Source organism: Haladaptatus halobius (assembly GCF_020618475.1).
GTDB classification, from domain to species: Archaea; Halobacteriota; Halobacteria; order Halobacteriales; family Haladaptataceae; genus Haladaptatus; species Haladaptatus halobius.
In genome coordinates, this window is sequence record NZ_CP085335.1 from 1164862 (window position 1) to 1273646 (window position 108785).

123 protein-coding genes, 2 tRNA genes and 5 pseudogenes (2 of these 130 only partly in view) are annotated in these 108785 nt (G+C 62.5%); 55 read left to right on the forward strand and 75 right to left on the reverse strand.

Features of this window, described 5'->3' with window-relative positions; genetic code table 11:
- Both LIW51_RS06500 and LIW51_RS06505 read right to left on the reverse strand, forming a co-directional pair.
- Window positions 1–208 carry the 5' end (the start) of a DUF7124 domain-containing protein gene (locus tag LIW51_RS06500; RefSeq protein ID WP_227376392.1) on the reverse strand. The gene continues 614 nt to the left of window position 1, outside the view, so the window shows 208 of its 822 coding nt (coding positions 1–208); it begins with the start codon at window positions 206–208; the stop codon falls past the left edge of the window.
- Window positions 205–1983, reverse strand: a complete 1779-nt coding sequence (locus LIW51_RS06505) for an aldehyde ferredoxin oxidoreductase family protein (RefSeq protein WP_227376393.1) — start codon at window positions 1981–1983, stop codon at window positions 205–207. The genes LIW51_RS06500 and LIW51_RS06505 overlap by 4 nt, the downstream gene beginning before the upstream one ends.
- Before the next feature lie 1034 nt (window positions 1984–3017).
- Between LIW51_RS06505 and LIW51_RS06510 the strand changes: the two genes are divergently transcribed.
- Window positions 3018–3914 carry an NAD-dependent epimerase/dehydratase family protein gene (locus LIW51_RS06510; protein WP_227376394.1) on the forward strand — a complete coding sequence of 299 codons (897 nt, stop codon included), beginning with the start codon at window positions 3018–3020 and terminating at the stop codon, window positions 3912–3914.
- 111 nt (window positions 3915–4025) lie between these two features.
- Window positions 4026–4508, forward strand: coding sequence for a DUF6010 family protein (locus LIW51_RS06515; RefSeq protein WP_227376395.1), 483 nt, complete (start codon window positions 4026–4028; stop codon window positions 4506–4508).
- A gap of 139 nt (window positions 4509–4647) precedes the next feature.
- On the opposite strand, the gene LIW51_RS06520 is transcribed toward LIW51_RS06515, so the two are convergent.
- From LIW51_RS06520 to LIW51_RS06540, 5 genes are all read right to left on the reverse strand, one after another.
- Window positions 4648–5241 carry a phage NrS-1 polymerase family protein gene (locus LIW51_RS06520; RefSeq protein WP_227376396.1) on the reverse strand — a complete coding sequence of 198 codons (594 nt, stop codon included), beginning with the start codon at window positions 5239–5241 and terminating at the stop codon, window positions 4648–4650.
- Entirely contained in the window at window positions 5220–5801 is a 582-nt protein-coding gene (locus LIW51_RS06525) for a hypothetical protein (RefSeq protein ID WP_227376397.1), read from the reverse strand. The genes LIW51_RS06520 and LIW51_RS06525 overlap by 22 nt, the downstream gene beginning before the upstream one ends.
- A 1301-nt stretch (window positions 5802–7102) precedes the next feature.
- Window positions 7103–9166, reverse strand: a complete 2064-nt coding sequence (locus tag LIW51_RS06530; protein ID WP_227376398.1) for a DUF7827 domain-containing protein — start codon at window positions 9164–9166, stop codon at window positions 7103–7105.
- A gap of 595 nt (window positions 9167–9761) precedes the next feature.
- Complete coding sequence (locus LIW51_RS06535) at window positions 9762–10520, reverse strand: VOC family protein (RefSeq protein ID WP_227376399.1); 759 nt, start codon at window positions 10518–10520, stop codon at window positions 9762–9764.
- Between the two features lie 583 nt (window positions 10521–11103).
- Window positions 11104–11472: an ArsR family transcriptional regulator gene (locus LIW51_RS06540; protein WP_227376400.1), complete on the reverse strand. Its 369-nt coding sequence runs from the start codon at window positions 11470–11472 to the stop codon at window positions 11104–11106.
- Between LIW51_RS06540 and LIW51_RS06545 the strand changes: the two genes are divergently transcribed.
- Window positions 11462–11737: a DUF8170 family protein gene (locus LIW51_RS06545; protein WP_227376401.1), complete on the forward strand. Its 276-nt coding sequence runs from the start codon at window positions 11462–11464 to the stop codon at window positions 11735–11737. The genes LIW51_RS06540 and LIW51_RS06545 overlap by 11 nt on opposite strands.
- A 117-nt stretch (window positions 11738–11854) precedes the next feature.
- On the opposite strand, the gene LIW51_RS06550 is transcribed toward LIW51_RS06545, so the two are convergent.
- Together LIW51_RS06550 and LIW51_RS06555 are read right to left on the reverse strand one after the other, a co-directional pair.
- On the reverse strand, window positions 11855–12331 hold the full coding sequence (locus LIW51_RS06550) for a TIGR04206 family protein (protein WP_227376402.1): 477 nt from the start codon (window positions 12329–12331) through the stop codon (window positions 11855–11857).
- Window positions 12328–13437 carry an OBG GTPase family GTP-binding protein gene (locus tag LIW51_RS06555; protein ID WP_227376403.1) on the reverse strand — a complete coding sequence of 370 codons (1110 nt, stop codon included), beginning with the start codon at window positions 13435–13437 and terminating at the stop codon, window positions 12328–12330. Before LIW51_RS06555 ends, LIW51_RS06550 begins: the two co-directional genes overlap by 4 nt.
- A gap of 111 nt (window positions 13438–13548) precedes the next feature.
- Between LIW51_RS06555 and LIW51_RS06560 the strand changes: the two genes are divergently transcribed.
- Together LIW51_RS06560 and LIW51_RS06565 are read left to right on the forward strand one after the other, a co-directional pair.
- Entirely contained in the window at window positions 13549–13752 is a 204-nt protein-coding gene (locus LIW51_RS06560; protein ID WP_227354806.1) for a VNG_1110C family protein, read from the forward strand.
- Window positions 13753–13836: 84 nt separating this feature from the next.
- Window positions 13837–14313: a 50S ribosomal protein L11 gene (locus LIW51_RS06565; RefSeq protein WP_227376404.1), complete on the forward strand. Its 477-nt coding sequence runs from the start codon at window positions 13837–13839 to the stop codon at window positions 14311–14313.
- Between the two features lie 18 nt (window positions 14314–14331).
- Here LIW51_RS06565 and LIW51_RS06570 read toward each other — a convergent pair whose 3' ends face one another.
- The gene (locus tag LIW51_RS06570) at window positions 14332–15051 is read right to left on the reverse strand and encodes a hypothetical protein (protein ID WP_227376405.1); all 720 of its coding nucleotides are present in this window, start codon (window positions 15049–15051) and stop codon (window positions 14332–14334) included.
- A 191-nt stretch (window positions 15052–15242) separates the two neighbouring features.
- On the opposite strand from LIW51_RS06570, the gene LIW51_RS06575 reads away from it, so the two are divergent.
- From LIW51_RS06575 to LIW51_RS06600, 6 genes and pseudogenes are all read left to right on the forward strand, one after another.
- A complete protein-coding gene (locus tag LIW51_RS06575; protein WP_227376406.1) occupies window positions 15243–15881 on the forward strand; it encodes a 50S ribosomal protein L1 in 639 nt (212 codons plus the stop codon).
- A gap of 1 nt (window position 15882) precedes the next feature.
- Window positions 15883–16914 carry a 50S ribosomal protein L10 gene (locus tag LIW51_RS06580; RefSeq protein ID WP_227376407.1) on the forward strand — a complete coding sequence of 344 codons (1032 nt, stop codon included), beginning with the start codon at window positions 15883–15885 and terminating at the stop codon, window positions 16912–16914.
- A gap of 5 nt (window positions 16915–16919) precedes the next feature.
- Complete coding sequence (gene rpl12p / locus LIW51_RS06585; protein WP_227376408.1) at window positions 16920–17252, forward strand: 50S ribosomal protein P1; 333 nt, start codon at window positions 16920–16922, stop codon at window positions 17250–17252.
- A 110-nt stretch (window positions 17253–17362) separates the two neighbouring features.
- Window positions 17363–18200 (forward strand): annotated as a pseudogene (locus LIW51_RS06590) (tripartite tricarboxylate transporter permease).
- Window positions 18201–18338: 138 nt separating this feature from the next.
- Window positions 18339–18647, forward strand: coding sequence for a hypothetical protein (locus LIW51_RS06595; protein WP_227376409.1), 309 nt, complete (start codon window positions 18339–18341; stop codon window positions 18645–18647).
- Window positions 18648–18652: 5 nt separating this feature from the next.
- A complete protein-coding gene (locus tag LIW51_RS06600) occupies window positions 18653–19402 on the forward strand; it encodes a toprim domain-containing protein (RefSeq protein ID WP_227376410.1) in 750 nt (249 codons plus the stop codon).
- A 63-nt stretch (window positions 19403–19465) separates the two neighbouring features.
- On the opposite strand, the gene LIW51_RS06605 is transcribed toward LIW51_RS06600, so the two are convergent.
- The 6 genes and pseudogenes from LIW51_RS06605 to LIW51_RS06630 all read right to left on the reverse strand — a co-directional run bounded on the left by LIW51_RS06605 (window position 19466) and on the right by LIW51_RS06630 (window position 24353).
- The gene (locus tag LIW51_RS06605) at window positions 19466–19660 is read right to left on the reverse strand and encodes a hypothetical protein (protein WP_227376411.1); all 195 of its coding nucleotides are present in this window, start codon (window positions 19658–19660) and stop codon (window positions 19466–19468) included.
- A gap of 13 nt (window positions 19661–19673) precedes the next feature.
- The gene (locus tag LIW51_RS06610) at window positions 19674–20123 is read right to left on the reverse strand and encodes a DUF302 domain-containing protein (RefSeq protein WP_227376412.1); all 450 of its coding nucleotides are present in this window, start codon (window positions 20121–20123) and stop codon (window positions 19674–19676) included.
- 55 nt (window positions 20124–20178) lie between these two features.
- A pseudogene (locus LIW51_RS40405) lies at window positions 20179–20561 on the reverse strand (DUF7522 family protein).
- A gap of 64 nt (window positions 20562–20625) precedes the next feature.
- Complete coding sequence (gene menD, locus LIW51_RS06620; RefSeq protein ID WP_227376414.1) at window positions 20626–22374, reverse strand: 2-succinyl-5-enolpyruvyl-6-hydroxy-3-cyclohexene-1-carboxylic-acid synthase; 1749 nt, start codon at window positions 22372–22374, stop codon at window positions 20626–20628.
- Entirely contained in the window at window positions 22371–23723 is a 1353-nt protein-coding gene (locus LIW51_RS06625; protein ID WP_227376415.1) for an isochorismate synthase, read from the reverse strand. The genes menD and LIW51_RS06625 overlap by 4 nt, the downstream gene beginning before the upstream one ends.
- A gap of 33 nt (window positions 23724–23756) precedes the next feature.
- Window positions 23757–24353 (reverse strand): sulfite oxidase-like oxidoreductase, encoded by a 597-nt coding sequence (locus tag LIW51_RS06630; protein ID WP_227376416.1) that lies wholly within the window; start codon window positions 24351–24353, stop codon window positions 23757–23759.
- Window positions 24354–24581: 228 nt separating this feature from the next.
- On the opposite strand from LIW51_RS06630, the gene LIW51_RS06635 reads away from it, so the two are divergent.
- The 4 genes from LIW51_RS06635 to LIW51_RS06650 all read left to right on the forward strand — a co-directional run bounded on the left by LIW51_RS06635 (window position 24582) and on the right by LIW51_RS06650 (window position 27561).
- Window positions 24582–24827: a hypothetical protein gene (locus tag LIW51_RS06635; protein WP_368411776.1), complete on the forward strand. Its 246-nt coding sequence runs from the start codon at window positions 24582–24584 to the stop codon at window positions 24825–24827.
- Window positions 24828–25006: 179 nt separating this feature from the next.
- Entirely contained in the window at window positions 25007–25222 is a 216-nt protein-coding gene (locus tag LIW51_RS06640) for a ribbon-helix-helix domain-containing protein (protein ID WP_227376418.1), read from the forward strand.
- 67 nt (window positions 25223–25289) lie between these two features.
- Complete coding sequence (locus LIW51_RS06645) at window positions 25290–25568, forward strand: UPF0058 family protein (RefSeq protein ID WP_227376419.1); 279 nt, start codon at window positions 25290–25292, stop codon at window positions 25566–25568.
- Between the two features lie 67 nt (window positions 25569–25635).
- Window positions 25636–27561, forward strand: a complete 1926-nt coding sequence (locus LIW51_RS06650) for a DUF7527 domain-containing protein (RefSeq protein WP_227376420.1) — start codon at window positions 25636–25638, stop codon at window positions 27559–27561.
- Here the strand turns inward: LIW51_RS06650 and LIW51_RS06655 are convergent.
- Both LIW51_RS06655 and LIW51_RS06660 read right to left on the reverse strand, forming a co-directional pair.
- Window positions 27558–27863, reverse strand: coding sequence for a hypothetical protein (locus tag LIW51_RS06655; protein ID WP_227376421.1), 306 nt, complete (start codon window positions 27861–27863; stop codon window positions 27558–27560). The genes LIW51_RS06650 and LIW51_RS06655 overlap by 4 nt on opposite strands.
- Window positions 27864–28084: 221 nt before the next feature.
- Window positions 28085–28498: pseudogene (locus LIW51_RS06660) on the reverse strand (EamA family transporter); the annotation flags it as partial.
- 102 nt (window positions 28499–28600) lie between these two features.
- Here LIW51_RS06660 and LIW51_RS06665 point away from each other — a divergent pair.
- From LIW51_RS06665 to LIW51_RS06700, 8 genes are all read left to right on the forward strand, one after another.
- Complete coding sequence (locus tag LIW51_RS06665) at window positions 28601–28786, forward strand: methytransferase partner Trm112 (RefSeq protein ID WP_227376423.1); 186 nt, start codon at window positions 28601–28603, stop codon at window positions 28784–28786.
- Window positions 28787–28818: 32 nt separating this feature from the next.
- Entirely contained in the window at window positions 28819–29370 is a 552-nt protein-coding gene (locus tag LIW51_RS06670; protein WP_227376424.1) for a DUF7524 family protein, read from the forward strand.
- A 55-nt stretch (window positions 29371–29425) separates the two neighbouring features.
- Window positions 29426–29920: a DUF7523 family protein gene (locus LIW51_RS06675; RefSeq protein ID WP_227376425.1), complete on the forward strand. Its 495-nt coding sequence runs from the start codon at window positions 29426–29428 to the stop codon at window positions 29918–29920.
- 43 nt (window positions 29921–29963) lie between these two features.
- Entirely contained in the window at window positions 29964–31451 is a 1488-nt protein-coding gene (gene cysS / locus LIW51_RS06680; protein WP_227376426.1) for a cysteine--tRNA ligase, read from the forward strand.
- Window positions 31452–31529: 78 nt separating this feature from the next.
- The gene (locus LIW51_RS06685) at window positions 31530–32165 is read left to right on the forward strand and encodes a DUF6517 family protein (protein WP_227376427.1); all 636 of its coding nucleotides are present in this window, start codon (window positions 31530–31532) and stop codon (window positions 32163–32165) included.
- Window positions 32166–32205: 40 nt separating this feature from the next.
- On the forward strand, window positions 32206–32376 hold the full coding sequence (locus LIW51_RS06690; RefSeq protein WP_227376428.1) for a hypothetical protein: 171 nt from the start codon (window positions 32206–32208) through the stop codon (window positions 32374–32376).
- Window positions 32373–33353, forward strand: coding sequence for a magnesium/cobalt transporter CorA (gene corA / locus LIW51_RS06695; protein WP_227376429.1), 981 nt, complete (start codon window positions 32373–32375; stop codon window positions 33351–33353). The genes LIW51_RS06690 and corA overlap by 4 nt, the downstream gene beginning before the upstream one ends.
- A 287-nt stretch (window positions 33354–33640) precedes the next feature.
- Window positions 33641–35095, forward strand: coding sequence for an MFS transporter (locus tag LIW51_RS06700; RefSeq protein WP_227376430.1), 1455 nt, complete (start codon window positions 33641–33643; stop codon window positions 35093–35095).
- 134 nt (window positions 35096–35229) lie between these two features.
- Here LIW51_RS06700 and LIW51_RS06705 read toward each other — a convergent pair whose 3' ends face one another.
- From LIW51_RS06705 to LIW51_RS06715, 3 genes are all read right to left on the reverse strand, one after another.
- Complete coding sequence (locus tag LIW51_RS06705; protein ID WP_227376431.1) at window positions 35230–35796, reverse strand: dihydrofolate reductase family protein; 567 nt, start codon at window positions 35794–35796, stop codon at window positions 35230–35232.
- Between the two features lie 206 nt (window positions 35797–36002).
- Window positions 36003–37262, reverse strand: a complete 1260-nt coding sequence (nreA, locus tag LIW51_RS06710) for a DNA repair protein NreA (RefSeq protein ID WP_227376432.1) — start codon at window positions 37260–37262, stop codon at window positions 36003–36005.
- Between the two features lie 184 nt (window positions 37263–37446).
- Entirely contained in the window at window positions 37447–38412 is a 966-nt protein-coding gene (locus LIW51_RS06715) for a transcription initiation factor IIB (protein WP_227376433.1), read from the reverse strand.
- A gap of 128 nt (window positions 38413–38540) precedes the next feature.
- Between LIW51_RS06715 and rnhA the strand changes: the two genes are divergently transcribed.
- Together rnhA and LIW51_RS06725 are read left to right on the forward strand one after the other, a co-directional pair.
- On the forward strand, window positions 38541–39134 hold the full coding sequence (gene rnhA, locus LIW51_RS06720; protein ID WP_227376434.1) for a ribonuclease HI: 594 nt from the start codon (window positions 38541–38543) through the stop codon (window positions 39132–39134).
- On the forward strand, window positions 39127–39672 hold the full coding sequence (locus LIW51_RS06725; protein WP_227376435.1) for a DUF7108 family protein: 546 nt from the start codon (window positions 39127–39129) through the stop codon (window positions 39670–39672). Before rnhA ends, LIW51_RS06725 begins: the two co-directional genes overlap by 8 nt.
- Here LIW51_RS06725 and LIW51_RS06730 read toward each other — a convergent pair.
- A complete protein-coding gene (locus LIW51_RS06730; protein ID WP_227376436.1) occupies window positions 39653–40009 on the reverse strand; it encodes a PadR family transcriptional regulator in 357 nt (118 codons plus the stop codon). The two genes, LIW51_RS06725 and LIW51_RS06730, sit on opposite strands and share 20 nt — an antisense overlap.
- 212 nt (window positions 40010–40221) lie before the next feature.
- Between LIW51_RS06730 and LIW51_RS06735 the strand changes: the two genes are divergently transcribed.
- Window positions 40222–40755: an inorganic diphosphatase gene (locus LIW51_RS06735; RefSeq protein ID WP_227376437.1), complete on the forward strand. Its 534-nt coding sequence runs from the start codon at window positions 40222–40224 to the stop codon at window positions 40753–40755.
- Window positions 40756–40905: 150 nt separating this feature from the next.
- On the opposite strand, the gene LIW51_RS06740 is transcribed toward LIW51_RS06735, so the two are convergent.
- Window positions 40906–41391: a hypothetical protein gene (locus LIW51_RS06740; RefSeq protein ID WP_227376438.1), complete on the reverse strand. Its 486-nt coding sequence runs from the start codon at window positions 41389–41391 to the stop codon at window positions 40906–40908.
- A gap of 66 nt (window positions 41392–41457) precedes the next feature.
- Here LIW51_RS06740 and LIW51_RS06745 point away from each other — a divergent pair, with 66 nt between their 5' ends.
- The 4 genes from LIW51_RS06745 (at window position 41458) to LIW51_RS06760 (ending at window position 45201) form a co-directional block, all read left to right on the forward strand.
- Entirely contained in the window at window positions 41458–42051 is a 594-nt protein-coding gene (locus LIW51_RS06745; RefSeq protein WP_227376439.1) for a DHH family phosphoesterase, read from the forward strand.
- A gap of 60 nt (window positions 42052–42111) precedes the next feature.
- Window positions 42112–43455 carry an alkaline phosphatase family protein gene (locus LIW51_RS06750; RefSeq protein WP_227376440.1) on the forward strand — a complete coding sequence of 448 codons (1344 nt, stop codon included), beginning with the start codon at window positions 42112–42114 and terminating at the stop codon, window positions 43453–43455.
- Window positions 43456–43472: 17 nt separating this feature from the next.
- The gene (locus LIW51_RS06755; protein WP_227376441.1) at window positions 43473–44282 is read left to right on the forward strand and encodes a GNAT family N-acetyltransferase; all 810 of its coding nucleotides are present in this window, start codon (window positions 43473–43475) and stop codon (window positions 44280–44282) included.
- A 61-nt stretch (window positions 44283–44343) separates the two neighbouring features.
- Complete coding sequence (locus LIW51_RS06760) at window positions 44344–45201, forward strand: DMT family transporter (RefSeq protein ID WP_227376442.1); 858 nt, start codon at window positions 44344–44346, stop codon at window positions 45199–45201.
- 9 nt (window positions 45202–45210) lie between these two features.
- On the opposite strand, the gene LIW51_RS06765 is transcribed toward LIW51_RS06760, so the two are convergent.
- The 3 genes from LIW51_RS06765 to LIW51_RS06775 are packed head-to-tail and all read right to left on the reverse strand — an operon-like array spanning window position 45211 to window position 46221.
- A complete protein-coding gene (locus tag LIW51_RS06765) occupies window positions 45211–45486 on the reverse strand; it encodes a hypothetical protein (protein WP_227376443.1) in 276 nt (91 codons plus the stop codon).
- 5 nt (window positions 45487–45491) lie between these two features.
- Entirely contained in the window at window positions 45492–46022 is a 531-nt protein-coding gene (locus LIW51_RS06770) for an SRPBCC family protein (protein WP_227376444.1), read from the reverse strand.
- The gene (locus tag LIW51_RS06775; protein WP_227376445.1) at window positions 46015–46221 is read right to left on the reverse strand and encodes a hypothetical protein; all 207 of its coding nucleotides are present in this window, start codon (window positions 46219–46221) and stop codon (window positions 46015–46017) included. Before LIW51_RS06775 ends, LIW51_RS06770 begins: the two co-directional genes overlap by 8 nt.
- Window positions 46222–46265: 44 nt before the next feature.
- On the opposite strand from LIW51_RS06775, the gene LIW51_RS06780 reads away from it, so the two are divergent.
- Together LIW51_RS06780 and LIW51_RS06785 are read left to right on the forward strand one after the other, a co-directional pair.
- A complete protein-coding gene (locus LIW51_RS06780; RefSeq protein ID WP_227376446.1) occupies window positions 46266–46559 on the forward strand; it encodes a C2H2-type zinc finger protein in 294 nt (97 codons plus the stop codon).
- Between the two features lie 157 nt (window positions 46560–46716).
- Window positions 46717–47463: an NAD(P)/FAD-dependent oxidoreductase gene (locus LIW51_RS06785; protein WP_227376447.1), complete on the forward strand. Its 747-nt coding sequence runs from the start codon at window positions 46717–46719 to the stop codon at window positions 47461–47463.
- Between the two features lie 529 nt (window positions 47464–47992).
- Here the strand turns inward: LIW51_RS06785 and sugE are convergent.
- On the reverse strand, window positions 47993–48316 hold the full coding sequence (sugE, locus tag LIW51_RS06790; RefSeq protein WP_227376448.1) for a quaternary ammonium compound efflux SMR transporter SugE: 324 nt from the start codon (window positions 48314–48316) through the stop codon (window positions 47993–47995).
- Between the two features lie 126 nt (window positions 48317–48442).
- Between sugE and LIW51_RS06795 the strand changes: the two are divergent.
- Both LIW51_RS06795 and coaBC read left to right on the forward strand, forming a co-directional pair.
- Window positions 48443–50353 (forward strand): annotated as a pseudogene (locus tag LIW51_RS06795) (ABC transporter ATP-binding protein).
- A gap of 33 nt (window positions 50354–50386) precedes the next feature.
- A complete protein-coding gene (gene coaBC / locus LIW51_RS06800; protein WP_227376449.1) occupies window positions 50387–51550 on the forward strand; it encodes a bifunctional phosphopantothenoylcysteine decarboxylase/phosphopantothenate--cysteine ligase CoaBC in 1164 nt (387 codons plus the stop codon).
- A gap of 3 nt (window positions 51551–51553) precedes the next feature.
- On the opposite strand, the gene mnhG is transcribed toward coaBC, so the two are convergent.
- The 8 genes from mnhG to LIW51_RS06840 form a co-directional block, all read right to left on the reverse strand.
- A complete protein-coding gene (mnhG, locus tag LIW51_RS06805) occupies window positions 51554–51877 on the reverse strand; it encodes a monovalent cation/H(+) antiporter subunit G (protein WP_227376450.1) in 324 nt (107 codons plus the stop codon).
- A complete protein-coding gene (locus tag LIW51_RS06810) occupies window positions 51874–52167 on the reverse strand; it encodes an MrpF/PhaF family protein (protein WP_438267361.1) in 294 nt (97 codons plus the stop codon). Before LIW51_RS06810 ends, mnhG begins: the two co-directional genes overlap by 4 nt.
- Window positions 52148–52738: a Na+/H+ antiporter subunit E gene (locus LIW51_RS06815; RefSeq protein ID WP_227376452.1), complete on the reverse strand. Its 591-nt coding sequence runs from the start codon at window positions 52736–52738 to the stop codon at window positions 52148–52150. Before LIW51_RS06815 ends, LIW51_RS06810 begins: the two co-directional genes overlap by 20 nt.
- A complete protein-coding gene (locus LIW51_RS06820) occupies window positions 52735–54315 on the reverse strand; it encodes a complex I subunit 5 family protein (protein WP_227376453.1) in 1581 nt (526 codons plus the stop codon). The genes LIW51_RS06815 and LIW51_RS06820 overlap by 4 nt, the downstream gene beginning before the upstream one ends.
- Entirely contained in the window at window positions 54312–54647 is a 336-nt protein-coding gene (locus LIW51_RS06825) for a sodium:proton antiporter (RefSeq protein ID WP_227376454.1), read from the reverse strand. The genes LIW51_RS06820 and LIW51_RS06825 overlap by 4 nt, the downstream gene beginning before the upstream one ends.
- Window positions 54644–55108: an MnhB domain-containing protein gene (locus LIW51_RS06830; protein WP_227376455.1), complete on the reverse strand. Its 465-nt coding sequence runs from the start codon at window positions 55106–55108 to the stop codon at window positions 54644–54646. Before LIW51_RS06830 ends, LIW51_RS06825 begins: the two co-directional genes overlap by 4 nt.
- Window positions 55105–57456, reverse strand: coding sequence for a hydrogen gas-evolving membrane-bound hydrogenase subunit E (mbhE, locus tag LIW51_RS06835; RefSeq protein WP_227376755.1), 2352 nt, complete (start codon window positions 57454–57456; stop codon window positions 55105–55107). Before mbhE ends, LIW51_RS06830 begins: the two co-directional genes overlap by 4 nt.
- Before the next feature lie 261 nt (window positions 57457–57717).
- The gene (locus tag LIW51_RS06840) at window positions 57718–58086 is read right to left on the reverse strand and encodes a homing endonuclease associated repeat-containing protein (RefSeq protein ID WP_227376456.1); all 369 of its coding nucleotides are present in this window, start codon (window positions 58084–58086) and stop codon (window positions 57718–57720) included.
- Between the two features lie 503 nt (window positions 58087–58589).
- On the opposite strand from LIW51_RS06840, the gene hpt reads away from it, so the two are divergent.
- On the forward strand, window positions 58590–59156 hold the full coding sequence (gene hpt, locus LIW51_RS06845; RefSeq protein ID WP_227376457.1) for a hypoxanthine/guanine phosphoribosyltransferase: 567 nt from the start codon (window positions 58590–58592) through the stop codon (window positions 59154–59156).
- Window positions 59157–59606: 450 nt separating this feature from the next.
- Here hpt and LIW51_RS06850 read toward each other — a convergent pair whose 3' ends face one another.
- From LIW51_RS06850 to LIW51_RS06870, 5 genes and pseudogenes are all read right to left on the reverse strand, one after another.
- Complete coding sequence (locus LIW51_RS06850) at window positions 59607–61301, reverse strand: ABC transporter substrate-binding protein (RefSeq protein WP_227376756.1); 1695 nt, start codon at window positions 61299–61301, stop codon at window positions 59607–59609.
- 261 nt (window positions 61302–61562) lie between these two features.
- Window positions 61563–61655: pseudogene (locus LIW51_RS39070) on the reverse strand (twin-arginine translocation signal domain-containing protein); the annotation flags it as partial.
- 248 nt (window positions 61656–61903) lie between these two features.
- Complete coding sequence (locus LIW51_RS06860) at window positions 61904–62059, reverse strand: hypothetical protein (protein WP_227376458.1); 156 nt, start codon at window positions 62057–62059, stop codon at window positions 61904–61906.
- 56 nt (window positions 62060–62115) lie between these two features.
- Entirely contained in the window at window positions 62116–62799 is a 684-nt protein-coding gene (locus tag LIW51_RS06865) for a type 1 glutamine amidotransferase domain-containing protein (protein WP_227376459.1), read from the reverse strand.
- Window positions 62800–62945: 146 nt separating this feature from the next.
- A tRNA-Met gene (locus tag LIW51_RS06870) sits at window positions 62946–63020 on the reverse strand.
- 153 nt (window positions 63021–63173) lie between these two features.
- Between LIW51_RS06870 and LIW51_RS06875 the strand changes: the two genes are divergently transcribed.
- Window positions 63174–65426: a DUF2298 domain-containing protein gene (locus LIW51_RS06875; protein WP_227376460.1), complete on the forward strand. Its 2253-nt coding sequence runs from the start codon at window positions 63174–63176 to the stop codon at window positions 65424–65426.
- On the opposite strand, the gene LIW51_RS06880 is transcribed toward LIW51_RS06875, so the two are convergent.
- The 7 genes from LIW51_RS06880 to LIW51_RS06910 all read right to left on the reverse strand — a co-directional run bounded on the left by LIW51_RS06880 (window position 65423) and on the right by LIW51_RS06910 (window position 73490).
- Window positions 65423–66241, reverse strand: coding sequence for a nucleoside phosphorylase (locus LIW51_RS06880; protein WP_227376461.1), 819 nt, complete (start codon window positions 66239–66241; stop codon window positions 65423–65425). The genes LIW51_RS06875 and LIW51_RS06880 overlap by 4 nt on opposite strands.
- A 55-nt stretch (window positions 66242–66296) precedes the next feature.
- Window positions 66297–66683: a cytidine deaminase gene (gene cdd, locus LIW51_RS06885; protein ID WP_227376462.1), complete on the reverse strand. Its 387-nt coding sequence runs from the start codon at window positions 66681–66683 to the stop codon at window positions 66297–66299.
- 253 nt (window positions 66684–66936) lie between these two features.
- A complete protein-coding gene (locus tag LIW51_RS06890; RefSeq protein ID WP_227376463.1) occupies window positions 66937–67989 on the reverse strand; it encodes an ABC transporter permease in 1053 nt (350 codons plus the stop codon).
- Entirely contained in the window at window positions 67982–69295 is a 1314-nt protein-coding gene (locus LIW51_RS06895; protein ID WP_227376464.1) for an ABC transporter permease, read from the reverse strand. The genes LIW51_RS06890 and LIW51_RS06895 overlap by 8 nt, the downstream gene beginning before the upstream one ends.
- Window positions 69292–70839: an ABC transporter ATP-binding protein gene (locus LIW51_RS06900; protein WP_227376465.1), complete on the reverse strand. Its 1548-nt coding sequence runs from the start codon at window positions 70837–70839 to the stop codon at window positions 69292–69294. Before LIW51_RS06900 ends, LIW51_RS06895 begins: the two co-directional genes overlap by 4 nt.
- A 48-nt stretch (window positions 70840–70887) precedes the next feature.
- Window positions 70888–72042: a BMP family lipoprotein gene (locus tag LIW51_RS06905; protein WP_227376466.1), complete on the reverse strand. Its 1155-nt coding sequence runs from the start codon at window positions 72040–72042 to the stop codon at window positions 70888–70890.
- Between the two features lie 89 nt (window positions 72043–72131).
- A complete protein-coding gene (locus LIW51_RS06910) occupies window positions 72132–73490 on the reverse strand; it encodes a phosphohexomutase domain-containing protein (RefSeq protein WP_227376467.1) in 1359 nt (452 codons plus the stop codon).
- Window positions 73491–73581: 91 nt separating this feature from the next.
- On the opposite strand from LIW51_RS06910, the gene LIW51_RS38450 reads away from it, so the two are divergent.
- Entirely contained in the window at window positions 73582–73713 is a 132-nt protein-coding gene (locus LIW51_RS38450) for a hypothetical protein (protein ID WP_255767338.1), read from the forward strand.
- Between the two features lie 15 nt (window positions 73714–73728).
- Here LIW51_RS38450 and LIW51_RS06915 read toward each other — a convergent pair whose 3' ends face one another.
- Window positions 73729–74202, reverse strand: coding sequence for a DUF5793 family protein (locus LIW51_RS06915; protein WP_227376468.1), 474 nt, complete (start codon window positions 74200–74202; stop codon window positions 73729–73731).
- A 257-nt stretch (window positions 74203–74459) separates the two neighbouring features.
- Between LIW51_RS06915 and LIW51_RS39885 the strand changes: the two genes are divergently transcribed.
- From LIW51_RS39885 to LIW51_RS06945, 6 genes are all read left to right on the forward strand, one after another.
- Window positions 74460–74996, forward strand: a complete 537-nt coding sequence (locus LIW51_RS39885) for a hypothetical protein (RefSeq protein ID WP_227376469.1) — start codon at window positions 74460–74462, stop codon at window positions 74994–74996.
- A complete protein-coding gene (locus tag LIW51_RS06925; RefSeq protein WP_227376470.1) occupies window positions 74996–76471 on the forward strand; it encodes a type II secretion system F family protein in 1476 nt (491 codons plus the stop codon). The genes LIW51_RS39885 and LIW51_RS06925 overlap by 1 nt, the downstream gene beginning before the upstream one ends.
- Complete coding sequence (locus LIW51_RS06930) at window positions 76432–77088, forward strand: type II secretion system F family protein (protein WP_227376471.1); 657 nt, start codon at window positions 76432–76434, stop codon at window positions 77086–77088. Before LIW51_RS06925 ends, LIW51_RS06930 begins: the two co-directional genes overlap by 40 nt.
- Before the next feature lie 31 nt (window positions 77089–77119).
- Entirely contained in the window at window positions 77120–77761 is a 642-nt protein-coding gene (locus LIW51_RS06935) for a class I SAM-dependent methyltransferase (protein WP_227376472.1), read from the forward strand.
- Between the two features lie 119 nt (window positions 77762–77880).
- Window positions 77881–77951: transfer RNA gene (locus tag LIW51_RS06940), tRNA-Gly, on the forward strand.
- A gap of 141 nt (window positions 77952–78092) precedes the next feature.
- Complete coding sequence (locus LIW51_RS06945; RefSeq protein WP_227376473.1) at window positions 78093–78545, forward strand: hypothetical protein; 453 nt, start codon at window positions 78093–78095, stop codon at window positions 78543–78545.
- Between the two features lie 349 nt (window positions 78546–78894).
- On the opposite strand, the gene LIW51_RS06950 is transcribed toward LIW51_RS06945, so the two are convergent.
- From LIW51_RS06950 to LIW51_RS07000, 11 genes are all read right to left on the reverse strand, one after another.
- Window positions 78895–79224 carry a hypothetical protein gene (locus LIW51_RS06950; protein ID WP_227376474.1) on the reverse strand — a complete coding sequence of 110 codons (330 nt, stop codon included), beginning with the start codon at window positions 79222–79224 and terminating at the stop codon, window positions 78895–78897.
- Entirely contained in the window at window positions 79221–79403 is a 183-nt protein-coding gene (locus tag LIW51_RS06955; RefSeq protein ID WP_227376475.1) for a penicillin acylase family protein, read from the reverse strand. Before LIW51_RS06955 ends, LIW51_RS06950 begins: the two co-directional genes overlap by 4 nt.
- A complete protein-coding gene (locus LIW51_RS06960) occupies window positions 79393–79593 on the reverse strand; it encodes a hypothetical protein (protein ID WP_227376476.1) in 201 nt (66 codons plus the stop codon). The genes LIW51_RS06955 and LIW51_RS06960 overlap by 11 nt, the downstream gene beginning before the upstream one ends.
- A complete protein-coding gene (locus LIW51_RS06965; protein WP_227376477.1) occupies window positions 79529–79993 on the reverse strand; it encodes a penicillin acylase family protein in 465 nt (154 codons plus the stop codon). The genes LIW51_RS06960 and LIW51_RS06965 overlap by 65 nt, the downstream gene beginning before the upstream one ends.
- Before the next feature lie 61 nt (window positions 79994–80054).
- The gene (locus LIW51_RS06970) at window positions 80055–80378 is read right to left on the reverse strand and encodes a 2Fe-2S iron-sulfur cluster-binding protein (RefSeq protein WP_255767345.1); all 324 of its coding nucleotides are present in this window, start codon (window positions 80376–80378) and stop codon (window positions 80055–80057) included.
- On the reverse strand, window positions 80375–81775 hold the full coding sequence (locus LIW51_RS06975; protein WP_227376478.1) for a selenium-binding protein SBP56-related protein: 1401 nt from the start codon (window positions 81773–81775) through the stop codon (window positions 80375–80377). Before LIW51_RS06975 ends, LIW51_RS06970 begins: the two co-directional genes overlap by 4 nt.
- Before the next feature lie 133 nt (window positions 81776–81908).
- On the reverse strand, window positions 81909–82364 hold the full coding sequence (gene ndk / locus LIW51_RS06980) for a nucleoside-diphosphate kinase (RefSeq protein ID WP_227376479.1): 456 nt from the start codon (window positions 82362–82364) through the stop codon (window positions 81909–81911).
- Window positions 82361–82549, reverse strand: a complete 189-nt coding sequence (locus LIW51_RS06985; RefSeq protein ID WP_227376480.1) for a 50S ribosomal protein L24e — start codon at window positions 82547–82549, stop codon at window positions 82361–82363. Before LIW51_RS06985 ends, ndk begins: the two co-directional genes overlap by 4 nt.
- Entirely contained in the window at window positions 82549–82776 is a 228-nt protein-coding gene (locus tag LIW51_RS06990) for a 30S ribosomal protein S28e (RefSeq protein WP_227376481.1), read from the reverse strand. The genes LIW51_RS06985 and LIW51_RS06990 overlap by 1 nt, the downstream gene beginning before the upstream one ends.
- Window positions 82777–82787: 11 nt before the next feature.
- The gene (gene rpl7ae, locus LIW51_RS06995; RefSeq protein ID WP_227376482.1) at window positions 82788–83150 is read right to left on the reverse strand and encodes a 50S ribosomal protein L7Ae; all 363 of its coding nucleotides are present in this window, start codon (window positions 83148–83150) and stop codon (window positions 82788–82790) included.
- A gap of 191 nt (window positions 83151–83341) precedes the next feature.
- Entirely contained in the window at window positions 83342–83878 is a 537-nt protein-coding gene (locus tag LIW51_RS07000) for a GNAT family N-acetyltransferase (RefSeq protein WP_227376483.1), read from the reverse strand.
- A gap of 120 nt (window positions 83879–83998) precedes the next feature.
- Here LIW51_RS07000 and LIW51_RS07005 point away from each other — a divergent pair, with 120 nt between their 5' ends.
- The 3 genes from LIW51_RS07005 to LIW51_RS07015 all read left to right on the forward strand — a co-directional run bounded on the left by LIW51_RS07005 (window position 83999) and on the right by LIW51_RS07015 (window position 87539).
- The gene (locus tag LIW51_RS07005) at window positions 83999–84853 is read left to right on the forward strand and encodes a cytochrome c oxidase subunit 3 (RefSeq protein ID WP_227376484.1); all 855 of its coding nucleotides are present in this window, start codon (window positions 83999–84001) and stop codon (window positions 84851–84853) included.
- Between the two features lie 218 nt (window positions 84854–85071).
- Window positions 85072–87360, forward strand: a complete 2289-nt coding sequence (tmcA, locus tag LIW51_RS07010) for a tRNA(Met) cytidine acetyltransferase TmcA (protein WP_227376485.1) — start codon at window positions 85072–85074, stop codon at window positions 87358–87360.
- Between the two features lie 23 nt (window positions 87361–87383).
- Window positions 87384–87539, forward strand: a complete 156-nt coding sequence (locus LIW51_RS07015) for a DUF8014 family protein (protein WP_227376486.1) — start codon at window positions 87384–87386, stop codon at window positions 87537–87539.
- A gap of 37 nt (window positions 87540–87576) precedes the next feature.
- Here LIW51_RS07015 and LIW51_RS07020 read toward each other — a convergent pair whose 3' ends face one another.
- Together LIW51_RS07020 and LIW51_RS07025 are read right to left on the reverse strand one after the other, a co-directional pair.
- Complete coding sequence (locus tag LIW51_RS07020; RefSeq protein WP_227376487.1) at window positions 87577–87717, reverse strand: hypothetical protein; 141 nt, start codon at window positions 87715–87717, stop codon at window positions 87577–87579.
- Window positions 87718–87945: 228 nt separating this feature from the next.
- Window positions 87946–89664: a glutamate--tRNA ligase gene (locus LIW51_RS07025; RefSeq protein WP_227376488.1), complete on the reverse strand. Its 1719-nt coding sequence runs from the start codon at window positions 89662–89664 to the stop codon at window positions 87946–87948.
- A gap of 206 nt (window positions 89665–89870) precedes the next feature.
- Between LIW51_RS07025 and LIW51_RS07030 the strand changes: the two genes are divergently transcribed.
- From LIW51_RS07030 to LIW51_RS07040, 3 genes are all read left to right on the forward strand, one after another.
- On the forward strand, window positions 89871–90104 hold the full coding sequence (locus tag LIW51_RS07030; RefSeq protein WP_227376489.1) for a hypothetical protein: 234 nt from the start codon (window positions 89871–89873) through the stop codon (window positions 90102–90104).
- A 172-nt stretch (window positions 90105–90276) separates the two neighbouring features.
- Window positions 90277–90441 carry a hypothetical protein gene (locus LIW51_RS07035; protein WP_227376490.1) on the forward strand — a complete coding sequence of 55 codons (165 nt, stop codon included), beginning with the start codon at window positions 90277–90279 and terminating at the stop codon, window positions 90439–90441.
- A gap of 629 nt (window positions 90442–91070) precedes the next feature.
- A complete protein-coding gene (locus tag LIW51_RS07040) occupies window positions 91071–91226 on the forward strand; it encodes a hypothetical protein (RefSeq protein ID WP_227376491.1) in 156 nt (51 codons plus the stop codon).
- 194 nt (window positions 91227–91420) lie between these two features.
- Here the strand turns inward: LIW51_RS07040 and idsA3 are convergent, their stop codons facing one another.
- Together idsA3 and LIW51_RS07050 are read right to left on the reverse strand one after the other, a co-directional pair.
- Window positions 91421–92476 (reverse strand): geranylfarnesyl diphosphate synthase, encoded by a 1056-nt coding sequence (idsA3, locus tag LIW51_RS07045; protein ID WP_227376492.1) that lies wholly within the window; start codon window positions 92474–92476, stop codon window positions 91421–91423.
- 1 nt (window position 92477) lies between these two features.
- Complete coding sequence (locus LIW51_RS07050) at window positions 92478–93824, reverse strand: ribonuclease J (RefSeq protein WP_227376493.1); 1347 nt, start codon at window positions 93822–93824, stop codon at window positions 92478–92480.
- 24 nt (window positions 93825–93848) lie between these two features.
- On the opposite strand from LIW51_RS07050, the gene LIW51_RS07055 reads away from it, so the two are divergent.
- On the forward strand, window positions 93849–94007 hold the full coding sequence (locus LIW51_RS07055; protein WP_227376494.1) for a hypothetical protein: 159 nt from the start codon (window positions 93849–93851) through the stop codon (window positions 94005–94007).
- Between the two features lie 105 nt (window positions 94008–94112).
- On the opposite strand, the gene LIW51_RS07060 is transcribed toward LIW51_RS07055, so the two are convergent.
- The 5 genes from LIW51_RS07060 to LIW51_RS07080 form a co-directional block, all read right to left on the reverse strand.
- Entirely contained in the window at window positions 94113–95240 is a 1128-nt protein-coding gene (locus LIW51_RS07060; RefSeq protein WP_227376495.1) for a methionine synthase, read from the reverse strand.
- Window positions 95237–96232, reverse strand: a complete 996-nt coding sequence (locus tag LIW51_RS07065) for a 5-methyltetrahydropteroyltriglutamate--homocysteine methyltransferase (RefSeq protein ID WP_227376496.1) — start codon at window positions 96230–96232, stop codon at window positions 95237–95239. The genes LIW51_RS07060 and LIW51_RS07065 overlap by 4 nt, the downstream gene beginning before the upstream one ends.
- Before the next feature lie 64 nt (window positions 96233–96296).
- A complete protein-coding gene (locus LIW51_RS07070) occupies window positions 96297–96872 on the reverse strand; it encodes a HemK2/MTQ2 family protein methyltransferase (protein WP_227376497.1) in 576 nt (191 codons plus the stop codon).
- Complete coding sequence (locus tag LIW51_RS07075; protein WP_227376498.1) at window positions 96869–98074, reverse strand: mechanosensitive ion channel family protein; 1206 nt, start codon at window positions 98072–98074, stop codon at window positions 96869–96871. Before LIW51_RS07075 ends, LIW51_RS07070 begins: the two co-directional genes overlap by 4 nt.
- Complete coding sequence (locus LIW51_RS07080; protein ID WP_227376499.1) at window positions 98074–98958, reverse strand: 16S ribosomal RNA methyltransferase A; 885 nt, start codon at window positions 98956–98958, stop codon at window positions 98074–98076. The genes LIW51_RS07075 and LIW51_RS07080 overlap by 1 nt, the downstream gene beginning before the upstream one ends.
- Before the next feature lie 114 nt (window positions 98959–99072).
- Between LIW51_RS07080 and LIW51_RS07085 the strand changes: the two genes are divergently transcribed.
- On the forward strand, window positions 99073–99396 hold the full coding sequence (locus LIW51_RS07085) for a hypothetical protein (protein WP_227376500.1): 324 nt from the start codon (window positions 99073–99075) through the stop codon (window positions 99394–99396).
- Window positions 99397–99401: 5 nt separating this feature from the next.
- Here the strand turns inward: LIW51_RS07085 and LIW51_RS07090 are convergent, their stop codons facing one another.
- Genes LIW51_RS07090 through LIW51_RS07100 form a run of 3 tightly spaced genes read right to left on the reverse strand, consistent with a single transcriptional unit; the run spans window position 99402 to window position 100669 of the window.
- Window positions 99402–99974 carry a DUF655 domain-containing protein gene (locus LIW51_RS07090; RefSeq protein WP_227376501.1) on the reverse strand — a complete coding sequence of 191 codons (573 nt, stop codon included), beginning with the start codon at window positions 99972–99974 and terminating at the stop codon, window positions 99402–99404.
- A 43-nt stretch (window positions 99975–100017) separates the two neighbouring features.
- Window positions 100018–100374, reverse strand: a complete 357-nt coding sequence (locus LIW51_RS07095; RefSeq protein WP_227376502.1) for an RNA polymerase Rpb4 family protein — start codon at window positions 100372–100374, stop codon at window positions 100018–100020.
- Window positions 100375–100378: 4 nt separating this feature from the next.
- The gene (locus LIW51_RS07100; RefSeq protein WP_227376503.1) at window positions 100379–100669 is read right to left on the reverse strand and encodes a 50S ribosomal protein L21e; all 291 of its coding nucleotides are present in this window, start codon (window positions 100667–100669) and stop codon (window positions 100379–100381) included.
- 241 nt (window positions 100670–100910) lie between these two features.
- On the opposite strand from LIW51_RS07100, the gene LIW51_RS07105 reads away from it, so the two are divergent.
- Window positions 100911–102698 carry an acetyl-CoA carboxylase biotin carboxylase subunit gene (locus tag LIW51_RS07105; protein WP_227376504.1) on the forward strand — a complete coding sequence of 596 codons (1788 nt, stop codon included), beginning with the start codon at window positions 100911–100913 and terminating at the stop codon, window positions 102696–102698.
- 33 nt (window positions 102699–102731) lie between these two features.
- On the opposite strand, the gene LIW51_RS07110 is transcribed toward LIW51_RS07105, so the two are convergent.
- Window positions 102732–103121 carry a hypothetical protein gene (locus LIW51_RS07110; RefSeq protein ID WP_227376505.1) on the reverse strand — a complete coding sequence of 130 codons (390 nt, stop codon included), beginning with the start codon at window positions 103119–103121 and terminating at the stop codon, window positions 102732–102734.
- Window positions 103122–103335: 214 nt separating this feature from the next.
- On the opposite strand from LIW51_RS07110, the gene LIW51_RS07115 reads away from it, so the two are divergent.
- Entirely contained in the window at window positions 103336–104253 is a 918-nt protein-coding gene (locus LIW51_RS07115; RefSeq protein WP_227376506.1) for a biotin--[acetyl-CoA-carboxylase] ligase, read from the forward strand.
- Window positions 104254–104277: 24 nt separating this feature from the next.
- Here LIW51_RS07115 and LIW51_RS07120 read toward each other — a convergent pair whose 3' ends face one another.
- The 3 genes from LIW51_RS07120 to LIW51_RS07130 all read right to left on the reverse strand — a co-directional run bounded on the left by LIW51_RS07120 (window position 104278) and on the right by LIW51_RS07130 (window position 107144).
- A complete protein-coding gene (locus LIW51_RS07120) occupies window positions 104278–104763 on the reverse strand; it encodes a universal stress protein (protein ID WP_227376507.1) in 486 nt (161 codons plus the stop codon).
- An 84-nt stretch (window positions 104764–104847) separates the two neighbouring features.
- Window positions 104848–105861, reverse strand: coding sequence for an amidohydrolase family protein (locus LIW51_RS07125; protein WP_227376508.1), 1014 nt, complete (start codon window positions 105859–105861; stop codon window positions 104848–104850).
- Window positions 105862–105920: 59 nt separating this feature from the next.
- Complete coding sequence (locus LIW51_RS07130; protein WP_227376509.1) at window positions 105921–107144, reverse strand: HD domain-containing protein; 1224 nt, start codon at window positions 107142–107144, stop codon at window positions 105921–105923.
- A gap of 76 nt (window positions 107145–107220) precedes the next feature.
- Between LIW51_RS07130 and cofD the strand changes: the two genes are divergently transcribed.
- Together cofD and LIW51_RS07140 are read left to right on the forward strand one after the other, a co-directional pair.
- Window positions 107221–108213, forward strand: coding sequence for a 2-phospho-L-lactate transferase (gene cofD, locus LIW51_RS07135; RefSeq protein ID WP_227376510.1), 993 nt, complete (start codon window positions 107221–107223; stop codon window positions 108211–108213).
- Window positions 108213–108785: the 5' portion of a tRNA-dihydrouridine synthase gene (locus LIW51_RS07140; protein WP_227376511.1), read on the forward strand. The gene runs 171 nt beyond the window's last position; only the first 573 of its 744 coding nucleotides appear in the window; the start codon lies at window positions 108213–108215; its stop codon lies off the right edge, out of view. Before cofD ends, LIW51_RS07140 begins: the two co-directional genes overlap by 1 nt.

Sequence of the window (108785 nt, forward strand, 5' to 3'; positions counted from 1 at the left end):
CGGCATCCGCGATTCGAGAGTCGTCGGACGCGCCATCCGTGGGTGCGTCCGATTCCGAAGTCGTCTCAGCGTTCGACATTGCAGTCGAACTCTCCGAGTCGTCTATCGGGTCGCCTTTTTCACGCCAGAACCAATCCCCCGGTTTTAAAGTGTTCTCTGTATCGGTCTCGCCTGCGTCCAGGTCATCGAGGTCTATCCTGTCAGTCATCGTTCGATCGAATGGTCGGCAACCGGTGTCTGGTCGTCGACGGCGGCAGTCAGGTCGAGTCGGTCGAGAAGTGCCCGGGTCGGACGGCCCGAGTCGCTCCAGCCTCGTGCCACGTAGTAGCGCTCTCGCAATGATTCGAACGCGGCAGGGTCGATGCTGTGTCCATCGGTTGGGCCACCAGAGAGCGGTTTTGTGAACACGTCCGGAAGTGCATCCTCTTCCTTCGAGAATCCCTCTCGAACGTTAAACAGTCGAATCAGTGTCCACACCCGCTCGCCGACGGTCCACAGAGCGCTGGAGTCGTACTCGCGGCCCACGGCTGCCAGCCACTCCGCGCCAAGGTCCTCCCAGAGCACCTCCCCCATAAAGTCGTCCGCGATAAGGCTCCAGAGGACGGATCTGACGTTTTGCTCGGTCACGACGATCCGAACCCGATCCTCATCGGTCCACTCTTTGCTGAATACTTCCGTTTCCACCGGGCGAGCGCGTCGATGACAGCCACCCCGGTCGCTCGTTGCATACGCGAGCGCCATCCCCATTGACCCGCGAGGGTCGTAGGCGGGCAGTTCCATCGCCTTCACCGTCGGGATGAGGTTCTCTCCGCCGAACGCCGATACGGCCGCGGCAACACCATCTGCAAGCACGTCGCCCAGCGGCGTCGCTCTCGTTGCAATTTCTTCGATGAGTGTTCGCGCGGCCTCGGCATCGCCGAAGTCTAACTCCCGATCGATGACGTCGTTTTGGCTGGCCCGAATCGCCCACGCGACCACATTTCCCACACTAATGACGTCTACGCCGAGCCGATCACACGTTTCACCCAAAATTGTCATGGCGTCGAACTCGTCGACGCCGAGTTCTGCGCCAAGGCTCATCGCTGTTGCGCCGCGGGGAACGTACGTACCGTTTTCCGTTTCGATCCGGAACCCACCTGGCAGAGTATCGTCATCGTGTTCGCGCTCATTGGCTACCTCGTGAGCCGCCTCGATGCCGATGTTGTCGGTCTCCTCGAACTGCCCCTCCTGCCAGCCCCGCGTCGAGAGGATGCCAACTTCGTTCGCGAAATCCACAGTTTCTAATGTTCCGCTTGCCCGTTGCCACTTCCCAACATCGTTTTCCTGGTATCGATCGGCGTATTCCGCTCTCAAATCGGGCAGTTCGTCCGGCCTGTCACCGTTCGCAACGACTGCCTTCAATCGCTTTGCACCCATGACTGCACCGGCACCGCCTCGTCCGGCGTGGTGTTCGGCTCCATCGGACGCGATGGTTGCAAATCCGACACGGTGTTCACCAGCCGAACCGACGCACGCGACTGCGGCGTCCGGAAATGCATCACACGTATCGACCGCATCCCTTCCCCACAGGTCTTCGGCCGGTGTAACGGTCGCGTCGCCGTCCTCAAGTTCGATGATAGCCGGTTCGGCAGCGCAACCGTTGACGAGTAGTCCGAGATGGTCGCCGAGGGCACCCGTGAAACTGGCTGCGAACTCCCCACCGCTGTAGGAGTCGAGAAATGCCCCCGTCAACGGCGACTTCGTTACTGCGGCATATCGAGGTTCGCCGGGTAAGAGCCCCGACAGTGGTCCCGTCATAAACAGTAATGCATTGTTCGGCCCGAGTGGATCCGTTCCGGCGTCAAGTTCTTCGTAGAGGTACCGAGCACCGATTCCCTTTCCCCCGACGAACCGACGTAGCCAGTGAGCGGGCACCTGCTCACTCTCGACCATGCCGGTCGATAAATTCACCCGAAGCATCCGGTCTGGCGTGACCGTTGTCATCCTATAGCACATCGGGAACGACGATGTTAAGAATTGCCCTGGAAGGAACGAGAACCGTCCGTTCCTGCGGACAATCGGCTCACCAATCCTCTTCAAATTCGCTGTCCGAATTTTCATCCATCGGACTGGTTATGAACAGCCTCGTCTGGGAGTGCATCGAGTCATGGTCTCAATAGGTAAGTCCTCGAGACAGAGTGGATTCGTGTCGCTGTATACTTCCCTGCGACAAGGGGAACGAGCACAGCAGCGCGAACAACTAATACCCACTCTGACGTTACAAGTGCTCTTCATCGGAGTTGGCGTGAATGATTTACTCGAAGCAGAACGGCGAATGATCGAGTCGGTCGGTAATCCGCGCCCAATTATCAAAACGACCGAAGCGATAGCTTAGAGAGCTGGGCAGCTCGACGGACGGCTGCGGAGCGAAGGAAACCGAATTGACAGAGGAGATGTAATAATTTGCGCAACAGAATTGGTTCTGAATGAACCGGTTTTAATGGGCAATAGCCGGCATTTTGAGCGCATCGACGGTCTTACCGTCGAAACTTATTAACGTATATGACCGTAGGCTAACATCTGAATACTGAGCGAGCTTTGAAGGATAGGGCTCGTCGGTATGAGTATCGGAGGAAGAATCATGGTTCCGACGATAGTTTAAGCTCGCTTCGCTGCCAACACCTACAACGAACACGCGAACCGTCAATTCGAGAAGCGATACCGTCGCAATACTACCGAAAAAAGGGACGACGTTTAGGTCGACTTCCGCCGTCTCCGAATCGAACGCTTGTAGAACGCGATATCTTGCTCGCTCGCTCCGTCCCTCACTCCACGGCCACCGTGTACCGGCGCGTATCCATCACCACGTTGGAGCCGCGTAATGACCGTCCGACTGTCTGCCACCAACGTCGGTTTCCGCTGGTACTGATTCGACTAGTAGGTGATTCAGTGTCTGAAGTAGATGATCTACATGGAGGCAATCTGAATCTCTCAACGAATGTGCCGGGATATTAGGGAACGGCGGAAAAAGTACGATCATGACCGGGACAGTCGCCGTCACCGGAGGCAACGGCCGCGTTGGCCAGGGCGTACTGGCGCATTTGAACGACGAGGGCTACTGGACTGTCAACCTCTCACGGGGGAAGCGAGCGGAGGAGCAGTCGGATGCGTATCTCACGACCGATTTGCTGGATGCAGGCGACGTCTACGGGTCGCTTGCGAAGAGCGATGCCGACGCGGTCGTCCACCTGGGGATGCTACCAACGCCGGACGGAACCCCTGGATATCGAACGTACGAGAGTAACGTCATGTCCAGTTATCACGTGCTGGAGGCCACGGGTACGCTTGGAATCGACACGGTCGTTCTGGCGTCGAGTTTCAGTGCGATGGGTGGCGGCTTCGAGCCGGACGGCGTTACCGTTGACTACCTGCCCGTAGACGAACACCACCGTCTCACACCGTCGAACCCGTATGGATTAGGTAAGCAGACGCTCGAAATCGCTGCCGATGGGTTCGCACGCCGCGTCGATGACCGGCCACAGACCATCACATCGCTCCGATTTCCGTGGGTCGTCGACGATACCCTCGCCCGCGAGACGTTTGTCGAGAATGATCGAACGCTGAGGGGGATGCGGAACTCGGAGCACTACCATACGCAGCGCAATACGCTGTTCACCTACGTTCATCTGTCGGACGCGGTCGACCTCGTCCGGCGATCCGTTGAAGCCACCTTCGACGGCCACGAGCGCATCTGGGTGTCAGCGCCCGACACCAGTGCCGAAACGCCCACTCGTGAAGTCATCGCGGATGTCTTCCCCGATGCCGAAGTTCGAAGTGATTTCGGCAAGGACGAGTATTCAGCGCTGGTCGACACCGCCAAAGCAAGGACTCTGTTCGACTGGGCACCCGAGTGGAGCTGGCGGCAGCTGGCCTGACGAAGTAGTGTCGATAGGGGAGAAGGAGAGGGACGGACCGAACGCGTCGAGGACGCCGAAAAGCCTTAAGGTCGTAGTCAGTGCCCACACGAACAGCATGGAGGCGTCTGGTTGCTACTAATCGAAACAACGCTGGTTACGCAAGCGCAAGCGGATTCGCAGTTGATCGTCCGGGTGTTGATCGAAGGTGCAATCGGTGCGATAATGCTGTCAGTCATCGCGTTTCTCCTCTCCCGCTTCACCAGAGACATCGTCGGCCGTTCCCTACTCGTCATCCTCTTGTTCGCTGCTGCCGGGGCATACTTCGGCTTTGCCGCGGGGATACTTCCGAGACCGAATCCGATCTGGTTGCTTATCGAGTTGGTGCAGGTTATTATCTTCGGCACTCTGGTCTTGCTCGGGTGGCGCGGCTCTCCGTATTGGATTGCTGCCGGATGGGCGTTGCATCCATTCTGGGATGCGTGGCACTACATCGGACCGGGACAATCATTTGCGCCGATGGCCTACGCGGTCGCCTGTTTCAGTTTCGATTTGATCGTTGCTGTATTCATCATCCTCGCCTATGGACTCGGACTACTCGGGGGTGCTGAGTAGCACTCCTTGAGAAAAGCCCTTGATTTGGATTTTGACCCTTGCAGAGCGTCATTGCTGCTACGATGAAGCGGGCGGACTTATCGATAGATGCCGAGAAATCGTTTGAGATGGCTCAGTATCCGACTACCTGAAGGGTTTGCTACTGTCTCTCCTTCGAGTTCCTGACGTTTTGCTCGTTCTCTGCCACGGTCGTCGCGTAGCCGTTGGTTTTCGAGTTCCAGTTCTCGAAGCCGCCTTCGAGTTCGGTGATCGTCTCGATGCGTTCGCGTTCCCGTTCGTGAAGCGGGGCTGTACCACCATTTGTGACGGCCGCTGTTGATTCCGGCGCTGGGAGCCCACTTCCGTCGTCTCCGTCGCTCTCGGCCATGTCGGTGCTGGTGCTGGCATCGTCGTCACTCGGCGAGAAGGACTCCGTCGTCACGTTCGTCGCCCGGTCGATGGTCATCTCGCCGTACGTGCTCCCGTCGGCGTCCCACTTCTCGCGGTGAAGTCCTGACCGACGAAACAGCCTGTCCATCTGGCTCGTATCGCCACTCGTCCAGAAGGCGAGCAGGCAACAGAGCGCCATATCCGCTTCCGAGTGGCTATCGTAGTCCCCGGTATCGCCGCGCCAGAGGCGTTCGAACTTCGCGCTGTTCGCCGCCGAGCGTGCGCGTTTAACCACCTCCTCATCGGCGAGGTTCGTTTTTGAATCCGGAGATGTTGCCTCCGCTACTTGGTAGTTGCTCTCCACTGACTCGTCCGATTCCGACGCATCGTCTGGTGCGACGTGGACGTCGTAGACGGTCGTGAGTGCGTCGGTCCGATCGTGAATTCTCGCGGGCGACCCCCCAATCCGATCACCAGTGACGGTGAAAAAGCGACCGTTCTCGTAGAGTTCGACGGTACCACGGCGATTCCGTCCCGGGGGAGGGTGTCCTTGACAAGTACGTGATACCCCGTTCCGGATGGACTGGTTTCAGTATACGAATCCAGTTGGTTGATGATCGTCACTGCCCAGTCTGCGGTCTCTCCGTCCAAATCACGGACAGCGTCAAGGTCGACACCGACGAACGGATCATCCTCGGTAAAGATGAAGCCGACCCCGTTTCTGGAATTGTCGTCGGCGTGTGCAACTGCATCCTCGAAACAGACCCATCTCTCAGGTTTGTTCGTGGACGCGTACTGTCCGGTAATCGGGTTCACCGGGATTTTCGTCGGCTTTTCACCGCGTGACTGGACGCGCCAGCAGACCCACTGTTCGTATTCGAGGAGTGCTGGTGGAACGTCCGCATCTGTTGGTAGTTCCGTCATGCGTTCTTGGTATCTCTCCGCTGGACAGCGGGTCGTGAATACTCCTAAAAACGAATTCGTACTATTTGGTCGTATCTGAGCTTGGTGGAAGTGATCAAGATGGCGAATCATTCGCTCGACTGTTCTGCGTTCGCGCTACTGGAGGAGATTTACACCTCTCAGAACACGTCGCTAACGGCGTTTCTCGCCCGGAAATCAACGCTATTGGCGTCTCCGGAAGTGTACTCCCCGGAAATCGCCCGGGAGAACGGCTGTTGTCGAAGTATGTGGAGAGGCCACGAGTTGTTGCTGCGGCAGTTACCGAATTGGGAAGCACGCGGATTCGAAAACCGGGGAAAGACGCCGGTTTGCTGGCGGATATGCGTTAATAATAAACGGTCAAAATCGCCATGGTCGGCATACCGTAATCGCCGGGCAGAAGGGATTTATAGCATTATTAATCCAGTTGAACACTGGTAGTTTGCTCGCTTCTATTCAAGAGAGGAAATGCGCCGAATTTACCGAATAATCGGTTGTGGCGGTCTGACACCGGCATGTATGGTTTCCGGTGTACGATGGTTAGATTGCCGTTCCCTGAAACCGCTGATTTCGCCGGTAATACCTGGGGTGTACCGGCGAACCCTGTTTTCGAACTCGGGGAGATGGTCCTCACTTCATTACAAGTCGTATCGTCGTTCAAGGTATCGACGAAGAGAACCGGCGTACTCGCCCGGATTCGGCAATCGAGCGGTTCGAGGCGACCACTGTCGACCCCCGCGAACTTGGGTTGGTTTAAAATTCGAAAACAGTAGTCTACACCCCTATCGTCCGTTGAATTCCCGGAATATGGTTGAGTTATACACTGGCGTTTTTGGCAGGTACGCCGACTACTTCGGCAACAAGTGGGAGATGAAGGATGTGGATCACCCTGAAAAGTAACCATTGTTCTTGGAATACTCCGATGGTATGTTCGACGACACTGCACCTGTGACCTCGTACATCAGTTGCTTCGTCGCAGGTGGTTACACCTCCCAGCGCAAGTAAACGAAGTCGATTGCATTTCCAATAAGCTGTCGTCAGTAGGTCGTCTTGTATCGGCGGTGTCCCCAACCAGTGGAGGCTTCACCGCTACTCGGTGTGTGAATTGAAATTCGTCTATTGTCACCGTGCTCTGTTGCAGTAGATTCTGCGTTTCGGCGCGACGACGGTGACGTACTCAGTGATGCAGCCACCGGCATTATCGACGATTCGATAACGCTGTCGCTCGGCGGTCGAGTGCGCGAAAAATGATTTATTCAGTCGGAATTAGACGCATGTCTGATTTAGTTCTCTCGGCGGAGCGCGAGGAGCGCAGCGGCGAGGAGTGCAACGACGGAGATCGCGACGCCGAATCCGGGCTGACCGTCGGACGAAGTCGTCGTCGTGGTCGTATCGTCACCGGGCGTGGTGGACGTCGTGGTCGACGGCTCGGACGACGTTGTCGTGGTCGTCGTGGTCGTCGTCGTGGTCTGACCAGCGTTCTGGTCGACAACACCGCTGATTTGCGTGTCGGACTTCATGCCCTGCACGAAGACATCGAATTCGGTCGCGTTGTCGTATTCGCTGAAGTCGAACGAGCCCGAGAAGGTTCCGTCCTCACTGACGGTGGCGTCAGCGTTCTTGTAGAAGATACCCGTGCTCTGTGCGATAAGCGTCAGATCCGTACCAGGTGCGAGATTCGTCTCACCGGAGATATTATCTTCGCCCTGGGGAACCGTCATGTCATTCCCGCCGTTCAGGTCGACCTCTTCCTGCTCGACCGTGAACGTGGTCGAGACGGACTGGTCGTCGCTAGCGAGTTCGTATTCTTCTTTGACGGTGAACTTCGCATTCCATTCACCGAGACCGTCGCCCTCTCCGTCCGCGGTGTTGAGGTCGTCGGTGTCGATAACGGCGTAGAACGTGTTGTTCTTACCGTCTTTGATGATGCTGAAGTCGTTATCGCTGAGCTTGAGGGAGTCCGCGTTGGTGTTCGACTCCTTGTTGTCACCCGTTTCGGTGACGGTCAGCGTGAAGTTCTCGTAGTTCGTTGTCGATCCGTCAGCCGTGGTCAGCGCACCGAAGATACCGGATGCTTTGACCTGAACAACCGCCTTGTCACCTAGCGCGACGTTGCTGCGCTGCGTGAGAACGTTGGTCAGTTCCGTGGCGTTCCCTTCGTTTTCGCTATTACCGGGCTTGATCCAGGTCTGCGCGCTGTCAGTGGAGCGCGGGCCGACCGTAAGGGACGTGACGTCGTCCGGGTCACTGAGATCCGAAACGTCGCTACGGAGTTCGTAGTCACCCTGGGCAATCGGCTCATCGCCGAGCAAACTACCGTCCTGGACGACTGCGGTGTCATCCGTTCCAGCACCTGCGCGGACGGAGTCGTTCACGTCAGTTGCGGTGTTGTTGGAGGTACGGTATGTGTTGAAGTACACGGTAACTTTGCCGTCGTCATTACCGTCCGTGACCTTGATGTCGTACTGGAAGAAGTCCGTGTCCTCGTTACCAATACGTAGCATACCGGTGTTGCTGTTTTCGAGGTTCACCGTGATGGCGGCGATGTCTCCGCGCGCGGTGTTAACGTGACTTTCGCCGATGGTGGCCTTCTTGTCACCAGCACTTTCAACGGTGATGTTGTCGGTGACTTCGACGGCCGAGTCGTTTACCTTGAAGGTGAAGTCGTGGTCACCGGTCTTAACACCAATGAAGTTGGCCGTGACTTCGCTAGAGGATTTAACGTTCTCGAGGACGACTGAGTCACCCGCGATATGGGCGTTGTAATCAGAGTTGTCGTTGAAGATTTCGAGAACCTTGTCCTGATTGAGATCGTCCGAAGTCACAGCGACTTTGTAGTTGGATCGATCCGCACCGATGTTGAGCATCGTTTTCGCGTCGTGGCCGTTGTCAACAACTGTGTCGTCTTCGAAGCTCGCTTCGAAGTTGTGGTTGGTGATTTCAATGATGCCCTGTGATTCGTTCGTACCAGTAACCATCGAGGCACTACCGCCGTTGACATCGAGAACAGTCCCCGAGTCCGTCGTCAAGACGACCTTTCCGCTTCGGTCGCCCAGACTGAAGGAGACATTGCCATTTTCGAGGCTGTGAACAGCTTTCGGGGCGCTGAGTTCGAGATCGCCATCGTTGATCTCTTCCACTTCACGAATCTGTACGGAGTCGGTCTCTTCCGAGAGACCGCTTGCGTCAACCGACACTATCCGGCCGCTGTAGTAGGTGCCAGGGGTGTCCAGAGGCTCATTGGCCGCACCAACTGATCCTGCGAACGCGGTGGCGCCGGCGAATACCGACATAACCATCAGCGCCGTCAGGAGCAGGCTGCGAACCTTTGCCGTATTTCCTGTCATGCTTTATCGTTTTGTTTCTAATACGGCGATAATTCCTCTTCACTATCATTCGCCCACTTTGTGTAGCCCGAGCGATCCGAGCATAGAAGTGGTACTCCGTTTGCCACCATGGGTAGGGGTACAGATTGTAGGTTATCCCTTTATTATAAATGCTTTGTGGTCTGAGAATGGGGCGATACGCTCTCACACTCCCGTATTCGGCCAATAGAAGGTTCGATGGGGGGTTTTCGAAAATGGCAATATAGCTGACATGAGTCGGCGAACACCGCCCGTTTCGGGGTGGGAGTAACACCATCAACTGAAGGATTCACAGTTCCATGCTTTAAGTGGCAGCGAATTTCCCTACCAATCGAAGACATGATTTGATTATGAAACCTATCGATGACTGAGTGAGTTTCGATAGGACAGCTATTTTTAGTGATTCGAACTACAGATCCCGACGATTCGAGCTAACCGAGAAAATAGAGTATTCGAGTGACTCGAACTCGTTCGCGTCGGTTTTCTTTTTGCCACGCTTCGCGGTACTTCGTCGCGTTTCGTCGCGCCGGTCTGCGCTTCGTTATGCTTCGCCGCGCTCGGTCGGACTCGATTACGCTCAGTCGCGCTCCACGAGTTCTATCTCATGCCCGTCTTGGTCTTTGGTGAAGGCGTAGCGGTCGTCGCAGGAGTCGGGGTCGCGGTAGTCCTCGGCTTCGCGCTCCATCAACGTCTCCCACTCCTCGTGGAGATCGTCCGCGCGCACCGCGAGGTGGCCCCACGCGTCGCCCAGTTCGTACGACCGCCCGTCGTAGTTGTACGTGAGCTCGACCGCCATCGCCTCCGGCGCGGCGTCTTCGGGCTTCACGAAGTAGTTGGCGAACGTGTCCGACTCCCAACGTCCGGTATGCTGGTACTCGAACTTGCGCGTCCAGAAGCCGAGCGCCTCGTCGGCGTCCTCGACGCGAATCATGGTGTGGTCCAAACTCCAGCGCGCGCCGTGGTCGCGCTCTACAATTTCGATTTCGTGCCCGTCCGGGTCTTTCACGAAGGCGTAGCTCCCGCCGCAGGAGTCGGGGTCGCGGTAGTCCTCTACGCCCGCGTCCATCAGTTCCTCGTACGCGTCGTACACGTCCTCGACGCGTACGGCGATGTGACCCCACGCGTCGCCCAGTTCGTACGACCGCCCGTCGTGGTTGTAGGTGAGTTCGAGCACGGCACCTTCGTCGTGAACATCTTCCGGCGCGAGGAAGACGTTGGTGAACGTGTCAGCCTCCCAGCGACCCATCTCCTCGTAGTCGAGGTGGGTCCGGTACCAGTCGAGCGACTCGTCCAGATCCGCTACTCGCATCATGGTGTGGTCGAGTGTTCCGCTCATGCGTTCGAACCCACCCCCTCTGGCGAAGTAAGGCTACCGACCGCGGAAAACTCGTTATCGTATCGGTTCCGTCTCCTCGCTTTTCACATCGGGACTCGTTCGTTGGACGAACACTGTGACCACCCAGGAATCCGGAGTCGGAATGCAGGCGAGTGACATCCACCCACGATGTCAGTTGTGAATTTTCTCGCTCTGGAACTCGTATATGCCTCCTTGTTCACCGAGTCGAGCGGGTAGGGAGACACACGCTCCGTCCGCGTCTCGCTTGCACGGTTGAGAGCTTCGTGTACTAACCGAGGGTGTATCACACGTGGGCGTGTGCGAGGGAAAAATTGACGCCCTCACGGCCTCCCATAGATTGTGTAGCGTGGACGATTAGGCACGAGATGGACTGAATTCACACCTCCGGAGATTGAGACCGCTGTGGATTCCGTGTTAATCTGCACGACTTCTCGTTGGATAAAGAATCCCACCCATAAGAAGCAAGGGGTGAGTCACCCTGGACACGGTAGGTGGGGGTAGCTCACTGACTCCCTTTTATGGAGAATCAAGGAGAAAGCCCCGCCCTTCAGCCCGGGAGATGTCACGAAGCGTCTGATGCCGCCACTCCCGGTTCGTCAAACTCGAGTGCATCAGTGACTGCTTCGGGAAGCGCCGGGCGTGGTGCACCCTCGTGGCGCATTACCCGCTCGGATTTTCGAGTCTCCTCATAGACGGCCCGTGCGATGGGAACGCCCCGTAGGAAGTTATGTTCATACAGGATCTCAATACCGCGTTCAGTCGGCCCCCAGAACTTCGACGGGAGATCCCGCGTCGACGCATTCGGTTTGTGAACGTAGACGTCGATGATGCCTGCCTCTTGCAGCGTCTCGAGTTGGTCGAGGATAGCGGCCTCGTTCTTCGGGGACGAACGTGATGTGCTCGCTGCTGCTGCACAACTCGTGGAAGTCACGGATATCGACGACAAGGCGAAAACTGCAGAACTCGATGCGCTCGTCGAACGTGCCGAAAAGGCCGGCAATGACGTCACCGTTGACGCTCTCACTGACGAACTCGAGGAGCACGAAATCGAAGTTCCTTCATATAGCTGGGTGCATCTGAACGATTTCCGTCTCTTCGAACTACACTGGCGGTGTTACCCATGGACGACTGTGGATGCGTTACTCGACGCAACAGACGATCTCCCTGGATCGCCAAGACCGAGATGGGAACAATAGGGAAAGAATCTGAATAGAAGAGTACCGCCATCGACCGAGTAGTCATTCTGGTGACCAAGGGCATCGCAGAAACCGCCCCATTCCTCAGGTGGCATCAGATTTCGTCTCGCAGTAGCCTCACCCCCGGTGAAGCGCACCGCGCAGATCTGGCCAGTGGAACCACCACGCGACGAGCCAGAGCGTAACCGGGCCGAGAGGTAGTACCACCAACCCCACCTGCGCGACGCCGAATACGAATCCAAGCGCGAAACTCGCGTGGCTCGCGCCCGCCAACACGAGCAGTCCCGCCGTCACCCGTCTGTCTTCGAACCGCCCCGCGAACGCACTCGCAAGCGCGAAGAGATAACAGAGAACGCTCACCGGCCACGCGATGAGTCGTCCCGGCAGTCCTGACGTCAAGACGAACAGGTAGTCGGGGAGCGTCGTGACGTGCAGCGTCGTTGGGTCGAACAGTCCCCACGGAAAGACCAGCGTCGTCCCGCCGGGCGCGACGAGAATAGTCCACGGAACGATACCGAGCGCGAGGAGCGCGAGACGACGTCCCGAAAGGGCGAGCGGGGGAGAACGATCCGCGATTCTAGCAGGGCGACTCACTTTCGGAGTATCAGCCGAAGCACGTCTTCGTCCGCGAGAACGTGCTCCGTGCCGACCTGCTGTTCGTCGTGTTTCGCGCTCGGGCCGCTGACGCGCGCGAACCGGAATCGCTGTTCGAAGTCGCCGCCGATTTTCTCGCAGGCGTCCGCGACGGTGCTCCTCTCGGGGAGGACGAGCGGTTCGTCGTAATCCACGCCGCGTCCCGGCTTGTCCATGTAGATTCGCATTAGACCGAGTTCCGACCAGATCTTCTCCTTCAGCGCGTCGAGTCCCTTCTCCTCCTCGGCGCTGATGAATACCGCCTCGTCCGGGTCGATGTCGTGGCCGCGCAACCGTTCGCGGACGGTCTCGGCGTACTCGGGGTCGATGAGGTCGACTTTGTTCACCGCCACCATCGAGGGGATGTAGACGCGGTTGTCCATGATACCGTCGATGAGGCGGTCGATGTCCAGTTTCTCGCGCAGGGTCACGTCCGCGTTCACGTACCCGCGCTCGCGGAGCACCTCCTTGATGACGTTCTCGGATATCTCCTGTTCGACGCTGGAGGTGACCTTGATGCCGCCCATGCCTTTCTTCGAAATCGAGACGCTTGGCGGCTTCTCGTCCAGCCGAATCTTGTTCTCGTACAGCTCCTTGCTGAGGCGTTCGTACTGGTCGATCTCGAAGACCGAGAGGAGAAATACCGCGAGGTCGGCGGCGCGGACGACCGACAGCACCTCGCGTCCGCCGCCGCGCCCGTGAGCCGCCCCCTCGATGAGTCCCGGCACGTCGAGTAGTTGGATATTCGCGCCGCGATACTGCAACATCCCGGGATTCACGTCGAGCGTGGTGAACTCGTACGCGCCGACCTCGCTGTCGGCGGCGGTGAGCGCGTTCAGCAGGGTGGATTTCCCGACGCTCGGAAACCCGACGAACGCGACCGTCGCATCGCCGGTCTTCTCGACGGCGTAGCCGTGGCCGCCGCCCGCGGAGGACTGGTTCTCCAGCTTCTCTTTCTTCTCCGCGAGCTTCGCCTTCAGCCGACCGATGTGCGACTCGGTCGATTTGTTGTATGGCGTGTTGGAGATCTCCTCGCGGAGCGCTTCGATTTCCTCCTCCAGTCCCATTATGGACACGTCCGCCGTGACCGCCGAAAAACCTGTTCTTTCGAATCAGGGAATGGCATACATCACTTTCGACACGTTAATAGGTTGCGGCCAGCGAAGCCTTTACACGTAATGCCGGATCCCGCCCATCTCCGCGATAGCACGCAAATCGTCCTTCACCGCGACGTGCTCAACGGGATTCGGGCCGACCTCGAACGGGAGTTCGTACTCACCATCGTGCCGTTCGAGGACGAGTACCTCCGCATCATCGGCAGTCCGGTCGAGATCAAGGAAGCGAGCGAGTTCCTCGGACGCCACGGCGTGAGCCTGCCGTAATCCGGTTTGTCGGTCGAACCGCACTGTACGTTCGGCACGCTCGAAAAGAAAATCCTTAAAACTGCGGCGAGATTCCGTTTACCTATGGCTGATACAATCGAAGTCCTCGTACCCGGAGGGCAGGCCAACCCCGGCCCGCCGCTCGGACCGGAACTCGGCCCGACTGCGGTGAACGTGCAGGAAGTCGTCAACGAGATCAACGAGCAGACCGCCGCCTTCGACGGCACGGAAGTTCCCGTCACCGTCACCATCGAGGAGGACGGCAGTTTTGACCTCGAAATTGGTGTCCCGCCGACCGCGGCGCTCATCAAGGACGAGGCCGGGTTCGACACGGGAAGCGGCGAACCCCAGAAGGATTTCGTCGCCGACCTCTCCATCGACCAAGTGAAGAAGATCGCGGAACAGAAACGTCCCGACCTCCTCGCCTACGACACGAAGAACGCGGCGAAGGAAGTCGTCGGGACGTGCACCTCGCTCGGCGTCACCATCGAGGGGAAGAATCCCCGCGAGTTCAAAGAACAGATCGACGCGGGCGAGTACGACGACGCTCTCGCCGTCTAATCCGGGTCTCTCCTTTCGCTACAACGTGAGCAACAGTAGTGCGGTGTAGCCCGCCGCACCGAGTGCGAACGCCCAGAAGCGGCTTTCGCGCTCTTCGGGGAGTTCCTCTTTGATGACGTTCAGGACGATGCTCCCCGCCAGAAACGCGAATAACGTGTTCACGGCCGGTTCGTTAATGTGCGTCGTGCTACCGACCATCCAACCGACGACGACGGCTGCTGCTAGCAACCAGCGACCGAATCGGTCGTAGATGTTCTCGTGATGTTCCCGAAGCCCGTAGTCGTTGACGACGAAGTGCAGTCCCATCGCGGCGGCGAAGAACGCGAGGCTCGCCAGCCCGGTCTCTTCCCGATGGACGAGCAGATAGCCGATGAGCGCGTTGTACGCGGTGAACGAGCCGATGTGAATCCAGAACACCCAGATACCCATCCCGCCGCGACCCTCGTCGCGTCCGAACGCCCGCGCGAATCGTTCCAGTCCGTAGAACAGCGCGAACCCGATGAGCGCGACGAGATACACGTGGCGTTCGAGGAATCGGGCCAGAAACACCACCCCTTCGAGAACCGTCTTCCCCTCGCTTAGCTCCGGCAGGATGTGGACAAAGACGTACGCGACCGACGCGCCCCCAGCCATCGAGAGCCAGTAACTTCGCGGAATCACCTGAAACGACCGCACTCTCCCCGCGAAGACGTGGACGGTGGCGAGCGCGAGCGCCAACACACCCGGGAGTAGCGTCATTGCTTTCCTGCGTCGATTCGTCGCCGTAACTGAAACCGGTATCGGCCTGCGATGGAGTGCGACGCGGTGACGCCGCGGGACGCGGGATGGTTCGACGGGTTTAAGTTGCGCATGCATCAATTTCAGGTGAGACAGGCATCACCTGTTTCACTGACCCGTAGGAGCATTCCTGCGTACTACGGAGGTGAACGATGGCAGATAATGAGATAGAGCAAGCAGTCTCTCGCGCACTCGAGGACTCCCCACAGCGGAATTTCCGCGAAACGGTAGACCTCGCGATCAACTTGCGCGACCTCGATTTAAACGATCCGTCGAATCGTGTGGACGAGAGCGTCGTGCTCCCGTCCGGAACCGGCCAGGACACCACTATCGTCGTGTTCGCGGAGGGCGAAACCGCTCTCCGCGCCGAGGACGTCGCGGACGACGTCCTCGGCGGTGACGAACTGGAAGACTTGGGCGACGACAGCGACGCGGCGAAAGACCTCGCCGACGACACGAACTTCTTCATCGCCGAAGCGTCGATGATGCAAGACATCGGTCGATACCTCGGTACCGTGCTCGGTCCGCGCGGAAAGATGCCGACGCCGCTTCAGCCCGACGACGACGTGGTCGAGACCGTCAACCGGATGAAAAACACGGTTCAGATTCGCAGTGGCGACCGACGCACGTTTCACACGCGCGTCGGCGCGGAAGATATGACCGCGGAGGACATCGCCGAGAACATCGACGTTATCCTCCGCCGTCTCCACTCGAATCTGGAGAAAGGTCCGCTCAACGTCGACACCGTCTACGTGAAGACGACGATGGGACCGTCCGTGGAGGTGGCCTAACATGTCCGCAGAAGCAGAACGGAAGACCGAGACGATTCCGGAGTGGAAGCGCGAGGAAGTCGCCGAGCTGACCGACTTCATCGACGACTACAACAGCGTCGGCGTCGTCAACATCACCGGCATTCCGAGCAAACAGCTCCAGAACATGCGCCGCAGCCTCCACGGCAGCGCGGAACTCCGCGTCAGCCGTAACACGCTGGTTCGGCGCGCGCTCTCGGAGGTCGGCGATGGCTTTGAAGACTTGGAAGAGCACGTCACCGGCCAGATCGGTCTCATCGGAACGAACGACAACCCGTTCGGTCTGTACCGCGAACTGGAGGCCTCAAAGAGCCCCGCCCCCATCTCGGCGGGCGAGGTCGCCCCGAACGAAATCACCATCCCAGAAGGTGACACGGGCGTCGACCCCGGACCGTTCGTGGGCGAACTCCAGCAGGCCGGTGCCGCCGCACGCATCATGGACGGCTCCATCCACGTGACCGAGGACAGCCTCGTCGCGGAGGAAGGAGACGAGGTCTCGGAGGAGCTCGCGAACGTTCTCTCCGAACTCGGCATGGAGCCGAAGGAGGTCGGTCTCGACCTGCGCGCCGTCTACTCCGACGGAGTCATGTTCGAGTCGGACGAGCTCGCCATCGACGTGGACGAGTACCGCGCGGACATCGAGCGGGCGGCGGCCTTCGGTCGCAACCTCTCGGTCAACGCGGTGTTCCCGACCGACCAGACCGTACCCCTGCTCGTCTCGAAGGCGACCGGCGAGGCCAAGAGCCTCGGACTACAGGCCGCCATCGAGAGTCCGGACTTAGCGTCGGATCTCGTGAGCAAGGCGGACGCACAGGTGCGGACGCTGGCTGCCCAAATCGACGACGAGGACGCACTGCCCGAGGAGCTTCGCGGCATCGAAGCGCCTGCCGCGGGCGGTGCGACTGAGGAAGAGGAATCGACTGACGAAGAAACTGAAGCCGAGCCTGAAGACGAAGACGACGAAGACGACGATGACGACGCGGCCGGAGAAGGTCTCGGCGCTATGTTCGGATAACAACAATGGAATACGTTTACGCTGCACTCATCCTGAACGAATCGGGCGAAGAAATCAACGAAGAGAACCTCACCAACGTCCTCGACGCTGCCGGCGTTGATGTCGAGGAGTCCCGCATCAAGGCGCTCGTCGCCGCGCTGGACGATGTCGACATCGACGAGGCCGTCGAACAGGCCGCCGCCGTCCCTGCCGGTGGGGCCGCCGCTGGCGGTACCGCGGGTGGTGCCGAGGAAGGCGGAGAGGAAGCCGCCGAAGAGGAGGAAGCCGCCGAAGAAGAAGAGGACGAAGACGAAGAAGACGAGGCCAGCGGCGAAGGTCTCGGTGAACTCTTCGGCTAAGCGACGACACCGAATCGAACTTTCTTTCGCGCCGATTCCGCGGAGCGACGGCTGTCGTCTCCCGAGCGATGTCCAACGTTTAAGTAGGAAAACGGAACCACTCCGCCTCGATGGAGGTGTTCGGAACGCGGTTGGTGATGGCTCCCACGACGGCGACGGCACTCGCGTTCGTCTTCGGCGGCGTTGCGCTCGGGACGGTGAACGGACTGACGTCGGGTATCCACGTCAACAACCTCGCGCTGTTGCTCGCGTCGGTGGCTCCCGCGGTGCCCGGCCCGCCAAAACTCGTCGGCGCGGCGATGCTGGCCGCCGGGGTCGTTCACTCATTTCTCGACGTGATTCCGTCCCTCGCGCTCGGCGTTCCCGACCCCGCGATGGCGGCGACGGCACTTCCCGGCCACCGTCTCGTCATCGAAGGCCAAGGGCGGGAGGCGATACGACTCTCCGCACTGGGCAGCGGTCTCGCGGTCGCGTTCGCGGTGCCGCTCGCGGTTCCGGTGACCGTGGCGATGACCACGGCGTATCCGCTCGTCCGAGCGCGACTCCCACTCCTGCTCGTCACCGTCGCGGAACTGCTCGTCGTCACGGAGCCGACGAGGGGGAAAGTCGGCGGTGTCGTCGCCTTCTGCGCGAGTTCGATTCTCGGTATCCTCACGCTCGACCTGACGATCTTACACGTGAGCATCGCGGTCGCCGGTGTCGTCGGGTTCGTGCTCGTGCTCGTACTTGGCGACACCTACCTCCGGACGGTTGGTCGGATAGACTACCGGCTGCTGTCGCTGGTTGTGCTCGCACTGCTGGTCGCGGCGTCGTTCCTGTTCGCAGGAGTCGTGGGTGTCGGAATCTTCCTCGTCAGCACCGCACTTGGGCTGTTCCCCCCCGCGGGTCGACTGTCGGCGCGTCCACTTGATGGGGGTGTTGATGGGACCGCTCGCCCTCGGCGGGTGACCGTGAGCCGTTGCAACTCGGAGGATGAGTTTCCGTTCATTCTCGGGGATGAGCGTACGTGTCGGTCGTTCCACTCGATTCAATCGAAACACCTCCTAACTCATTAAATAGATACATGACTTCCCTCGAAAGGGTACAATGACCGACCAGCCGTCCTGTCCACCTCCGGAGTCCCTATCGGAACTACAGCAATTTTCCACCGAGGACTTTCGCGCCATCGAGGAGTATCACTATCAAGACGAGCTCTCGCCGAAGCGCATCATCCAATCGATAGCTCGTCTCGCGGTTCCCAAAGTCGAATGGCGAGGGCCGTCGAACGCGAACAGCCTGCGGGATTTCTGGTACAATCCCGTGAAACCAATCCTCGAACGGGCGTTCCCCGAAAAACTCGCCAATCCGGAGTTCAATTTCGGGCGGCGAATGAGCCGTATCTCAGCGAAGCGCTGAGCGAGATGGTCAAGAACGGCGAATTCACCTACAGCGACCTGAACATCATCGACGCCAGCCGCGAGCGCGCGCTAGCGGACGCCGAGAGCGTCGAAGCGGACAAGATCCTGTTCGTCGAGAAGGATTCGGCGTACTTGAAGGTAAAACCGCTCGCCGACCGGTACGAGCTATCGGTCGTCTCCGGAAGCGGCTGGCAGGCGACCGCGCTCATCGAGGATTTAGCGCGCGAACTCGACAGCGACACCGAGTACACGCTGTACCTGCTCACCGATTACGACCCGACGGGGTTTGAGATCGCCGAGGACTTCGCATCGCGCTCGGAACAACTCGGCGTCTCGCTCGACGAGGTGCGTCGAATCGAAATCAATCCCGAGCACCTCTCGGACGGCCAACTCGAAACCCAGCGATTTACGCCGCCGGCACAGAGCGAGGCAGATCGCGAATGGCTCGAAACGCACGGTATCGAGGGAACCTACGGAATCGAACTTGAGGCCATCGGCGAAGATCTTCAATCGAAGGGCGAAGCCTTGCAACGACTCGTCGTCGACGAAATCGGCGACGAAATCGACGAGCACGAGCGCCGCAAACGAACCCTTCAGCAGGCTGTGAACGAGATTCCCGAGCAGGCGACGAACAGCATCGTCGAGTCGATAGTCGGCGACCTGCGGCGTGAGCTCGTCTCGCGCGGACGAGAGATGTATCTCGACGCCCCCGGCGTTCACGAAAATGGTATCGACGACGAGACGGGCGTGTGACGTCTTGACGTCGATGAATTCGATTCGGAGGGGGCCGTCGACCGCTCCCCCGAACTCCCCGCATTACCCGCGGCGGGCGACCTTCACGAGTCGGCTGTCGGTGACGACGAGTGGGACATCACCAACAGGGAGAGTGCGTCGCAGGACGTTCGACAGCAACTCCGCGAAGCGATGGAAGACGGTGAGATCGATATCGTCGATCTCCTCAACCTCGACGACGGGAACGCGGATGACGGCGAGACATACGGATAACCGCAATCGTGTTGATCGGTCAAGGCGTATCGAGGTTCGCCCACGCTTCGTCCACGAACGCCCCCGTCTCGGCGACGATGTCGTCCCACGCCTCGTCGTCGGGAGCCATGCCGACGAGACGTGCTATCTTCATGATGCTGACGTGGTAGACCGTCTGTCGTCCCGGTTCTTCCTCCCAGACGACGACGTTGCAGGGGAAGAGCGCGCCGATTCGGTGGTCGCTCGCGTCCAGCGCTCGATTCGCCATCGCGGGGTTGCACGCGCCGAGGACGTGGTAATCGTCCCGGTCGGCGTCGATCTTCTCGGCGAGGAGTGCAGAAGGGGAGAACTCGGTCGCGACGCCGAATCCGGCGTCCACAAACGCTTCGCGGACGTGTTCGACGGCTTCTTCGTGTTCCATCGCGAGCGTCGCGCGTTTTTCGCCGATATCCTCTCCGTCGAGATTCGACGGGTCGATAGCGAGGCTCATACGTAACTCACTCTTCCGGTCGAGTAAAAATACCACGTCTAGTCGAACGCCACAATCACTGCTGTCCCATCACTTCGAGGCAGCGACCGACGAACGTGTTCTGTACCGCGAACACCTCGCCGTCGAGCGCGACCGCGGTGCTGAATCTCTCGCCGTGGACGAAGTGCATCTCCACCGCGTCCTCGAAGCATCTGATGGTGCAATTCAGCGATCCGTGGACGTAGAGGTCTTCCTGGTGGGATTTCTCGATCGCTTCGAGGCGCATATCTCGGAGAACGTTCGCGCGTTCCGCTCGTCGTAGGCGTCGGCGACGTCGTCGCAGACGAACAACACGTCCCAATCGCTGTCGTCGTAGTAAAGGACGCTTCGGAGGTGCTCACCGACCTGTTCTCGTAAGAACGCGACGAGTTCTTTCGATTCCGAGGCAGTTTCCTTCATGTTCTCTCCCGTCCTCTTCTCGCGGCGATATCTTCGATCTTACCACGATTATTTTAGATGAAAATTAGACAGTTAGCGACCGAACGACGCGCTCTTGCAACGATTCCCGTATCCGATGGCTGGCTTCGGCGTCCGTGATGACTTCGACGACTTGTGTTCCCGGCGCGTCGAGGGACGTCCGAAAACGTTCCCGAAACGCGGGGAGCGTGTCCACGCGCTCGAAGTCGAACCCGTAGAGGTCGCCCGTCGGCTCGAAATCGAGTCCATGTGGCGTCCGGAACTGCCCGGTGAAGGGCGGATCGAACGATTCGATGGGGAGCATGTGGAAGATACCGCCGCCGTCGTTGTTTATCTCCACGATGGTCGCGTCCACTCCGCAGCGTCCGAGCGCGAGCAAGCCGTTCATGTCGTGGTAGTACGCGATGTCGCCGGTCACGAGCACCAGCGGGTCGTCGGTCGCGCTCCCGGCCCCGAGCGCCGTGCTGACGATGCCGTCGATACCGCTCGCACCGCGGTTCCCGAGCACCGTCACGTCGGCGGGACGCGGTTCGCCGAACCGGTCTACGTCGCGGACGGGCATGCTGTTCGAGACGAACAGCGTCGTGGGGTCGGGGACGAGTTCCGCGACTGAAGCGAGAACGCCGCCCTCGAAGTGCTCATCCGTCTCAGCGACCGCGCTCCAGTGGCGCGTCTCCGCACGGTCGAAGCGCTTCCTCCACTCCTCGCCGTCGGTCGCGTCGACCGTCTCCGCGAGTCGCTCCGCGAACCGGGTCGGGTCGGCCACCACGAGGTCGGTCGCGGTGAACGACGCCTCGCGCCACCCGCCCGCGGAATCGACGAGGTACTGTCGGGCGTCGGTTCGTTCGAGGTACCGCCGGAGCACCTTCGAAGTCGGCGACGCGCCGAAGCGGAGCACGACCTCCGGGTCTGGCCAGTCGTCGGTCACGTCCGGGACGAGGTACGAATCGTAGCCGCCGCCGACCGGCCGGTCGTGGCCGAACCGGTGGCCCGACAGGGGGTCTGCGAGTATCGGAAATCCGGTCGCGTCGGCCAACGCCGCCAGCGCGTCGCGGGCAGGAGTCAGTGCGTCGGCGGGGCCGACGACGAGCAGGCCGCGCTCCGCGTCGGCGACCCTGTCGGCGATTCCGCCGAGCGACGAGGCGTCGAGTTCCGGAACTCCCTGCGACACCCGAACGAAGGAATCGTCGCGTCCCTCGCCCGCGAGGGGGTGGTGTTCGGCGAACTCCTCGGGTACGTCGCCCGGCACCTCCGTCGGTTCGAGCGGTTTCCGGAACGGAAAGTTGAGGTGCACCGGCCCCGGCGGTGCACCGGTGGCCGAACCGACCGCTCGCGCCGCCGCCGTGCGGAGGGAGCGAAGTTTCCGCGCTTCGGCCTCGGGTTCGGCGAGGTCGGCGTACCAGCGAACCGCGTCGCCGAAAAGTTTCTCCTGGTCGACCGTCTGATTCGCGCCGCTGTCCCGGAGTTCCGGCGGGCGATCCGCGGTGAGGACGAGCATCGGTACGCGCGCCCTGTCGGCCTCGATGACGGCCGGATGGAAGTTCGCCGCCGCCGTCCCCGACGTGCAGACGACGGGCGTCGGCGTCCCGGTGCGTTTCGCCCGACCGAGCGCGAAAAAGGCCGCCGACCGCTCGTCCAGATGCGAGAACACCTCGATATCGTCGTGCGTCGCGAACGCGACCGTCAGCGGCGTCGAGCGACTGCCCGGTGCGAGACAGACGGCATCGACGCCCCCCGCGGCTAGCTCGTCCACGAACGTCTCGGCCCACAGGGTATTTCGGTTCGGGTGGCTCATTCAAGTTCGTTCAGAATCGGCAGGAACTTCAACTGCACCTCTTCCCACTCGGCGCTCGGGTCGCTGTCGGCGACGATTCCGTTTCCGGCGAACAGCGTCGCGCGCTCGTCCGTGACGACGCCCGAGCGAATTCCGACCGCGAACTCGCCGTCCCCGTCGGCGTCGAACCAGCCGACCGGCGAGGCGTACCAGCCGCGGTCGAAGCTCTCCGTCTCCCGAATCGTTCGCATGGCTTCGTCCGGCGGGAGGCCGCCGACGGCGGGGGTCGGATGGAGCGCCTCGACCACCGAGAGGACGTGTTCGTCGTCGTCGAGTTCCGCCGATATCGGCGTCTGGAGGTGTTGGATGTTCGAGAGTCGCTTGCGCTGTCTGTCGCCGACGACCACCGACGAGGCGAGCGGTTCGAGTCCCTCTCGAATCGTTTCGGTGACGATGTCGTGTTCTTCGCGCACCTTCTCGCTTTCGGCCAGTTCCGCGGCGAGTCGGTCGTCCTCCTCGGGCGTCTCGCCCCGAGCGACCGACCCGGCGAGCGCTTCCGTCTCGACGGTCTGTCCGCGAAGCGAGACGAGTCGCTCGGGTGGCGCGCCGAAGAAGCCACCACCCTCTGCGGGCTCGACGAGGAATCGATAGCACTCGGGATACGACGTTCGGAGCCGTTCGAGGGTGTCTGGAACGGAGACGGGTTCGGTCAGTTCTACGTCGAGTGCCGTTGCGAGTACAACCTTCCGGAGCGTCCCGTCGTGGATCTGGTCGGTCGCTCGTCGAACTTGCTCGCACCACTCATCGCGCGACGTCGCGTGGCGCGTCGTCTCGACGCCCGGCGGGTCGGCGGTGGGGCGCATCTTCGGGAGCGTCTCCATCTCGGCGCGCGCCTCCGACAGCATCTCCTTCACGGAGGGCGGCGACGCATCGCGCGCCGAGACGGTGAGCCGCGTATCGCTTTCCGTTCGCGTCAGTTGGACGCGTGGGAGGACGAACTCCGCGCCGGGAAAATCGTCCCATGGCGGACTGGCGTTGTGTTCGGCGTGAAACGAGAACCCGCCGAAGAGTCGCGGACGGGTCGCTTTCGGGGTGCCGTCGCCGTCGTCGGGCGCGAAATCGTTCTTGTCGACGGAGGCGAAAAGATCGCTCGCGCGCTCGCGGACTTCGTCGAACCGACCCTGATCGTCGGCGGTGATGCGTGCGACCGCGCCGCTCGCGGCGATTTCGAGACCGTCCGGAGTAGTCCAGTAGATTCGCGGTGCCGGCCGCCCGGCGAGAAACGAGCGAAACGAAACGTCGGATATTCGGCAGGTACGGGTTACGAGCGTGGAACCCGCCGACAGTTGACCGTCGCGGTGCGGTGGCATTGCGATACAGTTCGGAAGCGATGACCCTTCAGCCTAACTATATCGCTCCTCGTTCCACGGGTTTGCGGTGTTGGAATAACCCCGTTTCTCCCAGTATCCCCGCTTCGGCTCCGTGAGAAATTTGACGCTGTTCACCCACTTCGCCCCTTTGTAGGCGTACTTGTGCGGCGTAACCACGCGAAGCGGCCCACCGTGTTCGGGCGGGAGCGGATCGCCGTCGTACGCCCACGCGAGGAGGACTTCGTCGCGCATACACTCGGAAAGCGGGAGATTCGTCGTGTAGTCGTCGAGGGCCGAGAACATGACGTGGACGGCCTCGTCTTTCACGCCCGCCCGTTCCGTGAAGGTCGGGAAGGTGACGCCCGTGAACTCGCAACCGAACTTACTCCAGCCGGTGACGCAGTGGAAATCCTGTCGCTGCGTCTCGCTCGGTAGGTCGCGGAACTCGTCCCACGATAGCGCGAGTTCGTTCTCGACCGCGCCCGTGACCGAAAACTCCCATGTCTCCGGATTCCAGTCGGGCGTTCCGCTCTTCGAGAGGACGGGAAATTTGCTCGTCTCGCGCTGTCCCGGCGGCAGTCGCTCGCCGTCGAACTCCCGATGGAGGTTCGTCACGTCCCTAACGCGCATGGTCGAACACTGGGGGCGGGGACACGTAGGGGTATCGACTGCGGCCGGAGACCCCGAGGGCGGTTGGCGATGCGTGAAACGACGTCTTACCGCCAAGTAATCGTCGTATCGCGCTCCATCGCAACTGCACTTGGGAGTAGCAACTGAATAACAAAGGACGGCGCCGACGCTATCGGTTGACGCATGTCCGAAACAGAGCAACGAATGAAAATGCGGGAGAGCCCGACGATGGGTGCGGCACAAGAGTCCACGACCGACATCGCGATACTTGCGTCTGCCGCGTCCGTCCTCCTCTCGTGGCACCAGTTCTTCCTCAGGGGGAACCGCCGGCGCGGCCTGTTCATCGGCCTCTGGCCGCCGACCATCCTCGCGTTCGCCAGCTACTTCAACCAAAAGCGGATGGAACAGCGCCTCGACTCACTGAAACCGAGCAGCATCATCGACTCGCTCGACCAGATGTTCGGTAACCGATGACGACCAACAGGTAACTTTCACTTTCTTCGGTGTCGAACCCGGTGACTCCTTCACGAATGTGAGCGGAGCGCCGATATTCTGAGAAATAAATTTTTGAAATGACGATTTCTTGTTCGTGACCGCCGTATTATCTACCCGTCAGACTTAAGAACACCCCTCTCGAAGCCTGCAACGTTCCAATGCCAAAGGTAGAGATCACCGTACCGGAGCACCTCGAAATGCAGATCGCCCAGTTGGTTGACCAAGGGGAGTTCGTCAACCGTGAAGAGGCCATCGAGGACTTGCTCGCCACCGGTCTCAAGGCATACAAGACGAGTGGACCGATGGACGACGAGCGCGAGCCGGGTCTCGAAGACGAGGGGATGATGGGGCACGAAGACGAGTACGTCTTCTAACGTTACTTCGTCCGTGTGCGAACCGTTCTCAGAAACCCTTAAACCGAATAGATACTAATCCGCGGACATGCACAAAGACGATCTTCTCGAACTTCACGAACAGATGGTGACCATCATGGAGTACTTCAGGGAGCAGGAGGACGTTCCCAACGACGCGTTCGACGCGTACGACCAACTTGACGTCGACCCGTCGCACGTCCACAAATCGAAAAGCGAGCACAAACACGCCGTCTTCGTGCTCGGCAACTCGCTGGCGACCGTGATGAGCGAAGACGAGTTCAGCGAGGCCGGTCGAATCGGCAAGCGCATGGAAGAACTCGCCGACGACGCCGAGGGCAAAATCTGAAGTTCGTCTGACGGACGTATTATGCCAAGCCGAAAGTATTTGAGGGGAATACCGTTTTGACGTAACTATGAATGCGCGCACGGACGAGAAGATAACCGAGTGGGATTCTCGCCCATTCTCCGGCGGCTTCGACGCACTCCGCGACCTCGCCGACGCCGAATTCTCCGGCGTCGTTCAGGCTGGCGGCGCACGGTTGTTCATGTTGAACGGTCGCGTCGTCGGCGTGTTCGGCGGCGAACTCGACGATTTCGAGAGTGCGGACGGAACCGTGTTCGAAGCCCCACACCCCTCCCTTCCGCTGTTGTTCAGCATGCGAGAGCGGGGCGGGAAGACGCAGGCGAAATACTACACCAACGACACGCCGCTCGCCGAGGCGAGCGACACGCTCGCGGGGAAGAACTTCACGGGCTACATCGAACTCAGCGAGAACGTCCTGAGCGGCGATTACTACGTCGTCTACCACGCAGGTCGGTCGATGAGCGTCGCCTACGTCGGCGAGAGCGAACAGCTCGTCAGCGGCGACGAGGCGTTCAAGCGCGCGAACGACGAGGTGGGAATCTACGAAGTCGTCGCCGCGGACGTGGACGTTATCGATATCCCGGAACCGGAGACCCCGGACGAGACGCCGGCGGCCGTGCCCGACCCTGAGCCGGAGGAGTTGGAGCCCGAATCGGAGTCCGAACCGGAACGACCGTCGGAACCCGAGCCGGAACGGCCACCGGAGTCGAAATCGGAACCGGAGACGACGACCGCCGAATCCTCAGAACCGACCGCGACGACGCCGGAGACGGAGCAGACGCCCCGTCAGCCCACGCAGGAGCCGACCCAACGCCCGCCTCGGCAGGCGGCCTCGGAGGCGAGCCAGCAATCGGGAGAACAGCCGACCGCTCCCGAAGCCGAGACGAACGAGGGCGCGTCCGACCCGCTCTCCGACGAGAAACAGTGGCGCGAGACGTCGACGATTCCGTCGCTCGACCCGGACAAGAGCAGCACGTCCAAGTCGCGCGAGTCGGGCGTCAAGCAGCGCCGGACGACGCGACGCCCGCCGCAGCAACAGTCGAAAGCTCGCGCCGCGTCGAAGCGAACGAAGGAACTCGAAACCGAACTGGCCTCGCGCGCGGAGCGGATGGAAGTGCTCCAAACAAAGCTGTCGGACGCGGAAGCGGAGCGCGACGAACTTCGGCAGGAACGCGACCGACTTCAGGGCGAGGTCGAACGGCTTCGGAACAAACTTGAAACGGTTCGAGAGAGCACCCCCGGCGCTGTCGCGGAACGACAGCTCACGCCCGAGCAGGCGTTCGCGGGGACGAACCTGTTCGTCCGCTACGGCTCGAAGGGGAAGGGAACGTTGACCGACGCGGCGGCGGGCGAAATCGACCGGGAGGCGGTCGAGTCAAACCTGAAACTCGAACACCACACGCAGTTCGAGTCCGACGGCATCGCGGTCGAGGGACGCGAGTACGAGGAGTTCCTCCGCGATTCGATGGAGTTCCAGTTCGTCTCGTGGCTGGTCACCGATCTGCTGTACGAGATCCTGGAGACGGGCCACCAGCGCGGGATGAAAGACCTCTTCGAGGCGATCCAGGAGATCGACCGGGCCGAACTCCACGGGGCGGTGAACGCGGCGAGCGAGGAGGGCGAGGAATGGGAGCTGTCGTTCGACGTTATCCTGCGCGATAGGATGGGCAACCCCCTCGTCGTGGCGAATATCAACGACTCGCGCGACCCGGCGACCGGCGAGATGATGGGATCGCTGGTGGACGCTTCGACCGACGTCGCCGCCGCGAACGACGAACTCAGCGCGGCGTTTCAGGTCACGAACAGCTTCTTCGAACCCGCCGCGCTGGAGACGACGGAGAACGCGACTAGCGGCGGGTTGCTGAGGCGGGAAAAAAGGGAGAGTTTCGTCAAGCTATCTCGCAAGCGTGGATACCATCTCTGTTTGGTCGAATCGCGCAACGGGCAGTTCTATCTGACCGTTCCAGAACTTTAGCTCTCGGCTTCGGGCTTCTCGCCGATCTTCATCGTGTCGAGTTTGTCCGTGATCTCGGTGAGTTTCTCGTCGAGTTCCGCGACGAACTCCTCGGTTCGATCGGTCGTTATCGCGCCTTGGTTGGAGGGCGAGATAAGATTCTCTTCTTCGAGGACGCGGAGGGAGTACCGAACTTTGTGGTGCGGGTATCCCGTCTCGTTCGACATCTTCACGATGCCGATGGGTTCGTTCTCGATGACCATTTTCAGGACCTGCAAATGGCGTTCTAGCATATCGACTTCCTTCTCAAGTCGGTCTATCATGGCATGTGTTAACTTGTCTTTGAACCTTTTAAAGATTGTTGTCGCGCCGCGAGGAGAACCGTCGGGAGTGGATTTCTAATGAGACAAGTTAACACTTGCGGCTCTTGCGCAACGGTGCCCACAGACGTGCTGATATTTGTGCAATTCGAACCGGATTGTGTGCTCGATCGTGCGTCTCGTCGCTCGTCGGAGCGCTCTCGCACCTCCTTTCCGTCTTCTTTCTCAACTGTCGTCAGATAGATGGCAAGCAACGTGAACCCGATTCCCGTGGCCTTCCGCGCCGTGAGCGGTTCGTCTAGAAACGCGATGCCGAGTATCGAACTCATGGCGATGAGCAGGCCGAAGATGGGGACGACGACGCTCACCGGGCCGGACGCCAGCGCGCGATAGTACGCGAGGATACCGACGGCGAGAAAGACGCCGGCGAGGTACATGTAGGGTGCTTTGTCGCTCGTGAGATACGGCACGATCTGCTCGCCTTCGTACACCGTAATGACGAGCGCCGCGACGACGAGCATCCCGTTCGCCACCAGCGCGGCCACGGTGTCCGGAATCTCCTGCGTGGCGATACTGACGAGCGGCGGCAATGCCGTGTAGCCGACGAGGGCGACGATAGCCCACCCGACGTAGTTCATGCGGGACGTTTTCGCGTCAGGGGTGAGAGGCGTTTCGAAAGCGGAAGGAAGCGAACCATCGAACCCGTCACGCTTTTGCCCCACCCCTCCGTCCACCCGGCCATGAAGAAATCCCTGATGGACATCCTCTGTTGTCCGCTGGACAAGCAGGAACTCGACCTCGACGTGCAACGGGAAGAGGACGGAGAAGTCCTGCAAGGAACGCTCACCTGCACGGAATGCGGCGAACGCTACCCCATCGAAGACGGCATTCCGAACCTCCTCCCGCCGGACATGCGGGAAGCCTGAACGTTTTTGTACTCTACAGCGAAGGGTGTACCGTGCCGAGGACGCTACCGATCCACATCAACCGCGACGGCCTTCACGACATCGAGGTAGCTCAGTCGTTCGAGGCCGACGACTCGTTCACCGTCGCGCTGGAAAATCACGGCGCGCCGGTTCACGCGTACGTCCACTTGGACGACGACCTCTCCCGGGTCGCGTCGCTGGAGGCGACGAATCACTATGTCGAAGACGGTTCGACGCGGAACGTGACCGTCACGGTTCACGACGCCCCCGCCAGCGGAAAACTTAAAATCGCCACGGGGTACGGTGCGGAGACCGCCTACGTGGACGTAGATGTCACGGAACCCGACGAGCGAAGCGACTCGGTTCAGGTCGACGAATCGCTCTCGAAGCCGAAGCGCCGTCCCGCCGACCCCGAACCGGAGCCGTCGGAGCTGACGAAGAACCTCCCACTACTCGTTCTCGGCGGACTCGCACTCGTTCTCGTGATCGGCGTCGGAGCCATCGTCGACGGCGTCGTCGCGGTGTTTGGCGCGCTGGTCGTGTTGGTCGGGCTGGGCGCGGCGGCGTATTTCCTCACTCGGTAGCTCCGTCACCCGATAATCGCATCGCTTTTTTGCGTTCTATGCGTGCTGGTCGGTAATGTCACTCGCAGCAGCGACCCGCGAGGCGGTTCGGCGACGACCGTTCCTCCACGCCGCGCTCCGTGCGGGCGTGGTGAACTACACCGCCGCCGCCCGGTATCTTGCGGACGAGGTCGGCGACGACACCGACGCTATTTCGACAGCGCTGAACCGGTTCGCCGACGAGATGCCCGACTACCGCACCGACGCGCGGGACGCTCGCGTTGCCATGCGAAGCGGACTCGGCGAGTCGGACGACGACCCACTGCTCGTCGTCGGCGACACCGGGTTCTCGCCCGATTCCGGGTCGCTCACGGCGGTCGTGGTGACGGGCGACGTGGACGCGGTGGCGCTCTCGCAAGCCATCGCGTGTCTCACCACGACGGGGGTCGACGTCGTCGCCGCCGCCGTCGCCGAATCGCTCGTCGTGGTCGTCGAGCGCCGCGACGGTGCGAACGCGGTGCGCGCGGTCGAAGACGCGCTCGATTCGGTGCCCGAACTCGGCGGACGGTGACGCTTCCGACGGTTTAAAACGGGTTCTGATACTACCCTTTCCCATGACACTCTCCGTAACGAACACGCTCACGGGGGAGCGGGAACCGTTCGAACCGAGCGACCCCGATTCCGTGCTCCTCTACTACTGCGGGCTGACCGTCTCGGACTACGCGCACCTCGGTCACGCGCGCGGCTGGGTGCACACGGACGTGATGCACCGGTGGCTGGAGCACATCGGCTACCACGTGCGCCATGTCGAGAACTTCACCGACGTGAACGAGAAAATCGCGGCGCGGGTCGGTGAAGACGACCTCGGCGAGGACGAGGGCGAGATCGCTCGCACCTTCATCACGCAGGTCATCCGCGACATGCGCGACCTGAACCTCCGACGGGCGGACGTGTATCCCCGGGTCAGCGAGCACGTCCCGGAGATAATCGGCCTCATCGAGACGTTGGTCGAGAAGGGGTACGCCTACGAGGCGAACGGCTCCGTCTACTTCGACGTGACGACGTTCGACGACTACGGCAAGCTCTCGAACCAGCGCGTCGAGGAGATGGAATCGCAGGGAGAAGAGGAGGAACGAAGCGACAAGCGCCACCCCGCCGACTTCGCGCTCTGGAAGGCGAACGGGGTGAGCGAAAGTACCATCGAAGAACACCGCGACCCGGACACCGACTACACGGTTTCGCACCCCTCCGGCCAGACGTGGGAGTCGCCGTGGAGCGAGGGACGACCAGGGTGGCACATCGAGTGCTCGGCGATGAGCATGAAACATCTCGGCGAGACCATCGACATTCATGTCGGCGGGCAAGACCTCGTCTTTCCCCATCACGAGAACGAGGTGGCCCAGAGCGAGGCGGCGACCGGTCACCGGTTCGCCCGCTACTGGCTCCACGTTCGCCTGCTCGAAACCGAGGGCGAGAAGATGAGTTCCAGCCTCCAGAACTTCTTCACCGTCAGGGATGCGGTGGCTGAACTCGGCGCGAACGCGGTTCGGATGTTCCTCCTCTCCACGTCGTACGCCAACCCCCAGACGTACAGCGACGAGACGGTGAGCGAGGCGGTCGACCGGTGGGAGCGACTTTCGGGGGGGTACGACCGCGCGGTGGAGGCGCTCGACAGTCCGGACGCCCGGACGAAAGTCGCGGACGACGACCTGTGCGGAGCGGTCGAGGACGCGCGCTCCGACTTCGAGAGCGCGATGAACGACGACTTCAACACCCGGCGCGCGCTGGCGGCCTTGCTCGACCTCGTGACCGCGGTCAACCGTCACGTCGACGACCACGAGGAGTACGACTACGAGGGACTCAGACGAGCGGTCGAGACGTTTGAAGAACTCGGCGGCGCGGTGCTCGGATTCACCCTCGGCGGCGAGACGGGCGGGGACGTACGACTCGCGGAAGACATGGTGGAACTCGTCCTCGACCTGCGCGAACGGGAGCGCGAGGCGGGCAACTACGAGCGCGCCGACGCCCTTCGTGACGAGTTGCAGGCACTCGGCGTCGACGTACAGGACACCGACTCCGGCCCGTCGTTCAAACTCCCGTAGCGGGTTCGAATCGTCGATCAAATTTCGATTTTCGGAGTCGTCGGGTTTATACTGGATGGTTGTGTACGGATGTCCCATATGGCGCGCAAACTACTCGCTGGCACGCTTCTGGCGGTTCTCGTCCTCACGAGCGGCTGTCTCGGTTTCATTCTCGGGGACTCCCTCGCCTTCAGCGCGAACAAGGCGACGGTCGGGAACGAGGCGCTCTCGAACGCGGGATACGAGAAGGCGAGCGTCGAAAAGAAGTCCGTGAAACGAACATTCGAGGCGGCCGGACAGTCTCGCAAGGTCGAGGTGACGAACTGGATCGCCCAGTACGAGAAGTCGGTCGGCGTGGCAGGCATCGCGGAGGGGACGGTGTCGAAGTTCGTGGTGCTCAGCAGTCCGAAGGTCGAGGTCGCGGGGAAGACGTTCAACCCGCTGAAGAAGTACAGCGACCGAAAACTGGTCGAGAGGTTCGTCTCCGGCTACGCGAACGTCGACAACCCCGAAAAGACCGGCTCGAAGGAAGTGACGATGCTCGGCACGAAGACCGAGGTGTCGGAGTTCACCACGACCGCGAAGTCGAACGGCGCGACGGTCGAGGTGTCCATCCACGTCACGAAAGTCCAACACGGCGACGATATCGTGGTTGCGATGGCGGTCTATCCGAAGAAGATAGACGAGTCGGAGAGCGTCTATCGGCTCATCGAAGGCATCGAACACGAGAAGTGATCAGGTAACGTTTTTTCTCCCCTCTCCGGCAACGGATACCATGAACCGCACCCTCGCCTTCGGTCTCGCGCTGACGATTCTCGGACTGGTAGGCTATCTGCTCGGGGTGGTCGCACCGTATCCCGGTCGGGCGTTCTCGATAACCGGTGTCATGGTCGGCATCACGCTCGTCGCTATCGGAAACACGACACCGCCGGAGGAACCGCGATGACGGTCGAAGCGCTCGCATTTTCGGACGAAGCCGTCGAAACGTTCCCCGATATGGAGACCGCCCGAGCGGAACCGGGAAGCGTGTGGGTTCGGGCAACCGAAGCGACGCCCGTTGAACTCGAACGGGTCGCCGAGGAGTTCGGCATCCACCACCTCTCGGTCGAGGATATCCGCAACGGCGTCAGACCGAAAACCGAGGAGTTCGACGGCTACACCTTCGTCATGCTCAAAACGGCCAGTTTGGTCCGCGGCGACACGACGTTTCAAGGGGAGATTCAGGTCGAATCGGTCGGCCTGTTCGTCGGCGAGGACTGGCTCGTCACGCTCTCGGAACACGACATCGACGCCGTCGAGCGTATCTGGCGGACCGCGCTCGACGGCGACCGGCGCATCCTCGGACGGGGTGCGGATTTCACCGCCTACCGCATCTGCGACGGAATCGTGGACGGCTACTTCGGCGTCCTCGACCGGATAGAAGACCGAATCGAAGCGGTGGAGGACGCCGTCATCACGGAGACGGACATCGAGACGCTCGAGTCGATAAACAGTGTTCGGCGGGAACTGCTCTCGTTCCGCAAACTCGCGTGGCCGACGCGCGAGGCGGTGGGCTACCTCGCCCGCGGCGACCCTGAGGAGGTGCGCCCGGACACAGAGAAGTACTTCCGCGACGTGTACGACCACCTCGTCCAGCTCGTCGACCTGACCGAGACGTACCGCGACTTGGCGAGCGGCGCGCGCGACATCTACCTGAACTCGCTCTCGGTCTCGACCAACGAGGTGATGAAGAAGCTCACCGTGGTCGCCACCATCGTCCTCCCCCTGACCTTCGTCGTCGGCCTATACGGGATGAACTTCGGGGATAGTCCGTACAACATGCCGGAGTTCGGCTGGACGTACAGCTATCCAGCCGTGATGTTGGGGATGTTGCTCGTGACCGTGATTCTGGTCGTCTACTTCCGGCAGGAAGACTGGTTGTGACGCTCGGAGCGTTTTCGTTCCGCGAACGCGAATTTCCCCGTCCTTCACTCGGGCCGTCGCTCGTAGCAGAGCCGTTCGCTCTTTCCGTCGTTTGCCGTCACTGCCGACCCCACCGGCAGTTGGTAATGCGGTGACCCTCACGAACGGGTGTGGTTCACACCCACGGTAGACTTATCATGGAACCAGCAGAACGCCGGTACATGTCGAACGCGGCGTGACACTCCGAACGTAGCCCCACCGACGCGGCACTGCGCAGCGCCGGGTGCGGTTCCCAGCGCTTTCCCGCGGTGACCAGCGTTGCGACCGTCATCCCATCCGTCACGCCACATGTTCCGACGATCCACTCGCAGTTCCGACCGACAGCACCGTTCCGCGCGCACCCCGCACCGACGAGGGCGACCCGTCCATCGATTCCCCGGCCGCACCGTCCGCCAACGTCGCTCCCGGAGGTGGTCGCGGTGAACGATCTCCGTCGGGCGGTGCTAACCTACTACGCCTACCGCTGCATCAGCGCAATCGGCTTCATCGGGCCGTTCCTGAACGTGTTCCTCGTTAGTCGCGGAGTGACGTTCACGGATTTAGCACTCGGCGGGTCGACGATGGCCACGGTTGTCGTCCTCGGCGAGGTTCCCAGCGGCTACGTCGGCGACCGTCTCGGTCGTCGGAGAAGCCTCTTGCTCAGCCAGACGCTATTCGCGGTCGGCATCTCCTCGTGGGCGTTCGTGCGCTCGACGTCCGCCGTCGTGAGCGTCTTCGTCGTTTTCGGACTCGCCAGCGCCTTCCAGTCCGGTAGCACCGAGGCGTGGCTCTACGACGTCCTCGATGAAGCCGACGAGGCGGGGCGGTACACCGAAATCGAGAGCCGTGGCTCGGCACTACTCCTGTGGGTTACTGCGACGACGATGGTCGCCGGCGGATTTCTCTACGTCTTCGAACCGCTGGCTCCGTTCGCCTGTGCGGCCGCGCTCAGTTGGTTCGGCGTCGGCATCGTCGCGTCGCTCCCCACGAACGCTCGGTATCGAGGGGTTGGAACCGACGAGGACGGCGACGATACGCCCCTCGGCCCGCGTCGTGCACTCGCCGTGATTCGCCGCTTCCTCGGTCGTCCCGACCTCCGCGTCGTCATCGGCGTCGTGGCGGTCTTCGTCGGGGCCTTGTCCGCCGCGGGCGACTACCTGCAACCCGTGGTCGTCCGCATCCTGCCCCGAACTACCGCAACGGTCGCGGGCGTGCCACTTCCGGAGTTCGTCGTCCTCGATTGCCTCTACGCGACGTTCACCGCGCTGTCGGCCTTCGCCGTCGACCGGGCCGACGCCCTCCGCGGTTCGCTCGGGTCGACCGCCGCGTTGCTCGTGTTGGTCGGTATCGGCGGGACCGCGATGCTGGTGCCTCTCGTCGGAACGTGGCTGCTCGGTGGGTCCCTCGCCGTGGCCGCGACGCTCGCAGCTATCGTCGGTTTCCGGACCTGTGGCGACGTCATCCGTCCGATTCACAGCGCCTATCTGAACGACCACGCGGACTCCATCGGCCGGGCGACGACGCTCAGCGCCGTCGCCTTCGTCGATGCCATCGTTCGGATTCCATTCCTGCTGGTCGGCGGACGGGTCGCGGACGCGACGACGCCGGCGTCGGCGCTCGCGCTCGTCGGCGTCGTTCCGCTTGGCGTCGCACTCGGTATCACCGTCTCGAAACGGCCACTCGTAGCTGGAGTATCGTCGAAAGCGGCATCCGACGACCGATAGAGTCTGTGCGTTATTTTTGACCGATAGGCGTGGAAGATCGACGCTCTTCGTCATACGAACGGACTGCGAGTGATGAGCGCAAGGTGCGTATCTTGCACTGAGACCCATCACGAATCTACTGTGTCTACATCCGCTTAGTTGACGGCGCGAAACACGAGATACGTGATATCCGGGTGACCGGCCCACGGGGTCTCGATCACCCGCGTCTGCTCGAGTTCGATCAGTTCGCTGCTGATGTCCTCGAACAACCGGAGTCCCTCACAGAGCAACAGCGGTACCAAGGCGATGTGGAACTCGTCGAAAAGTCCTGCTCGGATGTACTGCTGTGTGACGTTCGCACCGCCCCCCACCGTGACGTCTCTTTCGCCCGCAGCGAATTTCGCCAACTTGATGGCGCGTTCGAGTCCGTCGGTGACGAACTCGATAGTCAGTCCACCTTCTGAGTGCCCTTTGGCCACCTCGTCCGGCGGGTGATGAGTCAGGACGAAGATCGGTACTTGGTACTCGTACCCCGTGAAATCCCCTGCTGCCATGTCGTAGGATCCACTGCCCATCACGACAGCCCCGGTCGATTCGATGAATTCCTGAATGATTTCGTTGTCGTCGAACTCGGTGAGGTCGGGGTATAGCGGGGTCGCGCCGCCACTCCGGTCGGCGACGACCCCGTCCAGCGACATCGTCATGCCAATGATTACTGACATGTGGATCTCTTACTAATGGCCTGCCGAATTCACGCTCTGCATTTATTGGTAGTTGCAGAAACGTTACCGCTTAGCGAAACCGCGTTACCGACTACCGTTATACAAAGATGGCCAGTACAAATCAGTAGATAACAGTACAATTCGGTACGATCAGTGTATTCCGGTACAAGTCCGTTGACGACCTTTTCACGATGCCAAAATCCAGCCTACCGCTCGAAATCGAACAGGTTCGCCTGCACGCCGGAGACCATCTCCGATTTCCGGCGGAGCCGGTTCATCGAGATCGGAAGCTCCGGCGCGATGTTCCGAACCGCGGCGTGGAACGACTCCAATTCGCCGAACTCCCCGTCGAAGGCGTTTCGAACGCTCTCGCGCACCTGCCAGACGCCGACGGGGGCCCAGTAGTCGTCGCTCACCTCGCGCAGGACGAGGGCTTTCGCCTGCCGGCCGACGTCTTCCAAATGTTCTAGCACGCCGAGTCGGGAGGCGTAGTACGCCCCCGACGTCTCCTCGACGTACTGCGTTCTGCCCTCGAATCCCTCGTGAGCGCTCCCCATCCAGATATCGTCGTCGCGGGAGGGGTTCCAGATGCTCCCCGGCGCTTTCATCTCCACGAGTTCGAACTCCCATTGCCCCGGCGCGAGGACGACCCAGTAGCGGTTACCCATGTACTCGTTCACCCAGACCTGCGTCTCATCGATACTCGGCGCGTCGCGGATGCGCCCGCGGAGATACTGGCCGATGGTGTCGTCCACCGCCGTTATCGACCAACGTGTCGGGACGAGCTTTCGGTTCCGCCCCCGTCCCAGCGCGCCCGCCGAGAGGATGGTGTTGATGTCGTACACGTCGAACCCCCGGCGGTAGAGGTAGGTCATCGCGCCCTGTGCCTGCCAGTCGTCGTCCTCCAGCGTCTTCTTGACGGGGCGGGGGACGTGCGGATTCTCCGCCAACGTCGCCGAATCCGCGCGGGCGGTGGGGCCGGTTGGGGTGGCGATATCGTCCACGCTCACGTCCAGATCGAGTCGCTCCGAGAGGCCGATCTCCACGTCAACCGGGCGGTCGGCGATGGCGATCTCGCGCTGGACGCCGACGAAGCCGTCCCACACGTCGTCCACGTTCACCTTCGCGGAGCGATTCGAGTTCAGCAGGCCGGTTCGGTACTGGAGCACATTGTCGATGTCGAGTCCGCGCCGGTACCAGTCACCGCTGGTGGCGAACTCCGACGCGCGCTCTTCCTCGCCGACCGGCGAGAGGATACCGGTCGAGACGTTGGGGTACGACGACCGCCCGACGAACACCGAGGGCGACGTGCTTCCGAACAGCGAGTCGCCCTGCGCCACCTCCGAGAATCGCTCCTCGAAATCGTCCACGTAGTCCAGAATCTCGTAGGACTTCTCCTCGGCGAGGCGGCGACGGCGCTCCTCCTCGTCCGGTCGCAGGTCGTCGATGTACTCGTCCAACCGCATTCGCTCGCTCTAGGGTCGCGGATGGCTTGAACGTTCGGTCGTCCCGCGATTACGGTCGGGGTGATTCACCGCGGACGACGTCCCGGAACGACCCGTCGAAGCGACTCGCCGAAGACGATTCGCGGCGGGGGTGACCGCGATAGCGGAGACTCGGCGGGCGGGGCGATAAAAAAAGGTGTGAGCCCTAGCTGTGGATTCCCATCGCTTCGATCTGCTCTTGATAGCGGTTGCGGATGGTGACTTCGGTTACTTGGGCGACGTCGGCGACTTCGCGCTGGGTCTTCTTCTCGTTGCAGAGAAGCGACGCGGCGTAGATCGCGGCGGCGGCGTAGCCCGTCGGCGACTTGCCCGAGAGCAACCCTTCTTCCGCAGTCGTCTCGATGATGTCGTTCGCCTTCGACTGGACTTCTTCGCTGAGTTCGAGTTCGGAACAGAACCGAGGAACGTACTTCTTCGGGTCGACGGGTTTCATCTCCAGGCCGAGTTCCTGTGAGATGTACCGATACGTCCGGCCGATCTCCTTTCGCTCGACGCGAGATACCTCGGAAATCTCTTCGAGGCTCCGCGGAATCCCCTCCTTTCGGCAAGCGGCGTAGAGCGCGCTCGTCGCGACGCCTTCGATGGAGCGCCCGCGAATCAGATCTTCCTTGAGCGCCCGGCGGTAGATGACCGAGGCGACCTCGCGGACGGAGCGCGGAACGCCGAGCGCGGACGCCATCCGGTCGATCTCCGAGAGGGCGAACTGCAGGTTGCGCTCGCCCGCGTCCTTCGTTCGGATGCGCTCTTGCCACTTGCGCAGTCGGTGCATCTGACTGCGCTTTTTGGAAGAAATAGATCGACCGTAGGCGTCTTTGTCCTTCCAGTCGATGGTCGTCGTCAGCCCCTTATCGTGCATCGTCTGCGTCGTGGGTGCGCCCACGCGGGACTTTTGCTGGCGTTCCTGATGGTTGAAGGCACGCCACTCCGGGCCGGGGTCGATCTGCTCCTCCTCGACGACCAACCCACAGTCGTCACAGATTAGTTCGGAACGGTCGGTACTCTTGACCAGATTATCAGATTCGCACTCAGGACAAGTTCGCTCTCCCTCTTGTTCGTTCGCCGTATGCTCCCCTTCAAGTTGGCGCTCCCGCTGGCGAGTGGACCGTGTCATCGCACTTTTATAGTAGTAGCTTCGAAGCACTTAAACCCTTGGACAAAAGTTACATATATCTGACAGTCGGGGGCACACACGCCAGACGTACCGGAACCTGTTTACTCGCACACAGACGAGTGCCGACAATGCCAGTCATCGAGTGTGACGTGGACGAGGCGCGCGAGGCGCTCGCCAACGCCGGGGTCATCGTCTCGGAGGGAAAGACCGAATACGAACACTGGCGAGCGAAGCGCGGCGACGCCGTCGCCATCGCCTACGACGACAAGGTCGTCGTTCAAGGTGCGAACCCGCAGGATATCGAGGCGCTGCTCAGCGACGCGGGCGGTCACGCATACGTCTACTTCGACGGGGGGAGTCACGGGAACCCCGGCCCGGCCGCCACCGGCTGGGTCATCGTCACCAGCGACGGTATCGCCGCGGAAGGCGGCGAGCGAATCGGACGCGCCACGAACAACCAGGCCGAGTACGAGGCGCTCGTCCAAGCGCTCGAAGCCGCCCGCGACTACGGATTCGATACCGTGGACGTGAAGGGCGACTCCCAACTCGTCGTCAAGCAGGTGACCGGCGCGTGGAAGACGAATGACCCCAAACTGCGGGAAAAGCGGGTTCGAGTGCGGGAACTGCTCGACGGGTTCGATACGTGGTCGCTCAAGCACGTTCCGCGAGAGGTAAACGAGCGCGCCGATAAACTGGTAAACGAGGCGTTAGACGATGGCTGAACTGCCCGACCATACGATTTCGGAAACGGAGCGACTGACGCACCTCGCGCACGACGCCGAGGGCGACGAAGCAGAGACGTACCGAGCGGAGCGCAAGCGACTGCTCGCCGAACACGACTTCACCGCGCGCGTCCGCGAGGACGACGCGCGAACCGTCCTCGTCCTCCACCCCGCGGAGTGGGTCGAAGATGGCGCGATTCAGGTCGGACGAATCGAAGACACTGATCGCGCCGTCGAGATTCCGCTTGACGGTCCTGGCGACCCGGACGACTGGGACGAGATAGACGAACACAATCGGGCCGTCGCACGAGCAGTGCGCGAGGCTCACGGCGAGGTACACGGTGCGAACGCCGAAGCGTTCGCCGACTTCATGAGCAACCACTACGCACGGCCCGTCGAATCGGCGACCGACGCCGAAGTCGCCGAGTTCCGCACCGACTACTTCCGACGAAACGCGTGGCCAACTGACGCTCAGAAAGAGGTCGTCGAAAAATCGGTCGAACTCGTTTTCAAGTCGGTTACGAGTGCTTCTCGATGAGCGAGCGAACCTGTTCCGCGCGCTCGTCGTTCGTGACGAACTTCGAGAGCGACCACGCCAGCGAGTCCTCGACGGCGTCTAGCCCGTCCTGCGTCAGGCCGTACTCGTTGGTGCGCTTGTCCAACTCGCTCTTCTCGACCAACCCGCGCTCGACCAGCGTGTCGAGGTTGGGGTACAGGCGGCCGTGGTTTACTTCCGCGTCGTAGAAGTCCTCTAGTTCGCGCTTGATAGCGAGGCCGTACATCGGCTCTTTGGTGAGGACGACGAGGATGTTCCGCTGAAACGCGGTGAGGTCGCGGGCGGTACTGCTTTCGGTGAGTGTTTGTGCCTCTGACATTGGCTTTGACACGACGAGATATGTAATCGAGATATTTAACCCTTCTCAAGTTTCTTGGTGTTTCTCTCCGCTTTCGTCCGATTTTATCACCGAGTGGTCACTCTCGACGGCGGCGGTGTGTCCCTCCGGATGGGCCGAGCGAGTGAGTAACGGGCGGTTTGCGTCGATGCCGAAAGGACTTTTTGGTCTTCCCGTCGATTCGCAGACGACCCATGACGAATCTCTGGGAAGACCTCGAAACTGGGCCGAACGCTCCCGAGGAAATCTACGCAGTCGTCGAGTGTCTCAAAGGCGACCGGAACAAGTACGAGTACGACAAGGACATCCCCGGCGTCATGCTCGACCGGGTGCTCCACAGCAACGTCCACTATCCGGGAGACTACGGCTTCATCCCGCGGTCGTACTACGACGACGAAGACCCCTTCGACGTGCTTGTCCTCGTCGAGGATTCGACGTTCCCCGGCTGCGTCATCGAAGTACGTCCCGTCGGACTCATGAAGATGGACGACGACGGCGAGCAGGACGACAAGGTCATCGCCGTCCCCATCGAAGACCCGCGCTTCGACCACATCGAGGACGTGGACGACATCACGCAGCAGACGAAAGACGAGATAGACGAGTTCTTCGCCACCTACAAGAACCTCGAAGCGGGCAAGGAGGTCGAGACGCAGGGCTGGGAGGACAGAGAGGCCGCGTTGGACGCCATCGAACACGCACAGGAGCTGTACGAGGAATACTTCGGATAGTAGTTATTTGGGAGATACTATCTCCCGATTCGAATATCGGGAAATTTTTCGAAGCTCCTTCTCGACCGCTAGCGTGGCGTGAATCGGACGAGAAATGAACTCGCTGTCGAAACTTATATTATATTTGTTATAGGCATTTACCCGAATTATTTACGATAGCACGGAGCTATGCGATAGCAACGCCCTCCAGTTTGCACCTCGAAAACGCACCGGTCGTGCTTGCCACGCTCGCGCTCGTTCTCTCCAGCGGCGGCGTTCTCTACGCAGTCCAACTTCGTCCTGCGACGCGGTGCCGACCGGTCGCCCATCGACTCGCACCGCGAGACGGTGGCCGGCCAGAACCGCGTCGCCCTCGTCGTCCCCGAGAGCGCGAGCATCGACTCGCTCGCGGCGGCGGTGGGCGTCCAAGCCCTCTGCAAGGATTGGGGCGTCGCGGGCCGCATCGCCGCGGAGGGAGAGGTGACGGACGAGGACAGCAAAGCGTTTTGCAACATCTTCGACGTTGACCTGACGGTGATCGGCGAGAGGGGCGGCTGACTCCCCGACTGCGACGCCGCAATCGCCATCGGCGGCGGCGGCGGCGGTGCGGTTCCGCGCCTCTCGAACAACCCGCCGGTCGTCGGCGTCGTCCGACATCGACCGACCGCCGAAGAGAACATCCTGACCATCACGCGCACGGACGACGGTGCAACCTCGACCGTGGTGACCGACTTCGTCCGCGACGCGGGTCTCGTCCCCGACCAGCGCGTGACGACGGCGCTCCTCTACGGAGTTCGCGCCGGAACGCGGGAGTTTCGCCGGGCCAACGGCGTCAACGACTACGACGTCGCCGGGTTCCTGCACGCATATGCCGACCTCGGGCGTATCGAAGCGTTGCGCTCGCCGGGCGTCAGCGGCGACACCTTCGACGTGCTCCGAGACGCCATCGCCAACCGGGAGCGCCGGGCGAGTTTCGCCGTGTCGAACGTCGGGACGGTTTCGTCGGTCAGTGCGCTGGAGGAGTCCGCGGACTCGCTACTCCGACTGGAAGGCGTCTCGACGGCGGCGGTGTTCGGACTATACGAGGAGACCATCGTCATCTCCTGTCGGGCAGAGGACGTTCGCACCAGCGCCGTGAACATCCTCGACGGGGCGTTCGACGCGAGCGAAACGACGGGCGGGAACGCGGACGCAGCGACCGCGCGCGTCCCGCTCGGTATCTTCGCGCAGGTCGATAGTCGACACGCCGCGACGCTGGATTCGCTCATCGACGCGAGCACCCGGAAGGCGTTGTTCACTGCGTTCGAGAGCTCGTAGGTTCGACAGTCTGTAGCATGGAAACGAAGGTTCTTGTAGTCGCCTGTGGTAGGGCGGCGTATGGGTCTCTTCGATAGGCTCCGTGGAGGCGACGACCCCCGGGTAGCCTTCTTCGGCATCGACGGCGTGCCGTATAGCTTTCTCAAGGATAACGCCTCGGAGTTCCCGAACATCGCGTCGCTGGCGAGCGAGGGGAGCGCAGGGGCGATAGATAGCATCGTACCGCCGGAGTCCTCGGCTTGCTGGCCGTCCCTCACGACGGGCGTCAACCCCGGCGAGACGGGTGTCTACGGCTTCCAAGACCGCGAGGTCGGCTCGTACGATACCTACGTTCCGATGGGTCGGGACGTGCAGGCGACGCGCATCTGGGACCGCGTGACCGATGCGGGTCGAAACGCGACGGTGATGAACGTCCCCGTTACGTTCCCGCCCCAGCGCAACGTCCAGCGCATGGTCTCGGGATTCCTCTCGCCCGGCGTGGACAAGGCGGCGTACCCCGACGAACTGAGGGACTACCTGCAGTCCACCGATTACCGCATCGACACAAACGCGAAGCTCGGACACGAGGAGGACAAATCGGAGTTCCTCGAAAACGCCCACGCGACGCTCGACGCGCGCTACGAGGCGTTCCGTCACTACGTCGACCAGGACGATTGGGATCTGTTCTTCGGCGTGTTCATGACCACCGACCGGGTCAATCACTTCCTCTTCAAGCATTACGAGGAGGACGGCGATTACAAAGAGGAGTTCATCCAGTTCTACAAGAAGGTAGACGAGTACCTCGGAAAGCTCCGGGACGCGCTGGCCGAGGACGTGACGATGATCGTCGCAAGCGACCACGGGTTCACCGGCCTCGACTACGAGGTGCACTTCAACCAGTGGCTCGCGGACGAGGGCTGGCTCTCCTACCAGGACGACGACCACGAGGAACTCGGCGACATCGCCGACGACACCGCGGCGTACTCGCTCATCCCGGGGCGGTTCTACATCAACCTCGAAGGGCGCGAACCGCGCGGAAGCGTTCCGCAGGGCGAGTACGAGGAGAAGCGCGCTGAACTCAAAGGCATGCTCGAAAATCTCGAAGGGCCGAACGGGAAGAAGGTGTGCGCTCGCGTGGTCGAGAAGGAGGAGGCCTTCCGCGGCGACCACGAGGACATCGCGCCAGACCTCGTCGCCATCCCGAATCACGGCTTCGACCTCAAGGCGGGGTTCAAGGGCCACGAGGACGTGTTTGGCGTCGGCCCGCGAAACGGGATGCACAGCTTCGACAACGCGTCGCTGTTCGTGGACGCCGACGTGACCATCGGTGAGGGCGTCGACCTGTTCGACATCGCGCCGACCATCCTCGACCTGATGGAGGTCGACTACCCCGCGAGCGAACTCGACGGGCGTAGTTTGGTCTGAGCGGGAACCTTCACTTTTTGCCGGTCGATGCGCGAGCGACGATACTTCCACAGTCCATCGTCCCGCACCTCTATCACAGTGGACGGGAAGGTACGACCGAGGTCGAAAACGTGACGCTCACGACTCGAACGCTCGCAGCCCTCACTTCGTACTGGACGAAACGCCTCGGCGTCGAGAACGGTGCGTTCGACCGGTCTAACGTGACCATCGGCGGGGCTGACGAAGGTGGTGTCGAGTTGTTTCGTCGCGCCGAAACGCTCGTCGTCGGTGCTCCGGAATCGCTGGTCGACCCGCTCTCTCAGCGTGCAGACGGCTTGGAGGCGTCCGACATCGCCGACGAGAGTGCGCTCCGAGAGTGGTTCGAGACGTTCGGAACCGTAACGCGAGTGCTCGGCCCGACGTTCTACGGATACGCGGACGAGGAATCGTTCGCGCCGGTCGCGTCCGACGCTCGAATACTAACGTCCGCCGACGAACCGGCCCACGACCGATTTCGCGCGGCGATTTCCGACGAGGAGTGGGAACGAGCCGGGGCGAGATTTTCACCCGGCGAGACGGTCGGACTGTTCGTCGACGACGACCTCGTCGCAACCGCGGGCTACGAAGTGTGGGACGACTTCATCGCGCACGTCGGCGTCGTTACGCATCCGAACCATCGGAACGAGGGGAACGGTCGCGCCGTGGTCTCCCGGGTGACCGAACGAGCGCTCGGGGAGGGGCTCCTCCCGCAGTACCGGACGGCGGACGAGTGGCCGTGGTCGGTTGCGCTGGCCCGCGAACTCGGTTTCGAGCGGTTTGCGACGGCGGTGCTGGTGTGCATCGAGTGACACTGCCCTACGAGCCGAACAAACACACGTATTTACCGCAGAACTACGAACCGCCGGACGAATGACTGATCGGGTCGGAATTGCGCTGGTGGTCGTCTCAGCGGTGGGTTTCGGCACCCTCGGTATCTTCGGCAAGCTCGCGGCGGATGTGGGGCTGTCGATACCGACCGTCCTCCTCTTTCGATTCGTTCTCGCCACTGCACTCGTCTGGGCGGGCCTCGCGGCGCGCGGGCGCCTCCGCCGATTTTCCGGGCGCGATCTGCTTGTCGGTCTCAGCCTCGGTGCGCTCGGCTACGCCGTGATGAGCGGGCTGTACTTCTGGGGGCTGTCGTTCATGACCGCCGGACTCGTCGGTATTCTGCTCTACACCTACCCCGTTTTTGTCGTCGCGCTCTCCGCGCTCTTGTTGGGAGAGCGCGTGACCCGTCGAACCGGCGCGGCGCTCGTCCTCGCGCTGACCGGGGTCGCGCTCATTACGGGCGGCGACCCGGCGGGCGCCGACCTTCGCGGCATCGTCATCGTCCTCGGAGCCGCCGTGGTGTACGCGAGCTACATAACCGCGAGCAGGGTCGCGCTGGACGCCGTGCCTGCCGACCAACTCACCGCGCACGTACTCCCGGCGGCGGCCTGCGCGTACTTCGTCTTCGGTTCGACGACGGGAACGATCTCGGTTCCGAGGACGCTCTTCGAGTGGGCCGTCATCGCCGGTATCGCCGTACTCGCCACCGCGCTACCCATCTTCACCTTCTTCGCGGGATTGGGGAGAATCGCCGCGAGTCGAGCGAGCATCGTCAGCACCGTCGAACCCGTCGTCACGCTCCTGCTCGGTGCGGCCATCCTCGCCGAACCCGTCACGCCCGTGACGGTCGTGGGCGGCGGGTTGGTGCTCGCGGGCGTGTTGCTCGTGCAGGTCGAGTGACCGGAAAACTTATTCTATGAACTGATACGAATCAACGCGGACGATGATGATCCCATTTCGTCGGATGACCCGACTCGCAACCGCGCGTTCGCAGGAGCGCTGACGCTGGCAGAACTCCTCCTCGTCGGCTACGCGATTTCGACACATCTCCCGATCGCCGGGCAAGCACGCTGTGACGGCTGTGCGCCGTTTCACCCCCTCTTCGTCGTCGCACCCTTCGCGGTCGGCGTCGCCCTGCTCCCCGTCGGTGGCTATCTCCTCCGCCGGTAGATAGACCGAGTCCACGGCCCTCAGACCGAATCCGGTTTGTCGTGAACGACGAGGTTTACGTCGCGCTTTTCGCCTTCCAAGTCCGCGACGATTCGCGCGACGACGGTCTCGGCTTCCTTCAGCACCAGCGGTTTCACCTTGTTCACGACCCAGCCGAGCGAGACGAACATCGGTAGGTCGAGCATCCCGGAGTCCGCCGAGTCCGCGTCGAAGTTGATGGAGAGCCACACCCGTGAGGCGGTCTCTTTCCCCTCCGGTGCCTCTTCCGGCACTTCTTCGACCCGCCAGTGACCGTGCGCGCGGATGTCCTTGGTTATCCTCCAGTCGATGCGCTCCGGCGGGGTGAGTTCGGTCACCTCGGAGTGGACGGTGTACCGTATCTTCCACCATTCAAGGTGGATGTCGTACTCCGTCCCCGGCCCGCCCTCACCCCGTCGCGTGACGCGGTTCAGGTGTTTCGAGTAGTCGGCGTAGCCTGGAAAGTCGATGAGGAATTTGTAGGCCTCCTCCGGCGGCACGTGAACGACGGTGCTGAGTTCGACGCTATCCACGCAATCCAGTTCCGGGCGACTGAAAGTAAGCATTCCGGCACGAGAGGGACGAGGGACTCGCTGCGGTCTTCCTGTTCGGAAGAAGGGCCGCTCGACCTACGGTGTCCGTGATTCGAAGTTCGCTCTCCCTGCCGTCTCGGTCGGTTCGAACCGCGTCCGGAACGCCGCTCGTAGTCGATGACGTGACGCGAGGTTGCATTAGCCGGTAGAACCTTTTCAATGCTTCCGCGAAAAACAAGCGATATGGTAACCGAATCAAAAGAAGCGGAGTTCTCGTGCGAACAGTGCGACGAAACGTTCGAGCGGAGAGAGCAGTTGAACGAGCACATGGAGGAAGTTCACGGAATCACCCCCGACGAAAAAAGCGAAGAGTCCGTGGCGGCGGGTTCCGACGCGAGCGCGGCGACCGGTTCGATAACCGAGGAAACGAACGACTCGCCGTCAGCGGCGGAGCCGTCCGAGGCTGCCGGCCCGTCCGTCAACGATGCCGATGTTCGTCCAGAAGCGGACGATACGTCAGACGAAGACGATTCTTGAAACCCCTGGACGGCACTCGGTGGAGAGTCGTCCTCGGGCTGTTCGATAGGCACGGCGGAACGAATCGGCCGCGAGTGAAACTCCGCTCCAACCACCGTCTTTCCCGAACCGCCGCCAACACCAGCACTTTATACCACCCTACCCGCTATCTCCGACCATGACACGCTACGACGTACTCATCGTCGGCGGTGGCGTCGCCGGACTCTCGGCGGGCATCTTCACCGCCCGCGCAGACCTCGACACGCTGGTCGTGAACGACGGCGTCTCCATCCTCCACCGAAACGCGATTCTGGAGAACTTCCCCGGCTTCCCCGCCGGAATCGACTCGCGACTGTACTGTCTGATGCTCGAAGAGCAAGCCGAACGCGCTGGGTGCGCGCGACTCGACGCCCGCGTCTCGGACGTGAGCCGCGCGGACGAGAACGGCGAAAGCGACGGATTCGCGGTCGATACCGATGAGGAGACCGTCGAAGCGGACCGAGTCGTCGCCGCATCGTGGTCGGACTCCGCCTACCTCGACGGACTCGGTCTCGACTTCGAGCAGTCCGGGAGCAAGCAGTTCGTCTCGGTGGACGACGCGGGCAGAACCGCCGTCGAGGGTCTCTACGCCGCCGGTCGCCTCGCGGAGCAGTACCACCAAGCCATCGTCTCGGCTGGCCACGGTTCGCAGGTCGGACTGACCGTGGTGGAGGACGCAGACCCGGAGTTCTACCACGATTGGGTCACCCCGGAGGGCTACTTCACGAACCGCGACCGCGAGGTTCCAGTCGGCTGCGAGGAGATTTCGGAGGAAGAGCGCCAACGCCGGGCGCGCCGGGCGCACGACCGACTTCGGACGTATCTCGAGGAGTGGGAGGACGAGCGTCCGGTGCCGCATCCGAGTTTCGTGGAGAAGATGAACTGAGTTCCTAAGCGTAGTGGTTTGAGGAGCAGCAAGTAGCGGTGTTGGAGTAAAGTTGTTATCGAAAGCCCCGCTCGTTCGCGGCACCGGAAGACGGTCCTGCTCGGTCGCAGGCTCCCTGCGCAGGCGTGCGACTTCCGTGATCACACTCACATCCGTTCGCGTGACTCGCTCTGTGACCCCTCTCGGCGAGGCGCGCTTTGTGCGTCGAGTCGAGAGGGGTCACAGAGACGACCACGGAAACGCGACCGGGCGGTCCCTTTCAGTCCCACCCCGCTACCGCAACCGCGACAACCACAGCAACAGGCCACACCCTTTCCAACCGACTGCGCGTGGTTCGAGAGAGCGAAGCTCTCTCATCATCACGAAAATCTTCGATTTTCGAACGGCTTCGCTCCTTCGTCGCTCGATGTCTGGCGGTGGCGTCTCGGACGACCGCGTCCTCGCCGCCACGCCAGCGCGCGCCGAGGTGGTTCGTTCCCTATCGAGGTGGTTCGTCCTTCATCGACTGTCCCCCATCGGCTTTTCCGACTCAGTGCCCGCCGGAGGAGAGGTGCAGGCCGACGATGCCGACGACGATGAGACCGATGCAGCCCACGCGGAGCAGGTCGGTGGGTTCGTCGAAGATCACGACGCCGAGCGTCGCGGTTCCGACCGCGCCGATACCCGTCCAGACCGCGTAGGCGGTTCCGACCGGAAGCGTCTCGATGGCCTTCGCCAGCAGCACCATGCTAACGACGAGGGCGACGACCGTCGCCGCAGAGGGCCAGAACTTCGACAGGCCGTCCGAGTACTCCAGTCCGACGGCCCACGCGATTTCGAACAGACCGGCGACGACGAGAATCTTCCACGACATCGCTCCTTTCTCGGGAGGGCGAGACACTATGCCTTCCGTTTCCTGCCTCGTCCCGTCCCAGTCGCCCGTTTCCTACCCTGCCGAAATCCAAGTATCTTTATCAATATGCTCTGAAGCATCTACGAAATGAGCGACGGCGAGGTAGACCCGGAGGAGTTGGGGGAGGGGGTAGAGCGGCCGATGTATCGACTCTTCACCGAGTACGGCCGCGACCACTACCACTGGTTCGCGCTCGAACTGCTGACGAGCATGGCGACCAGATTTCTCGCGCTCGTCCCGCCCGTGGTGCTCGGCGTCGCCCTGGACGCCGTGTTCGAGGACAAGCAACCGTACTCGCTTCCCCTCGTTCCCGATGCGTGGATTCCGGAGACGACGATGGGGCAGTTCTGGTTCTCCGCCGAACTCATGGGGGTGGCCATGGTGCTCGCCGCTATCTGAAACTTCGCGCGCGTCGAGCCTGAACCTCTTCTCCCACCGGGTGAAACACGAGGTTCGGACGGCCATCTACCAGTGGATGCAGCGGCTCGACATGGCGTTCTTCGACGACCACAAGACCGGCGAGCTGATGAGCATCCTCAACAACGACACGAACCGCCTCGAACTGTTCCTCGACAACATGATGGGGAGCGCCATCCAGCTCCTCGTCTTCGTCGTCGGAATCGGTGCGGTACTGTTCTGGCGCAACCCCCAGTTGGCGGTCGTCACGCTCTCGATAGTGCCCGTCGTGGCGCTGTTCACGTGGTGGTTCATGCGGCGAGTCGAAGCGTTCTACGCCGACATCCGGTCGTCGGTCGGGGATTTGAACACGTGACTGGAGAACAACCTCGCCGGGGTCGAGGTCATCAAGACCGCCGGAACCGAGTCCTTCGAGGACGAGCGCGTGAGGGAGGCGTTCTACGAGTACTTCCGACGCGACTGGCGCGCGCTCCGGATGAACTTCATCTACCGCCCCGGAATGCAACTGCTCACTTCCATCGCCTTCGCCGCCACCTTCGTCGTGGGCGGTATCTGGCTCTTGACCGATCGCTCGCCGCTGTGGTTCACCAGAACCGTCACCGCCGGCGACTTGGTCATCTTCCTGATACTCACCCAGCGGATGGTCGAACCGCTGACCCAGATGAGCGAGATCGTCGACAGGTACGAGGACGCGAAAGCGTCGGCGCGGCGCATCTTCGGTCTCATGTCGATTCTGGCGGGTATCACGAGCGGTTCGGACCTGGTCGAACTCGACGCCGTCGACGGGCGAGGGGAGTACGACCATGTCGATTACGTCTACGACGACGGCGAGCAGGTGCTCTCGGACGTGACGTTCACCGCCGACCCCGGCGAAACCGTCGGACTCGTCGGGCCGACCGGAGCCGGAAAATCGACCATCTGCAAACTCCTTCCGCGCCTCTACGACGTGACGGGGGGCGAGATTCGAATCGACGGCCACGACGTGCGGGACGTGACGGTCGAGAGCCTGCGGGAGCACGTCGGACAGGAAACCTTCCTGTTCGACGGGACGGTGCGCGAAAACATCGTGTACGGGGCGTTCGACGCGAGCGACGAGCAGTCGGGGACGCCGCGAAGGCCGCCGAGGCCCACGAGTTCGTCACCAACCTACCCGAGGGGGACGAGACGCGGGTCGGCGAGCGCGGTGTGAAACTCTCGGGCGGCCAGCGCCAGCGCATCTCCATCGCGCGGACGATCCTGGCGGACCCGGAGCTCCTCGTGCTGGACGAGGCGACGAGCGCGGTGGACACCGAGGCGGAGATGCTCATCCAGCGCAACTTAGACCGCCTCACCGAAGACCGCACGACGTTCATCATCGCCCACCGTTTCTCGACGGTGGAGGGAGCGGACACCATCCTCTCGGTCGAAGACGGGGAGATCGTCGAACGCGGCACCCATGAAGAACTGCTCGACGGCGACGGCCTGTACGCCGACCTCTGGCGCGTGCAGGTGGGTGAGATCGACACGCTCTCGGAGGAGTTCGTCGAGGATGCGGCCCGCCGGGCGAGTACGAGTCGGGCGAGCCACGGGTCGAACCCGTGACTTTTTATCGGATTCCGCACCCAATAGCGGGTAATGCTCACCGGAGTGAACGTGGCGTTGGGCGTGACGGGAAGTATCGCGGCGGTGAAAGTCGTCGAGTTGGCCCACGAACTACGTCGACGCGGCGCGAACGTTCGGGCGGTGATGTCGCCGAGTGCGAAGGGCATCATCCATCCGTGGGCGGTCGAGTTCGCCACCGACAACCCCGTCGTCACCGAGATAACGGGCAAGGTCGAGCACGTCGAACTCTGCGGCCGCGAGGGGTGGGCCGACGTGTTCTGCATCGCGCCCGCCACCGCGAACACGGTCGGTAAAATCGCCAGTGCGGTCGACGACACACCGGTGACGACTTGCGCGACGACGGCGCTCGGCGCTGACGTTCCCGTCGTCGTCGCGCCGGCAATGCACGAACCGATGTACGACCATCCCGGCGTGCTCGACGCAATTGAGCGCGTATCGTCGTGGGGCGTCGAGTTCGTCGACCCACGGATCGAGGAAGGAAAGGCGAAGATAGCCGCCGAAGACACCATCGCGCTCGAAGTCGCCCGGTCGGCGACCCCCAGCCCGCTCGACGGGACGAGCGTCGTCGTCACCAGCGGGGCGACGAGCGAACCTATCGACCCCATCCGCGTGCTGACGAGTCGTTCCTCGGGGAAAACCGGGCGGGCCGTCGCTCGCGCGTGCTACGCCGACGGCGCGAACGTCGCCCTCGTCCACCCCGGAGAGAGCGTCCCCTACGCGACGGACGTGCGGGTGGAGACGGCTGCCGAGATGCTCGACGCCGTCGGCGACCTCGTGACGGCGTTTCCGGCGGACGCGTTGGTCTCGGTGGCGGCCATCAGCGACTACACGACCGACGCCGAAGGGGAGAAGATTCGATCCGGCCGAGACCTCTCGCTCGACCTGCGCCCGACGCCGAAGCTCATCGACGAGATTCGGGACGACTATCCCGACCTCCCCATCGTCGGATTCAAAGCCGAGGCGGGCGGGGACGACGCGGCGATGGTCGCTGCCGCGCGCGAGACGCTCGCACGCGCCGACCTCTCGTTCGTCGTGGCGAACGACGCGAGCGTGATGGGCGAAGACGAGACCCGAACGCTGTTCGTCCGGGAGCAAAGCGTCCGCGAATACGGCGGTAGCAAGGCGGAACTTGGACGACAGGTGGCGAAGGACCTGGCAGAGGAACTGACCGATTGAGACTCAGTCCTCGTCGGGCCACTCGGCGTCGCCGAAGAACTCGATGCCCATCTTCTGGGCCGACCGGGAGATCATGTGCGCACCGGTCGGGGCGGTGAGAAAGAGGAAGACGATGCCGACCAGCGAGGTCAGTCCCGCTCCCTGCGGCCCGTACTGGACGAACCCGGCGAGGAAGAGCGAGGCTGCGCCGAGCGTGGTCGCCTTGCTGGTCGCGTGCATCCGGTTGTACACGTCGGGAAGCCTGAGCAGGCCGAGCGTTCCGACCACGAGGAAGAAGCTCCCGACGGCGACGAGCAATGCGACGACGATCTGCTGAATGGCGTTCATTTGATGATGTCCCCCTCAATGACGTACTGCGAGACAGCGATGGTGCTGATGAATCCGATGATAGCGAGCACGAGGCTCACCGTGACGAACAGCCCCTCGCCCGTCTGTAGCGCGAACAAGACCGCGATGGCGACGACGTTCGTGCTGATGGTGTCGAGCGCCACGACCCTGTCCGGAACCGTCGGCCCCTTGATGACGCGGTAGCCCGCGAGCAATGTGAGTCCGCTGACGACGATGAGCCCCGCTTGGAGGACAGTGCCGAGTAATCCCTCAGTCGCCACGTTCGACACCTCCGTCGGCCGACTCGTATCCCGCGTGGGCGAGCGGAACCTCCGGCACCGGGTCGCCGGGTTTGCGCTCCTCGTCGAAGATGACGAGGGCGTAATCTTCCCACGTCCGAATCGGTGCGACGACGGATTCGGGGTCGCGAGCGTCGATGCTGTGGACGTAAAGCGCGTTTTTCTCCTCGTCGTAATCCATGGTCAGGGTACCCGGTGTGAGCGTGATGCTGTTGGCGATGGTCGTGATGGCGGCGTCCGTCTGCACTCGGAGCGGGACGACGACCACGCCGGGTTTGATGGGCATCCCCGGCGCGAGCACGCGGTACGCGACGTCGACGTTCGCCGTCGCGAGTTCCTTGAGGAAGACGCCGACGTACAGTACGGCGTACGGCGTCGCTCGCAGGTTCCGGACGACGTTCGTCTCCGCGGCATAGAAGCGCTGGAAGGCGAACGCGATGAGCAGGCCGACCGCTAGACCGATGAGGAACTCGCCGAGGATGGCCGTCAGTTTGAGGACGACGCCCCGGACGAACAGCCAGAGGACGGCGAGCACGAATCCGATGACGGGCCACTTCCTCACGCCGAACCACCTCCCAGCACCGCGTCTACGTAGCCCTGCGATTCGGTCGCCGCCCTGGCCGCGGATTCGGCAGCCCGGAACACGGGGTCGAAGCCGACGCCGACGAGCAGAACGAGCACCGCCAGCGCGGCGACGACGACTACCCCGGTCGCGGGAGCGCCCCGCTCGACCATCGCGCTCTCGGGACCCCAGAATCCACGATTCCACGCTCGGCTGAAGTAGGCGATGGTCAGGATAGCTCCGGCCAGCGCGAGGGCGAGGGCGAGCGTCGCCCCGGCGCGTCCGGCCACGTCGAAGACGAGGAGCTTTCCGAAGAAGCCCGACAGGGGCGGGATGCCGATGAGCGAGAGCGCGCCGACGAAGAAGACGCCTGACAGCACGGGGTCTTTCCGCGTCAGACCGCCGAGGTCGGCGAATCGGATGGAGCCGACTGACGAGAGCACCGACCCGGAGACGAGAAAGAGCAGGCCCTTCGCCAGCGCGTGGTTCAGCGCGTAGACGAGCGCCGCCGCGATGGCGAGCGTTCGAACCTCGGGAACGGTCGCGCCGATGGCGAGCGGCAGGACGATGAAACCGACTTGCCCGATGCTCGAATAGGCCAGCAGACCGTCGATGTCGTCCCTGCCGACCGCGCCGAGGCCGCCGAGCAGGATGCTCGCGCCCGCCATGACGAACATGATGGGACCGAAGAACGAAAGCGCGGAGTCCCCGACGAAGCCGGGGAGCGTGAGTTCGCCCAGTTCCAGCGCCGAGAAGACGGTGAAGTAGAGGCGGATGATGGCGTAGACGCCGACCTTCTTCACCACGCCCGCGAGCATCGCGGAGACGGGTGCCGGGGCGGCGCGGTACGCCGCTGGCACCCAGAACTGGAAGGGGACGATACCCGCCTTCAGCGCGAAGACCGCGAAGAGGAGCGCCGACAGGCCGAGGACGGGGTAGACGCTCGCCGGGTCTTGTAGCCCGTAGGCGGTCGGATTTGCCAGTCGTCGCGCCAAGTCGGCCATGTTGAGCGTCCCCGTCGTGGCGTAGATTCCGCCGATGGCGAGGAGCATGACCGCGCTTCCAATGAGGTTGAGTACGACGTACTGGAGCGCCGCGCGGGTGTGTTCCGGCCCGCTGTAGAAGACGACGAGGATGTAACTCGACATCAACATCACCTCGAACCAGACGAACAGGTTGAAGATGTCGCCCGTAAGGAACGACCCCGTCACGCCGACCAGCATGAAGTGGTAGAGTGGATGGTACGAGAGGCGCTGGCCGAACTCATCGACGTACCGTATCGAGAACGCCAGCGCGGCTAACGAGACGACCGCCGCGAGCGCGAGCATGAATGCCGACAGCGAGTCGGCGACGAGCGTGATTCCGTACGGTGCTCGCCAGTCGCCGACTTGGTAGGGGACGACGTTCGACGCGGCCAGCGGGTCAACTTCTGCCCAGAGGGCGGCCACCGCGACGACGTAGCCGACGCCGCCGAGCAGGCTCGTCCCGCGCTGGACGCTCGGGAAGCCCCGGACGAGAAGCGTCAGAATCGCCGTCACGAGCGCGACGAGCAGCGGTGCAATGACGAGTTGGTTCACGTCGACTCACCCAGTTCGTTCATGTCGATGGTTCCGTGTTCTTCGTAGACGCGATACGTCAGCACGAGCGCGAAGGCGGTCGTCCCGAAGCCGATGACGATGGCGGTCAGGACGAGCGCCTGCACGAGCGGGTCGGTGACGTTGTGGCCGCCACCGTGACCGAGGATCGGGATGCGACCCTCCAACCCACCCATCGTGACGAGGTAGACGTTGGCGGCTTGGCTGATGATGGCGACGCCCCAGACGACCCGCACCACGTCCCGGCGCAGGACGAGGAATGTGCCGAGGGCGAACAGGAATCCCAATACGGCGGCGAGAACGAACTGCGTCATTCGGCACCCACCACCGAAAGGATCGTCAGAAGCGCGCCGACGACGACGAGGTAAACCCCCGTATCGAACGCCAGCGCGCTCGCCACCTCAAAGTGCGGGTAGAGCGGAATGTGCTCGAAGATGACGTACGTCTGGTAGAGGAACCCGTACCCGAACGCCATCGACGCTAGTCCGCTTCCCGCCGCGAGCGCCAGCCCCAGCGCGAAGAGGGCGCGGTAGTTCTCCACGATACCGTGTTGGAGGTGTTCGACCGGGCCGCGAACCATCCGGTGGAACAGTTCCTCTTCGAGGTAACCCAACCCGTAGACGATGTAGATAAGCGCGAACGCCGTCGTCGTCAGGACGCCCGCAATGAACCCGCCGCCGGGGAGGTTGTGTCCCTGTAACATGAGCGCGATCGCCGTGACGAAGATGAGCGGCACCACCGTGCGCGTAACGGTTCGGGTGATGACCGTCGTCACTGTATCTCACCCCGTTCCCGCATGGCAATGAGCGTCAACACAGAGAGCGCGGCCATCGCGACGACCGAGATTTCACCCATCGTATCGAAACCACGGAAGTCCACCAGAATGACATTGACGATGTTGTGTCCGCCGGCCTCGTCGACGGTTACGTGAGGGTCGGTGAAGTACGACGCGATTGAGTCGGGTTCCGCCGCCGTCGCGAGGAGCACCGTGACGAAGACGGTCGCGCCGACGGCGACCGAGAGTGCGCCGTCGCGGATGGCCCGTCTCCGGTTTATCTCACCGTAGAACGACGGGAGACGGTCCAGGACGAGCAGGAAGATGACGAGCGACAGCGTCTCGACCACCAGTTGCGTGAGCGCGAGGTCGGGGGCGCTCGCCAGCACGTAGAAGACGGCGACCATGAACCCCAGAATCGAGAGGGTGAGCACGCCCGCGATGTGTGAGGGCGCGACGCTCACCGCGACCGCACCCACGGCCGCGACCAGCAGGACGAGCAGGATGGGATAGGTGACGTTCAACCCCTCGAACGCCGGAATCGAGACGCCCGCCGCGGCGTAGCCGCCGAGGGTGAGGGCGGTGACCGCCGCGAGCGTCCACGTCGCGTAGGTTCGGAGCAGGCCGGTCTGGATTCGGGGAATCGCGGCCACGCTCGCGTCGTTCAGCCCGGACATCGCGTTGTCGTACCACCAGTTCGCCCGGAGGGGGGCGACGGAGAGCAAGCGATTCACGCTGTCGTGGAGACGGTCGTAGAACGGGTAGGCCGCCGCGCCGAGCGCGATGGTGGTCGCGCTCATGACGGCGGCGGGCGTGAGGTGGGTCGGCAGCTTGTAGTGGAACGGCTTGTGCTTCGCGCCCGGCGGGAGGACGCTCTCGACGATCAGCGTGACGAAGTGGTCGAGGGAAGCCGGAGCGACGTGGAGCGTCGAGGCCACGCCGCCGAGTCCGATGAGCGCCGCGATGGTGCCGAGGATGGCGGGCGGCACGAGCATCACCGCGGGCGGGCGGTGGACGTGACCCAGCCCCTCCGGCTTCTCGCCGAAGAAGAGCATCACGAACTTGACCGAGTAGAGGAACGTGAAGATGCTCCCGAAGACGGCCACGACGGGATAGAGCCACGCGAGGCCGCCCGAGTGCGCCGCGGCCTCCCACGCTGCATGGAACAGGAACTCCTTCGAGTAGAAGCCGTTGAAGGGCGGGACGCCGGCCATCCCGAGCGCCGCGACGACGGTGATGGCGGCGGTGATGGGGAGGTCGCGCCGGAGACCGCCGAGGTGCGCTATCTTCCGGGTTCCGGCCTCGTGCGCGATGATTCCCGCGACGAGGAATAGCGCGGCCTTGAACACCGCATGGTTCAGGATGTGGAACGCGCCCGTCTCGGCCCCGAGTTCGGAAGCGAAGCCGAATCCGGCGACGATGAGGCCGAGGTGGCTCGCCGTCGAGTACGCCAGCAGTTCCTTGATATCGGTGGCGGCGACGGCGAGGATGGCCGCGACGGTCATCGTGACGAGGCCGAGCACGGTGAAGAGCAATGACCACTCAGGGATGCCGTGCGCCCCCTCCGGCAGGAGGATGGGGCGGAAGCGCCCGACGAGGTAGACGCCCGCCTTGACCATCGTCGCGGAATGGAGGAACGCCGAGACGGGAGTCGGCGCTTCCATTGCGTTCGGAAGCCAGATGTGGAGCGGAACCTGCGCCGACTTGGCCGCCGCGCCGATAGCGACGAGCGAGAGGACGGGTAGGAGCATTCCGGCTTCGACCAAGCCCTCGTGCACCTGCGCGGGGTGTTCGAGCATCCACGCGAGATCGAAGGCGTGCTGTTGTGGCACCGTGTTCGCCAACAGCAGGAAGCCGATTAGCATGAACAGGCCGCCCGAGACGGTAATGAGCATTGATTTCCGGGCGGCGTACTGCGACGACCGCTGGTCGGAGTAGTGGCCGATGAGGATGAACGACGAGAGGCTCGTCAGCTCCCAGAAGACGAACAGGGAGACGAGATCGGCCGCGAAGGCGACCCCGAGCATCGACCCCATGAACGCCAACAGCGCGGTGTAGTACTTCGCCTTGCCCGGTTCGTGGTGCATATACCCCCCTGAATAGGTGAGGATGAGCACGCCCACCCCGCTGGCGAGGAAGCCGATGAGGAGCGCGAGACCGTCCACGTAGAACCGAAGGGAGACGTTGAGCGAGGGTATCCACGCGAAAGAGACTGGGCCGTGGGTGCCCACCTGACTGGCGACCATCCCGAAGCAGGCGAGCGCGACCGCCGCCGCGTAGTAGGCGGTACGCTCGCCCAGCACGCGGTAGACGACCGGCGTCAGCGCCGCCGCCGCGAACGGGAGCATCACCAGCGCAAGCACAACCACGGCTACCGGGTCGGATGGTGATTGCACACTCGACAGTGAGCGATGGACTCACCTTAACAGTTCTCAAACCGGTCGGGTTCGTCGCCGGAAGCGACCGATAGCTCGAACGTATCATTTCGACTCTTTCGCGAAGAATCGAATCGTGAACCCTTCCGACGAAACGGATCGACGGTAAGGGAGAATACCGCATCCTCCTCGGAAATCACCCGCCGAGTTCAGGCAGCATATTTTTCCATGTCATCAAAATCTTGGTAGTCTATCGGACTTGTCAGCCAATTTCTGCAGCGCTCGGATTAACTCATTTTTCGGAATGGAATTATCGTGATTCGTCACCAACCCAGCCGCCTCTAAAGCCGTATTCCCCGAACCAAACTCGGTGTAGTACGGGGTTGAAGAGTAGGGCTCTCGCTCGTCCATCTGCGCTCTCGTCGGCGTCGTGCCCAGTTCCTCCGCAAACTCCAGCAATTCTGCAAGTAACTCTTTGGCGGATAGTTTGCTCGCCATGGTGTAGTCACTATTACCTATTTCGACTATCTTATTTAAATTCTCACCCGAGGAATCGAAAGGATGGATGACGGATGAAATACTAACGAACCACCACGTCGCCACAACGCCATTAGCTGAGTACTATCCACACAAAAGGGGAGTGGGAAACTATTCGAACCCTGCTGGGGTAGGGGTCTTGGCAACCGATCGTCGGCGTGCGGATCTCGCCCACCCGCACCTTGTCGTACCGCAAGAAGCGTAAAAGTGGTGAGCCTTACCCAGAGTGAAAGTGAAAGTAGCCACTCTCAGGAGATGGTTTTGTGGCGTTGAGGTTCTCGGTGCTGCGAGAGCATGCCCACACCGCTACTACGTTTCGACAGTGATGAACCGATGATGCTGGCCAATGCGCGGCACAAACAGATGTTGTACGGGATGTCAGGCGAGAACACCTCGCTCACAGGGCGGGAAGATGTCTTCCCATTAAAATTTGTCTCGCTCGAGAGAAGCCATGGCACTATCGGAGCAAAAAGGTCATTCGTTCCCTTGCCAATTGCTCCTCCTTCACTCGTTGCTCCCCGCGAACGACGATACCGGTATCTTTTACTGATGGGTCGAAAATCACCAACATGGACCAGTTGAAGCAGTCGCTTCTCGAAGCCCCGATAATCGAGAAAAACGGGTACCACTACTTCGTCCATCCCATCAGCGACGGAATCCCGATGCTCGAACCGACCCTCCTACGCGAAATCGTCATCAAGATCATCCGGAAGGCGGACTTGGAGAACGTCGATAAGATCGTCACGCCCGCTGCGATGGGCATCCACATCTCGACCGCCGTCTCGCTGATGACCGACATCCCGCTGGTCGTCATCCGCAAGCGCCAGTACGGGCTGGAGGGGGAAGTCGCGCTCTCCCAGCAGACTGGCTACTCCGAGAACGAGATGTACATCAACAACGTCCACGAGGGCGACCGCGTGCTCCTGCTAGATGACGTGCTCAGCACCGGCGGGACGATGAAAGCCGTCACCGAGGCGCTGGAGTACATCGGCGCGGACGTGGTGGACGTGTGCGCCGTCATCAAGAAGGTCGGCGCGAACGAGTTGGACGAGACCGACTACGCGGTGAAGACGCTCATCAACGTGGACGTGCAGGCCGGCGAAGTCGTCATCGTGAACGAGCACGGCGACGGGTGAGATGGTCTCCCGACAGTTCCTGTCGATGGTCTCGACACTCGGACTCGTAGGAGGTGCACTCCTCGTCGGTGACGCATTCCACAAAACTGTGGTTACCGGACAGTTCAGTCTTTCTTCCCCTCAATTCGTCATTCTACTGGATGTTCCACACATGTGGAGAATATCTGGTTGAGACTTGTTCATCTTAACAAAATCCCTTCCCGGAACTGTCCACTTTCCAACTGTGAACGGTTGTCCGGTATTTACCCACGCTGAATTGCGTGGTATCAGGTACGGCACAAGTGAATACCACGTATCTCGGTGCAGTAATACGCCTGACCCTCGAAATAGAAACGACGTGTCGCATACAAACGCGTACTCTGCATGCGGGGAGAGCAAATCACATTCGAGGGCTAACAGCACGTCCCGACGCCCGCGAAGGGATCTTCGCTATCAACGGGGGGAAATATATCAATTGTCTATATTTTCCTTAGAATAGATATTGCTGTACTCCGCATCCCAGTTTACGTGAGCAGGGTCAACGATGTTCGTGAGTACGCCACCGAACTTGCTCGTATTCATCGGCCAGCGATACTTCGCATAGTCTTGCACCATATAGGGCATGTCGAGATAAATACGCTCGATCGCCTTCGACCACTTCTTATTCCGCGCCTTAGGATCGGTCTCGGTGTACGCATCTTCGATAAGATCGTCGGCACTCCCGCCCGCAACACCATACCCGGTGGAGTTATAGGCGAATTCTTGGTGGTCGTCGCCCGTATTCCGCGAGTGGAAGAACGTCTCGATGGACGTCCCGTACGCGCTGATGCCGGTCCAGCCCATTGGATAGATGTCGAAGTCTTCCTGCTGGTACACCAAGCCGGTCATGGTGTTGAACTCAATGGGTTCGGTTCGCACCGGGATGCCAACCTGGAGCAAGTTCTCCTTCCACCGTTCGATGGCCTTCGCTTCGTTTGGTTTCTCACTCGGCGGATCGATGAAGATGGTGATCGCGTTCCCGCCCATCATCTCCGGGACGGTCTGTCCGTCGATGCGAATTTCCTTGTCGACCGATACGTTCGCGTCCGCGAGCACCTTCGACTTGACGGAGCCGAAAGTGTACTCGTACTTCGCGCTCGAACGGCTCGCTTTGACGCCGGAGAACGTTCCGGTGAAGTCTTTGCCGACGTACGTTCCCGGACCGCTGACGACGTTTCCGTCCGTCAGGAACTTCCGAACCCCTTCGATATCGGGTTTCTTGCCGCCTGCGCTACGGAAGTCGAACGCGTTCGTCTGCGGGTCGGTCAGTAGCTCGCCGCCGTGGACGGTCTCCGGGCGGACGGCCCTATACCCGGGAGACTGCACGTAATCGCCCTTGATAACGTGGCCGCCCATAAGGGACGTAATCCAGTAGCGATCGTCGAACATGAACGCCATGGCTTGTCGAAACGCCACATCGTCGAGCGGGGCGCGACGACAATTGAAGCCGTAGTAGGAGAATCCGCTGTCGTACCCCTTGACGAGACTTTTCTTGTCGTCCTTCTTCACCTTCCGAATCTGCGCGGCGTCGACACTACCGTAGTGGGTGTCGATCTTGCCGTTGAGGAACGCCTGCGTCATCGGTGACGTTCCGCCGTATACCGTGAACTTCACACCGTCGAGGAACGGACCACCGTGGATGAGCGACTTATGGTCTTTGATCCACTTGAGGCTATTGAGCGCGTAGGTATTCTCGATGTAGTCACGGCGGAACGTGACCTGCATCGAGACGTTCGGGTTGAACTGGGTGAGTTTTCCCGGCCCAGTACCGACCGGGCCTTCCTCGTTTTCTCTCATTGGGCTATAGTTGTTGTAATCGACGCCCTCCCACTTGTGCTTGGGAAGGATTGGTACGCTACCGAGAATGGAGGAGTCCCACGTGCCGACAGTCTTTGTCAGCTTGATGTGCACGTCCCAACCGTTGCTCGCTTCTTCGATCTTCTCATAGTCTTTCCACACCGAGAATTCACTGGGCTCCTTATTGAGAATATACTGATAGGTAAATACAACGTCCTCGATTGGCTTGAACTTCTCACCGTCGCTCCACTTCAATCCTTCTTTTCTAACATTGAAGTAAACGTCTGGCTTTTCCTTGGTGGCGTTCTTTAGTTCCCAGTCTGTGAACACATTTGGTTTAACTTCGAACGTAACTGGATCAATTTTGGTACCGTAGTCGTAGACTGGCGCTAGCCCGACGGCGGAAGCCACGTTACTGGCCAGGAATATATTTGGACTATCTGGGGCTACCGGAAGACCGTAACGAAGCGTTCCTCCCGGCGTGATTTGATTAGGATCAACGTCGATGGTGTTTGCGTCTTCGTTCGTTGTTGAAGTTTTAACAGTACCTCTCGTGCTGGTTCTTGGATTTTCGTCTTGGCTTGAACAGCCAGCAAGTGAGAGCGCCGCTGCACCAGCTCCACTTGCCTTTAGAAAATTCCTTCGGCTATCACCGTTCCTACTTCGGTTCCGACGCCATGGCATAACAAAGACTTCTGCAAGATGGATTGAATAGCTATTGGAAGTCAAGTGATTTAATTTTCTAGGATTCAAAAAGGACAAGGGATATTCCAAAGAAGCAGTTTAGTTTGTCACTGAATATAATTATAAACGAAGTGGCACTACTGACTATCATCGGTGATGAGCGTTCCGTAGTGAATTGTCCTGATGACCGCTGTAATCCTGAAGAGAAGAAACAAGGGTCGGAGCGCGTTGCCTAGAATCTCCAGCGCCTATTCGACGTTCAGCCCCGACCAGATGCTGGCGACGAAAAAACCCGTCGTCAGTAACCAAAGACCTGTCCGTCTCCGCCCCGACCGGAGGACGACGACGGCGACGGTCATCGTGACTCCCGCCAGTATCGCCAGCACGCCACGCGTCCCGAGCATTCGTTATCACTGAGGACGATGACGGTAAAAATCGACTATTTTTACCGATAGACGACTTACTTGACGCCGAGAGCTTCGAGAAGCGTCGTCGCCGCGTCGTGGGACGACTCAGGGCCGCGCGCGGTGAGCAGGTCGCCGTCCACGCGCACGCTCGTCTCCGCGTTGAGTTCGGCGTCCCAATTTCCACCCGCCGCGCTCACTTCGTCTTCGACGTAGTATGGCAGCTTTCGCCCGTCCGGCATGCAGTCGTGCTCGTCCACAATATCCTCCTCCCAATCGTTCGGGAAACCGGTCACGTCGCGTCCCTCGACGAGGAACTCACCGTCACCGTCCCGCGTGAACGCCAGCAGTCCGACCGCGTGGCAGACCACGAGCGCCTTCCCGCCCTCCCCCTCGACGGTGTTCCGGAGCAATCGGCGCGCGTGTCGGTCTTGGTTCACATCCCACTCCGTCCCGTGTCCGCCGGGGAACACCACCGCGTCGTACATGTCGCTGTCGACGTTCGCTAGCGGTATCGGATTCTTCATCCGCTCGTCGTTCTCGTGAACGTCGCGGACTCGCTCCGCGGTCTCTTCGCCGACGTTCTCCGGGTCGATGGAGCGTTGGTCGACGACCGCTTTCGAGCCGCTCGGCGTCGCAACGTCGATATCGACGCCAGCGTCGGAGAGGGTTTGAAGCGGGTCGACGCATTCTTCTCCCCAATAGCCTTCCTCGCTGACCACGAACAGCGCGGTTGTCATACTGACACTCTTGCGTGTCACGGTCAATAAATCGCGTGGCCACCCGAGGAAGAGCGAGCCGTCGACCGTGAACCCGGTTTCGATGTCCCTGCCGGAGTCTCACTGGATAAAATGCCCGACGCTTCGAGTGGGTAATCGTGTAAAAATAGCGGGAGGTAGATTTGAACTACCGATCTGCGGGTTATGAGCCCGCCGGAATCTCCTGGCTATCCCATCCCGCTACCATCTCGTACTGTCGTTCGGTAGTTAAGGATTGTGATTCGACCGCCGCATGCGAGTTACTACCGCTACCCCCATCGAAGGGAGAACGTATCGGCCACGTATCACGACCCCAAGATGTATATCTTTTCGGCGCACCCACCAAAGCAGAAGATATGGAGTTCGCGCTCATCGCGTTCTGGCTACTGGTCTACTACGTGCTCGCTCTCGCGGGCCTTCCGGTCGCTACCGCGCTCTTTCCGCGATTCCCCGACCGCGGGGGTTCGTTCGCACTTCCCGCCGCACTCACCGTCGTGACAATCGTGACGTACTGGCTCGGACAGTTCGCGTTCACCACCGTCACCGTCGTCGCAGCCATCGCCGTGTTCGCTTCCATCTCCGTCCTGCTGACGAGACGCGACCTCGAACTCGACCTCCGGGGGTACGCGGAAGCGATGGCCGTGTTCACCGTCGCGTTCTGCTTTCTGGTCTTCATTCGGGCCATCGACCCGGCGATACACGCGACGGGCGGCGAGAAGTTCCTCGACTTCGGCCTGTTGCAGTCGCTCATGCGCGCGCCCGCGCTCCCGCCCGAAGACATGTGGTTCGCGGGGGAACCCGTTCGCTACTACTACGGGGGTCACCTCGTCGCGGCCATCCTGACGAAACTGACGGGGACGCTCCCGCAATTCAGCTATAACCTCGCGCTCGCGGGGTTCTACGGTATGCTCGTCACCACCGCCTACGGACTGGCGGGTGCGATCGCCGACCGACACGGAACGCCTCGCCGGCTTGCAAGCGTGCTCGCCGCGTTCTTCGTCGGCTTCGCCGCGAATGTCTTCACTCCGATGCGGTTGCTTGCGTGGACGTTTCCCCGCTCGCTCGTCGAGGCGATCGCGACGCCGCTGGAGATGGACCCCGCCGACGTACCGCTCGCCCCGACTGAGTTTCATTACTGGGACGCGAGTCGCGTGATGGTCGGAACGATAAGCGAATTCCCCTTTTTCGCGTACCTGAACGGCGACCTGCACGCGCACATGATGGGCCAACCGTTCTTGCTGTTCGTCGCGGCGCTCGGCTACGTCGTCTACCGCTCGGATGTGCGTTGGCGCCGAGTGCTCGTCTTCGGCGCGCTCCCGCCGGTCGTCGCCTTCGTCAGCACCGTCAGCTCTTGGAGCTTTCCGACCGCGCTCGGCGTCGTCTGGCTCTCGTTGACGTTCGCGGACGAGCATCCCGCGACGCTCGTTCCCGGCGGCGAGCGAATCACGGGAGGCGGGTCGGTCGTCGTCCGCGAATTCAGAAAGATCGCAACCGCGATGGCGATAACGCTCGTCGTCGGCGTGCTCTCGCTCGTTTGGGCGGCCCCGTTCGTGGCGAACGTTCTCCTCGGTGCCGCCGGGAGCCGAAGTATCGCCTTCTTCCCCGACCGAAGTAGCCTTGTGGAGATACTCATCGTCCACGGCGCGTTCATCGCACTCTTCGCGCTCTATCTCGGCTCGCACGTCCGCTGGCGAGACAGAGAGGCCGCGCAGGTCGGCGTTCTCGGCGGCCTGCTGGTCGTGGCGGGGTGGCAGGGCGGAATCGCGGCAATCGCACTGGTCGCACCCCTCCTCGTCGCCGGGTGGGTGCTCCTCCGTCTCGACACCGACCTTGACTTCGAGACGGTCTTGTTGATTGGAGGTGCCGGTCTCGTCTTGCTGGTCGAGTTCGTCTATGTGCAGGACAACGCCATCTCCGGGCGATTCAACACCGCCTTCAAAGTGTACATGCAGGTGTGGGTGCTCTGGGCGGTCGCCGGCGGCGTCGCGCTGGCACGACTCTTGACAGACGCCGCGCCCGACCAACTCTCGGGAACGCTTCTCACGCCGCGACAGTGGATGGCCGTCTTCGCCACGTTTCTCCTGCTGTCTACGTCCGTCTACGGCGTCTTCGCGCTCGGCCAGCACGTCGGCTCCGACAACGTCATCCACCGCGCGGACGACCCGACGCTCGACGGGATGGCGTTCATCTGGACGGTTCACGCCGGCGAAGCCGGCGCTATCGAGTGGCTCGGTGCGAGAGAGGGTCGGCCGCACATCGTCTCCGCGCCCGGCAAACCCTACCAGTGGGGGAGTCCGGCTTCGTCGCTCACCGGCCTGCCGACGGTTCTCGGCTGGTATCAGGAGCGAATCTACCGCGGCGATGCGGCCTACGAGGAGCGAAAACGGAACGTCGAACTGATCTACAGCGCCGATTGGCCGGCTCGCGCGAGGCTCCTCGATGAGTACGACGTGCAGTACATCTACTACGGTCCGCGCGAACGGGACTGGTACGGACGGTCGACGTTCTCGAACTATCCCGGCGTCGAACCGGCTCACCGTTCGGGGTCGGTGACTATCTATCGCGTGAACCAGACCGTCATCGACCGGCAGACCGACGTACCGGGTTAATCCAACGACAGTCCGGGGTGCCAGCGTTCGACGCCCGCCTCGGCTTTCAGTTCGTCCATCTCCGCGAGTAGTTTCACCGCTAGACTGGCGGTTTCGGCGGCGCAGTGTTCGCCCTCGGTTCGGAACTCGCCGGTCTCGCGGTTGGCGTACACCGAGCAGACCGCTCCTGCCCGCAGTCCGTAGACGTTCGCGATGGTCAGAATAGCGCTCGCTTCCATCTCGATGTTCTTCACGTTCGCGTTCTTCAGGTGTTCCACCAACTCGTCACCACCTTCGGCGCGGAACCCCTCGAATCCGGGGCGACCCTGCCCCGCGTAGAAGCTGTCGGCGCTCATCGTGATACCCGTGTGGTAGTCGTAGTCGAGCCGCTCCGCGGCGGCGACGAGCGCGGCGACGACCTCGTAATCCGCGACCGCCGGGTACTCTTCGCGGACGTACTCGTCGCTCGTCCCTTCCTGTCTGACCCCCCCGGTCGTGATGACAAGGTCGCCCACATTCATCTCGGGTTGAATCGCGCCGCACGAGCCGACGCGGATGAAGGTATTCGCGCCGACCCGCGCCAACTCCTCGACCGCGATGGCGGCAGACGGACTTCCGATTCCGGTCGAGATGACGCTGATGGGCGTCCCCTCGTAGGTTCCCGTCACGGTTCGGTACTCGCGGTGGAAGGCGACCTCGTCCGCCGAGTCCCAGAACTGTGTTATCTTCTCGACGCGCTCGGGATTTCCGGGCAGGAGGACGGCGTCGGCGACATCGCCCTCGCCGACTTCGATGTGGTACTGTATCTCCGCGTTCGGATCTTCGCTGTCGTCCATGTCGCGTTCATCTGTCGCCTCGGAAATAGGTGCTTCGCGTCGTCCGTCGAATCGCTCAGCCGAGCATCTCTTCGGTAATCGTGTTCGGCAGCAGCTCGCCGAGGGTGTATTCCGTCACGTCGTCGCCCTCGTCGCAGACGACCGCGAAATCGTCGCCGCAGAACTCCGCGAGCGTCTGCCGACACATCCCGCAAGGAGTCACGCCGTCGCGCCGGGCCGAACTCACCGCGATGCGGTCGAACTCCCGGTGGCCTTCCTTTATCGCCTCGGCGAGCGCGACCTCCTCAGCGTGGAGCGAGTTGCTGTAGTTCGCGTTCTCGATGTTACAACCGATGTACACCGTTCCGTCCGCGGTTCGGAGCGCCGCACCGACCGGGTAGTCGGAGTACGGGACGTGGGCGCGTTCCTGCACCTCGCGTGCCCGCTCGACGAGTTCGTCCATACGAGAGTGGTGCGCGGCGACGGTTCAAATAAAGTCCGAAGGTGAGTCGAGAAGCGAGTATCATCGAGTTACGACCGAACGCCGAACCTTTTTATACCGATACGGAAACCAGACTCGTCGTGCTCCGCACACTGCTCGTTTCGGTCGTCTTCGAATCCCGAAGCAGGTCGAAGACGACGACCTCACTTTGAAAGACGACCGAAACACCGGACGAAAATCGAACGCCGATAGTAGCGGACGACCGCCCTCCGCCTCACTCCTCGCCGGATTTGTAGTGTTCGCCCGCAGCGTCCGGAGTGCGCGTTCGTCCGACGAATGTCAGTACGACGATAACCGTCACGTAGGGGATGATGCCGATGAGCGCGTCGGGAACGTCGAAACCGGTCTGTTGGAGTCGCAACTGAAGCGCGTCAAGGCTGGCGAAGAGGAACGACGCGCCGAACGCACCCAGCGGGTTGTAGTTCCCGAACAGGTAGGCGGTGATGCCGATCCAGCCGCGGCCATCGACCATCGTGGTACCGCTTCCGTTGAACAGCCCGGCCTGCCCGAGCGACAGCCCCGCGCCACCGATTCCGGCGAGGACGCCGGAGAGTAATACGCTCGCGTACCGGACGCGACGCACGTCAACGCCCACGGTGTCGAGCGCCATCGGATTCTCGCCGCTGGCTTTGACCCACCGCCCGAACGCCGTCTCGTTCAGAACGAACCACGTGAGCGGGACGGCGGCGAGGAGCATGAACACAGTCGGGTTCGCGTCGAAGAGAACCCGACCGAGCACCGGTATCTTGACGAGAAGTGGAACGTGCCAGTTAGCGAGCGTACCGACGCTCGGGCTGTTGATGCTTCCCCAGATGACCTGACTGGCGAACGGTGCGAGCCCCAGCGCGATGAGCCACACCGCGAGCCCGGCGATTATCTGGTCGGCCTTGAACTCGATACAGACGACGGCGAACAGGAGCGCGAGGAGGGTGCTCGAAAGAACTGCAGCGAGGAAACCGAGCCAGAGGGTCGTCTGCGTGGCTCCGGCCGGGCCGGCCAGCGCGTCGGCGACCGCGACGCCGGTGAACGCCGAGATGATGAGCAGCCCTTCCAGTCCGATGTTGATGACGCCGCTCTTCTCGGCGAAGATGCCGCCAAGCGCGGCGAACGCGATGGGAACCGTGAATCGGAGCGCGGCGCTCGCGTAGCTCGCGTCGATGGTTCCGACGATCTGACCGAGCGGGCTGTTCGGGAACAGGAGTCCGACGACGCCGACGACCACCGCAGCGACGAGCGACGTCGCGGTCAGTAGGAGGCGGTTATTCACCGCTCTCACCTCCTTCGATCGGAGCGCCACCGTCCGCGGCCACCGCCCCGTGTTCGTCGGTCGTCACGACGCGCTTGCCGACCATCCGGAAGAACTCCGGCATAGCGACGAACAGGATGATGAGTCCGCGTAGAACGCCGACGAGCTGTTTCGGCACGCCGAGCGCGAAGTCGATGGCGAGACTGCCGCTTTTCAACATCCCGAACAGAAGCGCGGCCAGCGGAACGCCCAACGGATTGTTCCCCGCCAGAATCGTGACGGTGATACCGTCGAACCCGTAGGACGGAACGCCCGCCTGAAAACGATTGAGGATCATCAGCACGTACACCGCACCGCCGATGCCACCGATCGCGCCCGAAAGCGCCATGCTGGACACCATCGTTCGGTTCGCGTCCACGCCGCCGTATTCTGCCGCTTCCGGCTGGATTCCGCTGGTTCTGAGGTCGTACCCGAACGCGGTTCGGTGCAAGAGCAAGTAGATCCCCACCGCGAGCGCGAGCGCCCCGAGCAGGACGAGGAGCGAGAACGACGACTGGCTGGGGAAGATGACCGGGGAGAGAACCGCGTACCCCGGAACCGGGCGCGTCTCGACGGTCTGGCTCGCGGGATTCTTGAAGTATTCCGAGACGAGCACGAACGCGATACCCGTCGCGATGAAGTTGAGCATGATGGTCGTGATGACCTCGTTCGCGTCGGCGTAGGCTTTCATCGCCCCCGGTATCGCGCCGTACCCGCCGCCGACGAGCGCACCGGCGAGCAGCCCGACCGGAATAAGAACGATACCGCCGGCGATCCCGCTCGGGACGTACGGGGCGACCCAGAGCACGGAGAGCGCCGAGCCGAGCGCGCCGAGCACGAGTTGACCCTGCGTTCCGATGTTGAACATCCCAGCGCGGAACGCGACTGCGACGGCCAGTCCAGTGAGGAGGAGCATCGTCGTCTGCCGTAGCGTCACCGCGAGACTGAACTGGTTTATCGCAGGGTCGAACGGAACGAGCGAGAACTGCTGCGGGTTTGCGAACGCGCCTACGAACAGGTATTTGTACACTTGAACCGGGTCGTAGCAGAACGAGCCCGGAAGTGGGAGTACGACGCCCCAGCCTCCGGTTCCGGGGATGGTTATGAGCAGTTTCTCAGCGAGGAAGGGGTTGGAACACGTTGCGACGAAGCCCGAAACGAGGATGACGACTCCGCCGACGAAAACCGACATCACGAGCGCCGCGAGGCTGATGAGCACGCGCTCGACGCCCGACGCCGCCACGAGCCGTTCGAGGGCCATCTCGGTTCGCTCTCGCCACGCGCTCATGGCGTCTCACCTTGGATGCTAGGCGTGTCCTCCGGACGTTCGCCCGCCATCAACAGGCCGAGTTCCTCCTCGGTTACTCGGTCGGGGTCGACGATGTCCATTATCTCGCCTTCGTACATGACCGCCAGTCGGTCGGAGAGCTGTTGCACCTCGTCCAGTTTCGACGAGACGAGGAGAACGGCCTTACCCTCGGCACGTAGTTCAAGCAATCGGTCGTGGATGAACTCGATACTACCCACGTCCACGCCCCGCGTCGGATGGGCGGCGACGACCAGCGAGGGGTTGCGCGAGAATTCCCGACCGACGATGAACTTCTGCTGATTCCCGCCGGAGAGCGACTCGGCGGTCGCGTCGGCGTCCGGCGGGCGAACGTCGTACTCCTCGATGATGTCCTCAGCGTGGGTCTGCGTTCGGTTCCAGTCGATGCGTCCGTCCTGCGAGTACGGCTCGGAGCGCTGGCTTCCCAGCAACCCGTTCTCCACGAGGTCGAACTCCATGACCAATCCGCGCTCCTGTCTGTCTTCGGGAACGTAGGCCATCCCGGCGTCGATTCGCTCCCGGCGCGTCGTCCGAGTCACGTCCCTGTCGAGGAACTCGATTCGGCCCGAGTCAGGTCTCCCCAGACCCGTGATGCTTTCGATGAGCTCCGACTGGCCGTTTCCGTCGACGCCCGCGACGCCGAACACCTCGCCTCGTCGAATCTCGAACTCGACGCCGTCCACCCGCACCACGTCCCGTTCGTCGGTCATCCGGAGGTCGGAGACCGAGAGGACGGTGTCACCAGGGTCGCTCGGCGGCTTCTCCGTTTCGAGCAAGACTTCGCGTCCGACCATGAGTTCCGCGAGCTCTTCGCGTGTCGTCTCGTCGGTGGTGACCGTCCCGACATTCTTCCCGTCCCGTAGGACAGTGATGCGGTCGGCGGCGTCCATCGCCTCGCCGAGTTTGTGCGTGATGAAGATGATGCTCTTCCCCTGCGCCGTGAGTTCGTCCAACACTGCGAGCAGGTCGTCTATCTCCTGCGGGGTGAGCACGGCGGTCGGTTCGTCCAAGATGAGAACGTCCGCGCCGCGGTACAGCGCCTTCAGAATCTCGACGCGCTGTTGAACGCCGACGCTCGCGTCTTCGACGAGGACGTTCGGGTCGACGTCGAAGCCGTACTGCTCGCTCAGTTCGCGCACCTCGCGGACGGCGCGGTCTCTATCCATCGCCAGTCCACCCCACTTTCGCGGCTCGTTTCCGAGGACGATGTTCTCCGCGATGGTGAGGGTATCGACCAGCATGAAATGTTGGTGGATCATCCCGACGCCAGCCTCGATGGCATCGCGCGGAGAGTCGAACTCGCGCGGTTCGTCGTTGACGACCACTTGTCCTTCGTTCGGCTGGTACAGCCCGTAGAGGACGTTCATCAGCGTCGTCTTTCCGGCTCCGTTCTCACCTAAAAGTGCGTGGATGGTTCCCGACTCCACGGTCAAGTTCACGTCGTCGTTCGCGACGACACCTGGGAATCGTTTCGTGATGCCGTTGAGGTGTACCGCCCGGCTCATCTACGTCTGGGTTTCTATCCTACCCGTTTAAACGCGCGGGTTTTGCGCTTAGTTCTTGACTTTCGTCGGCACGTCTATCTTGCCGTCGACGATCGCCTTCCGCGACTTCTTGATCTTCGATTTCACGTCGTCCGGAATCTTCGACCCGAGGTCGGCACCGTACACCGTTTCGATGCCGCCGTCTTTCAGGCCGAGCGTGTTGACAGACCCACCTTTGAAGTTGCCGTTGACGACGTGCTTCGTGGAGCGGAACACGGCTTCATTGACGTGTTTGACCATGCTGGCGAGGATGACGTCGCTGAACTTCGCCGTTCCCTTCGCTTTCGACTGGTCGCTGTCGACGCCGATGGCGTACCGACCCTTCTCTTGGGCGGCCTTGAACACGCCGGTTCCGGAGCCGCCGGCCGCGTGGTAGATGATGTCCGCGCCGTTGTCGTACATCGAAAGCGCGGCTTCCTTCCCCGCGACCGGGTCGTTGAACGCGCCGACGTAGGCGGTGCGAATCTCGATATCCTCGCTCGCGCGGGCGACGCCGGCCTTGTATCCGGCTTCGAACTTCTTGATGAGCGGGACTTCCTCGCCGCCGACGAAGCCGACGACCTTCCTGCCCGATTTCGTCTTGCCGCCACCCGCGCTGAAATTCTGCTGGGTCAGTAGCCCGGCGAGGTGGCCGACCTGGAACGATCCCTGGTGCTCCTTGAACACGTAGTTGGCGACGTTCTTCACGAGGTCGCCGTTCTTCTTCTCCGCCACGCTGTCGACCAGCATGAAGTTCTGGTCGGGGAACTGCTGTGCGTTCTTCAGCAGAGAGTTCGTCTGGACGAACCCGATGCAGCAGACGAGTTCGTAGTCCGGGTTCTGGGACTGCGCGAACTGTCGCTGGAGGTTTTCCACGTCACTCGGTGAGCCCGGCTCCGCGTTCTGGTACTTGACGCCGAGTTTTCGCTTCGCTTTCTTGATGCCCGCGTGAGCCATGTCGTTGAACGAGTTGTCACCCAGTCCGCCGGTCGCGTACACCATCCCGACGTTGGTGTCGCTCTCGCCGCCCGAACTGCTCGTCTTGGTACCGTCCCCGGAGGTGGACGTTCCGTCGCCGTTACCGCCACCGTCTCCAGGGCTGCTGATACAGCCAGCCAATCCGGCGATACCCAGTGCGCCACCCGTCTGCACCACCTTCCGTCGCCGTTTGTCGATGTTCGTCATCTACGCGTAATTCAGACAAGTTATTTGTGATAAATCCGTCGCTTCACGTCTGGATTCGCGAAGAATACGGGTTTCAGGGGCGTGAGGAGCTACTTTTTCGAACCCGCCACTGCGCTCATGACGATATCCCTCGCGTCGGCGACCAGTTCGTCCACGTCCTCGCTTTCGGCGTAGATTCTGACGTACGGTTCGGTGCCACTCGGCCGAACGAGAATCCACGACCCGTCCGGCAGTTCGGCCCGGACACCGTACTCGGTTCGCACCGTCGCTTCGGGGAATCGCTCCGGAATCGTCGTCTCGACTCGCTTCATCGCATCTTCCTTCGCGACCTCCGGACAGTCGACGCTCACCTTTCGATACGGGCGCTCGGTCACCTCGCCTCGGAGCGGTTCGACGCCGCCCGCGTCGGCGACGAGTCGCGCGAGAACCGCCGCGCTGGTGACGCCGTCTATCCAGCCGCCGAACTGCGTGTGGATGTGTTTCCACGGTTCGGCGGCGAACACGACTTCGGTGTCGTCGCCCGCTTCGAGCGCCGACGCGATGCCCTCGTGGAGCGCGCCGAGTCGCACGCGCTCGACGCGGCCGCCCGCCACTCGAACGCGCTCGTCGATGCGCGCCGATGCGTTCGGCGTCGTCACGACGACCGGATCAGAGGCGTCGCTTTCTCGCGTGTAGTGCTCCGCTAAGATGGCGACGACGGTGTCCTCGTGGACGAACTCTCCGTCGCCGTTGACGAGGACGAGTCGATCCGCGTCCCCGTCGTGGGCCAGCCCGAACGCGAAGTCGTCGTCCGCGACGAACGATTGGAAGTCGGTCAGCGTCTCCGGCGTCGGCTTGCTCGCCCGCCCGGGGAAATGCCCGTCCACGTTCGCGTTGAGCGTGACCACGCGCACACCCAGCGCGCGAAGCACCTGCGGCGCGGCGAGGCTTCCCATCCCGTTTCCGCAGTCGACCGCGATTCGGAGTACGTCCAGCGGTGCGCCGTGCTCTCGGGCGTACTCGATGACGGCGTCCCGATACTCGTCGAGCACGTTCTCGCGGGTGCTCGAACCCCACTCGTCCCATGCGAGGGGCGAGTTGTCGTCCGCCACGCGCGATTCCACCTCGCGCTCGGCGGCGCGGTCGTACTCCACTCCGTCGTCGAACAGTTTGATGCCGTTGTCGGTCGGCGGGTTGTGACTCGCCGTGAGCACGACGCCGCGACGACCCCGCGAAGCGAACGCTAGCGCGGGAGTCGGAAGCATCCCCGCGCGGCGAACGTCCGCACCCGCGCTCTCCAGTCCGGCCTCCATCGCGGCGGCGAGCGCGGCTCCGGTTTCGCGCCCGTCGCGGGCGACCACGAACTCTTCACCCGGCCGTCCCGCGGCTCGACCGACCGCGAGGGCGAGTTCGGGCGTCACTCGCTCGACGACGTTGCCGCGGATGCCCGCGGTTCCGAACAGCTTCATACGGAGTGGTTCGTTCCCGGATACTTAGGTTCACTCGATTCTCGACGCGTCCCCCAATAAAAATAAGCGGCTCTCCGGCGTAGGGACTGACATGAACCTGCCAAAGCTGACGACGCCGACCGGCCTGTTCGATTACCTCATCGGACTCCTCGTCGCCCTCGCAGCCCTCGCCGGTCTCTACCTCGCCGCGGTGGCGATGGACATCATCCCCCCGCTGTTCTGACTGCGCGAAAAAAGTTTAAAGTTCGACACCGCTCGGGATGAGACTGTGTTGGCGGAGGAGGTTGCCCTCGCTGTTGTAGATGAGGAACGTCGCCTTCTCGTACGAGACCACGTGGTCGCCGTTGATGGCGATATCGACGTGGTACCGTCCTTCCGTGTCGTCGGTTTCGGTTCCGTACGCGCGGGCGGCTTTGATGAATCTAAGTACGTCCGCCGCTTCCTGATTGAGTTCGAGTATGAAATCGCCTGTCGTGCGATTCGTCACGCTCACGACGCCGGTCGCGTCGGGGTCGTCGATACTGGCTTGGAGGCGGAAAGTTACGTCCGTCTCGTCGGCGTCCAGGAGGTCTCCATCGGGGCCCGAGAGTCGTTCGCGGAGCGTCGAAGACGGCCCCTCGAAATCGATGAGCACCGTCGGTTTGCGGGGCGTCCCATTCGCTTCGACCCAGTTGATGTTTTCGACCTCCAGTGTGAAGTAGTCGCGCCTCATTCCGTATCTCCGCCTACGTTCTCGCGTCTCATGAACGTAACGCCACGCGAGCGCAAGTACGAAACGATGGCACGATACTCGCCTGACGGTTCGGAGAGGCGATCCATCACCGACGGCCGATATTCATTTTGGAGTTGAAACTATCCAGCCATTGATTTAAATACTCGTGCTACAAAGGGCGTGACGAAAGCACGTGTCACGCGTCGGACAGAAACGCCCCGACCCGGAATCGTGCGCCTAACCGCTATCGAAGGCGCATGTCGAGTTTGGAGCTTGACGAACTGACCGTCCGCGTCCGCGAATTCCGGCGAACGATTCGCCGAGCCGCCGAGATGTTTCACAGTTCGACGATATCGGTCGGCGACTACGACCCCGACGCGCACGGTTCGCTCATCACGTTCGCGGGCGTGCCGGGCTACCGGGAAGTGGAACGCTACTGGGTGAACGCGCCGTTCGCGTTCGTCACCATCTACTACGACCCGGACGCGAACGAACACCTGTATTACGTGGTCGAACCCGAACTGGACGAGTTCGAAGCCGACCTACTCGACCGCCTCTTCTCCGACCTGCGGGAGTCGCTCATCTACCGGCGCGAGATGGGCGATAACACCGCGGAAGGCGTCCTCCGCGACGAACTGCGCGACCGAGAGCTCGTCCTCCAATATCTCCGCAAGAACGACGTGACCGATTATCGCCGGTTCACCCCGATGGTCAACGAGTACTACGCCGACCCCGACCGCGTGGTCGAGACGGTCGAGCGAAACACCGACATCGAGGTTTCGGAGTTCGACTGATGGGACTGCTGAACTTCGTCCCGCTCGTCCTCGCGCTCCTTCTGCTCGCGCCCGTCGCGCTGTCGCCCGTCAGCAGGACGGCCTACCGAACCGTCACGCGAGTCGCGTTGCAGGCGTTCGGAACTTACGTCCAGACCAGCGGGCGGCGTCGCTCGAAACGAAGTGACCTCCTGCGGCCGGCCCACGTCGGCGAGACGTACCGCCTGTACGCCTCGAAAACGTGGGTGTACGCTACGCTCGCGGCGGTGACGGGGAGTATCCTCGGTGTCTATCTCGTCGGACTGGTGCTGGCCGTGTTGACGGTGTCGCCCGAGACGATTCGCGAGACGCTCCCGTCGCTACTCGGATTCCTCTCGAACGTCCTCTCCGTCCCCGCTCTCACCGTGGGCGAACTGTTCGTCCTCCTGCTGTTCAGCAGCGCGACCGTCGGTCTGCTCGGCGGCGCGACGACCTACTGGCTACGGTGGGAGACGCCGTCACACCGCGGGAGCGCCCGGGCGATACGGATCGACGCTAGCCTCGCACGAACCGTCGCGTTCGTCTACGCCCTCTCGCGGAGCGGAATGGCGTTTCCCGAGATCATGCGAACGCTGGCGCGCAATCGAGACGTGTACGGCGAGGCCGCGGAGGAGGTCGCGGTCGGCGTGAAGGCGATGGATTTGTTCGGTCTCGACATGCTGACGGCCATCCGTCAGATGTCGCGCCAGTCGCCGAGCGAGAAGTTCGAGGAGTTCGGCGAGAATTTGGCGAGCGTGCTCCAGAGCGGCCAGAGCCTCCCGTCGTACCTCCACGAGCAGTACGAACGCTACCGACAGGACGCGAAGGCCGAACAGGAGGCGTTTCTCGAACTGCTGGCGACGCTGGCCGAGGGGTACGTCTCGCTGTTCGTCGTCAGCCCCCTCCTGTTCATCACCATCCTCGTCGTCATCGGACTGATGGGCGTCGCGGACACGCTCTCGTTTCTCCACCTGATGGCCTACCTCCTGATCCCGCTCGGTAACGTAGGGTTTCGTCGTCTACCTCGACAGCATCACGGAATCGCTACGTATCAGCCGGGACGAACGCGAACTGATCGAAAACGGCTCGATCGACGCTCGCCGGGCGGCAGACCCGGACGCGGGGCGAGCCGTGAGCGACGGTGGAGTTGCGACGACGAACGCCGAGCGACTGGTAACGTTCGACCGGTTCAAAAGCGTCAGGAACGCCCTCGAAGACCCCTTCCGAACCGTGCGCGAGAAGCCGGTTGCGGTGCTCTACCTGACGATACCGCTCGCAGTCCTGTCCGTACTCGTTCGTCTCGGCCCCGAAGTCGCGGCGGGAACCGCCACGCTCGCGTCTGCGGACGACGCGGTGGCGCAGGCCGCGCTGTTCGTCTTGGCGACGTTCGCCGTCGTCCGGGAACTCAAGCGCCGGCATCGAGGCGGTGGTTCCGGACTTGCTCGACTGGCTCGCCAGCGTCAACGAGGCGGGGATGACCGTCGTCGAGAGCTTCGGTCGCGTCGCCGACAGCGACCTCGGGGTGCTGAACGCGGAACTCCGGCGCACGTGGCGCGACGTCGAGTGGGGAACCGACGCGGCGACGGCGCTCCGCCGGCTGGAAGACCGGATCGACACGCCGACCATCACGCGCGTCGTGACGCTCGTGGCGAACGCGATGCACGCGAGCGGCGACATCGGACGCGTGCTCCGTATCGCGGTGGACGACGCGCAGGCCAGTCGGCGGTTGAAGCGCCAACGCCGACAGGAGATGGCGACCTACCTCGTCATCATCTACCTCTCGTTTTTCGTCTTCCTGTTCATCATCGCGTCGCTTTCCGGCATCCTCGTCCCCGCGTTGAAGAACCTACCCTCCGCGGACGCGGGCGGAAGCGGGCCGATCGGCATCGGCGGGCTCGGCAACGTCGCGGCGGTCGATATCGACGCCTACACCCTCGTGTTCTTCCACACCGCGCTGGTGCAGGCGCTCTTCTCGGGATTCGTCGCGGGGAAGATGGGCGAGGGGAGCGTGAAAGACGGCGCGAAACACGCGACGGCCATGTTCGCCATCGCCTACGTCGTCTTTCTCGCACTCGAACACGTCGTTCACCCGTAGGACATTTGGCGTCCGGCGCGAGAGTTCGGGTATGGAACCGACCAGCCGCGAGGTGCGGGCGACCTACGACCGCATCGCGGCCCACTTCGCCAGCACGCGGGAGTACGCGTGGCCCGAAGTCGAGTCGTTCCTCGACGGTCGGGAGGCGGACACCGCGCTCGACCTCGGCTGTGGCAACGGGCGGCACGCGGAGGTGCTCGCCTCGAACGCTCGGCGCGTCGTGGGCGCGGACGCGAGCGCGGGTCTGCTCGCGGAAGCGCAGGTCCGCGCACGAGAGCGAGCGTTCGAGGTCGAGTTGGTGCAGTGCGACGCGGCGCGCCTGCCCCTCGCGGACGAGTCCGTCGACCTCGCGGTGTACGTGGCGACCCTACACCACCTCCCCACCCGGGAGGCCCGCCTCGGGAGTCTGGACGAGTTGGCCCGGGTGCTCGGCCGGGAGGGCGTCGCGCTGGTGAGCGCGTGGAGCACGGCGCACGACCGATTCGACCGCGAGGAGGGGTTCGACACGACCGTCGATTGGACGCTCCCCGGCGGCGAGACAGTGCCGCGGTTCTACCACATCTACTCGCCGGAGGAGTTTCGCGAGGACGTGACGGAGAGCGCGCTGGTTCCGGTCGACGTGTCGGTGTCGAGCGGGAACTGCTACGCCGAAGTCCGCGGGCGAAAACAGTAACACCCTTAAGCCGCGGCGCACAATCCGGAAATACACTCGTATTCGCCGCACCGCCAATTGCATCGGTGTCTCACGAACGAAGTGAGGCTCGGTGGTGGTGCGAGCGAAGTGAGCACCGCGCACCGGTGGTCTAGTGGCAGGACCTGAGCCTTCCAAGCTCATGGCACGGGTTCAAATCCCGTCCGGTGCATTTCTCCGAACGTTACCGGCGAGCGACTGTACGAGCGCTCGTCACCCTCGGCTGGGAAACCGACAGAGAGGCTCGAAGCGGAACCGTCCACGGGGTCGTAGGTATGAATCGCTTTAACCCGTCACACCCCTAGTCGTACTGATGGATTCCGACACCATCTCGCCGGTTCACTTCGTCGCCGCACAACTAGCGGTCATCGTCGCGGTGATTCACCTCTCGTTGGGCACGCTGAACTGGGCTCGATGGATGATGGTCGGATTCCTCGTTCCGCGCGACCTCCGGTGGCCGCTGTTCGTGATCTCCGGGGCCGCGATGATCATCGCGCTGTTTCTCGCCGCGGCGGGAGCCGATCGCCGACCCCTGTACGTTGGTGGAATCGCACTCATGGTCGTCTACATCGTCGGCTACTTCGGGTGGCACGTCGGCGGACACCGACCGCTGCTCTTGCTCGGCCCCGGAACGCAGCACACCGGCCCGCTTCTGCCGTTTCTTCTCGACCACCTCCTCGCCGGCCCGGTGGAGTTCGTCACGATCGTCTCGGAAGTCTCGCTGCTCGTGCTGTTGGTGTACCTGCTCCTGACGGAATCGAAGTGAGCCGTACCGCGGGTCATCGACGCGGATTCTTTCGACGGCCTGTGGGCGTCTGCGTCTTTCCTCCACTTCCTCGAAAGACGCTCCCGCCACCTTCTCGGAGTTCCGGCGCGTCCTCCGCCCGGAGGCGTCGTCCACCTCTCGATCAAGCGCGGCGGCGAGCGGGAGGGCACCGCCTACGACGATGACGACCGCCGGTTCACGCTCTATCGATCGGACGAACTGCGTGCGATGGCCGAGAACGCCGGCTTCGCTATCGAGTCGGTGCGCGCCGACGACTGGGCGCAACTACTCGCGCGAACCCGATTCGCTCGCGCCGACCGAAACCTTCCGAGACGGTTCGACCGAGCGTTCAGACCAACGCCCGCGCCAGTCCACCGATGGCACCCGCGGCGAGCGGAATCGCCGCGGTCAGCGCGGTGATCTGGCCCATTTCGACCGCCGGAACGAGCGCCGCGCGCAGCGCGAGCAGTCCCGCAAAAACCAGCAGCGCCAGCGCGCCGAATCCGAGTCCGGCGAGAACCCTGCGTTTCCGGTTCGCCGTCGGGAGACTCACGAGCGCGCCGCCGACCAGCAGACCGAGCCAGTGCAGCCACGCGAGGGTGAGGCCGAGGAGCGCGCCGAGACCGACCAGCGCCCAGCACCGAACGCCGTATCCACGAAATTCGTCGAGTCGGCTCATCGGTTCTCACCTTCGAACGTGACGGCCACGTTACCGCGAATCTCGCGCGTCATCGGTTTGTACTCCGTGTTCGCCCACGCTCGCAGCTGGTCGCGGTAGTGCTCGGAGAAGTAATCGTCCGAATTGCCCCCAGCAGGATAGCCTCCGATTCGCCGCCCACCGGGCAGATCATCCGCCAACTACTCCCGGCGGCGGACTCACCCGGTAGTTGTTCATGGTGTGACTCGACCCGTCGGTCGGGAGGTGGGGGTAGTTCAGGAACGACTGGTCGAAAGGGTGTGTGATGGCGCGAGTGGTGTTGTAGTCACCGTACGTCTCGTACCCCTCCTCCTCGATCCGCTTTAGGGCCGTCCGGGGGGCGCGAACCATCGCCGCGTTCCTGCCCTCGTTCCCGAACCACCGTTTCCCCCGGAAGTGGGCCAACACCCAGTCGCGGGGGTAGTAGCTCTCGTCCAACCCCGCTCGCTCGAACTTGACGCTCGAGTTGGAATAGTCTGTCTCTGGCTTGTGCGTACCCCACCGCGAAGTAGAGCGCCCACTCGTCGTCCGCCGTGATGTTCGGCACGTCGTCCTCGTCGTACCGAAGTTTCGCCGCCCCGTAGGGGCTTTCGACGCGCCGGTCGGTGCAGTCGGTCGCGCCGTCACACGCCGTTCCGCTGAGCGGTGCGAATCGGCGGAGATAGCTCCGGACCGGCGAGAGTGACCCGCCGACCGCGCTTCCGCCGAGGATCGCCCCGACGAGTGCTCGTCGGGTGATGTCCGTGTCCATGTGTCAAACTGTTTGGTAGTCGATATAAATAGCGTTGTCTAATCTGCGGTCGCGTTTTGCGCTACTTCCACGGATTCGTAACGAGGTCGGTCTGCACGTCGACGCCGACTTCGATTCGACAATCTGCCCGCGCTCGTGCGATGCAAAGTAGGACGTACCCTTCGTCCAGAAACCTCGGTTTCAGTGCGTTCGGCGGTCGCGCGTGCTCGACCCGACCGTCGAGCAGTCGGCCGGTGCAGGTGGCACACGCGCCGATTCGACAGCCGAAGGGCAGGCCGACTTCCGCTCTCTCCGCCGCTTCGAGTATCGATTCGTCACCGTCGGCGCGAATGATTTCGCTCCGTCCGTCGCGCCGGACGAGTTCGACTCGGTGGCGGTGGCTCACTGCCAGACGTCGCTCGTGCAGTCGCCGTCCGGCCACCGAATCTCGTGCGCTCTCGCCGGTCCGTTCGGCATCTCGCCGAAGTCCACGAGAAAGTCCTCGTCCAGGGTCATCGTCCCCTTCCGCGGGTTCACGTCGGCTTTGAGCATCACGGAGCCCTTCTCGCCTTCCTCCGGGAAGAATTGGTTGTCCCACGTGGAGAACAGCGAGGTCGTCCAGTAGAGGCGCTCGCCGTCGATGGACAACTGGAGCATCTGCGGCCCTGCAACGACCGGTCTGTCGTCGTCGCCGGTCGGATGGCGCGGCCCGTAGAGTCCGCCAGCCCAGAGTCGGTCGGCGAGGCGCGGGTTCTTCGGGTCGCTCACGTCGTACATTCGCACGTCGCCGTGGAGCCAGTTCCCGAAGAACAGGTAGCGGTCGTCCATCGAGACGACGAGGTCGGTGATGAGCCCCGGCACCGGCATGTCCCAGTCCTCGTGCTCGCGGGACTCGACGTCGATGACTTTCTCGGCGTGCCACTCATCGTCGTCTTCGTAGAAGTGGAAGATGTTGGACGAAAGCGCCGCCCCCACGTAGCCGTGCACCGCCTCGGGGCTGTGGAGGAATCGGACTTCCAGCGGAATCATGCCTTCCTCGCCCAAGTCGATGGTCTGCTCGACGGTTCGGTTCGTCCAGTTCCAGAAGTGGAGTTTACGGCCGTAGTCACCCGCCTCCACGTCCGCCGGGTCGAAGCCGGGGTAGTAGGTCTTCGGCGCGGCCCACTCCGAGGAGACCATCACGTTGTGCCGGGGCTGGTACCAGAAGTCGTAGTTCATGTCGATCTCGCCCGGCGCGTCCCACCGTCCCTCGATCTCGAAGTCGTCGTTCAGTTCGAGGAATCCGCCCGGCAGGTCGCCGTCCTCGTTCCCGAGCATCGAGACGAGAATCTCGCCGTCCGGAATGCAGTGAACCGTGTGCGGTGCCGAGAGGCCGTACTCGTACACCTCCTCCGGTTCGATGGTCTTCACTATCTCCGGGTTCTCGCGGTTCTTCGTGTCCACAATGTGCAGTCGCGACGACCGTTGGCCGGGGACGACGAGGTGGCGGCGTTCCAACCCCTCGACGTGGCAGGACGACGAACAGGCGTTCCAGCCGAAGTGGTGTAACTCGTCGCCCTTGTTCGGCATCTCCACCCTGTCGATGACTCGGCAGTAGGTATCGGAGTTCGGATCGACGTCCACCACCGACAGGAAATCCGGTGCGTCCACGTCGGTGCCGACGTACAGCGACGGCACGTAGGCGATCTTCTCGCGTTCAGCCTGTTCGATGGCCGCCTGCGGCGTGGCGTACCCCGGCCCCTCTACGTCGTGATGTTCGTGATGTTCGTGTGCTCCGGTTTCGGATGATTCGGTGTCGCTCACGATTTCTCCCTCTCGGGAGGTGGTAGGATACCGATTGTCGTGATGTGGCGGATAGAGGAAATAATTGCCGCAAAACGACCCGTACTCTCAGCTACTGTATCGAAGAGGAAAAAAAGCGACCGTCAGTAGTTGATTACTCGTACAGCCACTCGTTGTCGACTCGTTCGTAGTCGACCAACTCGTCCTCGTCGAAGAACAGCGAAATCTCTCGTTCGTTGGAACCTTCCTCGGTGTCCGAGCCGTGGATGACGTTCCGACCGAGGTCGAGTCCGAAGTCGCCGCGGATGGTGCCTGGCGCGGACTCAGCGGGGTCAGTTTCGCCCATCATCGTCCGGACTTGGGCGACCGCATCCTGACCTTCCCAGACCATCGCGAAGACCGGTCCGGAGGTGATGAAGTCCACGAGTCCCTCGAAGAAGGGTTTGCCCTCGTGCTCGCCGTAGTGTTCCTCGGCGAGTTTCTGATCAATCTGCATGAATTTCCCACCGACGAGCTTCAGACCGCGGTCTTCGAATCGGGAGACGATCTCCCCGATGAGGCCGCGTTGGACGCCGTCGGGCTTGACCATCACGAAGGTTCGCTCGCTCATTCCTGTCCACCACCGGCGCCTTCCTCGGTCCATTCGAGGTCGCGGGGTTCGCGCCCGAGGTCCGCGTTCTTCTCGCACTTCGATGAGCAGTAGTGGATGGTCGTTCCGTCCGTGCGGACGAACATCGTTCCCGTGCCGGGTTCGATGTCGTCGCCGCAGTAGTCACACTCTCGCGTCTGTGGCATTATTGTCCTCCGATGGAGTCCGCCTCGCGTGCGGTTTCGCGCAACTGGAGCACGTCGCCCTCGCGGACGGGGCCGAGACAGTTGCGCGTGATGATGCGCCCTTGGTTCTCGCCCTCTCGGATGCGGCACTTGACCTGCATGGCCTCGCCGTGCATTCCAGTCTTGCCGACGATTTCGATGACCTCGGCGGAGGTGGAGTCCTCCTGTCCGGTCTCATCAGCACTCATCGTCTACCACCTCACCGCAGTTCCTCGACCTTCGAGGCGATGTCGTCTACGTCCTCGCTGGCCTCGCCCGCATCGACGATGGCCGCGGCGGCGCTGCCGACTTCCAGTCCGGCGGCGTGACCGACATCGTCCTGCGTCTCGACGAAGACGAAGGGGATACCCTTCTCGTCGGCGAGTTCAGGCAGGTGCATGACGATCTCCTCGGGCTGGACGTCCTCGGCGACGTAGATGAGGTCTGCGTTACCTCGTTCGACTGCTTTGGTCGTCTCGTTCGTTCCTTTCTTTACGCTTCCCGTGTCCCGTGCGACTTCGAGCGCTTCGAGCGCTCGGTCTTGAAGGTCGGCTGGGACGTCGTAGTTGACGTATACTGGCATAGGTTGTTCACCTCCCCGTGCGCTGGCTCAGGCTCCCCTGCCAGGCGAGTCCTGTATGGCTAGGAGCATCATCAACCCCGCACAGGTTGTACCCATCAGTAGAATATGCCCCCATAAAAACGCTTTCAAATAGACGACGGAGTGCTACGCTGGCGCACGCCACTGAGTCGGGCGATTTCGAGCGTTTCCTTTCACCAGATACCTGACGAATACCCTTCACGTAGTAGACCGAAAAAAGATACGTCGCGATACTCGCCGCGCAAGAAGATGTGTTCCCGGAACCGTCCTTCCTCTTCGAATCCCAGTCGTTCCAAGAGCGCTCGCGACGCGTCGTTGAAATCCACGACCTTGGCGACGACCCGGTGGAGACCCCGGGTGTCGAAGGCGTAGTCCAGCAGGAGCGACACCGCCTCCGTGGCGTACCCCTCACCGCGTGCGTCCCGGTCGAGCCAGTAGGCGATCTCGCCGTGGTCGGCTTCGACCCGAAACAGGTTCGCCTCGCCGACCGGTTCGCCATCGACGCAGACGACGAAGTTCGAGTCGCCGTTGTCCGTGGAGATGGTGTTCTCGTAGAACTCCTCGACCTGTTCGCGGGTCTGCGGTTCGGTGAACGTCATCGCCGTTCGGAGTTCTGGGTCGGTTCGCACTCGCTGGAGGAGGTCAATATCCTCTCGCTCGGTCACGCGGAGTTCGACTCGTTCGCCCTCGAGAAAGACGGGGCCGGGCATACCGGAGACGAGACGGAACGGTGACAAAAACGTTTCACCTCCTACGCGGCAAATTACCGACCGGAACGCCTCCGACGAATCCGAATGACGGTTTTGTCTATTCGACCCGTACCCGGTGCCATGAGTGGGGGAGAATTGGAAGAACGGGAGCACAGACACCATCCAGCGACGGACGACTGGCCGAGAGGATTCGGCGAAGCGTCGTGGTGGCCGTTCGTCTCGGCGCTGGGTGCGGCGGGGCTGTACGCCGGGGCGGGGCTGTACGTTCTGAGCCAAGGTGCGAACGACTACGTCCCGCCGATGTACGGCCCCATCGTCTTCGTCGTGAGCACGGTGGTCTTTCTCGTCGGCATCTATGGCTGGCTATATCACGGCTTCGTCGACCACTACTGGAGCCGCGAGGCGGTTGGCGGAACGAAACTCCGCTGGGCGATGATACTGTTTCTCGGAACCGAAGTGACGACCTTCGGCGCGGGATTCGTCTACTACTTCTTCATCCGAACGGGCGCGTGGCCCCCGACCGGGCAGACCATCCCGCCCTTGCTGAACTCGCTCGTCCTCGCCAACACGCTCATCCTCGTCGTCAGTAGTTTCACCCTGCACTTCGCACACACCTCCCTGTTAGGAGGAAATCGACGCCGGTTCGTCGGCCTCCTCGCCCTGACCGTCGCACTGGCCGTCATATTCCTCGGCGGACAGGTGTTCGAATACTACGAGTTCATCACTCACGAGGGCTTCACGCTCACGTCCGGTATCTTCGGGAGCGCCTTCTTCGGGTTGACGGGACTCCACGGCCTGCACGTCACGCTCGGCGTCGTCCTCATGACGATTCTGCTGGCCCGCGCACTATTCGGGCAGTACGACGCCGAGCGGGACACCTCGGTCACCACCGTCTCGATGTACTGGCACTTCGTGGACGCCGTCTGGCTCTTCCTCGTCGTCTCCATCTACGCCGGAGCGACGCTCGCCGGGTGACTGCCAAGAACTGCCGGGAACCGACGGTGGTTCGCTTTCGAGACGAGATACAGTCGTCGCCAGAAAACATTTAACTAATGACGATGTCGCCCTAAATGGCGAGGTCCCCGCGAAGCGCGAGTGGGTCTGGCGCCATCACCTGACCCCACCTCGCCACGACTCCTGACCTCTTCACACCGAAGAGAAACATCCTTGCGACGCCCTTTCTAAATCCGAGTATGGACGTAGCGTCGGTGGCGACCGCCCTGCGAGAGGAAGCCCGGCAGTCGAACGAGCGTCGGCTGCTCGTCCTCGCAGGCGACCGGAGCGAGGGATACGACGCCGCCCGACGCGCGCTCGACGCGGCGGAGATTCCCCGGTCGAAAACCGTACAGGTCGGCCCTCGGCGCACGCTCGACTGCGAGCGGGTCACGCAGCACCGTGCCGGAACCTTGCTCGGTACGACCCGCGATGCGGTCGTCTTCGACGCACACGACGAGCTCCAGCCGAACGCACTGGGGCGGGTCGTCGGCGCGGTCGACGGCGGTGGCCTGTTCGTCCTGCTCGCGCCGCCGCTTGATTCGTGGCCCGCTCAGCGGGACGAGTTCGACGAGACGCTGGCGGTGGCGCCGTTCGAAATCGAAGACGTGACCGGACACTTCCGACGACGGTTCGTCGCCACGCTCCGCGCTCATCCCGGTGTTGCCATCGTCGACGTAGACTCGGGAACGACCAAGATGGACGGGCTGACACACCCTCCACCGAGAGTAACGTCGCAGGGGCGCGACCTTCCGAACCACGATTTCCCGCGAATCGCCTACGAAGCCTGTCTCACCGACGACCAGATGGTGGCGGTTCGCGCCTTCGAAAATCTCCGAAAACGAGGACGAGATGAACAAGAACGCGGCGAATGCGACGAGTACGGCGAGCACGAGCGGGCGGTCGTCGTGGAGGCGGATCGCGGGCGGGGGAAATCGAGCGCCGCCGGAATCGCGGCCGGATGTTTCGCCGCGGACGGCGACGACGTGCTCGTGACGTCCCGGAGCTATCGAAGCGCCCGCGAGATGTTCGTCCGCGCTAGCGCGGTGCTCGACTCGCTGGACGAACTCGCGGGAATTGACCGCGACCCGCCCACGCGAATTTCGTCGACGTCGGGCGGCGTCGTCCGGTTCGAGAAACCGACCGCGGCGGTCGAAGCCGACGCCGACGTGGTGCTCGTGGACGAGGCCGCCGCGCTCTCGGTTCGCCTGCTGGAACGATTTCTGGATTTCCCGCGCGTCGCGTTCACGACGACCGTTCACGGCTACGAAGGTGCGGGACGGGGCTTCTCCGTGCGATTCCGCGACCGACTCGCCGAGAGCGACCACGACGTGACCGACGTGAGCATGGTCGAACCGATTCGCTACGCGCCGGGCGACCCGGTGGAAGTATGGGCGTTCCGCGCGCTTGCGCTCGACGCTCGCCCCGCAGTCGAACCTCTCGTGGCGGACGCGACTCCCGAGGAGGTCGAGTACCGAGCGCTCGGCGCGGACGACCTACTTACGGACGAGAACCTCCTGCGCGAGACGTTCGGCCTGCTAGTCCTCGCGCACTACCGAACCGAGCCGGCGGATCTCGCGCGACTGTTGGACGCGCCGAACGTCGAAGTGCGAGCGCTCTCTCGGGACGGCCACGTCGTCAGCGTCGCACTGCTCGCCCGCGAAGGAAATCTCCCGGTCGACGTGCGCGAGCACATGTACGACGGCGGGCGCGTGAAGGGCAACATGCTCCCGGACGTGCTCACGACGCAACTGCGCGATTTCGACGCGGGGGTTCCAGAGGGGATGCGCATCATGCGAATCGCCACCCACCACGCCGTCCGCTCGTCGGGCCTCGGGTCGCGCCTGCTCGGCGAGATTCGGCGGGAGTTTTCGCACTTCGACTGGCTCGGGACGGGGTTCGGCGCGACCCCCGAACTGCTCCGATTCTGGCGCGAGAACGGCTACCGCACCGTCCAGCTCTCGACTACGCGCAACGACGCCAGCGGGGAGTACTCCGCGCTGATGCTCACCCCCATCTCTGACGCGGGCCGCGACCTGTACGACCGCCACGCCCGGCGGTTCGCGGGCCGAATCGCTTCGGTGCTATCGGACGCGCTCGCCGACGCGAAACCGGACGTGGTGCGGGAAGCACTACGAGCGACCGAGATACCCGTCTCGCCCTCGCTTTCCGACTGGGAGTGGCGACTAGTCGCCGCCAGCGCCCACGGTCCGGGGCAGTTCGACCACGGGCCGGCCCCCTTCCGGCAACTGGTCGTGAAACACTTCGTGAACCCGGACGACTCCGACGCCGACGCGCTCTCGCCTGAGCAGGAGCGCCTGCTGGTACGGAAAGTGTTGCAGGCACGGAGGTGGCCCGCCGTCGCGGACGAACTCGGTTACCACTCGCCCGGAGAGGCAATGCGCGCGCTGGGGACGGCGTTTCGGCCCCTCGTGGAACTGTACGGAAATAGGGCCGCGCGCGAGGAAGCGAGGCGGTACACCGATTAGGGACGAACCCCTCTCTCCGGGCGATGGAGTGCGCCGAAGACGACTGCGAGAACGAAGCGGCGGTTCGGTTGCACATCCCGTGGGCCGAGAATCGAGCGGTCTGCACCGGCCATGCGAGGGTGTTGGCCCGACGGGACGGCGTCGTGGCCGAACCGCTAGAAGACGTGGAATGGAAGTAGCGAGACGGGTATTTTCGAGTCGTTTTGCTTCCCGACTTCACCCACGGCCAAGAACGCAGAACTCGCCGCAGTGGCTAGTTCCGCGTTCGTCGGGGAAGGGCAGGGCGGGGCGGTTCCCTTGGCGGATGAAGGGCGAACGAGCGAAGCGAGTGAGGGCTTCACTCATGTGTGCAAGCATCAGCTATCGTCTAACTCACTCTAGTGACTTTCGAGGAGCAAACTGCTGTATTCGATAGTTCGACTCAGACTATCGTTAGGACACATGAACGAAGCCCTCGGTCGTCGCTCCCTTCGGTCGCTCCTCCTCGCCCTTCATCCGCCGAGGCACGCCTACCCTTCCCCGGCGAGTTCGTCCTCGCGGCCGCGTGGTCGGTCGAGTCGAGTGAAAAGCGGGATTCGAGTGGTGTTATTCGTGTGCGAAGTAGGTGACCGTCTCGTCCTTGTCGTGTCTATCCACGCGGGCGAATCCAACGCGCTCGAACTGCACCACGTCGTCCGCGTCGGTCTCCACGAACTCCGGCTCCGCGAGACCGTTTACGTCGCCGTCCATCGTCCGCATTCGAACGGGGACGTTCTCCTCGGCGGGCACCCAGTGGATGACGTCCACGCCCTCCTCTCGAACCGCGTCGATGTCGTCGCCTGTGTACTGGAGGGCGTCGCGGGTGTGCCTGAAACAGCCCAGCCCCTTCAGCCAGACGCGCTCGCCGTGGTCGGGGATATCGCCGGATTCGATGAGCACCGCGTCTCTGGCGGGGATGCGGCGCGTGCCCCTGTCCTCGTGGTCGGGGTGAACCGGCGGTTCGGCGGCCTCGGGATGCTCGCCGACGAGGGGGTACTCCACGCCGTCGCGGACGAGGAAGTAGCGGGGTGCCACGTCGTCCACGAGGTCGCGGTTCTTGGCGTAGACCGTGCTCATCGCCAGATCGACGTTGCTCGTGGAGGTGCCGAGTTCGACCATCGCTTCGGTGATGGCCTCTCCGCGGATGCCTCGCTTTCGGACGCTCTGGAGCGTGGGCGCGCGCGGGTCGTCCCAGCCGTCGAGTTCGCCCTTTCGGATGAGTTCGGCGATGGTCGAGGTGGACATCTTCACGTCGTACTCGTCCACCTGCACGTGTCCCCAGTGGATGGTTTCGGGGTACTCCCAGCCGAAGTAGTCGTAGACGAACCGCTGGCGCTTTGCGGAGTCCTGCAGGTCGATGCCGCGGATGATGTGCGTCACGCCGGTGAGGTGGTCGTCGATGCCGGACTGGAAATCGAGCATGGGCCAGCATCGATACTCTGATGCCTCGGGCCGGGGGTGCGGCGTGTCGACGATTCGGAAGGCGACCCAGTCGCGCAGGGCGGGGTTCTTGTGCTCGATATCGGTCTTCACCCGGAGCACCATCTCGCCCGACTCGTACTCCCCGGCGACCATATCCTCGAACTCCTCCAGCGTCATCTCGGGAGCTTTGTCGCGGTGCGGGCACGGCTTCGCGTCGTTCTTGAGATTCGAGAACTCCTCGCCCGAACAGGAGCAGGTGTACGCGCCACCCTTCTCGATGAGGTCGCGGGCGTGGTCGTAGTAGAGTTCGAGGCGGTCGCTGGCTTTCGTGACCTCGTCGGGGTCGAAGCCGAGATATTCGATGTCCTCCAGGATGGCGTCGTAGGCGTCCAAGTCGGGCCGTTTCGTCTCCGGGTCGGTGTCGTCGAATCGGACGAGGAACCAGCCGTTGTAGAGGTCTTTGTACGTGCCGATGACGGCGGGCATCCGCCCGTGGCCGATGTGCCACGGTCCGTTCGGGTTCGGCGCACAGCGCATCCGAATCTGGTCGTACTCCTCGGCGTTCGGCAAGTCGGGGAGCACCCGCTCGTCCTCCTCGTCTTCGGCGTCGAGTTCTTCGACCAGTTCCGGGTCGAGCTCGGCGAGGCGTTCCCTGCGCTCGTCGGTGTCCAACTGGTTCACCTGCGCGACGACCTTCCCCGCGACTCCCGGAACCTCGTTTCCGTGCTCGCGGAACTCGGGGTTCTCGCCCATAAGTGACCCCATGATGGCCCCTACATCGGCGTCGCTGTCGTGTTTCAGCGCGTTGAACAGCGCATGTTTTTCCGCCTCCGTATCGACTCGGGCGCGTAACTCGTCGTCCATTATCGGTGGTTTTGGGAGTCGGGGTGAAAAATCTCGCTTTTTGTTCGTTTCGGTCGCTCGCTTGAGCACCGAGGAAGTACGATTATCCTCCAGGCGTGGAACGCGAACCACGAGCGTCGGCCCCATAAGCCAGTTGATGATAGGATGACCGTATGGGAATGACAAGTTCCGCATACTTATTTTTCTATCCCTCTCGTATTCCACCGATGACCGAGCACCGAGCAACAAAGATAGCCCTGACCGCCATACTCATAGCACAAGACGAGGGGGAGTTCCGCCTCCCGGATCTCAAAGAGCGACTTCATTTTCCGGAGAATCCTCCGTCGAACAGCACTATTCGACAGGTTCTCCGTCAACTCGAAGAGAGCGGATGGCTCGAACGCGAGCATCCTGAAGGCCGAATTTGGTACGCTGGTGAGCAGTTGGAGGAGTTATTTTAGTAAACGAAAGCAAGCGGATATGAACGGAAAACAGTACGGTTGCGGAGCGGTCACTGCTACTTTCGCCTCTCATCTTCGCCGCCAACAATTCCTTGTCGACTGAGACAAAAAACAAACGATCAAGTAGTTCATGGACGGCGGGTCCGAAAGGTTCACGGGAGTGTTTAGGGTGATGGTGCGGCATCGAGCGGTCTACGTCGCTTCAGAAGCGATCGTTCTTGCCCACGAACAGGGCGCATTCCGCCTGCCGGACGAGTCCATGCCGTCAGACTCGATGATCCGGGGGATCCTCCGTCAGCTCAAAGACTGCATGTGGCTCGAACGCGAGCATCTATAAGGTCGAATCCGGTACGCAAGCGACAAATGCCAAACCCTAGAATGATTATCTGATTATAGGATGCGTCACCAGAACGCTTTGCCGCCGACTACCGTGATTATTTCACGGTTAGCGGACACTTGGCCGGCAGCATTACGGTGGATAGTACTGGTTACATCAGCGATACTCCTGGTAACAACTATTATACGCGGTTAGTCGTCGATTATCCCTGATTATTCACCGATGACTATACGGCGGAACCTAAACAGAACACAAAGAGCGTAGCTTACATGAAAACAGGCGTGAACGATGAACGAATCATATACTGAACCGCTACTGGAGTATCAGACAGGATATTTACGTTTCAGTCGTCGCGATATCCGCTTTCCCGTTCCGTATTAGGAGGTGGACAGTAGTGATCATTCAATCCGGGTGGGTTTCTAACCGGAAATTGGTTCTCTCCACGGCGTTTCAAACACTCTCAACGATTCTTTGGGTTGAATACAAACCTCGGAGATGGAGTCGGTGGCGGCGCTAGCTACCCACTCCAGGGCTTGAGTGCGCCTTTCATGGGGGTAGTCAGGGCCGCCGGGAGAAAGAAAACTCGTAGTGTCTGTTTCATTTTCTTGAAACAGACACTACGAGTCTTGATGGCGTTCGTGTTAGTAACGACCGTGCTCGTCGGCGGTCTCGCGGGTCCTGTTGCAGCACAATCTAATGGCGATGACGACGGTGTTGAGCAGGAGCAAGAGCAAGGATCGAACAGGAAGTCGAAGATGACGATAATGACGACCGCCGCTAACTAATTCGGCTCATCGACGCGGTGCAATTTTTGCGACTCGACGTCACCCGACGGTGTCGGCGAAAAGGAGAAAGTCAAAGCCGAGGAGCGAAGAAGATATTCAACGCTGCCGACGTAAGCATTCCCCGACCACGCGATCCATCCCAATAGCAACCGGTGAGATGTCACTTTCGCCACACAAAAAATCAGTCGTCGCGGTCAGTGACCGCGTTCGATGAGATAGTCCGCGATCTGTTCGAGCAGGTGGCGCGACTCGTTCTCCGGCAGCACGTCGAGGTGGTCCTTCCCGCGTTGGACGAGTTCCTGCGCTTTCCCTTTCGCGTAATCGATGCTTCCTGCGTCTTCCAGTTGCTGAACCGCCTCTTCGATCTCCGCTTCGCTCACGTCGCCGACTTCGTCGGCTTCGACCAGCGAATCCACGTCGACGCCCTGCTTGCGTGCGTGGAGCGTGATGATGGTCTGTTTGTCCTCCACGAGATCGCTGCCGCGCTGTTTGCCGAGTTTATCGCTCGGTACGGTTAGGTCGAGCACGTCGTCCTGAATCTGGAACGCCCGGCCAACGTCAATGCCGTACCGATAGAGCGCCTCCGAGGTCTCCTCGTCGGCACCCAGTAAGACGGACGGAACGGTCGCCGCCGCCCCGTACAGTACGGCGGTCTTGTTCTCTATCATCTCGAGATACTCTTCGGGGAGTACGTCGGGTCGTTTCTCGAACGCGACGTCGAGCGCCTGTCCCTCGCAGATCTTCGTACAGGTGGATGCGAGCACGTCGAGCGCGCCGACACACCGCTCCGGCGTGGCGTCAGTTTCGAGCATGATCTCGAACGCCTTCGAGTAGAGGGTGTCTCCGGCCAAAATCGCCGTCTCGGTGTCGTAAGCACGGTGAACCGACGGAACGCCGCGGCGCAGGTCGTCGTCGTCCATGATGTCGTCGTGGATGAGCGTGAACGACTGGATAACCTCGATGCTCACCGCGGCGGCCATCACGTCCACCTCCGTCCCGTCGAGCGCCGGGAACTTCCGGTAGACTTCCGACATGGGTTCGACGTCCGCCAGCGCGTCCGCGACCAACAGGAGAACCGTCGGTCGAAGGCGTTTCCCGCCCGCGTCGAGCAGATACCGCGACGCTTCGTAGAGGCGCTCCGGTTCGACAATGGGAAGTTCCTCTTCGATGGCCTCGTTGACTAGCTCGCGGCGCTGTTCGACCGTCTGCGTGACGAGTTCTTCGCGTAGTTCCGTGCTCGCGTCAGTCATGTCAATCAACCAGCTGGATGAGGTTACCGTTCCGCGAGGCGTGGAGGTCTCGGCCGAGACGGTAACCTCGACTCTCACAAAGGTCGACGTACGGCGCGTACCCCCTCATGTTCTGGTGGGCCGGGATGACGTTCTGCGGTTGGAGCGTGTCGAGCATCTGGTAGTGTCCCTCCTCGCGGAGGTGGCCGGAGACGTGCACGTCGTCGTAGATTCGCGCACCCTGCATCTTCAGTAGACGCTCGGACTGGTAGCGCTGGCCCTCGTTCGTCGGTTCCGGAATGACTCGCGCGGAGAAGATGACCTTGTCGCCGTCCTCGAGCTGGTACGGCGTCTCGCCGCGACCCATCCGGGTCAGCATCGCGCGCGGTTCGCCTTGGTGGCCGGTCACGATGGGCAGGTAGTTCTCCTTGCCCTCCTTCATAATGCGCTTGAACGTTCGGTCGACCGACTTGCGGTGGCCGAACATACCCATGTTCTCAGGGAAGTCCACGAAGTTCAGGCGTTCCGCGGTTCCCGAGTACTTCTCCATCGAGCGTCCGAGCAGAACCGGAGTACGCCCGATATCCTGCGCAAACTCGACGAGGCTCGTCACGCGGGCGATGTGGCTGGAGAACGTGGTCGCCACGATGCCACCGTCGTAGTCCTGCATGCTGTAGAGCACGTCTTTCAGGTGACGGCGAGCGACCGCCTCGCTCGGCGTGCGACCCTTCCGACCCGCGTTCGTACAGTCCTCGATGTACGCGAGGACGCCGTTGCCCTCGCGTCCGATTTCGCGGAACCGATTCATGTCGATTGGGTCGCCGAGCACGGGCGTGTGATCCATGCGCTTGTCGAGTCCGTAGACGATAGCGCCCTCGGGCGTGTGAACGACGGGATTGATGGCGTCGATGATGGAGTGAGCGACGTTCACGAACTCCAGTTCGACGTTATCGCTCAGCTGGGTCGTCTCCCCGGCTTCCATCTTCACGAGGTCGTTCTCGACGCCGAACTTCTCCTCGCTCTGGATCTGCTGTTTCACCAGTTCGATAGTGAACGGCGAGGCGATGATGGGCGCGTTATACCGATGAGCCAGTTTGCTGAGCGCCCCGATGTGGTCCAAGTGACCGTGCGTGGGGACGATGGCTTTCACGTCGCCTTCGAGGTCGGACATGACCCGGTCGTCCGGAATCGCGCCCATGTCGATGAGGTCGAGACTGTGGAGTTTCTCGGTCTCCACGTTGTCGTGAAGCAGTACTTTCGACAGGTTCAGACCCATGTCGAAGATTACCACGTCGTCACCTGCGCGCACGGCAGTCATCTGCCGTCCAACTTCTTCGTAGCCGCCGATTGTTGCGATTTCGATTTCCATAGTTTGCTTTCCTTGAGCACTGAAATGCCACGCGGCGTGACGGTTGCGTTGCTCACTGAAACTCTCGCGGGGCCGCGAGCGTCAGACCCCGGCGTCTTACAGCACGTCGGTCCAGCACTCGCGCGCGGCGGGGCCGCAAACCCGCGAGTTGCCCAGTCTAGCCCCACCTACGCCCCCGGGTAATAAAAACTGCCGGGATTGCGCTCCACGCGAGCAGCTAGCAGGCGAAAAACTGTGGCATCTCCGAAATAGACCGTTCTTCAAACGTTGCTTCGCCGGTCGCTCGCGCTAGTCGTCCGCGCTGACGACTTCGCGGCCGACTTCGAGTTCTCCGGAATCCAACTCCGCCTCGACCTCCCGCGCGGCCCGCACCATGTTCGCCATCTTCCCGTAGGCCACCTCGCGCGGCAGGAGCTTCAGCCCGCAGTCGGGACTCACGGTCAGTCGCTCCGGCGGGACGATTTCGAGGCCCTTGCGGATGTTCGCCTTGATCTCCTCGACGCTCTCGACGGAGGCGTCGTGGGCGTCCGTCACGCCGAGCGCGAGGTTCGCCGCGAACTCCGGGTCGCGGAACACGTCCAGTTGGTCGTAATCGCCGTTGGCGAGTTCGAGGTCGAACTCGTCCACCGGGAACTCCAGTATTTCGGGGTAGATGCGCGAGTAGTCGCCGTAGCAGACGTGCAGGCCGAGGTACACGTCGTCTGGGATTCCGTCCGCGATGCGCTCCAGACACTCCCCGACGATGGCGTGGTCGTCCGGCGTCGTCGCCAGCGCAGGTTCGTCGATCTGGATGTAGCGCGCGCCGGCGTCGACCAGTTTCTCTATCTCCTCGTTCACGAGGTCGGCGAGGTCGTAAGCTAAAGACTCCTCGTCGTCGTAGGCTTCGTTGAAACTCCAACTCGCCAGCGTGTACGGTCCGGTGATCGGTACCTTCACAGGGCGCTCCGCCACCTCGCTCGTGAACTCGTACTCGTCCACCAGCCACGTCTCATCGTACTCGACTTCCGAGACGACGCTCGGTTTGTCGAAGTAGTTGTGGCCCCACACCTTCACCGGGCCGTTGAACTCGTAGCCCTCGATGCGGTGCGCGAAGAACTCGACCATCTCGTTGCGCCGCATCTCACCATCGACCACCACGTCGAGGCCCGCGCGCTCGTGTTCACGGGTGACGAGCCGCGAGGCGTCGTCCTGTGCCTCCTGCAACGCTTTCTCGTCGAAGTCAGCCTCGTCGTCTTCGTACAGGTCGCGCACTCTGTCCACCCACTTCGGTTTGGGGTAGCTTCCGACGACGGTGGTCAGGATGAAGTGTTCGTTGTCGTGGTCTGCGGGACGGAACTGGTCACGAACGTCGCTCTGCTCGCGTGAAGTTCCCTCTCGCTCGGCGTCTCGGGATTCCTCCGGAATCTCGCCGCTCATGCTTTCACCTCCTGTACCTGCGCCGCCTCGGCCAGCGCCGCGAGTTTCGCCTCGAACTTGTTGTACGGCAGGTAGAACGGCTCCGTGTTCGTCGTGAGGTAGGCGGTGTCGAACTCGTTCACCGGCGTGTTCTCCTCGAACCACTCGACGCGCTCTGCGATGGTCTTCGGCGACTCGACCAGCGTGTTCTGCCCGTCCGCGAGACCGAGCGCGACCGAGTCTTTCGTCCCGTACTCGTTGACGTTGTGCAGCGTCCCTTCGTGGTCGTTGACGAGGTCGTACCCCACCGCGTCTACATCGGCGTCGAGCAGGTGCGCGTGCACCTTCTCGTCGAGCGAACCCCAGTACGTGTGAACGACGACCTCGGCGTCGCTCGCGTTGACCACCGCGTCGATGGCCTCGCTGGCGCGAGCGTCCGTCCCATCGCCGGGTGGGTTCGTCACGAGCGACGGTTCGAGGAGGAACAGCGTCTCGACTTCGGGGAACGCCTCCACCTCGCCCGCCAAGAAATCGGCGACCCCCGCGAGGAACTCCTCGTCGTCGCCGTAGAACTCGTCGGTTGCGAGGTCGGCAAGCGAGTACGGACCGGGAAGAACCGCCTGTAAATCGTCGGTGAGTTCGGTCGCTGCCGCCAGTTCCGACGCCACGTCGCCGTCGAAGGTGAGTTCGTCTACCACAACGGGGTCGCGGTAGAAGTTGTTGTTGTCGTAGTAGCGGACGATACCGCGCGTCTCCACCGAATCGTGAACCGCGAGCGGGTGTGCGAGCATGTCGTCCCAGCGCAGTTGTCCCTCCACGACACGGTCGAGTCCGGCGTCCTGCTGTACCGCTACGACTTCGGCGCGGGCCTCGTCGTATATCTCCGTGAGTTCCGGCCCTTCGTCGCCGGAGATGAGGTCGTCTTTCTGGTGTCCTTTCACGTCGGAGAGGTCGTCTTTCGCCCAATCAGGAAGGGGAAAGATTCCCGGCGTCGTTGCGACACGTTCGGTCATGGTACCCGACCGTATGGTATGCCGGTGTTTAATATTTTCCATCCCAGAAAATTATCTCTAGTAATCAACGAACCAGCATCAGCACTGACAGCGTCTCGAAGGGGAACGACTCATCCCGGAGCGCGACCGCACCAAACCCGTTCTCGCTCGCTCGCGCGACGACTTCCTCCACGCCCGAAAGGCTACTGACGAGGATGAAGACCCTGCCGTCCGGCGCGAGCACTCGTCCGACCGAATCGAGGAACGGGTCGATGACCTCCCGGCCCGATTCGCCGCCCGAGAGCGCGCACTCCATCCAATCGTCGCGCTCCACGTCCGGGTCGGTCGGCAGGTACGGCGGGTTGAACAACACGGCGTCGAAGACGGCGTCCTGGAAGGGCGCGACCAAGTTCGCTCGAACCGCCTCGACGCCGCGCTCGCGCGCACGCTCGCAGGCGTGAGGATTCACGTCCGACCCGAGCACTCGGGCCGCCGTTTCGTCGGCGACGTGCTCCGCCACGTAACCCGACCCCGTCCCGACTTCGAGCACGAGTTCGTCCGCGTAAATCTCCCCCGCCACCACCTCGGCGAGCAAGTGCGAGTCCTCCGCCGGCTGGTACACCGCCGTTTCGACGCCGCGTCGCTCCGCGAGATCCGTCATGGTCGGTCGTCTCCGTCGTTTCCGTCGTCACCGTCGTCTCCGCCGGACGTTCGTGACTCGTCGGTCTCTTCTCCGCCGTCGGCCGTCGCACCGAGTTCGCGCCGGTTCCGTCCGGCGACCCGAAAGCCGCCGGTCTCCTCGCGCCCCGAGAGTTCGCGCTGGGGGTAGGGAATCTTGACTCCCTCGCGGTCGAACACCGTCTTGACCGCCCTGATGACCTCCGTCCGCGCGCGCCACTTTCGGCGCGCGCTGGGCTTGTCTATCCAGAATCGCAGGCCGAGCAGAACGGCGGAGTCGGCGAATTCCTTCGTCACGACCTCCGGCGACGGCACCGACAGCACGTCATCCGGTTCCTTCGTCGCCTCCTTCGCTAGCTCGCTGGCCCGCTCGACGTCCGTCTCGTAATCGACGCCCACGTCGACCTCCAGTCGCAGGCGACCTTTCCGACTTCGGTTGATGATGGTGCTCCCGCCGACCACGTCATTCGGGATCATCACGAACTCGCCGTCGAACGTCTGGATTCGCGTATTGACGATGGAGATGTCCGTCACGATTCCTTCCCGGTCTTCGATCTCCACCCAGTCGCCGATCTCGAACGGGCGGGCGAACATCAGCATGAACCCCGCCAGCACCGACCCGAGCGTCTGGCGGGCGGCCATCCCGACGACGATGCCGAGGAACCCCGCGCCGACGAGCAGGCCGGTGAGGTTTACTTCCCAGACGCTGAGCACGGCCGCGAACCCGACGACGTACACGGAAAGCTGCGCGACGCGAATCATCATCTGACTCTGGTGCTGAGAGAGGGTATCGTGTCGCCGCGTCATGCCCTCGATGGCTTGGCGGGTTACGCCCGCGATGACGTACGCGACGGCGAGCGTCGCGACGGTCAAAGCGACCTTGATGCCGGTCCACTTCCTCAGCAAGTCGTTCAACCACTTCTCCCAATCGACGGCGAAGATGATCGCCGTGTCGACCACTTCCCAGAGAAACAGCACCGTCACGCCTGCAAGCGCGAGAAACACGGTGACGGAACCGACCACGATGATGTTCGCTAGTGCGTCCGGCATCTTTTCCTGCAACCCCGGCCGCAACCGCCACGCGAGGAAGAGACCCGCGCCGACGGCGATGACGACGAACGCCGTGATGAACAACCGCACGTCGAGCATGGTGAGGTTGCCGATCTGCTTGACCCACTGTGTCATCAGCCACCACCCCGTCCGTGCTCGTTCGCTATCTGCGCCATCGCGGCGAACTGCGCGGGAGCGACCTTCCCGGCGCGCTTCCGAAGGATATCGTCTTCGAGCGCGTCGGAGTCGGGGACTTCGAGCGCGTCGACCACCGCGTCGGGGTCGTCCAGTCCAGAGATGTGGGCCGTGTTGCGAATCGCGTTTCGAATCGTCTTCCGACGCTGCGTGAAGACGGCCTTCACGAAGTCGAGGAAGAACGCCTCGTCGTCCACCTCGTAGTCCGGTTTTCGCGGGGTCGTGCGGACGATGGCGCTTGACACCTCCGGTTGGGGCGCGAACGCCTCGCGCGGGACGCGCTCTACGACTTCCACGTCGGCGTAGTGTTGGGCCGTCACGGAGAGTCGGCCATAGTCGTCGCTCCCGACCTCGGCGGCCATGCGCTCGGCGAACTCCTGCTGGAACATCAATACCATCGGTTTCCCGCGCGGGAGCAGACGAAACGCGATTTCGCTGGAGATGCCGTACGGGAGGTTGGCGACGCAGGCGGTGAAATCGGGCAGTTCGATATCCAAGGCGTCGCCCTCCACGACCGTCAGTCGCTCCGCATCGCACTCCTCTCGGAACTCCCGTCGCAGGAACTCGGCGAACTTCGAGTCGTGCTCGACCACCGTCACGCGGTCGGCGACCGCGAGCAGGCGGTCGGTCAGCACGCCCGGCCCGCCCCCGATTTCGAGGACGTGCGAGAGATCCATCTCCTCGGCGTACCCCGGTATGCGGTCGACGACTCGGTCGTCCACGAGGAAGTGCTGGTCGCGGTTCGGGTCGCCCCGAACGCCGGCCCGTCGGATGAGGGCGTCGGGGTCTCTCGTGCCGTGTTCCTCTCGTGGCGCGCGTCCCATCGTTGTTGCGGTGTAACGGAGCGACCGGCGTAAACCCACCGAGTCGCGGTCGGAACCGGCCGCCATCCTTACTAAGTTAACGACCGAACGGTCGGGACGAAGGGAGGATAAGAGATGGGTCGACGAGATCCGGTTACCCCCGAATACGTGACGTGGAACATCGACCACGACGAGTACAATCGCGCCGAGTACGTGGGTGTGATGGGCGAAGGCCATCCCGTCTTCTACGATCCGGAGAAGCGTTCGACGTTCAGGGGTAGAGCGCACCCCGAAGACGAACGAATCACGCCGGTCGAAGGCTCGGAGGAATCACTCGGTGTCGAGGAGACCGTCGGGGAGGCTATCGAACGACTCGGCGAGAAGACGGGATGGGAATCGCTCTCGGAGTTCGCGCGCGAACATTTGGAAAGCGACGACCGGAAGAACGAATCGAACTGAAAGCGCTACTCGCGTCGGGCGAACGTCCGATACTTCAGATCGTCCGCCCGAATCTCTTCGATAATCCGTTCGACCAGCACGTCCTCCGGGTTGTGAAGCCCGGCGACGCGGTCTTCGAGGTCCTCGAAGCTCTCGAACGGTTGACGCTTTCGCGCTTCGAGCACGTTGTTCCGCAGTTTCTTCCCGATACCCGGGAGCAGATTCAACTGGTGGAGTCGGAGGGTGATGGGCTGTGCGTCGTTGTAGAAGTCCACGAAGCGCCGTTCGTCCCTCTCGACGATATCCACCACGGCGTGTTCGAGCTCCGACTGCGCGGCCGCCGAGAGGTCGCCATACTCGATCTCGTGCACGTTCTCGATACCCTCGCGGTCTTCCGGCGGTTCGACGGTGACGCTGTCGCCGATTCCGATACTCCCATCCTGTTCGAGCGTGAGTTTTAGCAGGCGAAAGTCGGACTCGGTCAGTGCGTACGCGAGCGGCTCCTTCTGGTACCGAGGACGGTCGTCGTCCGCCCTGCCGTGCGGCAGAAAGTCGAGCACCACGGCCACCGCTTCGCGGCCACTCTCGGATTCACTCATTGCCCCGTGATACGGCGACGAGTAACTTAAAGAGTCGGTCAGGTTACTCGTACTTCGCCACGACGTTCAGTATCTCGTCCAGTTCGTCACCGGAGAGGGTGAACCGCTCCTGCGCGTAGATAGCCCGGAGTTCGTCGCGGTCTTTCGGCAGGAGGTCGGTGATCTTGAACGCCGTCGGCTCGTCCACCTTATCCAGTTCGAGCAGTTCCTCCACCAGTTCCTGTGACTCCTCGGCGTCGAGTACCGCGAACCGATTGACGTGTTCGATGGCGCGCGATAGGTTATACGGCATCTCGCGGGTCTCGTCCATCGCGCGTTCGTACTCGATGTCCGCGAGCAGTTCTTTCGCCTCCGCGGTGGTGAGATACTCCTCGCCGAGCTTTTCCTTGAAGATGGTCATGGGGTTACTCCTGCGCGCGGAGGTGTGCGGGCTTGACGATGAGGGTCTTGTCCTTGCCGCCGTCGTTGATGACGACTTTGTAGGCTTTGCCCTGCCGATCCTCGACTTCGCCGGTTCGACCGTCGAAGCGCGGGTGGAAGCGACCGTCGCGGACGCTCGGGTCGAGTTTGAGGTGGACTTTCTGTCCGGTCTCGAACTGCTGGACGGCGCGCTGTGGCGGCGAAGTGCCGCGGTCTCGAGGGTTGTTCGACAACTTTTCGCGGGTGCTGTGGTACGGTCCGTGCGAGCTCGGCATAGTCGTACGACGCTCTTATTCGGTGACGGTTATAAAACGTACGTTCTGCGGTCGCCACGATGGGTTATTTCGGAGCGTTCACGGACACGGTTTTGTCCGTAACGACTCTTCGTCCGTAACGACCTGCGCCGGTGCGGTCGCTCACTCCTGTCAACCCGGCTTCAGTGGCTCGTTGACAGCCACGACTACGAGATAAGAACCGACAGAATGAGGTAACCCACCCGAATACTCTCTCGCAAGAATGTTCGACAAGGTTCTCGTCGCCAATCGCGGGGAGATCGCGGTTCGCGTGATGCGCGCCTGCGAGGAACTCGGAATCGACACCGTCGCCGTCTACAGCGACGCCGACCGAAACGCCGGCCACGTCCGCTACGCCGACGAAGCGTACAACGTCGGCCCGGCGCGGGCGGCCGACTCGTACCTCGACCAGGAGGCCATCGTCGACGCCGCGGAGAAAGCCGGCGCGGACGCCATCCACCCCGGCTACGGCTTCCTCGCGGAGAACGCCGATTTCGCCGCGAAGGTCGAAGCCGCGGACAGCGTGACGTGGATTGGACCGACCAGCGACTCGATGGAGCAACTCGGCGAGAAGACGAAGGCCCGCAAGGTGATGCGAGGGGCCGACGTACCCATCGTTCCGGGGACGACCGACCCCGTCACCGACCCCGAGGAGGTACACGAGTTCGGCGAAGAGCACGGCTATCCCATCGCCATCAAAGCCGAGGGCGGCGGCGGGGGGCGCGGAATGAAAGTCGTCCGCACGGAAGACGAGGTCGAAGAGCAATTCGAATCCGCACGGCGCGAGGGGGAGGCGTACTTCGACAACGACTCGGTCTACCTCGAACGCTACCTCGAACGACCGCGCCACATCGAGGTGCAGATCATCGCCGACCAGCACGGTAACGTCCGCCATCTCGGCGAGCGCGACTGTTCACTTCAGCGCCGTCACCAGAAGGTTATCGAGGAAGGACCGTCGCCCGCGCTCTCGGACGCGCTCCGGGAAGAGATCGGAGAAGCGGCGCGGCAGGGCGTGAAGGCGTCCGAGTACGTCAACGCCGGAACCGTGGAGTTCCTAGTGGAGGACGGTGAGTTCTTCTTCCTCGAAGTGAACACCCGCATCCAGGTCGAACACTGCGTCACCGAGGAGTTGACGGGTATCGACATCGTGAAGTGGCAGATTCAAGTCGCGGAGGGCGAGGAACTCGACTTCGCGCAGGACGACGTGGAACTGGAGGGCCACGCGATGGAGTTCCGCATCAACGCCGAGAATGCGGCGGAGGACTTCGCGCCCGCCCGCGGCGGCACGCTCGACGTGTACGACCCGCCGGGGGGTATCGGCGTTCGCCTCGACGACGCGCTCCGGCAGGGCGACGACCTCGTGACGGATTACGACTCGATGATAGCGAAACTCATCGTCCACGGTTCGAACCGCGAGGAGTGTCTCACTCGCGGTCGTCGCGCGTTGGCGGAGTACGACATCGAGGGCGTCGTCACCATCATCCCCTTCCACCGGGTGATGCTCGAAGACGAGGCGTTCGTCTCCGGCGAACACACGACGAAATACTTGGACGAACATCTCGACGAGGAGCGGGTCGCAGAGGCCCAAGAGAAGTGGGGTTCGACCGAAGCGTCGAGCGACGACGAGGAACCCGTCGAACGCGAGTTCACGGTCGAGGTCAACGGGAAGCGGTTCGAGGTCAACCTCGAAGAGCGCGGCGAGGCGGCGACGGTTCCCGCGAACGCCAACTCGGGCGGCCAGAAGCCCAAACCGGCGGGCGGAAGCGGCGGCAACGGCGAAACCGTCGTGGACGCCGAGGGCGAGACGGTCTCCGCCGAGATGCAGGGAACCATCCTCGACGTGAGGGTCGAGGAAGGTGACGAGATTCAGCCCGGCGACGTGGTCTGCGTCCTCGAAGCGATGAAGATGGAAAACGACGTGGTCGCCTCGCGGGGCGGCACGGTCACGCAGGTCGCGGTCAGCGAGGGCGAGAGCGTCGATATGGGCGACGTGCTCGTCGTCGTGGACTGAGAAGGGAACTAAATTTTCACCGTTCCGGCTCGTTCAGGCCCCGTCACCGGTAACCGTCTCCGAAAGCGGCTCGACGCGAAAAACGTATTCCGCGTAGACCCCGTCGAGATTCGCGGGATGCTCTTCGGCGGTGTGCTCCCGACACAAGAGAGCTTTCGCCTCGACGGCACCCTGTCCCGTTTCCTCTTGATATCGTTCGAGGACGGCAAACACCGCCGGCTCGTCGCAACCGCGACGGTGACATCGGCTAGGAGAGTCCGGATTTTCGTCTTCCTCGCGTCGAACCCCACCAACCCCGTCCGAATCGTCGCGTGGCGGTTCGGCTTCGTCGGCGCGTTCGCGCGCTTCGTCGAGTTCCCGCTCCCGCTGACGCTTCTCCGCGTCGTGGGCTCGCTTGTTCCGGCCTTTTTTCGTGTCTGCCATACTCTAACGTGGTGGGCAACGGAGATAATGTTGTGGTCGCTCGTCGGTACTCTCCCGAGTGCGCCCGAATCACCTTTCAGCATCACCTTCGGATATCGGGAGCTACGCGCCGGTATCGGCCACGGCTCCGCGTTTTCTCGCCGTCGGGGTCCGCCATCGTTTTTCGTCGCCGCCAAACGCACGATTTTTGTCGTAACTCGCCCTATCGCGGAACATGAACGACACGCGCCGGGCCGTCTTGGACGCCCTCGCCGACGGCCCGATATCCGGCCCGGAACTCGCAAACCGTCTCGACGTGTCCCGAAACGCGGTCTGGAAGCACGTCGAAGCGCTCCGCGAGGCGGGGTTCGAAATCGAGACCGCCAACACGGGCTACGTCCTCAGCGAGATTCCGGAGTTCGGCCCCACGGTCGAGTACGGACTCGACGCTCCCTTCGAGGTCGAGTACCACGAATCTATCGAGAGCACGAACGACCGAGCGCGGGAACTCGCGGCGGACGGAGCGGAAGACGTGGTCGTGCTGGCCGACGAGCAGGTCGGGGGTCGAGGCCGCCTCGACCGCGAGTGGGTCGGCCCGTCCGGCGGCGTCTGGACGAGCCTCGTCCTCCGACCGAACCTGCCGCCGGCGCACGCCCCGCTGCTGACGCTCGCCGCCGCGGTCGCCGTGACGCGGGCGGCACGGGAGGCGGGCGTCCCGGCGGAAATCAAGTGGCCGAACGACGTTCTCGTGGGGAAAGAGAAACTCGCGGGGGTCCTCACCGAGATGGAAGGCGAAGCGGACCGCGTCTCGTGGGTCGTCGTCGGAATCGGCGTGAACGTCAACGTCCCTGGAGCGTCGCTCCCCGAGGATGCGACGAGCGTGCAGGAGTCGGCAGGGAGCGTCAATCGCCGAATCTTCGTCCAACGCCTGCTGGAAGAGTTCGATGCGCTTCGCGCAGACACCGACGAGGTGCTTCCGGCATGGCGCGAAAACGCGGCGACGCTCGGACAACGAGTCAGGGTCGAAACGCGGGACGGAGAAGTGGTCGGAAAAGCGGTCGACGTCGTGCCGCCCGGCGCGCTCGTCGTGGAGACCGACGACGGAGAAGTCCGCGTTCACGCGGGCGACTGCGAACACCTCCGTCCCGTCTGAGCACTCCCGCCCCGCCCGCTCCGTCTAACTGCTCCCCTTCGCCCCTTCGCTCGCCTCGGTTTTCGGCGAGTTCTCGTCCGTGCCGACTCGAACGGTGAGCACCGGAACGGTGGAGGCGCGGACGACGCGCTCCGCGACGCTTCCGAGCAGGAGGCGGTCGATGCCGCCGCGTCCGTGGGTACCCATCACGATGAGGTCGAAACCGCCCTGTTCCGCGTATCGAACGATCTCCCGGTTCGGCGGCCCTTCCACGAGATGGGTCGTGAGCGACACGTCGTAGCGGTCTGCGACGCGACGCACGTCTTCGAGCGCGGATTCGCCTTCCTCCTGAAGCATGTCGTTGATTCCCTCCCACGACGTTTCCATTGGGAGGCTGGCGAACGTCGCCGAGTTGACGACGTAGATCGCGTGCAGTTCCGCCCCGTGCGCCTCGGCCAGTTCGGCGGCGTGTTCGACTACGCGCGCGGTCTCCGCCGAGCCGTCGGTCGGCACGAGAATTCGGTCGTACATGGATACGTTACCGAATAGCACGGTTCGTGTTGTCTTAACTTGTTTGGTATCTTTGACCTTCGAACCGAAGTCGCCGAGGAGCCTCTACAGCAGTACGTCCTTCACGTCGGTCGCACCTGCGCGGCGGACGATCGCGCGGATTACGTTCCGACTTCCGACGAGGTTGTCCGAATCGCCGTCAAGGACGAGCAGTTTCGCGTCCCGACCCGGTTCGACGACGCCGCAGTTCAGTCCCGCGATCTGTGCGCCGTTCCGTGTCGCCATCCGGAGCACCTCCCGCGAGGACGCTTTGGTCAGTTTCGCCACGAACTCCATCTCCCGAAACATCGACGGACTGTTCAACATCACGTTGTCCGTCCCGAGCGCGACCGTCGTTCTGTCGAGCAATTCCCGAATCGGCGGTAGACCGACGTCGGTGACGAGATTCGAACGCGGGCAGACCGCGACGGGAATCTCGCTGTCCTCGATTCGGTCGAGGTGGAGCGGTTCCGGGTGGACGACGTGGACGAGGAAGTTCGGCGAGAGGTCGAGCGCTGGGTTGATGTCGCTGGAATCGACCTCCCCCGCGTGGATGCCGAACAGCTTTCCCGCCCGAGCGGTTGCGTTGCGTTCGTGCCCGAAATCCGCGTCGTTCGCGCCGCTCGCCCCGAATCCGTCCCCGGCCTCCATCGCTTCGACCGACTCGCGCCCGAGGATGACCGGGTCGATATCGAGTCCTTTGACCGCCTCCCGTAGCGCGAAGACGCCCTCGACGCCGCCTTCGCGGAATTCGAGAAACGACGCCGTCCCCGTCCGCTGCATGAACCGCACCGACCGGCGCATCGCTTCGACCTTCTCCGCTCGGGTCGCGTCGCGGAGCAGTCGGTGTTTCAGTCCGTCCGGAGGTGCGACGAGTTCTTCGAGCGAGAGGCCCGCACCCGCCTCTTTTGCGATGGAGTCGCCGATGTGCGTGTGGGCGTTGACGAACGCAGGGAGGATTACGTCCGACGACGAGACGGACTCCTCTTCGATAGCCGTTATCGTACCGTCTTCGACCACCACGCGACCTTCGACGGGGTCGAAGTTCGGGCCGCGCAGTATCGTACCCTCCACGAGCATGCGTGGGAGTTGTCAGTACCGGGTCTTAAACTCCCCGTCGCAGTTCGGGAGCGGGGTAGCTACTCGAAGTCGTCCAACGTCGTCCTGACGCCGGTTCGAACGTCGCTGACGAGCGTCCCATCGGTGGCGAGTCCGAGCACGCGCTCCGCCGCGAGTCCGACCTGCTCCGTCTCGTCCGCCGGCGCGTAGACGCCCAATCGCCACTGGTCGCGCTGGACTCGCTGGAGAGCTCTGACGAGCGTCGACTGTTGGGCGAGCGGTCGGACTTCGCCGTTGACGATGACGCGCGACGATGACTCGGTCATCTGCGGGCGACCCGGAACGTCGAGGATGACCGACTCCGAGTCCACCCCCGCGCTCTCGGCGATGTCGGCTTCGTGGTCGCGCACGGTCTCGTGGTCAGCGTCAATAACGTCGTCGGGTACGTCCGCCATCTCCGCCCAGACGGCGCGCTTGTAGAGGTCGCGGTCGGAGAGGCGGCGCGCGAATTCGGCGGTGTCCGGGTTCGTCCGGAGCGCGACGAGCAGGTCGTGGTCGTCCATCCGGCGCAACTTCTCAGCGTCGACGTCCGGGGCGTCGAGGAGTCGTTCGCTCGCGCGCTGGAGCATCGACTTGCTGATGCGCGTGACGTGGTGGTTGTAGACCGTCGGGTTCATCAGCGCGCGAGCGACGAGCAGGCTCTCCGCGGTCTGGACGTTCCCCTCCGCGAGCACCAGTTCACCGTCGAGGAAGGTCAGCTCGCGGACGAGGCGCTCGTGGTCGATGGTGCCGTAGGGAACGCCCGTGTGGTGGGCGTCGCGGACGAGGTAGTCCATCCTGTCCACGTCGAGTTCACCGGAAACGACCTGCCCGAGTTCCCCTTCGCCCGCGATGAGTCCTGCGACGGTGTCGGGGTCTAAATCGTGCGCCCGGAGCACGTCGCCGACCTCCGACTCGGTGAGGAGGTCGTGCACGTCGTCGTGATACTTGCCCGTGTGGCGGTGGATGAGGTCCTCGATGGTGTGGCTGTAGGGGGAGTGGCCGACGTCGTGCAGGATGGCGGCGGCGCGGACGCGTTCGGCCTGTACGCCCTCGATGCCGAGGCTGTCGAGGGCTCCGCACGCGAGGTGGTAGACGCCGAGGCTGTGTTCGAATCGGGTGTGGTTCGCGGAGGGATAGACGAGGCGAGCCGTGCCGAGTTGTGTGATGTGGCGAAGTCGCTGGACTGCGGGAGTGTCGAGCAAGTCCCGCGTGACGCCGACCACGTCGATGTGGTCGTGAACGCTGTCCTTGATGGTCTTCATTGTGACGTGTTTCGGTCGTCGTGGTATAAAAACCGAAGGACGAGGGTTTATGACGCTGGTCGGCAGAATCGGAAATATGGTAACGTTTCTCTCCGGGGGGACGGGCACCCCCAAGCTTCTGGACGGCGCGCGCTCGGTATTCTCGCCCGCCGAGACGACCGTCGTCGGGAACACGGGCGACGACGTGGAACTGGGAGGCCTGCTCGTCTGTCCCGACATTGACACCGTGCTGTTCCAACAGGGCGACGTGCTGAACCGCGAGACGTGGTGGGGAATCGCCGACGACTCGACCGAGACACACGACGAACTCCACCGACTCGCCGAGTCGGCGGGTCTCTCGGGCGGCCCGCGCTACCTCCCCGACGAGTACCAGACCGACGGGCGACCCATCGCTCGCTGGCGGCGATTTTCCGGCGTCGCGGAGTTCATGCTTCTGGGCGACCGCGACCGGGCGGTTCACGTCACGCGGACGGGCCTGCTGGACGAAGGCCACTCGCTCACCGAGACAACCCGGATTCTCGCCGACGCCTTCGACTCCCCGGTCGACGTGGTTCCGATGAGCGACGACCCTGTTGCGAGCATCGTCCGCACGCCGGGCGGTGAGATGCACTTTCAGGAGTTCTGGGTCGCGCGCGGCGGCGACCCCGAAGTCGCGGACGTGGAGTTCAGGGACGCGAGCGAAGCCGACCCATCGCCCGCCGCGCTCGACGCGATCGCGGGCGAGTCGGTTGTCATCGGCCCGTCGAATCCGGTGACGAGCATCGGGCCGATGCTCGCCATCGACGAACTTCGCGAGGCGCTGGAATCGACCACCGTGGTCGCGGTTTCACCCTTCGTGGAAGACCGCGTCTTCTCCGGCCCGGCGGCGAAGCTGATGGAGGCGGTGGGCTACGACCCGAGCACCGCGGGCGTGGCGGAGGCGTACCCCTTTGCGGACGCCTTCGTGCTGGACGACGAGGACGGAACCGACCTCGACCGTCCGGTCGTCAGGACGGACACGGAGATGAACGACGCCGCGGACGCGGAACGCGTCGATCGCGCGGCGAAACGCGCGCTGGAGGTGGTCTGATGTTCGAGCCGCGAGTCGCGCTGGCGAGTCTCAGCGGCGAGTCCGACGCCGAGTGGGCGCTGGCGGGCGCGGAGCACGTCGGGGCGGTGTTTCTGGGCGGTGTCGCGCTGGACGAAGAAACGCGCGAGGCGGCGAAGGTGATGGTCGCCCGCGACCGGGAGGAGTTCCTGCCGGACGACCCCGTCGCGTTCGTGGACGACCAACTGGCCGCGCTCTCCGATGCCTCGATTCGTCCGGGGTTCAACGTGCGCTCCGCGACGCTACCGCCGATTCGCGCCGCCGCGGAGGTGTGCCGAGCGTACGACGCGATTTTGGAGGTGAACGCCCACTGCCGACAGGATGAGATGTGTTCGGCGGGCACGGGGCAGTCGCTCCTCCGGAATCCCGACCGACTCTGCGAACAGGTTCGAGCGGCAGCCGAGACGGGCGCTACGGTCGGCGTCAAAGTTCGAACCGAGGTGTCCGGCGTCGATCTCCCGGAAGTCGCTCGGCAGATCGCGGACGCGGGCGCGGAAGTCGTCCACGTAGACGCGATGGATTCGGAGCACGTGGTCGCCGAGGTTGCGGAGGCG

Bases quoted from the DNA above. Each gene is read 5' to 3' on its own strand.
- rnhA (WP_227376434.1), top strand. From the start codon at position 38,541: ATGCCAGTCATCGAGTGTGACGTGGACGAGGCGCGCGAGGCGCTCGCC.
- LIW51_RS07020 (WP_227376487.1), bottom strand. From the start codon at position 87,717: ATGCTTGCACACATGAGTGAAGCCCTCACTCGCTTCGCTCGTTCGCCC.
- LIW51_RS06705 (WP_227376431.1), bottom strand. From the start codon at position 35,796: ATGTCAGTAATCATTGGCATGACGATGTCGCTGGACGGGGTCGTCGCC.
- cofD (WP_227376510.1), top strand. From the start codon at position 107,221: ATGGTAACGTTTCTCTCCGGGGGGACGGGCACCCCCAAGCTTCTGGAC.
- LIW51_RS06560 (WP_227354806.1), top strand. From the start codon at position 13,549: ATGCCGGATCCCGCCCATCTCCGCGATAGCACGCAAATCGTCCTTCAC.
- LIW51_RS06685 (WP_227376427.1), top strand. From the start codon at position 31,530: ATGGCGCGCAAACTACTCGCTGGCACGCTTCTGGCGGTTCTCGTCCTC.
- LIW51_RS07105 (WP_227376504.1), top strand. From the start codon at position 100,911: ATGTTCGACAAGGTTCTCGTCGCCAATCGCGGGGAGATCGCGGTTCGC.
- rpl7ae (WP_227376482.1), bottom strand. From the start codon at position 83,150: ATGCCAGTATACGTCAACTACGACGTCCCAGCCGACCTTCAAGACCGA.
- LIW51_RS06740 (WP_227376438.1), bottom strand. From the start codon at position 41,391: ATGTCGGACGACGCCGACGACCGGCGGGTTGTTCGAGAGGCGCGGAAC.
- LIW51_RS06880 (WP_227376461.1), bottom strand. From the start codon at position 66,241: ATGGACGACAGCGAAGATCCGAACGCGGAGATACAGTACCACATCGAA.
- LIW51_RS06570 (WP_227376405.1), bottom strand. From the start codon at position 15,051: ATGACGCTACTCCCGGGTGTGTTGGCGCTCGCGCTCGCCACCGTCCAC.
- LIW51_RS07025 (WP_227376488.1), bottom strand. From the start codon at position 89,664: ATGGACGACGAGTTACGCGCCCGAGTCGATACGGAGGCGGAAAAACAT.
- LIW51_RS06535 (WP_227376399.1), bottom strand. From the start codon at position 10,520: ATGAGCGGAACACTCGACCACACCATGATGCGAGTAGCGGATCTGGAC.
- sugE (WP_227376448.1), bottom strand. From the start codon at position 48,316: ATGTCGTGGAAGATTCTCGTCGTCGCCGGTCTGTTCGAAATCGCGTGG.
- LIW51_RS07100 (WP_227376503.1), bottom strand. From the start codon at position 100,669: ATGCCGAGCTCGCACGGACCGTACCACAGCACCCGCGAAAAGTTGTCG.
- LIW51_RS06735 (WP_227376437.1), top strand. From the start codon at position 40,222: ATGACGAATCTCTGGGAAGACCTCGAAACTGGGCCGAACGCTCCCGAG.
- LIW51_RS06625 (WP_227376415.1), bottom strand. From the start codon at position 23,723: ATGCCACCGCACCGCGACGGTCAACTGTCGGCGGGTTCCACGCTCGTA.
- LIW51_RS06655 (WP_227376421.1), bottom strand. From the start codon at position 27,863: ATGATAGACCGACTTGAGAAGGAAGTCGATATGCTAGAACGCCATTTG.
- LIW51_RS07095 (WP_227376502.1), bottom strand. From the start codon at position 100,374: ATGACCATCTTCAAGGAAAAGCTCGGCGAGGAGTATCTCACCACCGCG.
- LIW51_RS07080 (WP_227376499.1), bottom strand. From the start codon at position 98,958: ATGGGACGCGCGCCACGAGAGGAACACGGCACGAGAGACCCCGACGCC.
- LIW51_RS06780 (WP_227376446.1), top strand. From the start codon at position 46,266: ATGGTAACCGAATCAAAAGAAGCGGAGTTCTCGTGCGAACAGTGCGAC.
- LIW51_RS07075 (WP_227376498.1), bottom strand. From the start codon at position 98,074: ATGACACAGTGGGTCAAGCAGATCGGCAACCTCACCATGCTCGACGTG.
- cysS (WP_227376426.1), top strand. From the start codon at position 29,964: ATGACACTCTCCGTAACGAACACGCTCACGGGGGAGCGGGAACCGTTC.
- LIW51_RS07015 (WP_227376486.1), top strand. From the start codon at position 87,384: ATGGAGTGCGCCGAAGACGACTGCGAGAACGAAGCGGCGGTTCGGTTG.
- LIW51_RS06750 (WP_227376440.1), top strand. From the start codon at position 42,112: ATGGGTCTCTTCGATAGGCTCCGTGGAGGCGACGACCCCCGGGTAGCC.
- LIW51_RS06600 (WP_227376410.1), top strand. From the start codon at position 18,653: ATGGTCAAGAACGGCGAATTCACCTACAGCGACCTGAACATCATCGAC.
- LIW51_RS07000 (WP_227376483.1), bottom strand. From the start codon at position 83,878: ATGCCCGGCCCCGTCTTTCTCGAGGGCGAACGAGTCGAACTCCGCGTG.
- LIW51_RS07065 (WP_227376496.1), bottom strand. From the start codon at position 96,232: ATGACCGAACGTGTCGCAACGACGCCGGGAATCTTTCCCCTTCCTGAT.
- LIW51_RS38450 (WP_255767338.1), top strand. From the start codon at position 73,582: ATGAACCTGCCAAAGCTGACGACGCCGACCGGCCTGTTCGATTACCTC.
- LIW51_RS06825 (WP_227376454.1), bottom strand. From the start codon at position 54,647: ATGACGCAGTTCGTTCTCGCCGCCGTATTGGGATTCCTGTTCGCCCTC.
- LIW51_RS06665 (WP_227376423.1), top strand. From the start codon at position 28,601: ATGAAGAAATCCCTGATGGACATCCTCTGTTGTCCGCTGGACAAGCAG.
- LIW51_RS06595 (WP_227376409.1), top strand. From the start codon at position 18,339: ATGACCGACCAGCCGTCCTGTCCACCTCCGGAGTCCCTATCGGAACTA.
- LIW51_RS06950 (WP_227376474.1), bottom strand. From the start codon at position 79,224: ATGAGCCGACTCGACGAATTTCGTGGATACGGCGTTCGGTGCTGGGCG.
- LIW51_RS07130 (WP_227376509.1), bottom strand. From the start codon at position 107,144: ATGAAGACCATCAAGGACAGCGTTCACGACCACATCGACGTGGTCGGC.
- menD (WP_227376414.1), bottom strand. From the start codon at position 22,374: ATGAGCCACCCGAACCGAAATACCCTGTGGGCCGAGACGTTCGTGGAC.
- LIW51_RS06960 (WP_227376476.1), bottom strand. From the start codon at position 79,593: ATGGTTCGCGCCCCCCGGACGGCCCTAAAGCGGATCGAGGAGGAGGGG.
- hpt (WP_227376457.1), top strand. From the start codon at position 58,590: ATGGACCAGTTGAAGCAGTCGCTTCTCGAAGCCCCGATAATCGAGAAA.
- nreA (WP_227376432.1), bottom strand. From the start codon at position 37,262: ATGCGGTTGGACGAGTACATCGACGACCTGCGACCGGACGAGGAGGAG.
- LIW51_RS07110 (WP_227376505.1), bottom strand. From the start codon at position 103,121: ATGGCAGACACGAAAAAAGGCCGGAACAAGCGAGCCCACGACGCGGAG.
- LIW51_RS07055 (WP_227376494.1), top strand. From the start codon at position 93,849: ATGCCACGCGGCGTGACGGTTGCGTTGCTCACTGAAACTCTCGCGGGG.
- LIW51_RS07125 (WP_227376508.1), bottom strand. From the start codon at position 105,861: ATGCTCGTGGAGGGTACGATACTGCGCGGCCCGAACTTCGACCCCGTC.
- LIW51_RS06965 (WP_227376477.1), bottom strand. From the start codon at position 79,993: ATGGACACGGACATCACCCGACGAGCACTCGTCGGGGCGATCCTCGGC.
- LIW51_RS06690 (WP_227376428.1), top strand. From the start codon at position 32,206: ATGAACCGCACCCTCGCCTTCGGTCTCGCGCTGACGATTCTCGGACTG.
- LIW51_RS07115 (WP_227376506.1), top strand. From the start codon at position 103,336: ATGAACGACACGCGCCGGGCCGTCTTGGACGCCCTCGCCGACGGCCCG.
- LIW51_RS07040 (WP_227376491.1), top strand. From the start codon at position 91,071: ATGGCGTTCGTGTTAGTAACGACCGTGCTCGTCGGCGGTCTCGCGGGT.
- LIW51_RS06895 (WP_227376464.1), bottom strand. From the start codon at position 69,295: ATGAGCGCGTGGCGAGAGCGAACCGAGATGGCCCTCGAACGGCTCGTG.
- LIW51_RS07050 (WP_227376493.1), bottom strand. From the start codon at position 93,824: ATGGAAATCGAAATCGCAACAATCGGCGGCTACGAAGAAGTTGGACGG.
- LIW51_RS06505 (WP_227376393.1), bottom strand. From the start codon at position 1,983: ATGACAACGGTCACGCCAGACCGGATGCTTCGGGTGAATTTATCGACC.
- tmcA (WP_227376485.1), top strand. From the start codon at position 85,072: ATGGACGTAGCGTCGGTGGCGACCGCCCTGCGAGAGGAAGCCCGGCAG.
- LIW51_RS06675 (WP_227376425.1), top strand. From the start codon at position 29,426: ATGTCACTCGCAGCAGCGACCCGCGAGGCGGTTCGGCGACGACCGTTC.
- LIW51_RS06525 (WP_227376397.1), bottom strand. From the start codon at position 5,801: ATGACGGAACTACCAACAGATGCGGACGTTCCACCAGCACTCCTCGAA.
- LIW51_RS07090 (WP_227376501.1), bottom strand. From the start codon at position 99,974: ATGAGTGAATCCGAGAGTGGCCGCGAAGCGGTGGCCGTGGTGCTCGAC.
- LIW51_RS07060 (WP_227376495.1), bottom strand. From the start codon at position 95,240: ATGAGCGGCGAGATTCCGGAGGAATCCCGAGACGCCGAGCGAGAGGGA.
- LIW51_RS07070 (WP_227376497.1), bottom strand. From the start codon at position 96,872: ATGACGGATCTCGCGGAGCGACGCGGCGTCGAAACGGCGGTGTACCAG.
- LIW51_RS06865 (WP_227376459.1), bottom strand. From the start codon at position 62,799: ATGACAACCGCGCTGTTCGTGGTCAGCGAGGAAGGCTATTGGGGAGAA.
- LIW51_RS39885 (WP_227376469.1), top strand. From the start codon at position 74,460: ATGTCGAGTTTGGAGCTTGACGAACTGACCGTCCGCGTCCGCGAATTC.
- LIW51_RS06565 (WP_227376404.1), top strand. From the start codon at position 13,837: ATGGCTGATACAATCGAAGTCCTCGTACCCGGAGGGCAGGCCAACCCC.
- LIW51_RS06775 (WP_227376445.1), bottom strand. From the start codon at position 46,221: ATGCAACCTCGCGTCACGTCATCGACTACGAGCGGCGTTCCGGACGCG.
- LIW51_RS06715 (WP_227376433.1), bottom strand. From the start codon at position 38,412: ATGACACGGTCCACTCGCCAGCGGGAGCGCCAACTTGAAGGGGAGCAT.
- LIW51_RS06945 (WP_227376473.1), top strand. From the start codon at position 78,093: ATGGATTCCGACACCATCTCGCCGGTTCACTTCGTCGCCGCACAACTA.
- LIW51_RS06990 (WP_227376481.1), bottom strand. From the start codon at position 82,776: ATGAGTGCTGATGAGACCGGACAGGAGGACTCCACCTCCGCCGAGGTC.
- LIW51_RS07030 (WP_227376489.1), top strand. From the start codon at position 89,871: ATGACCGAGCACCGAGCAACAAAGATAGCCCTGACCGCCATACTCATA.
- LIW51_RS06580 (WP_227376407.1), top strand. From the start codon at position 15,883: ATGTCCGCAGAAGCAGAACGGAAGACCGAGACGATTCCGGAGTGGAAG.
- LIW51_RS06785 (WP_227376447.1), top strand. From the start codon at position 46,717: ATGACACGCTACGACGTACTCATCGTCGGCGGTGGCGTCGCCGGACTC.
- cdd (WP_227376462.1), bottom strand. From the start codon at position 66,683: ATGGACGAACTCGTCGAGCGGGCACGCGAGGTGCAGGAACGCGCCCAC.
- LIW51_RS06860 (WP_227376458.1), bottom strand. From the start codon at position 62,059: ATGCTCGGGACGCGTGGCGTGCTGGCGATACTGGCGGGAGTCACGATG.
- LIW51_RS06635 (WP_368411776.1), top strand. From the start codon at position 24,582: ATGGGTGCGGCACAAGAGTCCACGACCGACATCGCGATACTTGCGTCT.
- ndk (WP_227376479.1), bottom strand. From the start codon at position 82,364: ATGAGCGAGCGAACCTTCGTGATGGTCAAGCCCGACGGCGTCCAACGC.
- LIW51_RS06910 (WP_227376467.1), bottom strand. From the start codon at position 73,490: ATGAAGCTGTTCGGAACCGCGGGCATCCGCGGCAACGTCGTCGAGCGA.
- LIW51_RS06985 (WP_227376480.1), bottom strand. From the start codon at position 82,549: ATGCCACAGACGCGAGAGTGTGACTACTGCGGCGACGACATCGAACCC.
- LIW51_RS06530 (WP_227376398.1), bottom strand. From the start codon at position 9,166: ATGACAGGAAATACGGCAAAGGTTCGCAGCCTGCTCCTGACGGCGCTG.
- LIW51_RS06730 (WP_227376436.1), bottom strand. From the start codon at position 40,009: ATGTCAGAGGCACAAACACTCACCGAAAGCAGTACCGCCCGCGACCTC.
- LIW51_RS06900 (WP_227376465.1), bottom strand. From the start codon at position 70,839: ATGAGCCGGGCGGTACACCTCAACGGCATCACGAAACGATTCCCAGGT.
- LIW51_RS06575 (WP_227376406.1), top strand. From the start codon at position 15,243: ATGGCAGATAATGAGATAGAGCAAGCAGTCTCTCGCGCACTCGAGGAC.
- mnhG (WP_227376450.1), bottom strand. From the start codon at position 51,877: ATGAACGCCATTCAGCAGATCGTCGTCGCATTGCTCGTCGCCGTCGGG.
- LIW51_RS06630 (WP_227376416.1), bottom strand. From the start codon at position 24,353: ATGCGCGTTAGGGACGTGACGAACCTCCATCGGGAGTTCGACGGCGAG.
- LIW51_RS06645 (WP_227376419.1), top strand. From the start codon at position 25,290: ATGCACAAAGACGATCTTCTCGAACTTCACGAACAGATGGTGACCATC.
- LIW51_RS06935 (WP_227376472.1), top strand. From the start codon at position 77,120: ATGGAACCGACCAGCCGCGAGGTGCGGGCGACCTACGACCGCATCGCG.
- LIW51_RS06555 (WP_227376403.1), bottom strand. From the start codon at position 13,437: ATGGGACTGGAGGAGGAAATCGAAGCGCTCCGCGAGGAGATCTCCAAC.
- LIW51_RS06925 (WP_227376470.1), top strand. From the start codon at position 74,996: ATGGGACTGCTGAACTTCGTCCCGCTCGTCCTCGCGCTCCTTCTGCTC.
- LIW51_RS07035 (WP_227376490.1), top strand. From the start codon at position 90,277: ATGGTGCGGCATCGAGCGGTCTACGTCGCTTCAGAAGCGATCGTTCTT.
- rpl12p (WP_227376408.1), top strand. From the start codon at position 16,920: ATGGAATACGTTTACGCTGCACTCATCCTGAACGAATCGGGCGAAGAA.
- coaBC (WP_227376449.1), top strand. From the start codon at position 50,387: ATGCTCACCGGAGTGAACGTGGCGTTGGGCGTGACGGGAAGTATCGCG.
- idsA3 (WP_227376492.1), bottom strand. From the start codon at position 92,476: ATGACTGACGCGAGCACGGAACTACGCGAAGAACTCGTCACGCAGACG.
- LIW51_RS06875 (WP_227376460.1), top strand. From the start codon at position 63,174: ATGGAGTTCGCGCTCATCGCGTTCTGGCTACTGGTCTACTACGTGCTC.
- LIW51_RS07120 (WP_227376507.1), bottom strand. From the start codon at position 104,763: ATGTACGACCGAATTCTCGTGCCGACCGACGGCTCGGCGGAGACCGCG.
- LIW51_RS06905 (WP_227376466.1), bottom strand. From the start codon at position 72,042: ATGACGAACATCGACAAACGGCGACGGAAGGTGGTGCAGACGGGTGGC.
- LIW51_RS06510 (WP_227376394.1), top strand. From the start codon at position 3,018: ATGACCGGGACAGTCGCCGTCACCGGAGGCAACGGCCGCGTTGGCCAG.
- LIW51_RS06610 (WP_227376412.1), bottom strand. From the start codon at position 20,123: ATGAGCCTCGCTATCGACCCGTCGAATCTCGACGGAGAGGATATCGGC.
- mbhE (WP_227376755.1), bottom strand. From the start codon at position 57,456: ATGCTCCCGTTCGCGGCGGCGGCGCTGACGCCGGTCGTCTACCGCGTG.
- LIW51_RS06915 (WP_227376468.1), bottom strand. From the start codon at position 74,202: ATGAGGCGCGACTACTTCACACTGGAGGTCGAAAACATCAACTGGGTC.
- LIW51_RS06760 (WP_227376442.1), top strand. From the start codon at position 44,344: ATGACTGATCGGGTCGGAATTGCGCTGGTGGTCGTCTCAGCGGTGGGT.
- LIW51_RS06640 (WP_227376418.1), top strand. From the start codon at position 25,007: ATGCCAAAGGTAGAGATCACCGTACCGGAGCACCTCGAAATGCAGATC.
- LIW51_RS07085 (WP_227376500.1), top strand. From the start codon at position 99,073: ATGGGTCGACGAGATCCGGTTACCCCCGAATACGTGACGTGGAACATC.
- LIW51_RS07005 (WP_227376484.1), top strand. From the start codon at position 83,999: ATGAGTGGGGGAGAATTGGAAGAACGGGAGCACAGACACCATCCAGCG.
- LIW51_RS06725 (WP_227376435.1), top strand. From the start codon at position 39,127: ATGGCTGAACTGCCCGACCATACGATTTCGGAAACGGAGCGACTGACG.
- LIW51_RS06650 (WP_227376420.1), top strand. From the start codon at position 25,636: ATGAATGCGCGCACGGACGAGAAGATAACCGAGTGGGATTCTCGCCCA.
- corA (WP_227376429.1), top strand. From the start codon at position 32,373: ATGACGGTCGAAGCGCTCGCATTTTCGGACGAAGCCGTCGAAACGTTC.